Origin of the sequence: Buttiauxella sp. BIGb0471 (genome assembly GCF_024807715.1) — a bacterium.
Classification (GTDB): domain Bacteria; phylum Pseudomonadota; class Gammaproteobacteria; order Enterobacterales; family Enterobacteriaceae; genus Buttiauxella; species Buttiauxella agrestis.
Window position 1 is genome coordinate 115,344 of record NZ_JANUEU010000001.1, and the last position, 115,343, is coordinate 230,686.

Genomic DNA, 115,343 nt, shown 5'->3' on the forward strand with positions numbered 1-115,343 from the left:
TGCTTCCCACCCGAGTTCCGCGATAAAACTATTCAATAATTCGGCATCAAGGCCGTTAACGCGATAATCATGAAACTGATATTCCACCCCTTGAGTTTCCAGGTAGCGTCGGGCTTTCTTGATGGTGTCGCAGTTTTTTATACCGTAGAGAATTATCACGGAGTTAATCCTTATCTTTAAAAAATGATTTTTTATGCAGGTAATCAGAATAATTAAAATGATAAAAAAGTCGCAAGGAAAAATATAACCTGGTTGCTACTCTAAAGGTTAGGTAATAGTATTTTTTTTCCGGGCTGATTAATTACTCACCATCCACTGCAACACTTTTCTGATCCTCTGGTTGCAGCGACAAGTCAGATTCTTAGTGACTTCCAGGGAGAATTCTTAAAGTAGATGAAACATTTTGTTTCAGGTGCTTTGTCACATTTTTTAATTACCTGTTCAGCTAATAATTAAGCCAATACGCAGTCGACTCTCAATATTTGATGATAGCCAGCGAAACCGCAAAGTAACGTGGCTTCACTCCAGGGAAGGGATTACGTATAATGAGAATAGAAATAGAGAGGCGGTTATGATTGAACACGAACTAGGGAACTGGAAAGATTTCATTGAAGATATGCTTCGTAAATGATCTGACCGGGTATAAAAATCTCAAGGGCATGATGCTCTTATTTTCAATATTCCTTTGAGCCAAATAAAAAGCGACCCGTTTAAGGTCGCTTTTTTGTGGGTTAGTTTTCAGAATGTTCTTTGAGCGGGAATCTTCTGCGTACCAGCACGAAGAATAACGGTACGAAGAATATCGCCAGCACTGTCGCCGAAATCATTCCGCCCATCACCCCGGTCCCAACCGCGTGCTGGCTACCGGAACCTGCGCCGCTGCTGGTAGCCATCGGCAGAACACCGAAGATAAACGCCAGTGAGGTCATTAATATCGGGCGTAAACGCTGGCGGCAGGCATCAAGTGTTGCCGCTACCAGTTCACGACCTTGCGCATTCATATCGTTAGCAAACTCAACAATTAATATGGCGTTCTTGGCGGCAAGACCGATGACCGTCAACAGCCCTACCTGGAAGTAAACATCGTTTTCCAGGCCGCGCATCCACGTTGCCAGCAGTGCACCAATCACGCCCAATGGCACCACCAGCATCACCGAGAATGGCACCGACCAGCTCTCATACAGTGCAGCCAGACACAAGAACACCACCAATAACGAGATGGCATACAGCGCCGGAGCCTGCGCCCCAGATAGCCGTTCCTGATAGGACATTCCCGTCCATTCGAGGCCAAAACCTGTCGGTAACTTCTGCACCAGGGTTTCCATCACTTGCATCGCGGTCCCGGTACTGACGCCTGGTGCCGCTTCACCAACAATTTCTAATGCGGAGTAGCCGTTGTAACGCTCAAGGCGAGGCGAGCCGGTTTCCCAATGCGAAGAGGCAAACGCGGAGAAAGGCACCATTCCGCCATCTTTATTGCGTACATACCACTGGTTAATGTCTTCCGGCAGCATGCGATATTTCGCCCCCGCCTGTACATACACCTTTTTCACACGGCCACGATCCATGAAATCGTTCACGTAGCTCGAACCCCAGGCGGTTTGCAGCGTGTTATTGATATCATCAATAGATACACCCAGCGCCTGCGCTTTACGCTGATCGATATCGATCTGCATTTGCGGACTGTCGTCCAAACCATTGTGGCGAACGCGGGTCAGCAATTTTTCGTCGCCAGCCATCTCCAGCAATTGATCGCGTGCCTGCATTAACGCATCGTGCCCGGCACCCGCGTGATCCTGCAATTCCATATCAAAACCTGCCGCGTTACCTAAACCGCTTATGGCTGGTGGGCTGCTGGCAATCACGCGTGCTTCTTTTATCTCACGGAAGGCTTTGGTTGCCCGTTCGATAATGGCAAACGAACTGGCCGTTTTCGGGTCGCGTTCATCCCAGTCTTTCAGGCGCACAAACATACGAGCCACGTTTTGCCCGTTACCGCCAGGGCCTGAACCGATGGTCGCAAACACCGACAGCACGTTATCTTTCTCTTTGGTCAGATAATACTGCTCGAGCTTTTCAACCACTTTGGTGGTTTGCTGCTGCGTCGAACCGCTTGGCAATTGTATTGAAGTGGTGAATACACCCTGATCTTCCAATGGCAGGAAGGAGGTCGGCAAGCGCAGGAATAAGAACACCATGCCGCCAATCAGCAGCACATAAATCAGTATCCAGCGCAGGCTGTGCGCCAGAATCTTCCCAACACCCGATTCATAACGGGCCGCATTGCGGTTAAACATGCGGTTAAACCAGCCGAAGAAACCTTTCTGACCGTGATGTTCGCCTTTATGCAGTGGCTTTAAAATCGTGGCGCACAATGCGGGAGTCAGGATCATCGCCACCAATACCGACAACACCATGGCCGACACAATCGTTATCGAGAATTGGCGGTAAATCGCCCCGGTGGTGCCGCCAAAAAAGGCCATAGGTACAAACACGGCGGAAAGCACCAGCGCAATCCCAACCAGTGCGCCCTGAATCTGGCCCATGGATTTTCGGGTTGCTTCTTTGGGCGATAGTCCTTCCTCGCTCATAATGCGTTCAACGTTTTCCACTACCACGATGGCGTCATCGACCAATAAACCGATGGCCAGAACCATCGCGAACATGGTCAGGGTGTTGATGCTGTAGCCGAAGGCATAGAGCACGGAAAACGTCCCCAACAGCACCACCGGTACGGCGATGGTGGGAATCAGCGTGGCGCGGAAATTTTGTAAAAACAGATACATGACGAGGAACACCAGCAGGATGGCTTCCAGCAGCGTTTTCACCACGTCAATAATTGAGGCTTTCACGAATGGCGTGGTTTCGTAAGCGATTTTCGCTTCCAGACCATGAGGGAAATATTGCGATAACTCTTCTATTTTGGCGCGTGCGAGCTTATCGGTTTCCATCTCGTTAGCACCCGACGCAAGTTTGATCCCAAGGCCCGACGCGGGCTGGCCGTTGTAACGGCTGAGGAAGTCATACTTCTCGGCACCCAACTCAACTTCTGCCACATCGCCTAACGAAACCAGGGAACCATCCTGATTGACCCGCAGGGTAATATCTTTGAATTGCTGTGGCGTTTGCAGCAGCGACTGGGAGTTAATCGTGGCGTTCAGTGCCTGGGTATCTACTGATGGTGTGCCGCCCAATTGACCGACGGCAATTTGCGCATTCTGCGATTTAATCGCATCCACCACATCTTGCGTGGTCATCTGGTAGCTGGTGAGTTTAGTCGGGTCGAGCCAGATACGCATCGAGTATTGCGAACCGTAGGCGTCTACGTCGCCCACGCCATTGATACGGCTGATCGGGTCCTGAATGTTACTGGCAACATAATCGGCGATATCTTGCTTATCCATGCTCCCATCGGTGGAAACAAAGGCCACCATCAAAATATTGGTATCACCCGTTTTCCTGACGGTTACCCCCTGGGTTTGCACAGCCTGCGGCAATTTACGCAATGCGGATTGCAACTGGTTTTGCACCTGCTGCACCGCTTCGTCAGGATCGGTCCCGGCTTTAAAACTCAGCGTAATAGTAGCCTGGCCGGTGCTGCTGCTTTGGGAGGACATGTACATCATGTTGTCCAACCCGGTCATATTCTGCTCGATAACCTGCGTTACCGTGTTTTCCAGAGTTTGTGCAGATGCACCAGGGTAGTTTGCAGTAATGCGCACATTCGGCGGCGCGAGGTCAGGATATTGCTCAACGGGAAGCGAAAAAATGGCGAGCAAGCCGGTGAGGCACAAAATAATGGCCAACACCCAGGCAAAAATGGGGCGATTGATAAAGAAATTCGCCATTCAGTCAGGACCTCGTCAGTACTTCAGATTATGATTTTTGGGTAAGCCGTCACTGTAGCCTTAACTGCAAGTCCAAACGTGGAGAAATTGAGGAGATAATGTAAATTATCTTCGTCCTTTGTAGTGCCTGAGCGGCCTAAAAGCCCCGACTTTCAAGGAACAGCACCGTCGCCGCAACTCGAGATCGCACCTGAAGTTTACGCAGTAAATTGCGAATATGAACCTTCACCGTTTCTTCTGAAATATGCAAGCCGGAGGCAATTTGCTTATTCGATAAACCTCGGGCGACTTCCTGCAATACGTCCAGTTCGCGTTCGGTCAGTACGGCGAACGGGTCATCGCTGCGCTTATCGGTGCCGCGGTTGCGTAAATATTCCGCGACCTGCTCGCTGTAAGCTTCGCCTTCGGTGGCCCCACGGCGAATATTATCGAGCAACACATCGGGTTCGCTATCTTTGAGTAAGTATCCGTCGGCACCCGCATCAATCAGTGTGAAAATATCGCTGCGTGAATCAGAAACTGTTAGCACGATAATGCGCGCACTGACGCCGTCACGGCGCAGCGCGTTTAACGTATCCAGCCCGCTCAAGCCTTTCATATTTAAATCGAGCAAGATCAGGTCGGGCGCCAGACGGTTAGCCATGCTAATCGCTTCGGCACCGCTACTGGCTTCACCCACCACGCAAAAAGTGTCATCAATTTCCAGCAACTGGCGAATGCCACGGCGCATTAAAGGATGATCATCGACGATTAATACCTGACAGACAGTTTGCTCATTCATAACAACTCCCAGAACTTTCACATTATTATCGTTATGGATTTACGGTTGTTTCGCTGGTCGCTAAATCCCCTGGCGGCGAGCGAAAATTCATCGTAATCAACGTCCCACCCGAATCAGGACGGGAAATAGCCAACTCGCCACCTAACCGCGCGGCGCGTTCATGCATAATATTTAATCCGTAATGCCCTTCGGGTTCCGTCAGGCTGGCAATCCCGGTTCCATCATCAAGAATATTCACGGTATGAATTCCTGATACGGATGTATTACAGCTTACGGATATTTTACGGGCTTGCGCATGTTTAATCGCGTTTAAAACGCCTTCACGAATAATCTGCAACAAATGCACCTGTTGGGAGGCATCCAGCGCCTGAGTCGGAATATCGCAATCAAGCGTAATGATGGCATCGGTATGGTTGCGTAGCGGGGCAATCATCTCTTGTAACGCAGAAGGCAAATCGGCCTGCTGGAGTGTCAGACGGAACGTCGTCAGTAATTCGCGTAACTGGCGGTAAGCGTCATTCAGCGCCTGGGAGAAATCATTAATAATGCGCTGCGCAGGCTGGTTTTCAACTGGAACCGTGCGTTTTAATAGCGTCAGTTGAATGCGCAAATAAGAGAGCACTTGCGCCAGTGAGTCGTGTAGCTCCCGGGCAATCGTCGCGCGCTCTTCCATTAACAGTAACTGCTGATAATGTTTTTGTGCCTGGTTGAAATACAGGCCGCGCCCCAGCATGTTCGCCAGGCTTTGCATCAGCGGCAGGGGGGGAACGCCCGCTGCTGCCTGCCAGCGCAGTAATCCTAACTCTTTTTGCTCAAGAACAATCGGTAAGGTCTGCCATGACTCGCTGTCTTGCTCTTCACCGTCCTGAATTTTCCAGTTTTCGCCAGTTTTCATCTCCAGATAATTAACCGGTGTTTTCTGGCGTACCTGTTGCAAAACGCGCTCGAAACACTGTTTATCGATAGTGCTGACGGTCAGCGCTTGCGAGCAGGCGTACAGCACTTCCAGGGTGCGGTTCGCTTCCTGCAAATCCCGCGTTTTTTCTTGCACGCTTTCTTCAAGCGTTCGATAGAGTTTTTGTAATTCGCCCGACATGCGTGTGAACGTTTGCGACAGCAGCCCCAGTTCATTGGGCAATTGTGTATTCAAAGGAGGGTGATCAAATTCGCCACGCTCGATGGAGGCACTTGCTTCCATCAATTTATTCAGCGGGGCGACAACCTGATGGCGAAAGCGGCGCAGCGTGAAAAACACCAGCGTGAAAATCGCAATAAAGCCGACCACTGAGGCGAAAACCACCTGCATCATTTTGCGCTCGGCATAATGTTGAAGCGCCAGGACAAATAAATCTATTTGCTCAACGTAGCCGGAAATATGCGCCTGATACCACGCTAAATCTCCGTTGCGGATATGCTCCTCCATCTCCAGCCAGGCATAATTAATCACTTTGAAGCGATCCCGAACTTCGGCTGGCACCCAGAATTTCTCCGTTTTCAATAACGCGGGAGAACGCAGCGACTGGGCATATTGCTCAAGATGCTTATCTAATTCTCTGCGGTCGCCCTGCAAATCATATCCCAGACGATAGCTTTGCATGCGCAATGAACCCGCAACGTTGACGGCTTCGGCGTCACGTAAACTGCTGGCGAGCGTCAGCATCGCAATGCCTGTAGAAAGCAGCGAGAGCAGAACAATGTAAAAGAAGGCGCGGGCCAGGCTCGTTGAGACCGAGCGTTTTACTATCACCTGTCAATATCCTGAGAATTATGGAGGAGGAAACGATGTTTCATTAAACACGAAAAGAAATTGATCCGTACCAGGTTATTGTCAGATTTCAATGCAAACTGGGCAAATGACCATTGCCAGTTAATAGTTTGCCAGGTCATAACATATCCCCATAAAAAATAAGCCTCCTGTTTGTAATAACGGGCAAAGGGGTAAAATGAATCGTTTTGTTCTTGCCAATGCTCAGCAGTGTATCGGGTGTCATGCTTGTGAAGTGGCCTGCGTGATGGCCCACAATGAAGAAAAGCATGTTCTGACCAGCCAACAATTTCAGCCGCGCATTTCTGTGATAAAGCATGAAGGACGGCGCAATGCCGTGACATGTCGCCATTGCGAAGATGCGCCGTGTGCCAGCAGTTGCCCTAATGAAGCCATCAGGCGGGTGAGCGACAGCGTGCAGGTCAATCAGCAAAAATGTATTGGCTGCAAATCCTGCGTGGTGGCGTGCCCGTTTGGCGCGATGCAAGTTATCACCGTTCCAATGAATGATGGGCGGTCCGTTAAAGCCAACGCCCACAAATGTGACTTATGTCAGCACCGTGAAAACGGCCCTGCCTGTGTGGAAAATTGCCCCAGCAAGGCGCTGAAATTAATCAACAGTGAAACCCTGGCTGCGCTGGCGAAATCCCGACGTTTACGCTCGGCGGCGCAAGAGTCGCAGCCATGGCACAGCACCGCACAGCAAATGGCGCAGCAGCAATCATTGGGGGCAGATTTAACCAAAACCAACAAAATGCGCATGACGCCTCCACGCCAGGACCCGGACAAAATTGAGCTGGTACGGCGCAAAACAGGCTTCGACGAAATCTATTGTACCTTCGATAAAAACCAGGCGGAAAGCCAGGCTGACCGCTGCCTGAAATGTGGCAATCACAGTATTTGCGAGTGGACTTGTCCGCTACACAACCATATTCCGCAGTGGATTGAGCTGGTCAAAGAGGGGCGTGTGCTGGAAGCAGTCGAACTTTCACATCAGACCAACTGCCTGCCAGAAGTCACCGGGCGCGTTTGCCCACAAGACCGCTTATGCGAAAGTGCCTGTACGCTTAAAGACGAATATGGCGCAGTCACCATCGGCAACATTGAACGCTATATTTCTGATAATGCGTTTGCCAGTGGCTGGACGCCGGATCTTTCTTATGTGAAACCAATAGACCGTCGCGTAGCGGTGATTGGCGCGGGGCCAGCCGGACTTGCCTGTGCCGATATTCTGGCGCGTAACGGTATTAAAGCGACCGTATTTGACCGCCATCCGGAAATCGGTGGCTTGCTGACGTTTGGCATTCCTGCGTTCAAGCTGGATAAATCGCTGTTAAGCCGTCGCCGTGAAATCTTCAGTGCGATGGGCATTGAATTCAAACTGAATTGCGAGATTGGCCGTGATATCTCGCTGCAACAGGTTCTGGCCGATTACGACGCGGTGTTTGTCGGCGTGGGAACGTATCGTTCCATGAAAGCCGGGCTGCCAAATGAAGACGCGCCGGGCGTTTACGACGCGTTGCCGTTCCTGATTGCCAATACTAAACAGGTGATGGGTTTACCTGAGCTTGAAAACGAGCCGTACATCAACATGGCGGGCAAGCAAGTGGTCGTCCTCGGCGGTGGTGATACGGCGATGGACTGCGTGCGCACCTCAATTCGCCACGGTGCTGAGCAAGTCACCTGCGCTTATCGCCGTGACGAAGCCAACATGCCAGGCTCTAAAAAAGAGGTGAAAAATGCCCGTGAAGAAGGGGCGCTGTTTGAATTTAACGTGCAGCCGCTGAACATAGAACTGAATGACAGCGGGAGTGTGATGGGGATTCGGATGCTGCGCACCCAAATGGGCGAGCCAGACGAACAGGGCCGTCGCCGCCCGGAGCCTATTGCCGGTTCTGAATTTGTCATGCCAGCGGACGCGGTCATTATGGCGTTTGGTTTCCACCCACACGGCATGCCGTGGCTCGAAGAGCACAGCGTAAAACTGGATAGCTGGGGCCGAATTATCGCCAGCGTTGAAGACAAAATACGTTTCCAGACCAGCAACCCGAAAATTTTTGCTGGTGGCGATGCGGTACGCGGTGCCGACTTAGTTGTGACCGCAATGGCGGAAGGGCGTCATGCCGCTGCGGGGATAATGGAGTATCTGAACGTTGCGCCTCAACGCGTGAATTAATCGACAAACTCACCCCGACGTAAAGCCGGGGTGAGTGTTTGTTTTACAAACCGAATTCCTTTTTGATCCCACACCGGTATTTACCCCTAAAGGGTGATGCCTCTACCACCCCTTCGTCACATAACGTATCACCTAATAAAAACCCGTAGAAAACTACGGAAATAACACAGAAGTGTTTGCCAGTTTCACGCAGCTGAAATCTGGCATTTGTGATGCAAGGATGTGCTTTATGGCTAATTTTTCCCGACGTGGATTACTCACCGGGAGCTTTCAACGCTCCTCGACTGCTTTTCGCCCGCCCTGGAGCGGGGACGAACAACATTTTCTGGTGGATTGCACGCGCTGTAATGCCTGCTTATCGGCCTGCGAAACCCGTGTGTTAAGACGCGGCCAGGGTGGATATCCCGAAGTTAACTTTGAGCGCGGCGAATGCACATTTTGCTACGCCTGTGCGCAAGCCTGCCCGGAAAAACTGTTTCTTACGCGTGAGGTTTCACCCTGGGAACATACGTTATCGATTGGCGATAATTGCCTGGCTAAAAACAGCGTCGAATGCCGTAGCTGCCAGGACATCTGCGAACCGCAGGCCATCTCGTTTCGCCCGTCATTATTGGGTATCGCACAACCTTTACTTAACCACACCGATTGCACCGCCTGCGGCGCATGCATCTCCGGTTGCCCGGTTTCCGCCATCACGATGAGGCACGCAAATGCAAGCTAACTGGCACGTCGCAGGCCTGGTTGTTCAGGCACAACCCCAAAATATTCTTGCGGTGAGCGCCGCATTAAACGAGCTACCGGGCAGCGAAGTCGCGGCAAGTGATGCTGAACACGGCAAATTGGTGGTGGTTATGGAAGCAGAACGTAGTGACGTGCTGCTAAATCAAATTGAGTCGGCACGCAATATTGCGGGCGTGCTGGCGGTGTCGCTGGTTTATCACCAGCAGGATGAGCAAGGTGAGGAAACACCATGAAACTCAGTCGTCGTAGCTTTATGAAAGCGAACGCTATTGCAGCCGCGGCGGCCGCTGCGGGCCTTAGCGTACCGAGCGTTGCCCGTGCGGTTGTCGGGCAACAAGATGCCATTAAATGGGATAAAGCCCCGTGCCGTTTTTGTGGCACCGGTTGTGGCGTATTAGTCGGCACTCAGGATGGACGAGTGGTGGCAAGCCAGGGCGACCCGGATGCGCCGGTTAACCGTGGCCTGAACTGCATCAAAGGCTACTTCCTACCAAAAATCATGTACGGAAAAGACCGTCTCACGCAGCCGCTGCTGCGCATAAAAGATGGCCAGTACGATAAAGAAGGCGAGTTTGCTCCCATCACATGGGACCAGGCCTTCGACATCATGGAAGAAAAATTCAAAACCAGCCTGAAAGAGAAAGGGCCAGAAGCGGTCGGCATGTTCGGCTCCGGGCAATGGACGGTATGGGAAGGTTACGCCGCATCAAAATTATTCAAAGCGGGTTTCCGTACCAATAACCTTGATCCTAATGCTCGTCATTGCATGGCTTCTGCGGTGGTCGGCTTTATGCGTACCTTTGGTATGGATGAGCCGATGGGCTGCTACGACGATATCGAGCAGGGCGATGCGTTCGTGCTGTGGGGATCGAACATGGCGGAGATGCACCCGGTTTTGTGGTCGCGCATCACTAACCGCCGCCTGTCGAATGAAAACGTTGAAGTCGCAGTACTTTCTACCTTCCAGCATCGTAGTTTTGAGCTGGCAGATAACGGCATGGTGTTCACACCACAAACCGACCTGGCGATCCTTAACTACATCGCCAATTACATCATTCAAAACAATGCCATCAACGAATCATTCTTTAAGCAGCATGTGAATCTGCGTAAGGGCGTGACGGATATTGGTTACGGTTTACGCCCAACGCATCCGCTGGAAAAGGCCGCTAAAAACCCGGGTTCTGATGCTTCCGAACCGATGAGTTTTGAAGATTACAAAGCGTTTGTTGCCGAGTACACGCTGGAAAAAACCGCGCAGATGAGCGGCGTGCCAGAAGACCAACTCGAAGCGCTCGCGAAGCTTTATGCCGACCCGAATAAGAAAGTCATTTCTTACTGGACGATGGGCTTCAACCAGCATTCTCGTGGCGTGTGGGCCAACAACCTCGTTTACAACATCCACCTGTTGACCGGCAAAATTTCTCAGCCAGGCTGCGGGCCGTTCTCACTGACCGGGCAGCCATCTGCGTGTGGTACGGCGCGTGAAGTGGGAACTTTCTCTCACCGCCTGCCTGCTGACATGGTGGTGACCAACGAAAAGCACCGCCAAATCGCAGAAAATATGTGGCAACTGCCTGCGGGAACCATTCCTGCAAAAGTCGGTTTACATGCCGTAGCACAAGACCGCGCGCTGAAAGATGGCAAGCTCAATGTCTACTGGGTGATGTGTAACAACAACATGCAGGCTGGGCCGAACATTACCGAAGAGCGTATGCCGGGCTGGCGCGATCCGCGCAACTTCATCATCGTTTCCGATCCATATCCGACGATCAGCGCACTCAGCGCGGATCTGATCCTGCCAACCGCCATGTGGGTTGAAAAAGAAGGTGCTTACGGTAACGCCGAACGCCGCACTCAATTCTGGCGTCAGCAGGTTAAAGCGCCGGGTGAGGCAAAATCCGATCTCTGGCAGCTGGTTCAGTTTGCGAAGCGCTTCAAAGTCGAAGAAGTGTGGCCTGCGGAACTTGTCGATCAAAAACCAGAATATCGTGGCAAAACGCTGTTCGACGTGCTTTTCGCCAACTCTAACGTCAGCAAATTCCCGGTGACTGAACTGGCCGAAGGGCAGTTGAATGACGAATCCCATGAATTAGGTTTCTACCTGCAAAAAGGGTTGTTCGAAGAGTACGCCGCATTTGGGCGCGGCCACGGCCACGATCTTGCGCCGTTTGATGATTACCACAAAGCACGCGGTCTGCGCTGGCCGGTGGTCGATGGCAAAGAGACGCTCTGGCGCTATAGCGAAGGGCATGACCCTTACGTGAAAGCGGGTGAGGGTTTCAAATTCTATGGCAAACCAGACGGAAAAGCGGTGATTTTCGCGTTGCCATTTGAGCCTGCGGCAGAGTCCCCTGACGAGGAATATGACCTGTGGTTATCCACCGGACGCGTTCTGGAACACTGGCATACCGGCAGCATGACGCGCCGCGTACCGGAATTGCATCGTGCGTTCCCTGAAGCACTGCTGTTTATCCATCCGCTTGATGCCAAAGCGCGTGATTTGCGCCGTGGCGACAAAGTGAAAGTGCTGTCGCGCCGTGGTGAATTGATTTCGATTGTCGAAACACGTGGCCGCAACCGTCCACCGCGGGGACTGGTGTACATGCCGTTCTTCGACGCCGCGCAACTGGTGAATAACCTGACGCTGGATGCAACCGATCCGCTTTCCAAAGAGACGGATTATAAAAAATGCGCTGTGAAACTGGCGAAGGTGTAAGGGGGATATCATGAAAAACAGAATGTTATTCAAATGGATAGCTGCATTAATGCTGCTGATTAGTGGTGCGTTATGGGCGGCAAACGGGGTTGATCTCACGCAATCACCAGAAGTTTCCGGTACCCCGGAAGGTTCAGTTAAAATGCCAAAACAACAGGGACGTATGGCGCTGAACTATGTGAATCAGCCGCCAATGATCCCGCACAGCGTTGACGGTTATCAGGTTTCCAAAAACACTAACCGCTGCCTGCAATGCCACGGCGTTGAGCATTACCGCACGACGGGCGCACCGCGAGTCAGCCCAACGCACTTTATGGACAGCGACGGTAAAGTGCTTTCTAACGTCGCACCGCGCCGTTATTTCTGCCTGCAATGCCACGTTCCACAAACCGATGCGGCACCGATTGTCGAAAACACATTCACGCCGTCTAAAGGCTTTGGAAACTAGAGGCCATTATGGATAAATCAACCCGAAAACCCGGCATCATCCGTCGTATATGGCAGTGGTGGCGTCGCCCGAGCCGCCTGGCACTTGGCACGTTATTGCTGATTGGTTTCGCTGGTGGGATTATTTTCTGGGGCGGCTTTAACACCGGCATGGAGATGACAAACCGCGAAGAGTTCTGTATCGGTTGCCACGAAATGCGCGCCAACGTCTACGAAGAATATATGCAGACGGTGCACTACAACAACCGCAGTGGCGTGCGGGCAACCTGCCCGGACTGCCACGTTCCACATGAGTGGGGGCCAAAAATCATACGTAAGATTCAGGCCAGCAAAGAGTTGTATGCCAAGGCATTTGGCTTAATCGACACGCCGCAAAAGTTTGATGACCATCGCCTGGCGATGGCGCAAAACGAGTGGCGAAGGATGAAAAACAACAACTCGCAAGAGTGTCGAAACTGCCATAACTTCGATTACATGGATTTCACCGCGCAGAAAACCGTGGCGGCGAAAATGCATGATAAAGCGGTCAAAGACGGGCAGACCTGTGTGGATTGCCATAAGGGGATTGCGCATAAATTACCCGATATGAGCGAAGTGAAGAACGGTTTCTAACCCCTTCGTAGGTCGGATAAGCGTCAGCGTCATCCGACACCAGAGGTGTAAATGGTGGATGACGCCTGCGGCTTATCCACCCTACATTTTGCCTTTACAACGAGATTGATAACCACCATATCAAAGCCTATGATAATCGGCTCCCCTAACTCACTGTGGAGACGGTATGTCGATTAAAATTGAAGTCATCAAAGATAAAATCCTCTCAGATAATTACTTCATCCTGCGCAATATCACCTACGATCTATACCGTAACGACGCCGAAGCTATCCGCCACAAACGAGAAGTCTATGACCGCGGTAACGGTGCGACCATGCTGCTCTATAACCGTGATAAAAAAACCGTGGTACTGACACGCCAGTTTCGTGTTGCAACATGGGTAAACGGTAATCCTGACGGCATGTTGATTGAAACCTGCGCGGGATTGTTGGACGCCGACGAACCGGAAGTGTGTGCGCGCAAAGAAGCTATCGAAGAAACCGGCTATGAAGTAGGGGAAGTCGAAAAAGTCTTTGAGCTATATATGTCGCCAGGCGGCGTGACCGAGCTGATTCACTTCTACATGGCGGAATACAGCGACGCCCAGCGTGAAAATGCCGGTGGCGGTATTGATGATGAAGACATTGATGTACTCGAATTGCCTTTCACCCGCGCCCTCGACATGGTGGCAACAGGTGAAATTCGTGACGGAAAAACAGTCATTCTGTTACAGCAATTGCAGCTCCGTGGAATTATGGGTTAAAAGCATTTAAATTCAATGGATTACGGGTTTGTTATTTAAGGTGAATCTATCCGATAAATCCGATTGAGCGCAAACGTTAACCAGACGAAGATATCGCCACATTTTGTACATTAAATTCTCTTCGTCTTTTCAGGATATGTGTCGCCAATGGGTTTCCGGACTAATTCGCTGTTTCTCTTTTTATTCTTTATAGCGAGCTCCGTTTTCGCGGCACCTGCACAAAAGTCTTTTTCCGATTGGCAAGTTACCTGCAACAACCAAAATTTTTGTGCGGCCCGTAACACTGGGCTGCATCAAGGATTAGTCATGACGCTGACCCGCAGTGCGGGTGCGCATACCGATGCAACGCTGAGAATTGATCTCGGTAATATGACCATCGCAGAACCTAAAGCGCCGCCGATTGCGCCGCGCCTGTTGGTAGATGGTGAACCGTTGACGTTGGACTTAGCGAAATGGCAGGAAACAGCGCACCATCTCAAAACCAGCGATGCGGACGCGATTAACAGCTTCCTCGATAAAGTGGCGAACGCCGATGCGATTACGCTGGCGAATGGACGGGGAAATATTTCACTTGCTGGTCTGAAAGCGTCATTGCTATTTATTGATAGCCAGCAGCAACGCGTAGGCAGTGAAACGGCCTGGATTAAGAAAGGTGACGATCCGCCGCTGAGCGTGCCGCCTGCACCCGCACTCAAAGAAGTCACGCTGACAAACCCAACGCCAACGCCTTTAACGCAGATAGAGCTGAGTGATCTGCTGGATTACGGCACATGGCGCATGAACAACAGCCAGTGTTCGTTAGATCCCGCCCGTCGTGAAGTTCGCGTATTTGCGCTCAGTGATGATAAAGCCTTGCTGATGACCGGTTGTGAAGCGGGCGCTTACAACGTGGTCGATCTCGCCTGGGTGGTATCACGGCAGAAACCCTTTGCGGCACGACAAATTCGCTTAAAACTGCCGTTTACGCCGGGGAGTGGAAACACTGAACTTGAGCTGATGAACGCTGGGTATGATGAAACGAACAAAGAGCTGATGACGCTTGCGAAAGGACGTGGCATCGGGGATTGCGGTGTGGCGACGCGCTGGCGTTTTGATGGCCAGCGTTTCCGCCTGGTGCGTTATGCCGAAGAACCTGCGTGCGATGAGTGGAACAGCAATGCGTCGTGGCCGACGTTATGGGTGACAAAATAGAATTTTTGTAGGGCGGATAAACGCAGTGTCATCCGCCAGATGCACCGGAGTACAACGGCGGATGACGCAGGCTTATCCGCCCTACAGGGTTATTTCCCCATAACCTTCTTCGCCTTCGCCACTACATTCTCGGTCGTAAACCCAAAGAACGGGAACAACTTATCGGCAGGGGCTGATTCACCGTATGTTGTCATGCCGACAATCGCCCCTTTCAAACCCACATATTTGTACCAGTAATCCGCAATACCGGCTTCTACGGCGACACGTGCAGCCAAATCAGAAGGCAGTACGGACTCGCGATATGCTTCATCCTGAGCATCAAATATGTCCGTTGAAGGTAGCGAAACGACGCGTACTTTGTGGCCTTCGGCGGTGAGTTTATCCGCAGCAAGCGTCGTGATCTCCATCTCCGAGCCGGTAGCAATCAGAATGACATCTGGTGTGCCGTCGCTATCTTTCAGGATATAACCGCCACGGCTAATCGCTTTGACTTGCTCCGGCGTACGATCCATTTGTGCGAGGTTCTGGCGCGAAAGAATCAGTGCCGTAGGGCCATTGTGACGCTCGATAGCCGTTTTCCACGCAACCGCCGCTTCCACCTGATCGCACGGGCGCCAGGTACTGAAATTCGGCGTCATACGCAGGCTGGCAAGTTGTTCTACCGCCTGGTGTGTTGGACCGTCTTCGCCCAGTCCAATCGAGTCGTGGGTATAGACCATAATCTGCCGTGCTTTCATCAGAGCTGCCATACGCGCCGCGTTGCGGGCGTATTCCACAAACATCAGGAACGTTGCGGTGTAGGGCACGAATCCGCCATGGTGAGCAATCCCATTCGCGATAGCGGTCATGCCGAATTCGCGTACACCGTAGTGAATGTAATTCCCGGCGAGATCCTCTTTAATGGATTTGGACTCTTTCCAGATGGTCAGGTTGCTGGGCGCTAAATCTGCCGAGCCACCGAGCAATTCCGGCAGGCCTGGGCCATACGCATTCAGCGCGTTTTGCGAGGCTTTACGGGTAGCGATTTTTTCTGGATTAGCCTGCAATTTTTCAATGAAGTTTTGTGTGGTTTCCTGCCAGTTCTCTGGCATTTCACCGTGCATCCGGCGGTTAAACTCAGACGCTAAATCAGGATGAGCTTTGGCATAGGCCGCAAATTTATCGTTCCATGCGGCTTCTGCTTTCTCGCCTTTTTCTTTGGCGTCCCAGGCTTGATAAATCTCTTTCGGGATTTCAAACGCCGGGTAACTCCAACCCAATTGTTTACGCGCGAGCGCGACTTCCTGTTCGCCGAGTGCCGCGCCATGCGCCTCTTCTTTACCGGCTTTATTCGGTGAACCAAAACCGATAATCGTGCGGCAGATAATGAGCGACGGCTTGTCTTTCACGCTCTGCGCTTCTTCAATCGCTTTCTTCACGGCTTGCGGATCGTGTCCGTCAATTTCATGCACCACGTGCCAGTGATAAGCCTCGAAACGTTTGGCGGTGTCGTCGGTAAACCAGCCTTTGGTTTCGCCATCAATGGAAATCCCGTTGTGATCGTAGAAACCGATGAGCTTGCCGAGGCCGAGAGTCCCCGCCAGCGAGCAAACTTCATGAGAAATGCCTTCCATCAGGCAGCCATCACCCATAAATACGTAGGTAAAGTGGTCGACGATTTCGTGGTCAGGGCGGTTGAACTGCGCCCCTAAAGTGCGTTCCGCAATCGCCATCCCTACGGCGTTTGCTAAGCCCTGGCCGAGTGGCCCGGTGGTCGTTTCAACACCGGGCGTATAGCCAATTTCCGGGTGACCGGGGGTTTTGGAGTGAAGCTGACGGAAGTTTTTCAACTCTTCCATCGGTAAGTCATACCCGCTCAGATGCAACAGGCTGTAGAGCAGCATCGAGGCGTGGCCGTTAGACAGAATAAAGCGGTCACGGTCAGCCCATGTGGGGTTCGTCGGGTTATGGTGCAGGAATTCATTCCATAACACTTCGGCGATATCCGCCATCCCCATCGGTGCGCCAGGGTGGCCCGAATTCGCTTTTTGTACCGCGTCCATACTCAGGGCACGAATGGCATTAGCAAGCTCTTTACGAGATGACATGTTTCACTCCGTGGTTGTCGTTCAAAGTTTGGCGGCGAGTAAATCTTCCAGTTTTCGTTGATCAATGGCGAACAGGCGAATGCCTTCTGCCAGTTTTTCTACTGCCATTGGGTCCTGATTATGTTCCCAACGGAAATCCGCTTCGCTAATCGGTTCCGGGCGGCGAAAGCCCTGTGAACCGGGGACTAATTTGCGTACCACTGGTTCTTCGCTTTCCTGCAATTGTTGTAGCAGGTTAGGGGCGATAGTCAGGCGGTCGCAGCCCACTAGCGCCAGAATTTGTTCGGTACGGCGGAAACTCGCGCCCATCACAATGGTGCTGTAATTGTGCTGCTTAAAGTAATCATAGATATTGCGCACCGATTTGACGCCCGGATCTTCTTCAACTACATACGGGTCCATCGGTTTGCGTGCCTGATACCAGTCGTAAATACGCCCGACGAACGGTGAAATCAGGAATACGCCCGCTTCGGCACAGGCCCGCGCCTGGGCAAAAGAGAACAGCAGCGTCAGGTTGCAGTCGATGCCTTCTTTTTGCAGTTCTTCCGCGGCACGAATACCTTCCCAGGTTGAAGCAAGCTTGATAAGAACTCGTGATTTATCAATGCCAAGCTCTTCATATAGCGCAATTAAATGGCGGGCTTTGGCGATGCTTTTTTCTTTATCAAACGAAAGGCGGGCGTCCACTTCTGTTGAGACGCGTCCTGGAATGCTTTTCAGAATTTCCGCACCAAAATTGACCGCCAGTTTGTCACAGGCTTGCGCCACCTGGGCTTCTTGCGTGCCACCGCCTTTCTTTCCATAGGCAATGGCATCATCAATCAGTGATTGATAATGCTCCAGACCCGCGGCTTTCAGTAATAGCGAGGGGTTGGTGGTCGCATCAATAGGCTGGTAATGGCGGATAGATTCGATGTCGCCGCTGTCGGCAACAACGGTGGTGAATTTCTTAATACTGTCTAGCTGACTCATAACTATCTCCTTGATATACAGATTGTTACTTGAATACTCCATGTCATTCGCGACGAAAATTCATCGTTGGCATAACTAAAAAGCATAGCAGATAGGTCTGGCATTGTTGTTAATGGTAGCTAACATAGTCACTCTGATTTTCTAACATTTTTACCTGGCGTTGCTGATAGTATGGCGACGTTCAAAGTTTAGAGAGCGCGCAAGCGCGATACTACTTGGCCTTACCGACCCTTTAGAGTGATAAAAAGGAACGAAGAAATGGATGAACAACTGAAGCAAAGTGCCCTCGATTTTCATGAATTTCCTACCCCCGGAAAAATTCAGGTATCCCCAACCAAACCTTTAGCCACCCAGCGTGATCTGGCTTTGGCTTACTCTCCGGGCGTGGCGGCACCTTGTCTTGAGATAGAAAAAGACCCATTAGCGGCCTATAAATACACGGCGCGTGGCAACCTGGTCGGTGTGATTTCTAACGGCACCGCGGTGCTGGGGTTGGGTAATATCGGTGCGCTGGCGGGCAAGCCAGTGATGGAAGGTAAGGGCGTTCTGTTCAAGAAATTTGCCGGTATTGATGTATTCGATATCGAAGTCGATGAAATGGACCCGGACAAACTGATTGAGGTGATTGCTGCACTCGAGCCAACGTTTGGCGGCATTAACCTGGAAGATATCAAAGCGCCAGAGTGCTTCTACATCGAGAAAAAACTGCGTGAACGCATGAACATTCCTGTGTTCCACGACGATCAGCACGGCACTGCAATTATCTGTACCGCTGCGGTGCTTAACGGCCTGCGTGTGGTCGAGAAGAATATCTCTGATGTGCGGCTGGTGGTTTCTGGCGCGGGTGCGTCTGCCATTGCCTGTATGAATCTGTTGGTGCAGTTGGGTATTCAAAAACACAACATTGTGGTTTGCGACTCGAAAGGCGTTATCTACAAAGGCCGTGAAGAAAACATGGCAGAAACCAAAGCGGCTTACGCGGTAGAAGATAACGGCAAACGCACGCTTGATGAAGTGATTGAAGGCGCGGATATTTTCCTTGGCTGTTCTGGCCCGAAAGCCATGAGCCAGGAAATGGTCAAGAAAATGGCACGCGCGCCACTGATTCTGGCGCTGGCTAACCCGGAGCCGGAAATCCTGCCGCCGCTGGCAAAAGAAGTGCGTCCGGACGCGATTATTTGTACCGGCCGTTCTGACTTCCCAAACCAGGTCAACAACGTGCTGTGCTTCCCATTCATCTTCCGTGGCGCGCTGGATGTCGGTGCAACGGCAATTAATGAAGAGATGAAACTGGCGGCCGTTCACGCCATTGCTGAGCTGGCTCACGCCGAGCAAAGCGACGTGGTGGCTTCTGCTTACGGTGAAGAGGAGCTGACTTTCGGCCCTGATTACCTGATTCCAAAACCGTTCGACCCGCGTTTAATTGTGCAAATCGCACCGGCCGTGGCAAAAGCGGCAATGGACACCGGAGTGGCAACGCGCCCAATCCAGGACTTCGATGCCTACCGCGAAAAACTGACCGAGTTTGTCTACAAAACTAACTTGTTTATGAAGCCGATTTTCTCCCAGGCGCGTAAAGATCCAAAACGCGTGGTGCTGACCGAAGGTGAAGAAGCGCGTGTGCTGCATGCGACTCAGGAACTGATTACGTTAGGGCTGGCGAAACCGATTCTGATTGGCCGCCCGGCAGTTATCGAAATGCGCCTGAAGAAACTTGGGCTGCAAATGCAGGCTGGGCGCGATTTCGAAATCGTGAATAACGAGTCCGACCCGCGCTTCAAAGAGTACTGGAACGAGTACTACAACATCATGAAACGCCGTGGCATCACGCAAGAGCAAGCGCAACGTGCGGTGATCAGCAATACGACGGTTATCGGCGCAATTATGGTTCATCGCGGTGAAGCGGATGCCATGATTTGCGGCACTATTGGTGAGTATCACGAGCATTTCTCTGTGGTGGAAAAACTGTTCGGCTACCGTGAAGGCGTGAAAGCCGCCGGGGCGATGAACGCACTGTTGCTGCCAAGTGGTAACACCTTTATTGCAGATACCTATGTGAATGACGATCCATCGCCGGAAGAACTGACTGAAATCACGTTGCTGGCGGCGGAAACGGTGCGTCGTTTTGGTATTGAGCCAAAAGTCGCGCTGCTTTCACATTCCAACTACGGTTCTTCCGATTCAAAAGCCGCCTGCAAAATGCGTGCGACGCTTGAAATGGTGCGTGCGCGTGCGCCTGAGTTGGAAATCGACGGTGAAATGCACGGTGACGCCGCGCTGGTGGAAAGCATCCGTAACGATCGTATGCCAGACAGCCCGCTGAAAGGTTCGGCAAATATTCTGATCATGCCAAACGTCGAAGCGGCGCGTATCAGCTACAACTTGCTGCGAGTTTCCAGTTCTGAAGGGGTTACTGTTGGGCCAGTATTGATGGGCGTGGCGAAACCGGTGCATGTATTAACACCGATTGCGTCTGTTCGTCGTATTGTGAATATGGTAGCGCTGGCGGTGGTTGAGGCGCAGACGGTTCCGCTTTAAGTATCGGACGCCCTCATCCCGGCCTTCTCCCCCAGGAGAAGGGGAGAACCGGACCACTCCCTCTCCCTCAGGGAGAGGGTTGGGGTGAGGGTTGTTTTAAACCCAATCTTTAACCGGCAAGAAATCACGATACAAGGCAGCCTCCGGGCTGCCTTCTTCTGGCTGATAGTTATATTCAAAACGTACCAGCGGCGGCATCGACATTAAAATCGACTCGGTACGCCCGCCCGTCTGTAAACCAAACAGCGTTCCACGATCCCATACCAGGTTAAATTCCACATAACGGCCACGGCGATAAAGCTGGAAATCACGCTCGCGCTCGCCCCACGGCAACGCTTTACGGCGTTCAACAATCGGCAGATAGGCATCCAGATAACCGTTTCCTACGGCCTGCATAAAGCTGAAGCAATGGTCGAAATTCGGGGTGTTCAGATCGTCAAAGAACAGGCCGCCAATGCCGCGCTGTTCATTGCGATGCTTAATAAAGAAGTAATCGTCACACCATTTTTTGTAACGGGGGAACACGTCGTCACCAAACGGCTGGCACAAGTCATACGCCGTTTTATGCCAGTGAATCGCATCTTCTTCAAAACCGTAAAACGGCGTTAAATCAAAACCGCCGCCAAACCACCACACCGGATCACAACCCGGCTTTTCCGCAATGAAAAAACGCACGTTAGCGTGGCTGGTGGGAATGTACGGATTGAGTGGATGCACGACTAACGACACGCCCATCGCTTCAAAACTACGACCGGCGAGTTCCGGGCGATGAGCGGTGGCGGATGCAGGCATGGCATCGCCATGAACGTGGGAGAAGTTAACGCCCGCTTGCTCAAAGATATTCCCACCGCGCAACACCCGACTGCGCCCGCCGCCACCGCCTTCGCGTTGCCACTCGTCTTCTTCAAACGTGGCACCGTCAACCTGGCTTAGTTGCTGGCAAATGGTGTCCTGCAATTGCAACAGGAATTGTTTTACGGCGTGAATGTCGGGTGAGTTCATAGGGTTCAACGTTTTTTGCTGTGAGCTTTCTGGTTATCAAACCAATGGAAGTAACTAATGATGCCTGATGCAATGGCGCTGGCAATTTTCTGCCGGAACGCTGGGGTGCCTAACAACTTTTCTTCACCGGGATTGGTGATAAAAGAGGTTTCTACCAGTACAGACGGAATGGACGGTGATTTCAATACCACGAATGCCGCCTGTTCGGTGTTACGACTATGCAGCTTATGCACCGGCTTGATTTGCTTGAGGATATGCGAGCCAAGCGTCAGGCTATTTTTAATGGTATCGGTTTGTACCAGGTCGAACAGCACCTGCTGGAGATACTGATCTTTGTGTTTTACCTTGCTGCCCGCCACATCATCGGCGGCGTTTTCTTTGTCAGAAAGGTATTTTGCCATCGCGCTACTGGCTCCGCGATTGGAAAGGGCAAACACCGACGCACCGGCAGCGGATGGGTTTGTAAAACCATCTGCATGAATCGACATAAACAGATCGGCTCCGTGTTTATGGGCGATTTCTACGCGATCGTACAGCGGGATGAATTCATCGCTGGTGCGTGTGAGTTTGGCCTCTATCCCATTGCTTTTAAGTATGTTTCTTACATTTTTTGCAATGGCCAGAACGACATGCTTTTCTTTGGAACCATTATGCCCAATCGCGCCGGTATCAATCCCGCCGTGGCCTGGGTCAAGCATCACTACTCTGCGGGCACCCGATTTTTTGGTCGGTTTACTGTGATTAGTGGTGGTTTTAAGGGGTTTAGTCTCGGAGCTGGCCAAAGCCTTGTTTACGCCCGTTAACGTTAAGGCAGCCAAACCAGTAAGCAGTAACTGGCGGCGGGTGGTCAGGTGCGTCAGTGATTTAATTTTGCTCATGCGGCTAATATTTTTATCTTAAAAATTGCTGATAGGCATTTATAGCGTATCGCTAAACGGTAAACGACAAGCATTTTCCTGAAATGATTATCTTTTCATTTCAATAAATGAATGAGAGTGAAGTATGCCATTTTTTACCCACTTTTGCGGCAGATATTGGCTAAACGCCAAGTTAACGCCATAATCAGGTTTTTAGACTTTCAGGTGGCTAATACCATGGAAATACGTGTTTTTCGCCAGGATGATTTCGAAGAAGTCATTACGCTTTGGGAACGTTGCGACTTACTGCGTCCGTGGAACGATCCTGAAATGGATATTGAACGCAAACTCAACCATGACGCCGATCTGTTTTTAGTGGCCGAAGTGGGCGGTGAAGTTGTTGGCTCATTAATGGGCGGCTACGACGGACACCGCGGCTCTGCTTATTATCTCGGTGTGCATCCAGAATATCGGGGGCGCGGTATCGCCAATGCGCTGTTAAGCCGACTTGAGAAAAAGCTTATCGCCCGCGGTTGCCCAAAAATTCATATCATGGTGCGCGAAGAAAACGACCTGGTCATTGGCATGTATGAGCGCCTTGAATACGAGCAGCAGGATGTAGTTTTACTCGGCAAACGCCTGATTGAAGATCAAGAATATTAATGCCTTATCTATATCCACCTTCGGATTACGATACACACGGTAATCTGAAAACACCCTTTTTGTTTTGGTGCATCCTCCTGTTGCAAGCGCGAACCTGGTTTGTGTTAGTGCTGGCGGCGGCGTCCCGTCAACAGGGCGATGCCATTCTCGGTGTGTTCTATCCCGACCGCGACAATTTTTGGTATGGGCTTTTGCCCGGTGTTCCTGCGGCCCTGGCCTTTATGATTAGCGGTCGTCGCCATTTGTATCCGCGATTATGGTCAGCCTGGCGTTGGGTGTTAATCGCCGCGCAGGCGGGCGTTTTGGCCTGGCAACTTTGGTTGTTATGGCAGGGAGAAGAACTCACCCCGGTGACGTTAGCGCTGCTGATTGCCGATATTTTTGCCCTGTGGTGGTTGTGTACCAGCCGCCGATTACGCGATTACTTCACCCTCAGCCGTGAATAACCTGGCACTTTTGGGAAAGTTTGCACTCCAAAGCGCGTACCCATGCTTAATAAAGGAATTTCTGATGAAAACTCTGCGCCTGATGCTAGTAGGGCTGCCACTGCTTCTGAGTGGTTGTTCGACGCTGTCTTCTGTCAACTGGTCTGCGGCAAATCCCTGGAACTGGTTTGGTTCATCGCTTGAAGTAAGCGAGCAGGGAGTGGGTGAGTTAAATGCCAGCACGCCGATGGATGAAAAGGCCATCAGCAGTGCCTTGAATGACAATTATCGTCTGCGCAGCGGTATGAAAACCGATAACGGCGAGATTGTCCGTTTCTATGAAGCGATGGACGATAAAACCGTGATGGTTATCGTCAACGGCGAGAAGGGCACAGTAAGCCGCGTCGAAGTGCTAGACACCGCGATTGAAACAGCAAGTGGCGTGAAAATCGGTACGCAATTTAGCGACCTGTACGACAAAGCATTTGGCGCGTGTGTCAAAGGGACTGGAGATGATAGCGAAAGTGTTGAGTGTAAGGCTAAAGACAGCCAGCACATCAGCTACATTTTTAGCGGCGAATGGCATGGCGGGCAGGAGTTGATGCCGTCTGACGATACGCTCAAAACCTGGAAGATCAGTAAAATTATCTGGCGTCGATAAAAATAGCCGCTGGCTTGCGCCTTCTCAAGAAGGCGCTGCCGGAATTGGGTATTATAAGGGAATAAACGCCACGTAGAGTGGCGTGTGTTTTTTAGGAGGATTCATGTCTCGTGTTCAATCTGGCATTCTGCCAGAACATTGTCGCGCCGCCGTTTGGCTGGAAGCGAGCATTCAGGGCGATTTCGATGCCATTCGCCAGGGCTGCAAAACCTTTAATCAATCGCTCAGTGCGCTTCAGGATAAATTCCCGGATGCTAATTTAGGCGCGGTGGTGGCGTTTGGTCACGACTTATGGCGCGATTTAAGTGGTGGCGTGGGTGCTGCCGAGCTGAAAAACTTTGCTCCGATGGGCAAAGGCCTGGCACCAGCGACTCAGCATGATGTGATGATCCACATTCTTTCTCTGCGCCATGATGTGAATTTCACTCTGGCGCAAGCGGCGCTGGCTGCATTTGGCGATGCGCTGAAAATTGAAGAAGAAATCCACGGTTTCCGCTGGGTTGAAGAACGCGACCTGAGTGGTTTCGTTGATGGCACTGAAAACCCGCAGGGCGAAGAAACTCGCCGTGAAGTGGCTGTGATTAACGACGGTGTGGATGCCGGCGGCAGCTACGTGTTTGTGCAGCGTTGGGAGCACAATCTCAAGCAGCTAAACCGCATGAGTGTTCACGATCAAGAAATGATTATTGGCCGTACTAAAGAGGCCAATGAAGAGATTGACGGCGACGAACGCCCGGAAACGTCCCACTTGACTCGTGTCGATTTGAAAGAAAACGGCAAAGGGTTGAAGATTGTACGCCAGAGCCTGCCGTACGGCACGGCGAGCGGCTCCCACGGCCTGTACTTCATCGCCTATTGCGCGCGTTTACATAACATCGAACAGCAATTGCTGAGCATGTTTGGCGAAACCGACGGCAAGCGTGACGGCATGTTGCGTTTTACTAAGCCCGTGACTGGTGGTTATTACTTCGCGCCTTCTTTAGATAAGTTGTTGAACCTGTAGAATAAAATGGTGGATGGCGCTTCGCTTATCCACCCTACAAGTGCGTATCAAGCTTAGGTCGGGCTAGCGTTAGTGACGCCCGACAAATCCCCGCTAAAAACCTTATATCCCTTTCTTATTGCAAATCACCAAACGATATATAAAACCGTTACAGCTTTGACACTCGTTATAAATACACTGGTAACCATAAAGTTCGGCGGTTATCACATTTATAAGGGTGCCAAATGGTCAATACGTCAGTCAAAAAAGTCTGGAGTGCTCTGGTTGTTTCTGCGTTGCTGGCAGGTTCAGCTCACGCTACAGAACTGCTGAACAGCTCTTATGATGTGTCTCGCGAGCTGTTTGCTGCCCTGAATCCTGCTTTCCAGAAACAGTGGGCTGCAGAAAATAACGGCGACAAGCTGGTGATTAAACAATCTCATGCCGGGTCATCAAAACAGGCACTGGCGATTCTGCAAGGTTTAAAAGCTGACGTTGTAACTTATAACCAGGTTTCGGATGTGCAGATCCTGCACGACAAAGGCAACCTGATCCCCGCTGACTGGCAAACCCGCTTACCCAACAACAGTTCGCCGTTTTATTCCACCATGGCGTTCCTGGTGCGCAAAGGTAACCCGAAAAATATCCACGACTGGAGCGATTTGGTTCGCCCGGATGTGAAACTGATTTTCCCGAATCCGAAAACTTCTGGTAACGCGCGCTACACCTATTTAGGTGCGTGGGGGGCGGCGAACAAAGCTGACGGGGGCGATAAAGCCAAAACCGAACAGTACATGACGCAGTTCCTGAAAAACGTTGAAGTGTTCGATACCGGTGGCCGTGGTGCAACGACGACATTTGTTGAGCGTAACCTCGGCGACGTGCTGATTAGCTTTGAGTCCGAAGTGAACAACATTCGTAACCAGTACGCCAAAGACGGCTACGAAGTCGTGGTGCCAAAGGTCAACATTCTTGCTGAATTCCCGGTGGCCTGGGTGGATAAAAACGTTAAAGCCAACGGCACCGAAAAAGCCGCGAAAGAATACCTGAACTTCCTGTACAGCCCGGCGGCACAAACCATCATCACTGACTATTACTACCGCGTGAATAACCCGGAAGTGATGGCGAAGCTGAAAGATAAATTCCCGCAGACCGACCTGTTCCGCGTGGAAGATGAATTTGGCGGCTGGCCGGAAGCGATGAAAACCCACTTTGCCAGTGGCGGTGAGTTCGATAAGTTGCTCGGCAAGGGGCGTGAGTAATGTTTGCTGTTGCTTCTAAACGGGTGCTGCCGGGCTTTACCTTAAGCCTCGGCACCAGTTTGCTGTTCGTCTGTTTGATTTTACTGCTGCCACTCAGTGCGCTGGTGATGCAGCTTTCTGAGATGACGCTGGCTCAGTATTGGGAAGTGATTACTAACCCGCAGGTGGTGGCAGCTTATAAAGTCACGCTGCTGTCGGCGGGGGTTGCATCAATCTTTAACGGCGCGTTCGGCATGTTGATGGCGTGGATTTTAACGCGTTATCAATTTCCCGGCCGCAGCCTGCTCGATGCATTGATGGACTTGCCATTTGCACTGCCAACCGCCGTTGCAGGTTTAACGCTGGCGGGGCTGTTTTCCGTTAACGGTTGGTATGGCGAGTGGTTGGCACAGTTTGGCATCAAAGTGACTTACACCTGGTTGGGTATTGCTGTGGCAATGGCCTTTACCAGTATTCCGTTTGTGGTACGCACCATTCAGCCTGTGCTTGAAGAACTCGGGCCAGAATACGAAGAAGCTGCGGAAACTCTGGGCGCGACGCGCTGGCAGAGCTTCCGCCGCGTGATTTTACCGGAGCTTTCTCCGGCGTTAATGGCAGGCGTTGCGTTGTCATTCACCCGTAGCCTGGGTGAATTTGGTGCGGTGATTTTCATCGCCGGGAACATTGCCTGGAAAACCGAAGTCACCTCGCTGATGATTTTCGTGCGTTTGCAGGAGTTTGACTACCCGGCAGCCAGCGCGATTGCTTCGGTCATTCTCGCCGCGTCATTGCTGTTGTTGTTCACCATTAACACGTTGCAAAGCCGCTTTGGTCGGCGCGTGGTAGGTCACTGATGACGGACGTAACTGAATTGAAAAGCTATCGCCGTACCGGTTTTAACTGGGGCAAATGGGCACTGATTGGTATCGGCGTGCTGATTTCATTTTTGCTGCTGGTGGTGCCGGTCGCCTCAATTTTTGCGCAGGCATTCTCGAAAGGATTGATGCCTGCGCTGCAGAATATTGTCGACCCGGATATGCTGCACGCAATCTGGCTGACGGTCATGATTGCGCTGATTACCGTGCCGGTAAACCTGGTGTTCGGTATTTTGCTGGCCTGGCTGGTGACTCGTTTTGATTTCCCTGGCCGCCAGTTGTTACTGACGCTGCTGGATATCCCGTTTGCGGTTTCGCCTGTGGTTGCCGGCCTGGTTTACCTGTTGTTTTACGGTTCAAACGGCCCGCTGGCAGGCTTTATGGACGAACATAACATTCAGATTATGTTCGCCTGGCCGGGCATGGTGCTGGTGACAATTTTCGTCACCTGCCCGTTTGTGGTTCGCGAACTGGTGCCGGTGATGTTAAGCCAGGGCAGCCAGGAAGATGAGGCTGCAATTTTGCTGGGTGCATCCGGCTGGCAGATGTTCCGCCGCGTGACGTTGCCAAACATTCGCTGGGCGCTGCTTTACGGCGTGGTGTTAACCAATGCCCGCGCCATTGGCGAGTTTGGTGCGGTGTCGGTGGTATCCGGTTCTATTCGCGGCGAGACATTCTCGCTGCCGTTACAGATTGAATTGCTACAGCAGGATTACAACACCGTCGGTTCGTTTACCGCAGCGGCGTTGCTGACCCTGATGGCAATCGTTACGTTGTTCTTAAAGAGTGCGGTGCAGTGGCGTTTGAATAGCCAGGAAAAACGCCTGCAACAGGAGGGGAATCATGAGCATTGATATTACCAATATTAAGAAATCTTTTGGTCGCACCCAGGTGCTGAATGATATCTCGCTGGATATCCCTTCTGGTCAAATGGTGGCGTTGTTGGGCCCGTCAGGTTCCGGCAAAACCACGCTACTGCGTATTATTGCGGGGCTTGAGCACCAGAACAGCGGGCGTATTAGTTTCCATGGCACCGATGTCAGTCGAATTCATGCGCGTGAACGTAAAGTAGGATTTGTTTTCCAGCATTACGCGCTGTTCCGCCATATGACGGTGTTCGATAACATCGCTTTTGGTCTGACGGTACTACCTCGCCGTGAGCGCCCGTCGTCTGCGGTGATCAAACAAAAAGTCACTCGTTTGCTGGAGATGGTGCAGCTGTCACATCTGGCCGATCGTTTCCCGGCTCAGCTTTCTGGTGGTCAGAAACAGCGTGTGGCGTTGGCGCGTGCATTAGCGGTTGAACCGCAAATCCTGTTGCTCGATGAGCCATTTGGTGCGCTGGATGCGCAAGTGCGTAAAGAGCTACGCCGCTGGCTGCGCCAGTTACATGAAGAATTGAAGTTCACCAGCGTGTTTGTTACGCACGACCAGGAAGAAGCGATGGAAGTCGCGGATCGCGTGGTGGTGATGAGCCAGGGGAATATCGAGCAGGTTGATACGCCGGAGGCCGTGTGGCGTGAACCGGCGACTCGCTTCGTGCTGGAGTTCCTTGGCGAAGTGAACCGTATGAAAGGCGTTGTGCGTGGCAGCCAGTTCCATGTTGGCGCACACCGTTGGCCGCTGGGCTTTACGCCGGCACATCAGGGGCCGGTCGATCTGTTCCTTCGCCCGTGGGAAGTCGACGTCAGCCGCCGTACCAACCTTGATTCGCCGCTGCCGGTGCAGGTGTTGGAAATCAGCCCACGCGGGCATTATATGCAGCTGGTGGTACAGCCGCTGGGTTGGTATGACGAACCTTTAACGGTTGTGCTGCGTGAAGACCACGTTCCTGTGCGTGGTGAGCGCCTGTTTGTCGGCCTGCAACATGCGCGCCTGTATGATGGGAAGAACAGAATTCACAGTACTTATAATGGCCAGGTAGACCTCGCGCAATCCGCCTGATAAGTTTACTGAACAACACGACACGCAAAGGCGGCCCACGTGGCCGCTTTTCTTATTTTTTGGATAGGCAAGTGAACACCTTAGAAAGCACGATTGGCAATACGCCTCTGGTTAAATTACAGCGCACCGGCCTTGATAACGGCAGTGAAATTTGGGTAAAGCTTGAGGGGAATAACCCCGCAGGCTCGGTAAAAGACAGAGCGGCACTTTCTATGATTGTGCGTGCAGAAGCTCGCGGTGAAATCTCTCCAGGAGATACGCTCATTGAAGCGACCAGCGGCAATACCGGCATTGCACTGGCGATGATTGCGGCGCTCAAAGGCTATCGCATGAAGCTGTTAATGCCTGACAACATGAGTATGGAACGCAAAGCGGCGATGCAGGCTTATGGCGCAGAACTGATTCTGGTGACGAAAGAGCAGGGCATGGAGGGCGCTCGTGAACTTGCATGTTTGATGGATGAACGAGGAGAGGGCAAAGTTCTCGATCAGTTCAACAACCCTGATAATCCTTATGCGCATTACAGCACTACCGGGCCGGAGATCTGGCGGCAAACTCAGGGACGAATCACGCACTTCGTTTCAAGTATGGGAACGACCGGAACAGTCACGGGTGTCAGCCAGTTTATGCGTGAGCAAGACAAACCCGTCAAAATTGTTGGGTTACAACCAGAAGATGGCAGCAGTATCCCTGGGATTCGTCGGTGGCCAGAAGAATGGTTGCCGAAAATCTTCAACCCTAATCTGGTTGATGAAGTGATTGATATGTCACAAGTCGAAGCCGAGAGAACCATGCGCAAACTTGCGCGTGAAGAGGGGATTTTCTGCGGTGTGAGTTCTGGCGGTGCGGTGGCAGGTGCGTTGCGTGTGGCGCTGGCCAATCCTGGGTCTGTAGTGGTGGCGATTATATGCGATCGCGGCGATCGTTATTTATCGACCGGCGTGTTTGGCGAAGAGAGTTATTCGCAAGGTTCTGGTATCTGAGATTTTAAATACAAACAAAAACGGCACCACAAGGGTGCCGTTTTCTATTGTGCGGACAACTTACTTCTTGATACGGATGACTGGGGTTTCGCCCACGGTCACGCTACCAGTCAGTTTGATCAGCTCTTTGATTTCGTCCATGTTGGAGATAACAACCGGAGTCAGGGTAGACTTCGCTTTCTCTTCCAGCAGGGCCAAATCGAACTCGATAACGACGTCGCCTTTCTTAACACGCTGGCCTTCTTCTGCGATGCGTTTGAAGCCTTCGCCTTTCAGTTCAACAGTGTCGATACCGAAGTGGACGAACAGTTCAATGCCGCTATCGGATTCGATAGAGAAAGCATGGTTAGTTTCGAAGATTTTACCGATGGTGCCGTCAACCGGAGCAACCATTTTGTTGCCAGTCGGTTTAATTGCAATGCCATCACCAACGATCTTCTCGGCGAAAACCACATCTGGAACATCTTCAATATTGACGATTTCGCCAGAAAGTGGGGCAACAATCTCAATGGTTCCGGTGTCTTTTTTATCATCAGAAACCAGAGATTTCAGTTTATCAAACAAACCCATGATCTTCTCCTAAGCAGTAAATTGGGCCGCATCCGGTGGATTAGCAGATTGTTTTTTCTTCAATGAACTTGTTAACCAGCGTCATTAACTCGTCCGTTGTCGGTTGAGCAAGAGCTTGCTCTGCTAACACCTTCGCATCTTCGAAGTTCGTGTTACGAATAATCTTCTTAATGCGCGGGATAGAAATGGCACTCATACTAAATTCGTCCAGACCCATACCCAGCAACAGAAGTGTAGCACGTTCGTCGCCTGCAAGCTCACCACACATACCGGTCCATTTACCTTCTGCATGAGAAGCATCAATAACTTGCTTAATCAGAGTCAGTACAGACGGTGACATTGGCTGGTAAAGATGCGAAATCATATCATTACCACGGTCAACTGCCAGGGTGTACTGCGTCAGATCATTGGTACCGATACTGAAGAAGTCGACTTCTTTAGCCAGGTGGCGAGCAATTGTGGCCGCAGCCGGAGTCTCAACCATCACGCCAACTTCGATAGTTTCGTCAAACGCTTTGCCTTCTTCACGCAGCTGCGCCTTCATGATTTCAATTTCTGCTTTCAGTGCACGCACTTCTTCAACAGAGATGATCATTGGGAACATGATGCGTAATTTACCGAAAGCAGAAGCACGCAGAATAGCGCGTACTTGAGCGTGCAGGATCTCTTTACGATCCATCGCGATACGGATTGCACGCCAGCCCAGGAACGGGTTTTCTTCTTTCGGGAAGTTCATGTACGGCAGCTCTTTATCGCCACCGATATCCATGGTACGTACGATAACAGCTTGTGAGCCACAGGCTTCAGCAACAGCTTTGTACGCCGCGAACTGCTCATCTTCAGTTGGCAGAGAATCACGGTCCATGAACAAGAATTCTGTACGGTACAGACCTACACCTTCTGCACCATTGCGCTCTGCACCGTCGATATCACGAACAGTACCGATGTTTGCGCAGACTTCTACCTGATGACCATCGAGAGTGATTGCTGGCAGGTCTTTCAGTTTCGCCAGTTCAGCTTTCTCAGAAGCAACCTGTTGCTGTACAGCACGCAGGGCTTCGATCTCGTCGTTGGTTGGGTTAACGTAAACTTTATTGTTAACAGCATCGAGGATCAGGTAATCGCCGTTCTTCACCTGGCTGGTAACACTACCCGTACCAACGATCGCAGGCAGTTCAAGAGAACGCGCCATGATTGATGTGTGGGAGGTGCGGCCGCCGATATCAGTGATGAAACCCAGCACCTTTTGCAGGTTGAGCTGTGCGGTTTCAGACGGAGTCAAATCTTTAGCGACCAGGATAACTTCATCCTGAATAGCGCTCAGGTCGATAATTGCCAGACCCAGAATATTTTGCAGCAGACGTTTACCGATGTCGCGTACGTCAGCCGCACGTTCTTTCAGGTATTCATCGTCTAATTCTTCAAGCGCGATGGCCTGGCCTTCGATAATTTCGTGAGCCGCTGCATCAGCCGTCACTAACTTATCTTTGATAAGGGCTATGATTTCCTGCTCAAGCTCTTCGTCTTCCAGCAACATAATGTGGCCTTCGAAGATAGCTTCCTTTTCTTCACCGAAGGTCTCGCCAGCTTTAATTTTGATCGCTTCTAATTGCGATGACGCTTTTGCGCGCCCGCTTAAAAAACGTTCAACTTCCTGCGCAACTTTGTCGGCAGAAATTTTCTTCCGGTCGATGACAATTTCATCTTCCTTCAGCAAAAGTGCCTTGCCGAAAGCGATACCCGGGGATGCTAAAATGCCTGAAATCATAACCCTACCTTACTTGTGACTGATATTTACGAAGAACCCAGAACTTACTCGAGTTCAGCCATCAGTTTTACCAGATGCTCAACTGCTTTCTGATCGTCTTCGCCTTCAGCGGAGATGGTCACTACTGTACCTTGAGTCAGGCCCAGAGTTTGCAGTTTGAACAGGCTTTTCGCGCTAGCGCTTTTGCCGTTGGAGGTCACAGTGATCTCAGAAGTGAAGCCTTTAGCTTCTTTAACAAACTGAGCAGCAGGGCGGGTATGCAGACCGTTTGGAGCGGTGATGGTAACTTCTTGCTGGAACATTGTATTTCCCCAACTTATAGGTTTAGTGTTGTGGAACTAAAGTCTAGCCTGGTGGCAAAACTTTAGCCTGTATAGTTAGCGTCGACGTCACACTGTACGCGACACAGGATGCTTTCGGGAACCGCGAAATGTGCTCTGGCGTTCACCATGCGCTTAGCGGCTCGCTCGTCATTAATCATTATGCCGTGAAATGTGATTTTGCACCAAATCGTTAAATCGATTCAGCAGATATAGCTCACATTCCGATTAATTTCGCGCATCAAAATAATTTGCTGGATAGATACCAGACCTGACAGGACGACGCAATGCCAGGGTAGCCAAAAGTTTGACGAACCCCACAAAAAAGCACCCTTTCGGGTGCTTTTTTACACATTCTTACCTGACTGGCATCACTGTTGCAGCTCTTTTTCAGTGAAAAGATCGGCGAACAGGGCAGTACTCAGATAACGCTCCCCGGAGGAAGGCAGTATAACCACAATGTTTTTGTTGGTAAATGCTTCATCTTCCTGAAGTTTTAACGCTGCAGCTACCGCTGCACCCGATGAAATCCCAGCAAGAATACCTTCTTCTTCCATCAAACGGCGTGCAGTAGAGATAGCTTCGTCGTTGGTGATGGCGATAACTCTGTCGATAAGCTTAAGATCGAGGTTGCCAGGAATGAAGCCTGCACCGATACCCTGGATTTTATGCGGGCCAGGTTTGAGTTCTTCACCTGCCAGCGCCTGAGCAATAACCGGAGAATCTGTAGGCTCAACGGCCACGCTGATGAGGTCCGTTTTGCCTTTGGTGTTTTTGATATAACGGCTAACACCAGTTAGCGTGCCGCCAGTGCCGACACCAGCAATGAATACGTCCACTTCGCCATCGGTATCTTCCCAGATTTCTGGGCCGGTGGTTTTCTCGTGAATTTCTGGGTTAGCTGGGTTGCTAAATTGTTGCAGTAAGAGGAATTTTTCTGGGTCGCTGGCAACGATTTCTTCCGCTTTCTGAATCGCACCTTTCATGCCTTTCGCGCCTTCTGTCAGTACCAGGTTGGCACCCAGTGCTTTCAGCAGTTTGCGGCGTTCAATACTCATGGTTTCAGGCATGGTCAACGTCAGTTTGTAGCCACGCGCTGCAGCAACATACGCCAGTGCAATACCGGTATTGCCGCTGGTTGGTTCGACTAACTCAACGCCTGGCTTGAGTACACCGCGTTTCTCGGCATCCCAAATCATATTGGCCCCGATACGGCATTTAACGCTAAAGCTCGGGTTACGGGACTCGACCTTCGCCAGGATGCGCCCATTACCGATGCGGTTCAGTCGAACCAGCGGCGTATGACCGATAGTCAGAGAGTTGTCTTCATAGATCTTGCTCATAACCCGTCCTTAACTGTATGAAATTTGGGAAACCTCATCAGCATACCTGCTTAGAAGTTATGCGGAAGTAAAGAAATCGCATATCTATATGTAGAAGGGAAATAAGCAGAAGCCAGAAGGAATAAGGAGCAGCATAAGCCGCTCCTGATAAATTACTTCCACATGGCATGTTTGGAGCGATAACAATCAACCCACATCGCAGTAGCGCCGCAGACGGCAACTGGCATGATGACCAGGTTCAGGAAGGGAATCAGCGTAAACAGACTGACCAGCGAGCCAAACTGCATATTGATAATTTTTTTCTCGCGAAGTGAGATGCGCATTTCTTTGAAAGGCACTTTATGGTTATCGAACGGATAGTCGCAATACTGAATTGCCAGCATCCAGGCGCTGAACAAGAACCACAAAACAGGTGCAACGGTTTGGCCGATACCCGGAATGAAATAAAGCACCAGCAGCAGCAGTGCGCGTGGCAGATACCAGGCAAGCTTTTGCCACTCGCGCTTCATGATGCGCGGAATATCTTTCATGATGCCAACCAGGCCAGTATCCGGCGGAGTCGCACCCGTCAGGCGTGCTTCAAGTTGTTCGGCCAGCAATCCATTAAATGGGGCGGCAATCCAGTTGGCTATGGTTGAAAACAAATAACCAAACACCAGCAAGATAGAAATTACCGCCAGTGGCCAAATGAGATAGCTCAACCACTGTAACCAGTCTGGCACGTAGGAAAGAAGAGTGGGAACCCAGACATCCAGGCGGGTAAACAACCACCAAAATGCGCCACCCATCAATAAAATATTGACCAACAATGGCAAGAGTACGAAGCGCCTGATTCCAGGCTGATGTACCAGCTTCCAGCCTTGCGAAAAGTAGTAAACGCCACTACGTGGCCCGGCTCCTGAAGGTGAAACCATATCTGAACGAACTCCTTTTTGGTCATTACAATGACGTGCAGGGTTATCATAACTGACTGCCAGGAGAAAAACTTATTAGGAAATGGTCGAAAAAACAGCAAAAAATCGATTTCAGTACATCTTTATGCTGAGAAAACCGTGTGCGCACTTGCACTTGAGCAGATGGGCAAATACTCTTAGTGAGTAAATGTTTGCCGCGGTGGCAAGGTGTTAGAACAACAGAGAATATAATGATGCAGGATTTGCGTCTGATATTAATCATTGTTGGCGCGATCGCCATAATAGCCTTACTGGTTCACGGTCTGTGGACGAGTCGTAAAGAGCGTTCATCCGTTTTTCGTGATCGTCCAATGAAGCGCATGAAGTCTAAGCGTGACGAACACGAGTCGGATGACGACGAGGCTGACGATGAGCAAGATGATGGAGTAGGTGAGGTGCGTGTGCGTCGGGTTAACCCTGCGCCGGAAACAGCGAATCGCGAGACAGAAATGCCTCGTCAGCCGCAAGCGCCTCAACATCAGTACGAGCCGCCTTACGCTTCTGCTGAGCCGCGTCAGAGTGCACCTGTGCGTCCACCTGAACCGGTAGCACCGCGTCAGGAAGCGCCTGTTGCGCCAGTACATCAGCCAGCTGTTCATCAACCTGTACAGCAGCCTGTTCAACAGCCGATTGCACAGCAACCGCAGCCAGTGGCTCCGCAAGCGCCCGTGCAACAGCCAATTGTTCAGCATGCTGAACCTGCGCCAGAGCCTGTGGTTGCACAACCTGCTCCGGCTCCTGAAGTGCCAGCTCGTCTTAAAGAGACGGTGATTGTACTGAACGTTTCGGCGCACGCTGGCAGCATGATTAACGGCGATGTGCTGTTAAACAGTATTCAGCAAGCGGGCTTTATCTTTGGCGAAATGAACATTTTCCATCGTCATCTCAGTCCTGATGGCAGCGGTCCGGTTCTCTTTAGCCTCGCGAACATGGTTAAGCCAGGTTCATTTGACCCAGAAAGCATGACGAATTTTGCAACGCCTGGCGTGACAATCTTCATGCAGGTCCCGTCTTATGGCGACCCAACGCAAAACTTTAAGTTGATGCTCCAGTCAGCTCAGCATATTGCTGATGAAGTCGGTGGTGTGGTGCTTGATGACCAACGTCGTATGATGACGCCGCAGAAAATGCGTGAGTATCAGGACCGTATTCGCGAAGTGGTTGAAGCTAACGCGAGCCACTAGAATTCATCCTGAACATGTTTTCCCCTAAACCCCCGCATGTCGGGGGTTTTTTATATTGATGGTGCGATATGGACACAATCGAACAACAAATTACTCAACTGCGAACCACGCTTCGCCATCATGAATACCTCTATCATGTGCTTGATAACCCAGAAATCCCGGATGCGGAATACGACCGCCTGATGGGTGAGTTGCGAGCCCTGGAAGAAGCGCATCCAGATTTAATCACCCCTGACTCACCTACTCAGCGTGTTGGGGCGGCACCGCTAAGCGAATTCACTCAGATTCGCCATGAAGTTCCGATGCTGTCGCTTGATAACGTGTTTGATGAGGCGAGCTACCTCGCATTTAATAAACGGATTCAGGACCGTTTAAAGAGCACCGAAGCGGTGACTTTTTGCTGTGAGTTAAAGTTAGATGGCCTCGCGGTAAGCCTGCTATATGAAGATGGTGTGCTGATTAGCGCCGCGACGCGCGGTGACGGTACGACCGGCGAAAATATTACCGCTAATGTGCGTACTATTCGCGCCATTCCTCTGAAATTACGCGGTGAGAACATCCCTCGCCGCCTCGAAGTGCGCGGTGAAGTTTTCCTGCCGCAAGCAGGCTTTGAGAAGATCAACGAAGAAGCTCGTCGCACCGGGGGGAAAATTTTTGCTAACCCGCGCAATGCAGCGGCGGGATCCTTGCGCCAGCTTGATCCGCGAATCACCGCCAAACGTCCGTTAACTTTCTTCTGTTATGGCGTTGGCGTGCTCGAAGGTGGCGAATTACCCGCCAGCCATCACGGGCGTTTACAGCAGTTCAAAGAATGGGGATTGCCAGTCAGCGATCGCATTCGTCTTTGCAACACTGCAGAAGAAGTCCTGGCGTTTTATCACCAGGTTGAGGCAGAGCGCCCGACTTTAGGTTTTGATATCGACGGTGTGGTTATCAAAGTGGACTCACTTGCTCTGCAAGAGACACTGGGTTTTGTTGCTCGTGCGCCGCGCTGGGCGGTGGCATTTAAATTCCCCGCCCAGGAACAAATGACATTTGTTCGTGACGTTGAGTTTCAGGTGGGACGCACGGGCGCAATAACGCCCGTTGCGCGACTGGAACCTGTGCAGGTTGCGGGTGTACTGGTTAGCAACGCCACTTTGCATAACGCTGATGAAATCGAGCGTCTGGGGTTAAGAATCGGCGATCGCGTGGTGATTCGTCGCGCTGGGGATGTTATCCCGCAGGTTGTCGGCGTGGTGGAGTCTGAGCGCCCGGAAAATACGACGGAAATCGTCTTCCCGGCACATTGCCCGGTTTGCGGCTCGGATGTTGAACGAGTCGAAGGCGAAGCCGTCGCGCGTTGTACCGGCGGATTGATTTGCGGTGCGCAGCGAAAAGAAGCGCTTAAGCACTTTGTCTCGCGTCGTGCGCTGGATGTTGATGGCATGGGCGACAAGATAATCGATCAACTCGTTGAAAAAGAATATGTTCATACCGCCGCAGATCTTTTCAAACTGACCGCTGGAAAACTGACTGGCCTGGATCGCATGGGGCCAAAGTCGGCGCAAAACGTCGTCGATGCGCTTGCGAAGTCGAAAGAAACGACTTTCGCCCGTTTCCTGTATGCGTTAGGTATTCGTGAAGTTGGCGAAGCGACAGCCGCGGGCTTAGCCAGTTATTTTGGCACGCTTGACGCGCTGACAGCGGCTTCTATAGAAGAACTGCAAAAAGTACCTGATGTCGGCATCGTGGTTGCAACGCACGTGTTCAACTTTTTCGCCGAAGACAGTAATCGCGAAGTTATCCGCCAATTGACCGAAGAAGCAGGCGTTCACTGGCCAGCTCCCGTCGTGATTAACGCGGAAGAAATCGACAGCCCGTTTGCCGGCAAAACCGTGGTACTGACGGGCTCCTTAAGCATTATGTCCCGTGATGATGCCAAAGCTCGTTTAATTGAGTTGGGCGCTAAAGTTGCTGGTAGCGTGTCGAAGAAAACTGACCTGGTGATTGCTGGTGAAGCTGCTGGTTCGAAGCTCGTCAAGGCGCAAGAGCTGGGTATTGAAGTTATCGATGAAGCGGAAATGATTCGCTTATTAGGTGCGTGAGATGGATAAAGAGCAGCTTATCGAGATTGCCAATACCGTCATGCCGTTTGGCAAGTATAAAGGTCGCGTGCTGATTGATGTGCCAGAAGAGTATTTGCTGTGGTTTGCTCGCAAAGACGAGTTTCCACAGGGGCATCTTGGCGACCTGATGCGGCTGACTTTGCTGATTAAGACCGAAGGATTGGAGGGGCTGGTGAAGCCCCTCAAAAGATAATTACGATTTACTATGCGTTTTCAGTGGCAGCTTTGGCTGCCACTTTTGTTTCTTGCTGATAACGACGAGCGAGAACCGCACATATCATTAACTGCAACTGATGGAAAATCATTAGCGGCAGCACCATCATCCCCACGCTTGCAACCGGGAATAGAATATTCGCCATTGGAATACCATTCGCCAGGCTCTTTTTCGAGCCACAGAACACAATCGTAATCTCATCCGCTTTGCTAAAGCCCAGACGTCTGGCGACAAACATATTGACGCTGATAATAATCGCCAGCAATACCAGGCTCACGACCACAATAAACAGCAGCGAGCCAATACCCACTTTGTGCCAAATCCCATGTCTTACGGCTTCGCTAAATGCCGTGTAGATCACCAGCAGTATTGAGGTTTGATCGGTTTTACCAATCCACTTTTTGTGGCGCGCAACCCAATCACCAATCAACGGACGTGACAGATGTCCCGCCACGAATGGCACCAGTAACTGCAACATGATGCTGCCAACTTGCTGCAAACTACCGCTCGCGCCATGGACATGCATGACCATGCCAACCAACAGTGGTGACAGGAAAATACCGAGTAGGCTGGACGCAGAAGCCGCACACACTGCCGCGGCAACGTTGCCCCCGGCAAGGGAGGTAAATGCGATGGCCGATTGCACCGTGGCGGGCAAAATACACAGATATAAAAAACCGGTATAAATTTCAGGGCTGACGTTAACCGGTGCCCACCACGCAAACAACACGCCCAGGACGGGGAACAACACAAACGTGCTGCACATCACCCACAGGTGCAAACGCCAGTGGCTACTGCCTGCAATTATTGCTTCACGGGAAAGCTTTGCGCCGTGCATAAAGAACAGTAACGCGATGGCAGCCGTCGTCAGTCCTTCAAAAAAACCGACATAACTCCCCTGGGCAGGGAAGAAAGACGCCAGCAAGACAGTGACAATCAATGTCAGTGTGAATGGGTCGAGTACGCGAAAGAGTTTCATCATCATTCCTCAAACTTTTGATAAGGCATTGTGCTTTTATTGTTTTTAGAAATAAAATTGATTTATTGAATGCATTGATGAATTTATTAAATGAATTATTCACTACGTCAGTTAAAAGTCTTTGTCGCGGTCGCTCATGCCGGAAGTTTTAGCCGGGCAGGGGAGCAAATTGGCCTGAGCCAGTCAGCAGTTAGCCACAGCGTGAAAGAGCTTGAGAGCGAAATTGGCGTGAAGCTTTTGGATCGCACCACGCGAGAAGTGGTGTTAACGCAAGCGGGCCAGCAACTGGCAGCACGCCTCGAGCGCCTGCTGGAAGAATTAACCAGCACCTTACTGGATACGCGCAGTGTAGGGCATCAGTTAAGCGGAACGGTGCGTGTTGCTGCAAGCCAGACGATTTCTGCTCATTTGATGCCGCAATCTATTGCCGCTGCGGCACTGGAATATCCCGCGATTCGATTTGTGCTTCACGACCGCCCTCAACAATGGGTGTTGCAAAGCATTTATCAGGGGGAAGTGGATTTTGGCATGGTCATCGACCCGATTCAGGCAAACGATCTGGACTGTGAGGCGGTGCTTTCAGAACCGTTTTTACTGTTGTGTCGGAATGACCATCCATTAGCGGCTCAGGAGCAGGTCCCCTGGCAGGCGCTGCAAGGTGCAAATCTGGTACTACAGGACTACGCGTCGGGAAGCCGTCCGCTGATTGATGATGCGCTGTTACGACAGGGTATTGAGACCAATATTGTTCAACAAATAGGCCACCCGGCAACGCTTTTCCCGATGGTGGAAGCGGGAATTGGCATCAGCGTACTTCCCGCGCTGGCATTGCCTCTTCCACAGGGGCGCCCGCTGGTTGTCAGGCCGCTTATTCCGGTCGTGGACCGGCAGTTAATGCTGGTACGACGTAAAAATCGTTCCCTGTCACGAGCGGCGGAAGCCATCTGGCAGGTGGTTCGCCAACAGGCGCAGCAGTTAACCGCGGCTCGGTCAGGCGACCCACTTTTTAACCACGATTAGATATAGATATCAATCTGATGCTCTTCAGACGGTTTATTCACGCCTTCCACTCTGGACTGCTGCTGTTCCTGCTTTTGTTGAGCCTGTTCTACTTGTTGGCGCTGTAGCTGCGCAAGCTGTGCCTGGAGCATTTTAATTTGCGCCTGAATTAACTCTTGCTGCTTTTGTTTTTCTTCGGTTGTCCCGCTGCCGTTAGCAATATCTTTCGCTTGTTGTGTCAGCTTGGTGATTTGCTGCGTGATGCGGGTGATTTGCGACGCCAGATCGTTGCCGCCGGAGCTTTTGGAAGCTGTGCTGCTTGTTTGCGGAGAAGGTGTTGATGTGTTGATTGTGCTACTCATAATAATTCCTTAAAGGATTGATTAGAGCAGTTATCGGCTTGATGTAGATAAATCTTGAGTGGAAAGAGTGGGTAAATCACGCATAGCAAAAAGGCGCCTTTAGGGCGCCTTTCTACATTGGTGGGGCGTGCAGGATTCGAACCTGCGACCAATTGATTAAAAGTCAACTGCTCTACCAACTGAGCTAACGCCCCGAATGGTGGGTGATGACGGGCTCGAACCGCCGACCCCCTCCGTGTAAAGGAGGTGCTCTACCAACTGAGCTAATCACCCAAACTTCGGTACTACGATTGCAAGAGCAGATAATGGTGGGTGATGACGGGCTCGAACCGCCGACCCCCTCCGTGTAAAGGAGGTGCTCTACCAACTGAGCTAATCACCCAAATCTTATCTCTTACTGTACTTCTTAACGACTACACACTGCGGTATCACTCACTAATGAATGGTGGGTGATGACGGGCTCGAACCGCCGACCCCCTCCGTGTAAAGGAGGTGCTCTACCAACTGAGCTAATCACCCCCGCTGTGTGGAGTCGCATTATAGGGAGAGTTGAAAATGAGTCAACGCCTTTTCTAAAGATTTCGTTCGTTCGTCGTAAAAATAATCAACGCGATCGATAAATATCCATGGGTGATTGATTTGTCACCAGAATATGCGGATTGCTGACAGATAAAGGTATCGACATTGAGGAATCAGCGCACAGTGGTAGAATGTTGCCCACTCTTTATTTCCTGGCATTTGCCGGTTTTCCGGTATTTTTGCGTAATTAAGGCCGTTCAATGAAAATCAAAACTCGTTTTGCGCCAAGCCCAACAGGCTATTTGCACGTTGGCGGTGCTCGTACTGCTCTTTACTCCTGGCTTTTTGCTCGTAACCACGGCGGCGAGTTTGTGCTGCGCATAGAAGACACTGACCTTGAGCGTTCAACCCCTGAAGCTATCGAAGCTATTATGGATGGTATGAATTGGTTGAGTCTTGAGTGGGATGAAGGTCCGTACTACCAGACCAAACGTTTTGATCGTTATAACGCGGTCATCGATGAAATGTTGGACGCCGGTACTGCATACAAATGCTACTGCTCTAAAGAACGTCTTGAAGCGTTGCGTGAAGAACAAATGGCGAATGGCGACAAGCCACGCTATGACGGACGCTGCCGTCACGGTCATGAACATCACGCAGCCGACGAACCTTGCGTTGTGCGTTTTGCCAACCCGCAAGACGGTTCCGTTATTTTCGACGACCAGATTCGTGGCCCAATCGAGTTTAGCAACCTGGAACTCGACGATCTGATTATCCGCCGTACCGATGGTTCTCCGACCTATAACTTCTGCGTGGTTGTGGATGACTGGGATATGGAAATTACTCACGTGGTGCGTGGGGAAGACCATATCAACAACACTCCGCGTCAGATTAACATCCTGAAAGCGTTGAATGCCCCGGTTCCGGTTTACGCGCACGTTTCTATGATTAACGGTGACGACGGTAAAAAACTGTCTAAACGCCACGGCGCGGTTAGCGTCATGCAGTATCGTGATGAGGGTTATCTGCCAGAAGCCCTGCTGAACTATCTTGTGCGTTTGGGCTGGTCCCATGGCGATCAGGAGATCTTTACTCGTGAAGAGATGATCAAGCTGTTCACGCTCGATTCCGTCAGCAAATCTGCCAGCGCATTCAACACTGAGAAATTACAGTGGCTGAACCACCACTACATCAATCATCTTGCACCTGAATATGTTGCGACCCAACTGCAATGGCATATTGAGCAGCAAAATATTGATACCCGCAATGGGCCGGAATTGGCTGAGCTGGTGAAACTGTTGGGCGATCGCTGCAAAACGCTGAAAGAGATGGCGGAAACCTGCCGTTATTTCTATGAAGACTTTAGCGAATTTGATGCAGACGCTGCGAAGAAGCACCTGCGTCCGGTTGCTCGTCAGCCACTGGAAGTGGTGCGTGACAAACTGGCTGCGTTAACCGACTGGACTGCCGAAAATGTCCATAATGCGATTCAGGCAACGGCTGATGAGCTGGAAGTTGGGATGGGCAAAGTCGGTATGCCGCTGCGTGTGGCTGTTACTGGTGCAGGGCAGTCACCAGGCCTGGATGTGACAGTTCATGCTATTGGCAAACAGCGTTCCATCGCCCGTATCAACCAGGCGCTGGAATTTATCGCTGCACGCGAAGCACAACAGTAAAGCGAAAAAAGCCGGCTATGCCGGCTTTTTAATACTCGTCTTCTTACTCATCACGAATACCTAAACGTTTCAAAACCCCTGCAATACCTTCTCGCAACAGCAACGCTGACATTTTTTCTTGCTCTGCTATCGACATTTGCTTGAGTGCATTCAACAGCAAACCTTCCAGCGACGAATCATTAACGTGATAGTTGCCTGGTTTTTCTGAAATGCGTTTAGCACTATTTATAAACTCGCGAACACGCTCATCCACATGAATCAGGCGCGCCTTACCACCCTGAACGCCGGGTTTTTGAGTCGTTAACCAGCTTTCTTTTCTTACCCATTTGTTGATTGTTTGGCGACTATAACCAGTAATCATCGCCAGCTCTTCCGGGGTCATACGTTCCTTGAGCACATTTTTTCCTTAAGTTCAAAAGGGTTATTAGTGGTTCATTTTAGGGGATCATTTTACTGGAAACTGTGACAGGATTAACTACCGTACGATGAGAAGCAATTGGGATTTCCCGTATTGTTTGCTTTTTCGGCGATTAGTCGCAGAAGCAGAATTTGCCGTTGACACTATTGAACGGGTTTCATATGATGCCGCCCGTCGACACGACAAGGTGTTTACGGTATGGGGCTATAGCTCAGCTGGGAGAGCGCTTGCATGGCATGCAAGAGGTCAGCGGTTCGATCCCGCTTAGCTCCACCAAATCTTTACCAGCAAGATTTGTACCGTTTAACCCGAACCCATTCGTGGGGCTATAGCTCAGCTGGGAGAGCGCTTGCATGGCATGCAAGAGGTCAGCGGTTCGATCCCGCTTAGCTCCACCAAAATACGAAACCCTCGCCTGATGGCGGGGGTTTTTTGTTTTATACGTTCGTATATTTTGTTGTTATTTTGTGTCGCAGTGGGTTTTATTCAATGCCTCAATGAATAGTTGAATGTGATTTATTCTCAGTGTGAATATATCAAACTATTTCGCTTTGTTGTGTTGTATTAAAAAGCAATGAATTGAAAGGGATGTAATTATACGTCAACTTGATTTGTTTAATAAATAAACGTATTCTTTGTCACCGAATAATGCTTTTAGCAATGATAAAATATCCACTCCAGGGCTTATGACATTTCCACTAATAATCAAAAAATCGCTCACAGCACTGGTTTTATGTCTTTTGCTTTTACCTCTTTCTCGTTACCTTTCACCTTCAACCATTATTGATGGTAAACACACTTATTTAGCGTATCTTCCTGTAAGTTTTATGATTGCCATGGTGTTTCTCTATGGTCGAGTGGCGATTATTCCTTTGATAATAGCCTCCATTGTAACCTTCTCTTACAGCCTGGATTTAGCCACTCCCGCGTTACTCGCCTTTACCTTCAGCTTAATATTTCCCATAGCCGTTTGTAGCCTCGTGACCCGTTATTATCTGGGAAAGCGCTGGCGCCATGCTCTGTCCGATAAAGGCGTAGGGATTAGAATATTTTGGCTCGGTTTTATCGCCCCCTTCAGCATTAAATTGCTGATGTATCTGACCGGGCATTACGTTTCTGTTCCAGTGAAACTTGCCCCTTATTTTGGCCATAACTCACTCATATTTATGGTGGTGGATTTCCAAAATCTGGTTGCGGCATCGCTTATCTTTACCGTCGTGTTTTATTACCCACTAAGAATGATCCTGAACCCACACTACGCTCGTGCATTTTGGCGTCGTTGCGTGATGCGTGATTTTGTGGGGCCGCGTCGTTTATATTCTTTCACCTGGATGCTGTGCCTGTTTACCCTGATGGTTGTGCTTTGTTCTTCATGGGGTGTATTGCAGGTTTCAGGGTACCTGGTGCCTATGATTTTTGTGCTGTTTACGTTGGGGATTCGTCATTTTGGCCCTCGTCTTATGGGGCTGCTGTGGGGGATTTCTGCCTGGTTATTGCTGACGTATAACGATGGTTTTCTTTACGGGGTCAATACTGAATTTGCTCTGTCATTTATCCTTTCCGTTTTCATCTCTTTCTCAGTCTGCATGTTATACATGACGATGATGTTTAAGATAAATGAGTGGATGAAACGCATTTATCACTCGCAAGCCTTAACCGATCCACTCACGCAATTACCTAATTTACGCGCACTGGAATATCATGTGCAAAGCTACCCGGAAGGGACGCTCTGCTGCCTGCGGTTGTCTAATCTTGAGTTTCTGAGTCGTCATTACGGCATGATGATGCGCATTCATTGTAAGCGTATCGTCACCAGCCAGATAACCCCTTTCTTGCAGCAAGGTGAGCAGGTCTTTCAATTGCCAGGTAGTGAGTTATTAATATTTCTTCGTGGTCAGCATACCGATGCGCGTCTTGAGCATATTGTCGAGTTACTCAATAGCAAAAAAATAAAGTGGCATAACACGATGCTTGAGATTGAGTACGGCGCTTCTTATAGCGTTATTGACGACAGTCTTGATGAGTTACACCGGACATTAGGTCAATTAAGTTATCTCTCGGATCAGGCGAGTGAATCAATGTGTGTGCTTAGCCTGAATACACGCGTTGAAGATGTTTCTGACAAGACGACAGAGCGCGTCTTGCTGTTGCAAAAAATCAAACGGGCGCTGGATGAAGAAGAGGCCGTTGTACTTTATGCGCAGCCTATTGTTAATCAAGCTGGAAAGGGTTATCAGGAAATACTGAGCCGCATCATTTTTAACGATGAATTAGTTACCCCGGATAAGTTTATTCCTGTTATTGCCGAGTTTAACCTCAGCACGCGCTTCGATATGTTAGTGATGAAGAAGCTGGTTAATTTCCTCTATCTTCATCCAAATGATCGCCACAGCCCGCGTTTTTCCGTAAACCTGATGCCATTGACGCTGATGCAAAAGGATATCGCTCAAAAGATTGTTTCACTGTTCACACAATTCCAGGTGCCCACCAGCAGTGTGATTATTGAAGTTACTGAAGAGCAGGCGTTTTCAAACTCGGAAACCTCAATGCAGAACATCATGTTGTTGCGCGAGAATGGGTTTAAAATTGCTATTGATGATTTTGGCACTGGTTACGCTAATTACGAACGGCTCAAACGACTTAAAGCAGATATCTTAAAAATTGATGGCTGTTTCATTAAAGACATTACAACAGATGCGCTTGATCCCTTAATCGTTAAGTCTATATGCGATATGGCGCGAGCAAGAGAATTCGTTGTTGTAGCAGAGTTTGTGGAAACCGAAGAACAGCGTGCGTTGTTATTTGAGCTGGGTGTAGAGTTTTTACAAGGGTATCTGATTGGCAAACCAGAGCCTCTTACCGCGCAGAACTATCCAGGGTAAGAGTATGTGGCAAGCATTTGAACAAAGGGTTTATTTGTGAGCACTTCATTAGCGAATCGGTTCCGCTTACCGATGGTGAACACACTGCGTGTTATCCATTTTTGCTTCATCTTTGTGTTTGTTTTGACTACGGTTCTATTTTGGCAGCAAGGGCAACTCTTTAGCCAGGGATACCGCACCAGCCAACTCAGTCATCTGGAAAGTGTGATTGCACGAATAGAAAGCCGTGCGCAGTACAAAATGGATAACCTTCGCTACTTAAGGCACATCTTTCTTGAAGCCATGGATGATCCGATGTTTCCTGGCAGCGTTACCGCGCCATGGGACAGCAACAGCAGTGTCGTTCAGACTCCGCTTTGGATAGGCGAATTGCCATTACCGGACAGTGTCTCTAAAGATGTACTTTTTCAGGACGACCAGGAGCCACTGGAAGTTCGGCAAGAGCTAAACGCCTTGCGTAAAATTCAGGGGCTTTTCCCGCTAGCCTCCAGAGGAAGCGATCTGATTGCCGATCTGTATTACATCTCGCGCGAAGGTGAGTTTATTGTCTCTTTATCACAGCAGGTTAACTCGCTGCTGATTGACAGTTATAACCCGCATGAGAAACAGGGCAGTTTCGTGTTGGCATCGCCACTATTGAACCCGCTACGCGAGCCTTTCTGGACGCGCCAGAACATCGCCAAAACTGATGACACACTGATTAATGGTGCAATTCCGGTGGATTTTCGTGGCGAATGGATAGGGCTTCTGGGAATGGCATTCAGTAACGAGTCGATTCAGAATTTTATATCCGCTTCGCTACCTGAAGGGACACAGAGTGCCTATCAACTCTTTGACGAGCAACTCAACCCGCTGACCAAAGTTGCCGGAATGGAAAACGGCTTTCAGTTAAATGCGCAGCAGATAGCGACCATTCGCAAAATGGTGACAGAAAAATCGCGGGGCACGCTGCGCGCAGGAACTGTGTTCATTACTTTTGGCGAGATGAGTGGTACGCGCTCGATTCTTGTAGGCACCCAAAGCCTTAGCCAGGGTTTACATGAAGAGTTTGGTCGATTCAGTATCTTGTTGGTGACAATGTGGCTCATCTTCGTGCTGTTCCTGCTGGGTTCACACAGCGTGATTTGCCGTCTGATAAGAAACATGGGGGGATTGCAGCGTGAAATGCAGCATCATGCCCTACATGATGATTTAACCGGGGTGCTTAACCGGCGTGGATTCTTCGATAAAACCTCGCAAATCATGTCGGACAATGTGGATTACACGCTAGTACAGCTGGATCTCGACCACTTCAAGAATGTGAATGATGTCTACGGGCATTTGGTTGGTGACAATGTACTGGTGCATGCCACTCAACGTATTCAGCGTGCTATCCGTAACCAGGACATTTTGGGGCGTATAGGCGGGGAAGAGTTCTGTATTTACTTACCGAATTCCGATCTCAAGGCCGGGATTATGGTCGCAACACGAATTAAGTGGGAGCTTGAGTCTTCTGAAATGATTCTTGAGGACGGTTCATCCTTGCCTGTTACGGCATCGCTGGGCGTGGCGTCACATAGTGAGTTTCCAGAATACACGTTAGACCAAATACAGGCGCGGGCTGATATGCGAATGTACCGGGCGAAAGAGCGTGGAAGGAATCAGGTATGCTGGCAGGATGAAGACATTCAGGCATAAAAAAGCCGGGGCAAATTGCCCCGGCTTTTTATTGTGAGAATTACAAGAACAGACCAGCGATAGACGCTGACAGAATACTCACCAGAGTTGCGCCGTAAACCAGCTTCAGGCCAAAGCGAGAAACCACGTTACCTTGCTCTTCGTTCAGGCCTTTAATCGCACCCGCGATGATCCCGATAGAAGAGAAGTTGGCAAACGAAACCAGGAACACAGACAGGATACCTTCCGCACGTGGGGAAAGCGTTCCGGCCAGTTTTTGCAGATCCAGCATCGCAACGAATTCGTTGGAAACCAGTTTGGTGGCCATGATGCTACCAACCTGCAACGCTTCGTGGGAAGGAACACCCATAACCCAGGCGACCGGGTAGAAGATGTAACCCAGAATGCCCTGGAAGGAGATGCCGAAGACGGCAGCAAACAGGGCGTTCAGCGCAGCAATCAAAGCAATGAAGCCAATCAGCATCGCTGCAACGATAATCGCAACTTTAAAACCTGCCAGAATGTATTCACCGAGCATTTCGAAGAAGCTTTGACCTTCGTGCAGGTTAGACATCTGGATATTTTCTTCGCTCTCATCAACGCGGTATGGGTTGATCAGCGACAGTACGATAAAGGTACTGAACATGTTCAACACCAGCGCTGCGACCACATATTTTGGCTCGAGCATCGTCATGTAAGCACCGACAATCGACATGGACACGGTAGACATGGCCGTAGCGGACATGGTGTACATGCGGTTGCGAGACATCTTGCCGAGAATATCCTTATAAGCGATAAAGTTTTCTGATTGTCCCAGAATCAGCGAGCTTACGGCGTTAAAGGATTCCAGTTTACCCATACCATTCACTTTAGACAGAACGGTACCGATAAAGCGGATAACAATCGGCAGAACACGGATGTGCTGCAATATCCCGATCAGTGCGGAGATAAAGACGATTGGGCAAAGCACTTTCAGGAAGAAGAAGGCGAGTCCTTCGTCATTCATCTTACCGAATACAAAGTTTGTCCCTTCGTTGGCAAATGACAGCAGTTTCTCAAACATCTCTGAGAAACCTCTCACAAAGCCCAGACCAATTTCTGAGTTCAGGAAGAACCAGGCCAGGATAAGTTCAATCACCAACAGTTGAACGATAAAGCGAATGCGGATCTGCTTACGGTTGCTACTCAGCAATAAAGCAAGTAGCGCAACCACGGCAAGCGCTAAGACAAAATGAAGAACGCGGGACATATTTGCTCCAAATATGAGGCAGGTTTAATTTCGTTGCACATTCTATGAAACAAGCAATAAGAAAACGAGACTAATCGCACACTATAATGATGTCGTGTGACCAAACTCAAAATTAGTGATCAACCATACATTTCTGCTATGTTAAGTAAAGAACATAAAAGTTGCGTCAACGCACATATCTTTAACATAGTGCTTGCTGCAAACAGGCTTCTTTAACAGGCGATCGAAATTCGCCACTGCTAATCCCTCACTATTGTTTCCGTCTATCACAGTAATCGACTATGAGCTTTCAAATGAATTTGATAATCATTCTCACTTTTGATAGCTTGAAACATAGCAAAGGCTATATCTCCAGAGGCAGATGATGACAAACAGTCGCGTTGAAAACAGTGGTACTCGCACAGCGCGCAGATTACGCCTGGCGTTGATGGGGCCGGCTTTTATTGCTGCCATCGGTTATATCGATCCCGGTAACTTTGCGACCAACATCCAGGCCGGTGCCAGCTTTGGTTATAAATTGCTGTGGGTGGTGGTGTGGGCCAACTTCATGGCGATGCTTATCCAAATCCTCTCGGCAAAACTGGGGATTGCGACCGGTAAAAATCTCGCTGAGCAGATTCGCGACCATTATCCGCGTCCGGTGGTGTGGCTTTACTGGATACAGGCTGAAATTATCGCCATGGCGACTGACCTTGCTGAATTCATCGGTGCCGCGATAGGTTTCAAACTGATTCTCGGCGTCTCTTTACTACAAGGTGCGGTGCTGACGGGAATCGCGACTTTCCTGATACTGATGCTGCAACGGCGAGGCCAGAAACCGCTGGAAAAAGTGATTGGCGGATTACTGCTGTTCGTGGCGGCGGCCTACATTGTGGAGCTGATTTTCTCCCAGCCGAAACTGGTAGAACTCGGGAAAGGAATGTTGATTCCAAGTTTGCCGACCAGTGAAGCGGTATTTCTTGCCGCAGGCGTGCTCGGCGCAACCATTATGCCGCACGTCATTTATTTACATTCTTCGCTAACCCAACACCTGCACGGTGGTAATCGAGCCGAAAGGTATTCAGCAACTAAATGGGATGTCGCCATCGCGATGACCATTGCCGGATTCGTCAACCTGGCAATGATGGCTACTGCGGCTGCCGCATTTCACTTCTCGGGCCACACCGGGGTTGCTGACCTGGACGAAGCGTACCTCACGCTTGAACCCTTACTTAGCCATTCTGCCGCCACGATTTTTGGTTTAAGTCTGGTTGCGGCGGGATTGTCATCAACCGTGGTGGGAACACTGGCGGGGCAGGTGGTGATGCAAGGCTTCGTGCGCTTCTATATTCCGCTGTGGGTACGTCGCGCCGTCACCATGGCTCCGTCGTTCATTGTCATTCTGATGGGGCTGGATCCGACCAGAATTCTGGTCATGAGCCAGGTATTACTCAGCTTCGGTATTGCTCTGGCACTGGTTCCGCTGCTTATCTTCACCAGCAATGAAAAATTGATGGGCGATTTGGTCAATACCCGAATCGTGAGAATCACCGGATGGGTGATTGTCGCCATCGTCGTCGCGTTGAATTTGTGGCTGCTGATTGGCACCGTGTTAGGCCTGTAGCCCTTAAAAAGATGCAATAAAAAACGGGAGCCGAAGCTCCCGTTGTAAAATCTTAGTGGCGATGACCGCCGCCGTGACCATGTCCGCGCCCGCCTCGTCCTGGTCCGCGATGATCGTCACGATCGTTCCAACCCGCGCGGTAACCTTTCTCAAAGCTGCTACGACCACGGTCTTTGTACCAACCACGGTGATAGCCATTGTCATGGCGGTGCCAGCGATTATCGCGCCACTCGTAATTTCGACGCCAGTAATCGCGGTCGCGCCAGCCACCGCCATCCCAGTAATTACCGCGGTAATCCTGATCGCCTATTTGCAGCTTAATTGACGGCAGCAGGGTGATTTCGCCCGCATTGGCCATCATTGGTGCTGATGCCAGTAATGCAATCGCAAGAATTAGTGACCTGAACATACTCTCTCCCTACATACGATAACCGCCACAGCGGCTTGTTAACGGTATAGTAAGTTGTGGTAACTAAGTGTTTCATCGCCACAACTCCTAATTCGTAGGGGAGAGCACTTTTTGCTAATTTAGCTGAAAATTAAATCAGCCTGTGTTAACGGTTACACTAATATTTCTTCGATTTCTGCCAGTTCAGAAGCGGTAAAATGACGGTTATCCAACATGCCTACTGCATCGTCTATCTGGCTGATTTTACTGGCACCAATCAACACCGAAGTGACTTTATCACCACGCAACACCCAGGCCAGCGCCATTTGCGAAAGCTTCTGCCCACGCCGCTGTGCAATGGCGTTGAGTTTTCGGACTTTCTTCAGCTTCTCTTCGGTCAGTTGATCCGCGTTCAGGAACTTGCTGCCGCTCGCCGCACGTGAATCAGCAGGAATACCATCAAGATAACGATCCGTAAGCTGCCCACCCGCCAATGGTGAAAACGCAATGCTGCCGACACCTTTTTCTTGCAGAACATCCAGTAAACCGCCTTCAACCCAACGCTCAAACATCGAATAACGCGGCTGGTGGATAAGGCATGGCGTGCCAAGAGAATTCAAAATATCAATGGCTTGAGCCGCAAGTTCAGCCGGGTAATTTGAAATGCCGACATACAGTGCTTTGCCCTGGCGCACGACGGAGTCAAGAGCGCGCATTGTTTCTTCAAGCGGGGTTTCCGGGTCCGGACGGTGATGGTAAAAAATATCGACATATTCAAGACCCATGCGTTTCAGGCTTTGATCAAGGCTTGAAATCAGATACTTACGTGAACCCCAATCACCATAAGGGCCATCCCACATGGTATAGCCAGCTTTGGACGAAATAATCAGCTCATCACGATATGGAAGGAAATCTTCACGCAGGATACGACCAAAGTTTTCTTCGGCGGAACCTGGCGGTGGCCCGTAGTTATTCGCCAGGTCAAGATGGGTAATTCCTGAGTCAAACGCGCGGTGTAACAGCTGTCGGCTGTTTGCCAGCAGCGTGCTATCACCAAAGTTGTGCCACAAACCCAGCGAAATAGCGGGGAGTTTTAAACCGCTGCGCCCACAACGACGATATTCCATTGATTCATAACGCGCAGAATTTGCCTGATAGACCATGTGAAATCCTTGGTGAGTGAATAATGCCAACTTAGTGTATACGTTTTCACAACATTGAAGACCATCAGACTACACCCCGATTAAGTGTAAATCCCTCTTTCCACGGCCTTATTCTCCTTGTTCCTCGACAGCGATCACAGATGTCCAATACTCACTGTAAGCCCTCACAGAAGGAATGAGTCATGAATTACACTGTCGCGGACTATCTGCTGGACCGGTTCACTGAGGCTGGAATTAACCATCTTTTTGGTGTCCCCGGTGACTACAACTTACAGTTTCTGGATAACGTCATTAACAACCCGACCCTTGCATGGGTGGGGTGCGCCAACGAACTTAATGCAGCCTATGCCGCTGATGGCTACGCACGCTGTAACGGTGCGGCGGCTATGCTGACGACGTTTGGTGTCGGCGAATTAAGTGCCATTAATGGTATCGCCGGAAGCTACGCCGAATATTTACCCGTTATTCATGTGGTCGGCGCACCGTGTCTCGGCGCGCAGCGGCGGGGTGAATTGATGCATCACACTTTGGGGGATGGGGATTTCGGCCATTTCTCACGCATGGCGCAGGAAGTGACGGTGGCACAAGCCTCGCTCACCGCAGAAAACGCCTGTTACGAGATAGACCGTGTTGTACAGCAGGCTTTATTGCAGCGCCGTCCGGGTTATTTACTGCTCCCAAGCGATGTTTCTCAGGCACCTGCGACGCGCCCGACAAAACCCTTATTGCCGCAACAACCGTCCACCGACCCGGCATTACTCACCCAATTCCGCGCCTGCGCACAAGCGCGTCTGGCGGAAAGCCGCAGCGTGGCGTTACTGGCTGATTTCCTGGCGCTGCGATTTGGGCAACAAAAAGCCTTGCAGCAATGGATGGACGACACGCCGATGCCACACGCCACATTGCTGATGGGCAAAGGATTATTCGATGAAGGCCAGCAAGGTTTTGTCGGGACTTATAGCGCCTCGGCCAGCTCGCCCACGGTGATTCAGGCGATTGAAAAGGCTGAACTGGTTATTTGTGCGGGCGTGAAATTTACCGACACGCTAACAGCCGGATTCACCCAACATTTTTCTCTCCAGCAGACTATCGACATCCAGCCGAATGCCGCCCGAATTGGCGAGCGCTGGTTCAGTGGGATAGCGATGGTGCAAGCCATTGAAACTCTGCATCAGCTTTGCAAACACCAGGTTTCAGGCTGGTCTTCGCCGCAACAAAAACCGCCCGCGTTACCGGAGGCGACATCCGGGAAACTGGATCAGCACGCTTTCTGGCAATCCTTGCAAGGCTTCCTGCAAGCGGGGGATATCGTTCTGGCCGACCAGGGAACTGCAGCTTTTGGTGCCGCGACCTTAACGCTCCCCGCAGGCGTCACGTTTATCGCTCAGCCGCTTTGGGGGTCGATAGGTTTTACCCTTCCTGCCGCATTTGGGGCGCAAACCGCCTGCCCAAATCGCCGCGTGATATTGCTGGTAGGCGATGGTTCGGCGCAACTCACCATCCAGGAAATAGGCTCGATGATGCGCGACGGGCAGCGCCCGGTGATTTTCTTGCTCAACAATGAGGGTTACACCGTTGAACGGGCGATTCACGGTGCCGAACAGCGTTACAACGACATTGCACCGTGGAACTGGACGCAAATTCCGCAGGCATTGAATGTTGATAATCAGGCGCAATGCTGGCGAGTGACGGAGCCGGTGCAGCTCGATGAGGTGATGCAGAAAGTGGCAAAAGCAGAACGACTGTCGCTGGTGGAAGTCGTTCTGCCGAAACAGGATATTCCTGAGCTTTTGCAGGCGATCACGGCATCGCTTGCGAAACGCAATGCCGGTTAGTCGGTCGAATTAATGGTGGATGACGCTGCGCTTATCCCCCCTACAACACCCATTCCGTAGGTCGGATAAGCGCAGCGTCATCCGGCAAAACTGGCAATGTAAAATTAAACTTTGGGTTTATCCGCCATCATAACCGGTTTGCCCGCCAGCAGCAGCCATGCGGGTAGCATCACGATACACAGCAATGGCAGCAATTTGATATCCGGCACCACCGCCATTGCCATAAACAGGCTGAGCCAACCATCGCGAGTCACCACCAATACCAGGCCAAGGATGGCACAAGATAGCGTAATGGCGGCCGGAACTGCTTCAACATGCTGGTGAAGCATCATGCCTAACGCCACTCCGACAAAAACCACCGGGAAAATACGCCCCCCACGGAAACCGCAGGCTGAGGCAATCACTAACGCCGCCAGTTTTACTACCGCAAACATCAGCAACGTGGCGACAGAATAATGCTGCACGGTGGATAGCTGGCGCATTTCATCCAGGCCTTTAAACAGCGTGACTTCGCCGCCAACCAACCCCAACACGCCTAGCAGAAAACCGCCGACGCCCAAAATTAACACCGGGTGTTTAAGCTGATGAATGAGACGGTGCGCACGTGGCAAGCACCACACCGCAATCATTCCCAGTGCAATCGCGATTGCCGCGACTACCGCACCGCTGAAGATATCAACCAGGCGCATTTCTGGATATTGCAGAGCGGGCAAAGAGAAATCAGGATGGAAGAACAGGTCGGTGGTCAACGCTCCCGCCGCCGCCGCCATCAGCGGGGCAAACAAACGGTCCCACAACGGCACGTCATTGCTGCCATTGAGCGTTTGGGAAAACACCAGTGCCGCCGCAACCGGTGTGCCAAATAGTGCGCCGATGGTGCCTGCTGCGGCAAGAATCGTCCAGTCCAGCGCGCCAACTCTTGGCAGCAAACGCGCCCCAATCGCTACCGCCAGCGCAATATTCACCGCCATAATCGGGTGTTCTGGTCCCAGACTCACGCCGCCCGCAAGCCCCAGCACCAGTGCAATAATCAACCCCGGCAGCGCCATGACAGACACCGGTGCGCCAATCAATGGTTCGGTTGCCGGATCTGGCCCCGCATGGCCTGGCATATAGCGAATCACCAGCCCCACAGCAATCCCCGTGCACGTCAGCATCAACAAAATCCACAACGGGGAGTTCATATCGAGATCAAATCTGGCGGGCAGTGATACCCAAAGATAACGCTGTAAAACAGCGGCAACTTTCATCACTACGATTAATACCAGGCTGGAAAAGATCCCAATCACTAACGCAGGGAGAGAGAGAACCAACATCGTTCTGGCTCGCGGATGGAGCATGTTTTATTCCTTAACTAAAATAAACTTTGCGCAAAATCGTCGCGGCAAACAGTCTGCCAGACCGGACATTTCGACCGCTATGCAATAAGGGCTGAAACGCTCAATCTAATCTGTGACGAAGATCTATAATCCCAAGGCACTTATCATCTGGTCGTTGTTGTTTAGGCTAGCTAATTTTACAGTGATGCTAGGACTTATTTTGACTTTAGCGGAGCAGTGGAAGAATGACAAAATATGCTTTGGTGGGAGATGTAGGCGGCACCAATGCGCGTCTGGCACTGTGCAACGTTGAAAATGGTGACATCACCCAGGCAAAAACCTACTCGGGCCTCGATTTCCCAAGCCTTGAAGCGGTCGTGGTGCATTATCTCAAAGAGCACAATGTCAGTGTAACCGATGGTTGTATCGCAATTGCTTGCCCGATTACTGGCGACTGGGTGGCGATGACCAACCATACCTGGGCATTCTCTACCGCTGAGATGAAAAAGAATCTCGGCTTTGAACATCTGGAAATTATCAACGACTTTACCGCCGTTTCCATGGCTATTCCGGCGCTCAAAAAAGAGCATCTGATCAAATTTGGCGGTGATGAGCCGGTCGAAGGTAAACCTATCGCGGTTTATGGCGCGGGTACTGGGTTGGGCGTCGCACATCTCGTTCACGTCGATAAACGTTGGGTGAGTCTGCCGGGCGAAGGCGGTCACGTTGATTTCGCGCCAAACAGCGAAGAAGAGGGGATCATTCTCGAAGAGTTGCGCACTGAAATCGGCCATGTGTCAGCTGAGCGTGTGCTTTCAGGGCCGGGACTGGTGAATCTGTATCGTGCGATTGTTAAATCAGATGGCCGTCAGCCGGAAAATTACAAGCCGAAAGACATCACTGAAAAAGCGCTCGAAGATAGCTGCACCGATTGTCGCCGTGCGCTGTCGCTGTTCTGTGTGATCATGGGGCGCTTTGGCGGCAACCTCGCTCTGACGTTGGGAACCTTCGGCGGCGTATATATCGCGGGCGGCATCGTGCCACGTTTCCTGGAGTTCTTTAAGGCTTCCGGTTTCCGTGGCGGTTTTGAGGATAAAGGGCGTTTTAAAGAATATGTGCAAAGCATCCCGGTGTATCTGATTGTTCACGATCAACCGGGGCTGCTCGGCGCTGGCGCGCATTTGCGTCAAACTCTGGGGCAAATTCTCTAACGGCTTTCGTAGGTCGGATTAGCGCAGGCGAAATCCGACATTACGGTCTACAAGCGCATCAACGCCCGAAACTCCTTCACCTTGCTGCGACTCACCGGCACCTGAAAATCCAGATCCCGCAGGCGTAAAATATAGGTATTGTTAAACCACGGTTCTATCTCGCGGATTTTACTCAGGTTCACGCAATACGAGCGATGGCAGCGGAAGAAATGGCTTTCCGGCAGACGGTGGCAAAACTCGGTGATATTCATTGGCATCACATAGGCTTCGCGGCGCGTATACACAAAAGTCATTTTCTCGTGCGCTTCAGCGTAATAAATATCGTTAATATCGGTAACGATAATCCGCTCGTCCTTTACCAGATTAATCGTCAGCGCTTCACGGTTAGAGCTGCTTCCTGAGGTCGGCGTATTCTGTTGCAAATATGCCGCCTCCAGCTTTTGCAGCATGCCAATAATGCGCGACTCCTGATACGGTTTCAGAATGTAGTCGAATGCTTCCAGCTCAAACGCTTCCACCGCGTGTTCTTTCCAGGCGGTGATAAACACAATAAACGGCTTATGGGCAAACTTGCTGATGTTCTGCGCCAGCAAAACACCGTCTAAAGAAGGAATGTTGATGTCGAGAAAAATAGCGTCAACTTCATGATGTTGGAGGTATTTCAGCACATCCATCCCATCATCAAAAGTGCCAACAACTTCCATTTGGCTGTGTTCTTTAATCAGCCAGTTCAGTTCCTGCTGTGCCAGCACTTCATCTTCGACGATGAGAACTTTCATGCGTTTCCTCCTTGTTGCGACAATAACGGTGGAACGGCGGTAGCAGCGGCGTGAGGCACGTAAAACGCAATCTCCGTACCCGGTTCAAGGCGACGAATATGTAAACCTTCGCCATAAAGTAATTTTACCCGGTGATGGACATTTAACAGGCCGATTTTATTGCCTGGCATTTCGTTAGCTTCAACCCGTTCAATCACTTGCGGGTCGATACCATGCCCGGTGTCGCGCACCGCAATGCGCACGCGATTACCGCTCTCTTCAACGCTAATCGTCACCACACCTTTCCCTTTACATTGCTGAACACCATGAACAATTGCGTTCTCGACCAGCGGCTGAATCAGCAGGCTTGGGATCAGGCAATTCACTTCTTCATCAATGTGATAAATCACCGTCAGCTTGTCGCCAAAACGCGCCTGCTCAATAGCGATGTAATCTTTAATTTGATACAGCTCTTTTTTGATGTCGATCTGCTCATCGTCTTTTAATTCAATGTTATAGCGCAGATAACGTGACAAATTATAAATCAACTGACGGGCGGTATCGGGATTCATGCGAATGGACGACGAAATGGCATTTAACGCATTAAACAAGAAATGCGGGTTAATTTTGCTTTGTAGCGCCCGCAGTTCCGCTTTATTGGCCATTTCACGCAATTGCTCGGCGCGGGAAACCTCCAGTTGGGTGGAAATAATCTGCGAAAGCCCCACCGCCATCTCTTGTAAGGTCGATGTAATCTGATGCGCGTGACGGTAATAGATTTTCAGCGTGCCCGTCACTACACCTTTTTCCCATAAAGGAATAATAATCAGCGAGTGAATTTCCGGGGTACGATACGCTTCATCATCATTACGAATAATGATTTTCCCTTCACGAATAGCCAGCTGTGTTCTTGGGCTAATGCCGTCGTCGTTTTGCTTATAGTTGTCTTCGCCAAACCCTACGTAAGCCAGAACTTTATCGACATCGGTAATGGCTACCGCATCGGCGTTAATATCGTCGCGGATAATATTGCAAACCTGACGCAAAGACTCACTGTTAACGTTACGAAATAGCGGCAGCGTTTTGTTGGCAATATCCAGCGCGAGTTTGGCCTGGCGTGCCGCACTGGCCTCTTTTTCACCCTCAACACTTTGCACCAGCACCACAATCAGGCCGATTGACACCGTGCCGAGGATCATCGGAATCCCGATTTTCGAGACAATATCTATCCCTAATTCAATGGACGGCGCCCACAGCACCACCAGAATCATGGTCATGGTTTCACACAACATGGCGCCGAAAATACCGACTCGCCAGTGCTGTTCTTTCGGGACTTTGCGGTTGATTAAACCTGAGATAATACCGGCGACGATACTGGTGATCAGACAGGGGACGGCAGTAATGCCATCAACATCAATCAGGTAACGATGCAGCCCGGCAATAATCCCGGTGATGATCCCTACCCACGGGCCAAATAAAATCCCGCCTGCCATCACGGCAATAATGCGCACATTTACCAGCGACCCTTCGACGTGAACGCCAGACCAGGTACTGAATAAAGCAAACATCGAGAAAATAGCCGTGACCGCCAATAACTCTTTGGGGGTGTGGGCGTTTTTATGCAGCAACTCGCGGAACAGGCGGATGCGAATTAAAAAGAACAGGCAAATCAGCATCAGCGCCGCACGGTCAAATACCGCCAGCAGCATGTCAAAGGTTTCGTGCACCGGTAACTCGCGTGACTAAGAATGGAAGGGTAATGATAAGGAAATTACTGGGTGGTTACCAGAAACGTGGATTTTAACACTGTACGCCCTCATCCCAGCCTTCTCCCCCAGGAGAAGGAGAAAACCAGATCATCCCCTCTCCCTGGGGAGAGGGCTAGGGTGAGGGGGTTACTTCCCGCCTAACTGCTCGCGCCCGGCGGAACTCAAATCCGCAGGAGTCGCACGCCCATCAAAATCGACCTCAAAATCATCGGCCGCGAAATCGGGCGGTGATTTGCCTTCTACAAAAGCCGGCCACTGGCGTTCAAGATATGCGGCGTTCTTCTCACACCACGGAGCCGCAGCGATATACATCACATTGCTATCGAACTCTCCAAGGTGTTCATTTTCCACCGCATGAATCACATCGCAGTGCCAGAAAACGGTATCGCCCGCTTCCATATCGGGAATTGAGGATATCCCGGTTAATAAAAGGGGATGCCACTGTTCGTTAATAGAAAGGGCGCGTCCTGGCTTCGCTTCGCACAGGGATTCTTCCGGCACATCATCTTGCAAAGCACGCAGTAAAATATACGCCATCGCGTTTGCCACCGGCAGCAAAGTCAGCGTGCCGCCGTGCTTGCGTTGCGGGCTAAGTGCGGTCCAGCCCTGGAAAGTACGGAACATCGAACACACCGCCGGAGACGGGAATTCACGGACTTCAGTGCGGCCTTCAGCAGCGAAAGGATTGTATTTCTGCCACTGGCCGGAAAACACGTGGCGATAAACATGGCGGAAATTCTCATCCAGCCAGCGCTCAACGGAACCGCCATCAACATGTGGCGACAGGCCCAAAGAGTTGGAGCGAGGAGGGCGGCGACGGGTGCGGTCGGCATAACTCACCACGCGATCCGGGTCGAAATGGTGCTTACCGTTGCTTTCGGTTTCCCACAAATTATTCAGGAACACCTGCACCGCTTTCATGCGGGCGTGCTGGCGCGCTTCGACCTGCGGTTTAGACCAGTAAATGCCGTAAATTTGCGGCTTACTTTCTGCAAGTGTGCCGAAATAGTTATCTTCTGCGGCATTCTTCAGCTTTTCGACAAAGTTATTTCGCTCCAGATAATTGCCGACTTCTTCATTCCATGCCTGTGCCTGAGCCTGCGGGAAAACGCCTTTTACCGTGCAGCAACCGCGCTGGCGAATCAGCGCTTTTTGCTGCTCGCTCACACGATGATTGACGATATCTTCGGCGTTAATTTGCGGCACCGGGTTTTCTCCCCGCTCCATCTCGGCACGAATAGCCTCAATCTGGCGCTTCATATCGCCTTCAAGTTGTTCAAAAGCAGCTCTGTAGTCTGGCAAGTCGTGGCGAAGCTGTTGTTTTATCTCACGGATTGCACGCGGTAAGTCATCAATGTGTAGGGTCATGGCGAAACTCCACGTCGTTAGAAAGAGGTTATATGAATGTTGTGACATGGTTAATGTAATCCATCGCCATCAAATAAAATAGGGATTAGCTTCAAATGAAGTATCCTCTTTTGTCTCAGATGAAAAATATTTCACTTTCCCTCTCGACAGATGATTTTTATTCAGGCTATTTTCTAAGCAGGCCACATCATGTGGCAGCGTCGCTCGGACGGTCCGGGCGCTAACGTAATCAGAGGAATTTATGGCTGACTCCAGTCCAAAACGTCGTTTTTCGCGTATCGATCGTCTCCCTCCGTATGTGTTCAACATCACCGCTGAACTGAAAATGGCCGCTCGTCGCCGTGGCGAAGACATTATCGATTTCAGTATGGGTAATCCGGATGGCCCTACACCGCCACATATCGTGGAAAAACTCTGTACCGTCGCGCAGCGTGAAGATACGCACGGTTACTCCACATCGCGCGGCATTCCGCGTTTACGCCGGGCTATTTCTCGCTGGTACAAAGATCGCTACGACGTGGAAATCGACCCAGAAAGCGAAGCGATTGTCACGATTGGCTCGAAAGAAGGTCTGGCGCACTTGATGCTGGCAACGCTGGATCACGGCGACACGGTGCTGGTGCCAAACCCAAGTTATCCGATTCATATTTACGGGGCGGTTATCGCCGGGGCGCAGGTGCGCTCGGTGCCGCTGGTGGAAGGCGTAGACTTCTTCGCCGAATTAGAGCGTGCCATTCGCGAAAGTTACCCAAAACCAAAAATGATGATCCTCGGCTTCCCATCAAACCCTACCGCGCAATGCGTGGAGCTGGAGTTTTTTGAAAAAGTCGTCGCGCTGGCAAAACGCTACGATGTGCTGGTGGTACACGATTTGGCTTACGCCGATATCGTGTACGACGGCTGGAAAGCCCCATCCATAATGGAAGTCCCGGGCGCACGTGATGTGGCCGTTGAATTCTTTACGCTGTCGAAAAGCTACAACATGGCAGGCTGGCGTATTGGTTTCATGGTGGGTAACAAAGAGCTGGTGAACGCGCTGGCGCGTATCAAAAGTTACCACGACTACGGCACATTTACGCCGCTGCAAGTCGCTGCTATTGCTGCCCTGGAAGGTGACCAGCAATGTGTGCGCGATATCGCCGAGCAGTATAAACGCCGACGTGATGTGTTGGTGAAAGGCTTGCACGAAGCGGGCTGGATGGTGGAATGCCCGAAAGCATCGATGTATGTGTGGGCGAAAATCCCGGAACAATACGCGGCAATGGGTTCGCTGGAGTTTGCTAAAAAACTGCTTCAGGATGCGAAAGTCTGCGTTTCACCGGGTGTCGGTTTTGGCGATTACGGTGATACGCATGTGCGTTTTGCATTAATTGAAAACCGCGATCGCATTCGCCAGGCCGTGCGGGGGATTAAAACGATGTTCCGTGCCGACGGTTTATTGCCCACCACGCAGAAATCGCCGTCAAATATTGCTGAGTAAAAACGAAAACAGGAGCCAATTGGCTCCTGTTTCTTATTCATTCAACCATCATTACAAATGTACCGACCCAAACCAACAAAATGAACGACAACCCCATCATGAAATATTTCACGTTACATTGCTCCGCGCGTGTTGCCGCGCAATTTTGCTAAAAAATTCAGTATAGAAACAGTAAACCGCCATCTGGAGTTTTTGGGATTTATTCCATAACCGCTGGCCGCTTTGCATTGATTCGTCGGGCGCTAATGTACTCCCCCTTTCAGGCGTAATACAAGAGCCTGGAAACAGTAATGGCAATCCTTTTTTTAACTTTACATTTCTCGGGGCTGAGAAATAATAAACCATTTGAATTAAAAGGGATTTTGTCTGTGTGGCGAGGCTGTAGCTGAGATGAAAATACGGTGTGATGTGGCGCTGATTTTTTGAAATAACAGGCTCATCTGAGCCCGTTAAACGGAGGACTATTTTACTGCGTCATGGGCGTTTTCCATCGCCTGCTTCATTGCCGCATTATTGATGGAGTTCTGACGATTTTGCTCGGCAAGATAACAGGTATCTTTGCTGATTCCCTGAGCCTGGCAATCCGCCATACGCTGCGCCGGAGAGCTACAGCCCGCCAGTGTTCCAACCATACCTACCATCACCATCATCAACATTATTTTTTTCATTGCTGTTTAACCCAAAATGTAAAAGAAACCGCCGAAGCGAAACGCCAAAATATGGCGCGAGCATAATCCATCATTTTTAATATGGGTTACCTAAGAAAAAGCCTAATCATTGATGTATACCCGTCATTCTTCAAGTTGCAGGGGTGTTGGCTGCACTCACAAACCCCAGTCACTTACCTAAGTAAGCTCCCGGGGATTTGCTCCTTTGCCGCCTACCTGCAACTCGAATTATTTGGGTATAAGATTATGATTCGCGGCTGCCCACGCCCGATTTCAGTAGGGCTGCGATATGACGTGAAAGCCTCTCGCTGGTCAGCGACGTGCTGCCGCTGCGAAGATCATTTTGTAAACGCGCCACGGGTAAAAGCGTTAAGCCGAACAACGAGATAAACAAAAACTCGGGTTCAATGTCTGGGTTTAAGCGGCCTTCATCCTGCCATTTGCGGATCCACATCTGCGCCGCTTCGCTCTCTTTTGTACCAAAACGTGCATCGATTCTCTGCTTTAACAAGCCGGTTTCGCTTAACACTTCGCGGATCCACAACGGTGCAAACCAGGGATGCTCAAGCGAAGCATCAATAAACTTCTGCGTCAGTGCCGTCAGGGCGCTGACAGGATCGTTGGGGTGCATTTCAAACGCGCCACCCATGGATGCCCGCACCGGCATATAACGCTCATCAATCAATACGTCTAAAAGTTGTTCGCGAGTTTTGAAATAGTAATGCAGCATGGCGGGAGTCACGCCCGCCTCGGTTGCAATGGCACTCAAAGGGGTCTGGGCTATTCCCTGATTTGAGAATAATTTCAATGCCGTATCGAGCAGTAAATCGCGCTTATCGACACTTTTACTCGCCCCTGCCGGGCGGCCAGGGCGGCGGCGTTTTTGGTCTCCTGACGCGATTTTTTCGGAATTTTTACTGCCGTTTTGAGGTGACATTTTGTGCGCCTTCCATTGACCAGGTGAAACTATCCCCTCTATATTAATTATCCAGTTAATTAATTACAAGCCGACAGATAAGATGACAGTCACAGAAACTCCCCGGACAGAAACGCAACAGCACGCAACGTCAATTCGCTTGCTGTTTTCCGCGTTGATGTTGGTCATGCTGCTTGCAGCACTTGATCAGACCATCGTTTCAACCGCCTTGCCGACGATTGTCAGCGAGTTGGGCGGGCTGGAAAAACTCTCGTGGGTGGTCACGGCTTATCTGCTGTCTTCCACGATTGTGGTGCCGCTGTACGGTAAATTTGGCGACTTATTAGGGCGCAAGATTGTACTGCAAACGGCGATAGTGCTGTTCCTGGTCGGCTCGGCGTTATGCGGCCTGGCGCAGAATATGACGCAGCTGATTTTGATGCGTGCTCTGCAAGGTTTGGGCGGTGGCGGCCTGATGGTCGTAACAATGGCGGCGGTAGGGGACGTTATCCCGCCTGCGGATCGCGGCAAATATCAGGGTTTATTCGGCGGGGTGTTTGGACTGGCAACGGTCATTGGCCCGCTGATTGGCGGTTTCCTGGTTGAGCACTTTTCATGGCGCTGGATTTTTTACATCAACCTGCCATTGGGTGTTTTCGCGTTGCTGGTGATTGGCGCGGTACTGAAACCGCAAACCGCGCGTATTCGCCACCAGATTGATTTCCTTGGTGCGGGTTATCTCGCCGCTTCATTAACCTGTTTGATTCTGTTTACCAGCCAGGGCGGCACCGTAATGGCGTGGTCCGATCCGCAATTGTGGTGCATTTTCGCCTTTTTCGTCGTCACCCTTGGCGGGTTTATCTATGAAGAGCGCCTGGCTATCGAGCCGATTATCCCGCTCGGGTTGTTCCGTGACCGCACTTTCTTATTGAGCTGCCTGATAGGTTTCATCATCGGGATGTCGCTGTTTGGCTCCATGACGTTCCTGCCTTTGTATTTGCAGGTGGTGAAATCGTCTACGCCAACGGAAGCGGGGATCCAGTTGCTCCCGCTGATGGGGGGGCTGATGCTGACCTCGATTGTCAGCGGGCGAATCATCAGCAAAATTGGGCGTTACCGCATCTTCCCGATTCTCGGCACGCTGGTGACTTTTATCGCGATGGCACTGCTCGGCACGCTTAAAATTGAAACGCCAATCCACGTTCTTTATATGTACATCGCGCTGCTGGGCTTTGGCCTGGGGATGGTGATGCAAGTGCTGGTGCTGGCGGTGCAAAACAGCGTTGAGCAAAATATGATTGGTGTGGCGACGTCCAGCACCACGCTGTTCCGCCAGATTGGCGGTTCCATTGGCGTGGCCGGTTTTGGGGCGATTTTCACCAACGTATTGCAAAACAAGCTCGCCGTGTTGATTCCACCCGATGTGCAACTGCCGCATCAACTGGGAGCGAAAGCGGTACATGAACTCCCGGCTGCTTTACAAAATGATTATCTGCAAGCCTTTGGCGCGGCGCTGCATTCGGTATATCTGATTTCTGCGTGTGTGGTGATATTGGCGTTTGTGTTGTCTTTACTGATGAAGGATGTGCCGCTGCGTAAATAGGTTTTATATGCTAAAACACCTGTTCACAGTGAGTGACAAAAGAGGGCAACGATGGTCACGGCAATTGATTTAAATAGCGATTTGGGTGAGAGCTTCGGGGCGTGGACGATGGGCGATGATGCCGCCATTCTGAAGCTGGTCAGCAGCGCCAACGTGGCCTGTGGCTTTCACGCAGGTTCCCCGGCCTCGTTATTATCCACTTTGCACGCCGCAAAACAGCAGGGCGTGACCATTGGCGCGCACGTTTCTTATCCCGATTTAGTCGGTTTTGGCCGCCGGAATATGGACGTAGCGAGCGATGAATTACGCGCCGATGTGATTTATCAGATTGGCGCTCTACAGGGCCTGGCGCGAGCGGCAGGCACCGAAGTGCGCTATGTAAAACCGCACGGCGCGTTGTATAACACCATCGCGCATGATGAACGCCAGGCGCTGGCAGTTATCGAGGCCATTCTGGCCGTCGACGCTAATTTACCGTTAGTGGGTCTGGCGGGTTCTCGCGTGCTGACACTGGCGCAGGAAAAGGGGCTGAAAACTATTTCCGAAGCCTTTGCCGACCGCGCCTATCACGCTGATGGCTCGCTGGTTTCGCGCCGTGAAGCCGGTTCCGTTTTGCATGATGCTAATGCTGTTGCACAACGGATGTTGCAACTGGTTGTCGAAGGCGGCATCACGTCCATTGAAGGCCAATTTACCCCTGTTCAGGCGGATTCTATTTGCGTGCATGGCGATACGCCTGGCGCTATCGAAATGGCCCGTCAGGTTCGCCAATTGCTTGAAGCGCAGGGAATTATGATTCGGGGATTTGTGGCGTAGCCCGTCCCGCTTGACTAGACTTCATCCAGCAACCACAGGCTGGATGAAGAATAATGAAAACCACCCCCGCCGATAAATCATCATTACCGATTGTTGAAAAGCCGTTCTGGCTGAGTTTTGAATTCCAGTTGCGAAGGATTGGTTTTGCCCTGTTGCTAGCCATTGTGATTGCAGCGATGGTCGGGCTTTTTTCTCGTGGCTATATTAGCGACGCCCGAATCGCAAACGACAGCGGAACACTTCGCATTGATTATGAGAAATACAGTCGTCTGATGAGCGATGTGGATATGAAAATCACTTCGTCCCAGATTCGCGAAAACCGCAACCGTATTATTCTTGGCGGGGATTTCATGGACAGCTTTCGCATCGATACCCTGCAACCTCAGCCCGATAAAATGTACAGCCTCAATGGAAAGATGGTGCTTGAATATTCCGTATTGGCACCAGGCTCTGAGCAAACGCTATGGTTGAGTCTGACGCCAATGAAATTTGGCGCGACTCACAGCACCGTTGCCATTGATAACGGCCCGGAAATCACACTCCACCAATTTATTTATCCTTAAGGTAGCCAGACAATGGATATGGTTTTAAGGGCAATTGCCATTTACCTGATTCTTATGGTGGTGTTTAAAATTGCGGGTCGTCGGGCGCTGCTGCAAATGACGTCATTCGATTTGATTTTACTGCTGATAATTAGTGAGGCGACTCAACAGGCATTATTGGGGGATGATTTTTCAGTTACCGGCGCGATGCTGACCATCGTCACCCTGATTGTGGTGGATATGTTGTTTGGATTAATCAAAAAATATCTGCCGGGTGCAGATGACTTTCTTGATAACACGCCGGTGATTCTGGTGGAAAATGGCTATTTGTTTCAGGACAAAATGAAGAAAGCCGATATTTCCTGCGATGATATTTTGTTAACTGCCCGCGTGGATCACGGTATTACCAGGCTTGCAGAGATCAAATTCGCCATCCTGGAACGTAACGGGCATATCTCGATCATTCCTGACTCCAGATAGATATTGATGAATACCATCAGCCCATATTTGATTACCAGATATAGCCCACTGCAACGGTCGCGTACAATTCCCCGTTGTGCTGAACGATAGGGCTGTCGGCAATATCTTTATCATAAAACTCGTAATTGGCCGCAAACATCCCCACCCATTTCGAACTAAAGCGATAGCTGGTAATCAACGCCGTCATGGGCGAGAAGGTCGTTCCCGTATCCCATGCCGGGCGACTGGCAGTGGCTTCGTTTTTCGAAATGCCACCGAAGTAATAATTGGCCATATTCGAGCTGCGGATCATCATCCCCATGCCGGGCATGATGAGTAATTTACCTTTAACTATCGGGAAGTCAGCCCACAACAGTAATTCCTGGCCGTTACTACGCCCGGTGACATCGGAGCTGACCCTTGCGCTGAGTAATGCGTAAGGCGTGATGAGCGTGCCGCCGACACCGGCTTCAAACTCCGATTTTCGTTTGTGCATGCCGTCAAATTCGTCTTCATCATCGGGATCAAGATTGCCAAAACGAAATCTGCCGTAAGCATAGGCCGCTGTTGTATCGTCCAGATGAAAGTAGTAGCGGGCGCGGTCGCCAAGATACATCAGGTTATTGCCAAAATAGAATGCGCCGGGAATCACGTAGGTTTCGTTCTTTTGCGCTTCGTAGCGTGCCGTACCGTTAATGACCGCGCCGCCCAGCACCAGACCTTTTGGAATAGGGCTGGTGGTGTTGTCTTTGGCGAATAATTCTAAAGAACCGAGATCAACCTCGGCGTGTGCCAGTGAACTGAGCAATAGCAGGGGGCAAAAGGCGGTCGCAAAGCGTGCAGGAGTAAAATGTGGCTGTCGTCTCATTGGGTTTCCCAAAAGTGTTTATTGTATCCAGTGTTCTTAAAAACTCATTGCCAGACCGATGCCGTAACCCGTGGTGTTATCGCCAAACATATAACGTGCAACGAGGCGTGTACGGGTAACAAAAACGCGATACTCGCTGCTATCAAGCTCCAGGCCAACCCCCACTGAGGACAAGCTGTTAAAGCCGAGTTGCCCCCGTTGTTCACCAAGATATTCGGTATGCGCGCCCTCAAGAACATAGCGAAGCGGTTTTTGCAGTAACGTCCAGTCAGAAATCGGCGCACGCCGACGCAGATAAATACCGAGGTTTTCGGCACTCGCCTGGCCCTGAACGGTTTTTGTGGTACTGCCAAATGATTGCAGGCTCATTGCGGAGTAGCGTAACTCAATATCAATATCCTGAGGTTTGGAAAATAACTCGTAATCGAGCATTAACGCACCGCCGAGGCCATAGGCATTGAGTCGGCCGCCATCAAGAAATTTAAAATCATCGTCCAGACGCTGTTCCACCAGGTAGGTGCCAACGCGTAAATCACTCGCCATAGTGCCCAGCATCACATTACCAATCGGGCGCAACACCAGATTTCCGCCCCATTTATCTTTGTATAAGTGAAAATCCCAGCCAATGCCTCCGGTAGCGGTCAGGCTGTTCCAGCGAGTCGGGATTTTGCGGCTTTCTTCACCGTTGGTCAGAACAAATTGAGGGTCATAGCGGCTGTAGCTCATTGCTCCTTCCAGATAAATGGGAAAACTTTGGCTCATGGTGGCGCCGCCGCCAAATTGGGTAATGGTCAGCTCATTACTTTCGCTGGTTCCGCTGTCGATATTCAGGTCGCTGGCGGTAATGTCGGGCACCACCGTGTAACTCATCAGAGTGAGCACAGCATCAGCCCGATGCTTGAGACGGCTGCCGTCTAAAGCAAAGCACAGCGGGCTGGAGAGCAACGCTCCCAGCAGAATGAAGGCGCCGGGTAACGGAAATGTCATAGTTGCTCGTCGCCTCCTGATTGCTGACAAAGTTACGCCAATTGTGTCGGATGACGCTGCGCTTATCCGACCTACGAAAGGGTGTTGTAGGGAGGATAAGCGCAGCGTCATCCACCGTTTACACCAATAAGTGAAGTTTAGAACTGATAGCTGTAGTTCACACTGGCGAACCAAAGATATGGGTGGTCGTAGCTGCCCTGAAGTATCTCTGGCGTCTGGGTTTTAGAGGATTGCATGTGCAAATATTCCACCGCAAAACCCACGTTGCTGGCCGTGGTTAACTGGTATTGCGCCCCCGTGGCAAAGCGCCATTCATCGCCGGTTGGAATGGTCATCGCCACGTTGCTCTGGCTATCGTACGGTGTGCTATCAAATGCGACACCTGCATTCAGACGCCACTGATCCGTCGGGCGATATTGCACACCGAGCGCGGTATGCCAGGTATCTTTCATCCGGTTGGTTTTATCGAGCGGCTGGCCGACAACGCTAACCTGCGGTGCGCCAAAGCGACTCCAGTCCTGCCAGCCCAAATCTCCCATCACCGACCACTGTTTGTTGATGTCGTGCACCAGACTCACCATGATTTGCTGCGGCGCATTCACTTGCGCAGTAATTGGCAAGTCGTACTGCACGTTGGGCAGGTTAGGCAGACGGGCCTTGCCGTCGATGCTGAAATCGTATTGAGTTTCGCTGTTCCAGGTCACGCCCGCGCGAGTCTGGTCAGTCAACTCCATCAACAAACCCAGGCGATAACTCATCGCCCAATCATGATCTTTTTGTTTATCGTCCCCGCCATCAACGTTGCGGGTTAATGACAGGAAGCCGTAATTGATATTGGCAGAAGCGCCCACCGAAACGCGATCGCTTAATTTGTAGGCGAGGGAAGGACTGAGCGTCATCGCCATCAACGTGCTTTTTTTGATTAAGCGATCGCCAGCCCAATTACCGAAATCGATCCCTAAACCGTAATTGCCGTACAACCCAATACCGGCGTACAAATCGTCATTAATTTTCTGGCTGTAGAATCCACTCGCGTTGGGCATGACATTCATGACGTTGCCCGGACTTTGCTGTGATGAATTATCCAGTTGGTAATCAATATTTCCGCCTAACGCCTGCACGCCGCCGGTAAATATATGGTCGGGTAGACGCGTCATGCCCGCCGGGTTAGTCACAATTGTTGAGGCATCGCCAGCGCGAGCGGCTTGCCCGGCACCTGCAAGAGCCGTGTCTTCAGTACCGATTTCGTAAAAATAGAGCGCACTGGCGTGAGTGAGCGAAGAGAACAGCAGCCCTGAGCATAAAACGGTGATTTTCTTCATTGGCCTGCTACCGTACTTTTTTTAAAACCAGGTATTTGCTGTTTCATGGATATCTCCATCTAAAATAGGTCGCATAAAAAATATAGATGTAGTTGCTTCAAAGCGTTGGGATTATTCAATCCAGAATGAGGAGGGCGCGAGGGTACGGAATAGAAATGTTTTAATAAGTGCAGTTTGTGCTTTGGGCGCAAGAGAAATGTTTAAAAATAAATTTGGGGTTGGGAGTAGGGCTGATGTCATTCAGACTGAGGTATTTTCAACAGTCTGTGACGAGGGATAATGTTCAGGAAGTGAAAAAAGAGGAAAACGGATAAAGCTGATAAAACGCCACCAGCACTGAGATATTCAAAATCACACTGACGATAAAATAGGTTTTAAAAGGCTGCTTTTGTGTTTTATGGCGGAAGAGTTGTTGACCCGCAATCGCGCCAGGCCATCCTCCCACCAACCCAAACATCAGCAAGGTAAATTCAGGAACTCTGCGCCAGGCCTTGCGGGCCGCCATTTTATCCCCGCCGTAAACGACCACCGTCAGCATGTTGACGAGCAGGAGCCACATGACCCAGGGATGCGGCGTAAATAGGCTTCCCGCAGCAGCTAAAGCCAGCAGAAAATAACAGAAGCGATTGAGATTCATACCAGTAGCCACAGCAGTTATCAGGAATATTGGGCTGAATGATACCCGATACAGGCGGGTGGAAGCACTAACTGACACATTGTGATGTATCGCTGTGCCATGCTGAAAATGTTTATCGGATACTGGAGCAGCAATGATCACATTATGCAAAGCCTGCGGCACATCCTATGAGATAGCCGATTCCCATCCAGAACACTGTAAAATTTGCGAAGACGAGCGGCAGTATATTCCTGTATCGGGGCAGAAATGGGTCGATTTTGACGCCGTCAGAGCGGCGCATACGAACAAATGGAAACAGTTCGAGAGCAACCTCTTTAGCATCGAGAGTATTCCAGATTTTGCGATTGGCCAGCGCGCTTTTATTCTGAGAACGCCGGAAGGCAATATTCTGTGGGACTGTATTGCTAATCTCGACGACGCGACGAAAACGCTGATTTCCGCAATCGGTGGCTTAAAGGCCATCGCCATTTCACACCCTCATTACTACACCACTATGCAGGATTGGGCCGCTGAATTTGACGCGCCGATTTACCTGCACGCCAACGATGGCAAGTGGATCATGCGCGAGAGTCCTTACATTACTCTCTGGGAAGGTGACACCCTTAAGCTGACTGCTGATGTCAGTTTAATTCGTCTTGGCGGGCACTTCGCCGGTGGCAGCGTTCTTCACTGGACGCGAGGCGAAGGGGTACTGCTTTCCGGAGACATTATCCAGGTCACGCCGGGCGCGGATGCCGTATCTTTCATGTGGAGCTACCCGAATATGCTGCCGCTATCGGCTGCGACCGTCAGCGATATTACGCACCGCCTGAGAGATGTGAAATTTGCGCAACTCTACGGGGCGTTTGAAGGAAAAGACATTACCAAAAACGCAGATGAGATCGTGCGACGTTCAGGTGAAAAATATATTGCCTGTCTTGGGTAATTTATTGTTTAGCCTGGTTTGCAATGAAGGCAATGGGTCACCCCGTTGCCTTCTAATTTTATGCCTGCCACGCCATGTGACTGGCAATTATCTTTACCACATCAAATCGTCAGGCACGACGAAATCAGCATACGGATCTTCTTCATCCTGAGCTTCTTTGCTAAGTGCGCTATTTAATACAATGCTGCTGGCATCACGTTGGGCGATTTTATCGGCGACGCTTGCGGGGATAATAGCGTATTCGCCCTCAGGGTTATTATCAGTAACCAGACGTGCAATAGCGAGGCGGCCATTAATTAATTGAGCCTGAGTCGCTTTATCGACATACACTTTTTTAATCAGATTATTATCGGTGAAGTTATATCCAATGTCGCCCTTTGAAATAACGATTCGGTTCATTTCAATGAGCTGTTTAATCTGAGCTTTTAATTCTTTAGATAACGTTGCCTGCTTTTGTTGTTCACTCAGCAGTTTATCGCGCTCAATTTGCGCTTTTTTATTGGCTTCCACGGCCTCTCTTGCCTCGCGGGCCTGAAGCCGCGATTTTTTAGCCGTTCTCTGCACTTTATCCATTTTTTTGCTGCTGACTAATCCAGCTTTGAGCATCTGCTCTTGTAACGTGAGTTTTGTCATGATCGTTTCTAAATCCAATAAAGTAATACCGCAGATTATACCTTTTATTTTCGAGGCTGTGTCAGACAACCCTACTTAATCGCGCAGAAACCGCGGTGCCTGCAGGTCTTCAACCAGGTCATTAATCAAATCAAACAGCATGCCGGTTAAGGCGCGGTTAACTTCAGGCGTATGGGCGCGACTTAATAATGTCTGAGTCAATGCATGGCAATACTGGCGCTGTATTTCTGAGTCGTTATTCACCTGTATTTTGGCTTCTTTTCCAACGGTGAGGGATTCGACCAGGTAGCCGGGCAGCGGCTGGACAAAAGTCGTTTTCAGCACCTCCAGACAATGTGCAATGCGCCCGCAAAGCGCCTGTTGTTCAGTTTCTGAATGGCATTCGATCAGTTCGTCGGCAAGGGATTCGCACACGTCGAGAAGCTGGAATAGATCCATGCTGGCGGAAATTTGGGAATACAGGGCGCCGCCGCATTGCGCCTCAGAAAATGTTTGAGCTGACATCATGATGGTGATCTCCGTAGTGTGATTTCTATCATCACCGCCAGAGTTTCCACGCTCTTGGGGCGGTGACGCTAATGAGGGTGGAAATACCGGACACAACGGAAACCGGCCAACCAGAAGGTTGCCTCACCAGCGACACCATTGATAAGGATAAAGGTGTGATGGTGCTGCGACAATAGAAAAGTCTATTGCCGCCGTTGTTATATCCGGGTTTCCACTCCCGACACCAGAATTTGCTGGTGCACCGAGAGAATACGCCCGGAGGTTTTCAGGTGACAAGTGGAATTATAGGGCTTTCAGCGTTGCATTTTTGAGGTGCGAGGTGACTCGCAAAAGAAGAATTTAATGGTGAGGTCTGACGCTATTGTAGTCGTTCAATATGTAACCATTCATTTGCTGCCGGGCCTCGTCCTTGCCTGCGTAACCCTCTGTCGGCACCCTGTCTGTTTTCAGACTGCGGAAGAAGCGACTGACGCATTGATTTATTCAATAATGCCAGAGAAGTTGTCGATACTGACGCTTTAATTTATTCAATAGTACCAGAGAAGTTGTTGATATTTAAGGCCGGTATACTGGCGGGCTTAACCTTCATCGGGTTAGCGAGCAGAATCAGGTGATGTTATCCATACTGGATAACATGCAACGCATTCTTAACTGCCGTGCCGGAACACTGGCGCCTCTGCAGGACTACGGTCTGCCAGATATGACCAAAATCCTGCAGGGTATGCCTGGAACCGCCCATGAGTTGATGGAAAAACTCTCTTCGGTGTTGCTGAAATATGAGCCGCGCTTAAAGCGTATCGACGTGGTGGTGCTACCCCAGACCATGCCGTGAGATCTGGTGTATGCCATTGACGCGGAACTCTGTATTTTCTTGAGGTGAGGGTTTTGAAGTGTTAAATAAAAATGAATTATTTCAGATGTTTTTAAAAATGGTTTTCTGTCCGCTACTTTTTATCGTTATATTTTTTAGCGGACAAAGTAGTGCAGGTAGTATTACGAATGTTTTTGGTGTCAGCTCGAAGGGGGTTAGCAGTATATCTTGTGCTCAAAGTCAACAAATTCTTAAAGCGTCTGGTAGTAGCCAGATGCAGCTTACCCAGAATGCGGGGGGACACACATGTACTATCACTATGGGAACTGTAGCTTACCTACCAGTGCCTGGTCGTTATGAGATTGTGAGTCTTTTTAAAGCTTCTAGTAGCACTGGGCTGGGTCCGAAGGATTATACTGCAACTGCAACATTGACTAATAATGGCCAGGCAAATTTAGATACCAATACATCGATTTCTGATATGAATCTAGTAGCAGCCACTACACCGGACGTGGTAATGAATTCAGGACATGACAAGGGGTATCTGTGCGTAAAACTCAAAAGTATTGATTATGGTACAGTGTTTGAAATTCCCGGTTCTACTAATTGTTCGGGCTCTACCCCTCTACCGCCGACACCACCTGTAAAGCCAACTTCCTGTACCCTGAATAATAGCTCAGACCTGAGTGTTCCCTTAGGCACTGTTGAACGCTCAGAAATTGTTACCACACCAGGAACGGGGACCGTGAAAAATATTGAGATACCCGTAACCTGTACTGGCGGAAATGTGGGCGTTAATATGCAGCTTAGCTACACCCCAATTTCAGTTAGTGGTCAGAACGTTGTAAAATCATCAACCAATGGTCTTGGGGTTAGTATTATATACGGTAGTAAGGTTCTGTCCCCAACCGATACAACCCCACTCAGTTTTACTGAGGGATCTAATACCCTTAATTTGGGTTTTGAAGTGGTACGTGACCCAACGGTAACTATTGCCGATGTGCCAACGGGTGATTTTACAGCTAGCGCTACAATGATTATGACCCAGCAATAAAGTAATAAAATATTTTTTATAAACGATGCCTCGTTAAATTTCGAGGTGTCGTTTTTATCTAAATTAATAAAAAGTCATGATGAAGTTAATTATTGTAATAACGCTTTTTTGCTGTGCTGGGTTAATACCGTTAGCAGGTATAGTGGTTAAGTAATATTGGCCACGGTTTTACAGTCAAAATGGTATCTGTTCTCTGACGCTATTGTAGTATTTCAATTTATAACCATTCATTTGCTGCCGGGCCTCGTCCTTGCCTGCGTAGCCCCTCTGTCGGCACCCGGTCTGTTTTCAGACTACGGAAGAAGCGACTGACGCTTTAATTTATTCTATAAATCCAGAGAAGTTGTTGAGATTTTAGGCCGGTATACTGGCGAAACTGACCCACCCGGCCCGGCCGGATGTCAACTGGCAGCAGGTGGAAATCCTGTGCCTGAGCCTGTTCAGCCAGAGTGGGGTTCCGTTGCCATTAATAAGGCTACGGCATCGATTCCACTGGAGCCAGGTACCAATGGTTTTATGTTTGGCGCTTATATTAAAGGCTAGCCAAAGGCAATTCGAACTCAGTCAATGGTATCGGAAGCATTCACTGCCATTGCAGCTTTTGAGATGGATTACCCCTGGTATTCTGTATTTTCTCGTGGTGAGGGTTTTGAAGTGTTAAATAAAAATGACTTGTATCAGATATTTTTAATAATGGTTTTATGTACACTACATTTTATCGTTATATTTTTTAGCGGACAAAGTAGGGCAGGTAGTATTACGAATGTTTTTGGTGTCAGCTCGAAGGGCGTTAGCAGTATTTCTTGTGCTCAAAGCCAACAAATTCTTAAAGCGTCTGGTAGTAGCCAGATGCAGCTTACCCAGAATGCGGGTGGGCACACATGTACTGTCAATATGGGAACTGTAGCTTACCTACCAGTGCCGGGTCGCTATGAGATTGTGAGTCGTTTTAAAGCTTCCAGCGCTACGGTAGCCCCAAAGGACTATACTGCAATTGCAACAGTGACTAATAATGGCCAGGCAAATTTAGATACCAACACATCGATTTCTGATATGAATCTAGTAGCAGCCACTACACCGAACGTGGAAATGGCTTCGGGATTTGACCGTGGGTATCTGTGCGTCATACTCAAAAGTATTGATTATGGTACGGAGTTTGCGATTCCCAATTCTACTAATTGTTCGGGATCTACACCTATACCACCGACACCACCTGTAAAGCCAACTTCCTGTACCCTGAATAATAGCTCAGATCTGAGTGTTCCCTTAGGCACTGTTGAACGCTCAGAAATTGTTACCACACCAGGAACGGGGACCGTGAAAAATGTTGATATACCTGTCACCTGTACTGGCGGAGATGTGGGCGTTAATATGCAGCTTAGCTACACCCCAATTTCAGTGAGTGGTCAGAACGTTGTAAAATCATCAACCAATGGTCTTGGCGTTAGTATCATATACGGTAGTAAGGTTCTGTCCCCAACCGATACAACCCCCCTCAGTTTTATTGAAGGATCTAATACCCTTAATTTGGGTTTTGAAATGGTACGTGACCCAACGGTAACGATTAGCGATGTACCAACGGGTGATTTTACAGCTAGCGCTATAATGATTATGACCCAGCAATAAAGTAATAAAATATTTTTTATAAACGATGCATTGTTAAATTTCGATGTATCGTTTTTATCTAAATTAATCAAAAGTCATGATGAAATTAATTATTATAATAACGCTGTTTTTGCTGTGCAGGGTTAATACCGTTAGCAAGTCGCTTACGGGCATACCCAAATGAGATGAGCATGATGGCTGGTAGTTACGGTTTACTGTTAATCAGGCATAACGCAATTTTGCGTTATGCCTCAAAAATTGATGATTACACTTCTAGTTGCCGCTACCTTGCTGGTTCTTACTAAACATTCTCATTGAGGGATAGTTGGAAGAAATAGCCCGACATCGCTTTACCCGTATGGGATATTCATTGACTGTGGCTGGTGGTCAGCCAATCTAAAACAAGGAGGTTATCTATCATGGAAAAAACACTAAAAGAATTGCGGAACTGGTTGTCACTGTCCCCCGATAACCCTGAGATCAATTGCGATCTGGAAAGCTGAGGATATGATGACTGCATGATCATCGGCGATGCCGTTGATGCTGGGACTATGCTGGGTTTGCATCCAGATTGCCTAGAGATGGATAAGTCTCAGATTGTTACCGACACTGGCGGTCTTGAATAGCATAAATCATAAATATGCACCCCTCTGCGGTGTTCTTACATGGTCGGATAAGAAAAGTTACGGGTATTCGCATCTATTAACTATCCATTCGCATTTTACTTGACCATCGCCAGCAACACATGCAGAAGAGGGGAATGTTTGAACAGAAAAGGGACTTAGCAGACGAAAATGAAGGTTGTCAAGCCCTAATAAATACAGAGTCGCCGTTAGTAAGTTAGATTGTGTAATATATAAAAAAGGGGGGACTAGCAATGTATAACCACGAATGGCATTTTTTTGATTTAAATGGAAAAAAGACTGTAATTACAATCATAGATGATGACATTTACAATGTTAGCGATGGGAAGAGGCACAATGGGAAAAATTATCGTATCGTAGGGAAGATTACAGGAACAAAAGGAAAGAAAGTAGCTATTCTCTTAGCAATAGAGATATTACAATTCTGAATAATATTTTCCTGTATAGTTAATATAAAGGAGTGCGGAATGCTAAGTTATTGTGTTGATTCTTATGATGGGTCGGAAATTTTGCAAGGGGATATTTTAAAACAAATAAACCAAGATAGTGAGGGTGAGGTGTTTGTAATAATATCCGCAGATTGTGATATTGCGAACAATAAAATTGGACGAAGCGGGTTAGCATGCCTAAGTATATTAAGCCTTGAAGATTATTTCTTTAACGAGCACTGCGCGGTAAAACATCAGAAATTAATTGAATCAAAATTAATGGATATAGTCGAAAAAATAAATAACCATTGGCTTTCATTATCAGAACAACATAAGAAACTTGATGATGAAAATATTAAAAATTGGATTAATGAGGTTGATGTAGAAATTATTCTTTCCAATATTAAAGTAGAAAATAAAGAAACTAGAGGAAAAATAACAACATTATATAACATAATAAAAAAATACTTAGCACATAAAAGTAGTGGGTTAAGTAAAGATATTGATTTGCTTGCTATTCTTAATGGGGTAAATAATAATGAACCTACAGAAGTTAATAAAATAATAAAAAGATATATGGGTGAGTTAAGTAAAGCACCACCACAAGATCTTTTTTTCATCCCTTCAATTCCCACCCTTCAAAAGATAGGGTATGTTGTTAAGTTGAGAAGTTTATTTTTCGTACCTACCTCACAATGTTTTTCATCAACATCAAAAGCCAAAGAGTCTCCAAATTCATACTTACGCATTGGAAGGTTGACACCTACATTCAAACATGCTTTATCGCAGCAGTTTGGTACTCTCTTCTCACGCATTGGCTTTCCAACATATTACGAGCGTGATGTAAAAGATTCATTCGCAATATTTTTAGAAAAATATTAAAAGGGAGATATGACATGGCTTCAGCATTAGTAATTGATGAGTTTGCGATTAATATTTTATTGGCTAATTTTGATCTACCGATGAATTGGTTGAACAAGTTTAATCCAGATGATTTGCCCGAGAGCATCTTTTGGTTCAAGGAACATGATTCTAATGTACTATATCTTTTAAGCAAACAAGCCCATGAAAAATCTAAACTATTGATCATAGATACCTGTACAAGCGGGCTTTTCGATAGGATTAACAAAAAAACAAAAAATGATGCTTTTTATAGGATATTAAGAGTAGGGCACTTATCAATGTCTCCTGGGAAAATAATGGTCCCTACAAAATGGGCTCCTTATCATTCAGGTTCATTATTATCTATACAATCCAGCCATAGTTTTAACAATGATAAGGGACGGATTTTCTTCGATCTAAATCCGAATGAAACTGATCATACCTACGTTTATTCTTTCGATAATAAAAAAACAGATATAACATTAGTTAATAACAACAGAGAAATATTTCTTAACGCTATTAATGCATATGAAGATGCACTCATTGCATTGTTAACAAACGATACAATTAAAAATGAAAGTTTCGGAACTGGGAAAATTACACTTCCCCCGCTTCAAGATAAATTAACTTTAGGTTTTAACCTGAGGGAATGGTTAGATGCTAAGTTGACAAATGAACAAAGAGACTTTGTTTATTCTGAAATTGATAAAAGTATTAGACTTGTAGGTGCTGCTGGTACTGGTAAAACATTGTCATTAGTAGTTAAGTGTTTGTATGAATTTGGTAAAAGATGCGTTAAAAATGAAGCAGTTAATTTTCTTTTTTTAACTCATAATTCATCAACGGTGGAAAATGTTTCGCAATCCTTAGACATAATGGATAATGAATTATTAAGAGAGAATAATCCTCAATCAAAATTAACCATATGCACATTGCAGGAGCTGGCAAATGAAGCGATTAAGTATTCACTTAATGATTTACAACCCTTATCAATGGATGGCTACGAAAGTCGGCTACTTCAGGTAGAGGTCATTGAGTCAATTGTCAGAGAATTCAAAAATTCTGATTGGGTTATATTTAAAAGCCAATGTTCAGATAGCTTTGCAGGATATATAGATGCAGATAGTCGCTCTACTGAGTTTCGTGCTTTTGCAGTAGCTCTTATGAATGAATTCGCCTGTGTTTTAGAAGCTGAAGGTGTTAGGCGTAGCCTTGAAAAGAAAAATAAGTATTTAACTGAGACAAGAAAACAATGGATGATGAAGTTAAATAGTGAAAGTGAACGTAGAGTAGTATTACATTTATATGATAAATTTAGGAATCAACTAAGAGATATGAATGTGATTAGCGCTGATCAAATGATTTCTGATTACTTAGGCTATCTAGATAGTAATGCTTGGGATAATCTTCGCTTTAAACATGGGTATGATCTTATTTTTGTTGATGAGCTTCATCTCTTTAACCGTCAAGAGAGAATGACATTTCATAATTTGATGAAGGATTGTGATAGCATTCCTAAAATAATTATGGCTTACGACACGAAGCAAAGTACATATGATACATTTTGCGTGGACTTGAGTCCAAATACTAATATTGCGAATTCATTGGGGTTAGGGCAGACCAAAAAATTCAAATTGGAAAAATCGTTTAGATATACACATGAAATAGCAAGTGTTCTCGAATGGATAGATAATGCGTTTCCAGCATTAGGCATTGAAGATGAGTTAGGTGATGATTGGAATAAAATCACTATAAAATCAGAGAGTAAATATGGTGATAAACCTAAGCTTGTAGTTTGTGATAATACAAGGGAGATATTCGATTATGTTTTTACCTCTGCCGATAGAAAAGCAAAAACACTTTCTCAAGCTAATCAGGTTGCAATATTATGCGCAAGCGAAGATTTGTTCTTAAAATACGCGGAAGCGGTAAGGTATCAAGATCTTTTTACATTGATATCTGATCGTGAGCAAATAAGTTCAATAAATAAAAATAAAAAGAAATTTATACTAAGCATGCCTGAGTACGTTGCTGGAACACAATTTGATACTGTTTATTTGATTGAAGTAAATAAGGATGAAGTTCCTGAAGGTAGTTATCATTCAAGTGCGATGAGAAAATTCATTTCGAATATATATGTCGGTGCAAGTCGCGCAGAGAACACTCTTCATATATTTGTTAATACAGATAGAGGTGGTCCTTCTACTGCATTGAAATACGCAATTGAAAATGGTGCATTAGATATTCATAATGTTAAAGAAATGGATTGATTACCCCCCCCCCTGAGCATTCAGGGGGGGATATTGATGATAAAACTAGGAACTAACTTTTGTAGAATATTATGACCGTCAATTACAGACATTGAGCGGACGGTCAAATTCGCATTTTTTATAACTTCTTTGACCAAAGATAACTATTATATTTATGTATGAAATAGTTAAGTGAAATATAAAGTGGCTGCTAAGTTAGATGCAAATGCGGATAAAGATGTTAAAAATATCCCTTGTACGGTTTAAAATTATGGCTGGGATTTATACGTAAGTTCTACGCAGAAAGCACTGATAAAACCACTTATAAAGTTGATGCTATGTTGATGGCTGTTCCTGTACTTCTCTGATTGTTTAATTTTTTATGTAATTGTTTTTAATGAGATTAATGATTATTTTAAGCGATGCCTACTAACGTCAACTTACCCTTATAGAGTGATTAATTTCTATAAGTACTTTTTCACAAAATTTGATTTTTAGGGATGGAAGCCCATCAAAGAAACGTCATTTTTTTCTAAGACTTTGATCTTTCGTTGACGGTGTTAGTTGGGACTCCGGTCATCGAGCGCGATGCGCTCTTCTGACCGTTTCAATGGATAGGTTCGCCTACTTGCGGCGTTTGCCGCGCTTTTGGCAGTTTGGCAGGCATATTTCTCTTATTATTGGTCGCTTTTTGCTCTGCTTTGTCACAATCTGTCACTACTAGTAGTAAAGGTCATAACCTCCGCTTCCTCTTCTGGCTCTGGATGCTCTCACCAGTGCTTTTCTTAACATCCTTAACAGCGGGTGGTTTTGTATTTTGTTCGAGTTTATTGTCTGTGAGGATTGTAACTCCCTGCGCTCTGTCTCTGCCTCATTGGTGTTTTGCACTGACGATCTGTCAATCTGTTGAGGGTATTTCTGGTCATATTGGGGGCACATATACAATCGAACCAACAATGCCCCAAATTATGCCCCATAGACTTACTTGATTTCAATAGACGGTAATAGACGTAAAGAGAGAAAAATATCTTTTTTTTTAGATGGTTGCAGGGGATTTGTGGACGGTAGTAGACGTTGGTGTACGGCGGGATGGTGTCCCCTGCAGGAATCAATTTGAATATATATCTTGTTGAATTAACTTAAGTAAATTCACTTTTTTTTGTTTTCTATACATGCTGTTATACGCGTTATGGTTTGTTTAAGAGCCTATTCCAATAGACGTACAATGTTGAAGGCAGTTTGAAAACGAAAAGTGTGGAAAACGGAAGCGTAAAACTTGGGATACCGAGTACGTTAATTTCATGTCTTGATGTAATTTACATTACTTTACATTTCTATCTGAATGTTTTTCCACCTTTTTAAAAGCTAATAAAAGGTAAATATTGACCTATATTGACCTTTATTGACAATCCTTAGTAATCCTCACTACTCATCAGTAATATTCAATATGGGTTTATTAGAAACTTTCCAGAAATCTCACTATCTTTACCAGTCTCATCTTCTGTGCAAATATATATCCATCCAAACAAGACCAAGTAAACTTCTCTGGAACAAAAAGGAAAAAGCCATGAGCTTATTACCTCGGGGTAACGCATGCCCAGAAAATTTACGTCTAATACGTATCACGGACGTAATTAATTTAACTGGGTTAAGAAAATCAACTATATATCTTAAAGTTAAGAATAATGAGTTTCCTACACAGGTACATATAGGGACGAAATCAGTAGCTTGGGTTGAAAGTGAAGTGCAAGACTGGATAAAAGGAAATCTGATAAAGCGAAATAATAATTAAATTTAATACTTATAGATGGCTACTTCTTGAATAAACATTAAATAGGATTTTATCATGAATAATCTCGAGAGATCGGGAGAGGGTTTGCGCACTCTTCCACCACTACAGAACAATACGACAGATATCATTCAGCGTTATACTGTTATTCCTTTTAAGGAAACACATAGTGATGCTGCATGCGTTGCCCGTATTATTGAAATACATCTCCTTAATAAATTAAGAATTGATGGCAAAGAACTTTTTTCATTGACTGGTTTAACTGTTCCTGACTGTGAAGCCACCGCAGAAGAAATTAACACATTGCTTTCTCACTGCGCTGTGTTGTGCCGACGTGAGGAGGAAGAGTTAGCCTTCAGATTACGAGAAGTTAATGAAACAGAACATCTATTTCAACAGGCATCTACTGGCGCTAGCAGCATCGCTGATGCACGAAATGGAAGTAAAAGCCGTGCAGATCGGGCAGATAGAGAGCATCGCTATCAATCTGCATTGACTCGGAAAATGGAGCAGCAAACAAGGCTCAATCATATTAAATCGTTGCCTGGTTTATTAGCCGAAGAAGCCAATTATATCGAAGAGGGAATAAACAAGAAATTACTAAATGGGTTCTCTCGTATGGCTCGAATCCCTACAGGTTTTTTAGATGCATTCCGCCAGGCTGAAATAAAAAATGCTGCTGATTTTATTATCAATGCACTGAATGAACTAACGGAAGCTGTAAAGAAAATAATTCAACTATGCACATTTCCTTTAGATAAATATACGGCTAATAACGGTGGGGTTGCCCGAGCTTTAGCATATAGGGATTATTACTGCGCTAATAGTTACTTACTGCGCGCCATTATTAGTGACAGAGACTACGTGGAGTATGTACACGATCACAAAAGTATTTCAGAAAGAAAAAACAAAATCTTCCCTCATTGATTATTATTGGTGGTAAATATGAATGTGTTTACGAAAGCTAAACCGGAAGCGGCTAATCGCTACCACAGGAATCTTACAATTGGAGCAGATTTTAAACTTGATTCCACCCGCCTATTTGCTTTGCCTACGAGAAAAGAAAATAAGTTGCGCGTGTCTTTACTTGAATCTAGCTGGATGATGCAAAATATTACACTACGCGATATTAACGCCCCGTCAGGTAACGCCATAAATATTGGTGCTAGCGAGTTGCATACTGGCAGGGTAGAAGGTGGACGGTTCCGTAAGAAAATGGCAATCAACGGAACTGAGTTCTGGCTTTCTGAAACGGATAGCAATGCCCGAATCAGTTATGCAGAAATGACTGATATTTATAGTCTCGGTCAGAGCGGTGGTTTTGAAGATGCAATGAATGCTTTCTTTAGCCAGGCTTATGCGCTGGATATGCTGCGTATAGGTTTTAATGGCTCGTCAATTGCTGATAACACTGACCCCGAAACTAATAAGAAAGGTGAGGATGTCAATATTGGTTGGCATGCGTTGGCGAAAGATTTTCAGGGGGGCAAGCAGGTCATCTCTGAGCCTGTTAGCCTGGGTGAGTCCGGTACCTGGAAAAACATTGACCAGCTTGCCAACCACCTGATCACAAATATTATCGCCGAACCGTTCAGGGAAGATTCTCGTCTGGTCGTTTTGGTCGGGGCCGAACTAGCTGCGCAGCAACGTCTGAAGTTGTTCAATGTGGCGGATCGGCCAGCTGATATTAACGCTGCACAAATGGCTACCAGTTCAGTCGCCGGTCGTTTTGCCTTTATTCCGCCATTTATGCCAGGTAAACGTCTTGCCGTTACTACGCTTAATAACCTTCATATTTATACACAGGCTGATACGCGTTTTTATCGTGCTGAATTTGATGAGGTTAACTGCGAATACACACATTCCTATCTGCGTTACGAAGGCTATGCACTGGGCGATGCGGGGCTTTATGCCGCTGTGGACGAAAGAGCAGTGACCTTGGTTGACTGACAACGCTCATACAAAAGCCCGCTGCTATTTCGCGGGCTATGAGTGATAGACATTAACCAGTAACGCAAAGCGAACGTGAAGGAAAACCGTGTATGCCAGGCCTATATTTTGTGATCCGCTTTTATCTTTCAGTAATAAATATCTTGCTTCGCTCAAATGACGCGAGCTATAGTTTTAAAGCAGCCGCAAAATCGGTTGCCGGGCGTGGAAACCCGTGTAATCTGAAGGCGACACCAGACGCGCCTTGCGTCTTTTTTTGTGTCTATGTCTTTGCACATCTGTTACTTGCGCAATGGTTTCTTAGCCGTTGTAGCTCTCGCGTAATGGTGGCTCAGGCGGGGCTGACTTCGGTCAGGCCGGTATCCTTCAGAGCCGGTATTTCCACCCCCGTCTGGGCTACCACCAGTGAGCGTGGAAACTCCGGTGGTAGCGTTACCCGCTATCTGAAGGATGTCGCCATAATGACAACTATCCCTGCTTTTTCTTATCCTCAATATTCATTCCTGTTTCTTGCTATTCGCCGTGCTGATTGTCTGGCACAGCCTTGCCGTGTCCGAGTTACTGCATCCGATGAACGTTCTGCCCGCATTATGCTGGCTTCCGAATTTGTACTTTCCTTTGCCGGGCGATTGCCTGTAAACGCGAATGGGGAGGCTAATGCATGAATACGGATCTGATGAAAAACGCTCCTATGACGCTGAGTGAAGAAGGTGAGAACACTTTGCTGCGTGTATCTCTGGCTACTACGTTCGTCTCTGAATTGCTCTCTGGCTCCAGCTATGACGGGAACAGGACTATTTCTGGTGAAGGGGCAGCAGCACTTCTTGCCTGTCTCGCTAATCAGATGGATAGCGTGATCAAACAAAGCAACAGAATGTGTGAAGAGGTGCACCATGATAAACACTAAAACTCTTCATTCTCTGCCGTTTCGTACTGCGCTGTTGAGACGCTACATCGCTGAAGCATTTCTTGAACTCATGATAAAGGTCAACGGGGAACCTGTGTATGTCGAAGACGGTGAGCGTATCCCGCTGACGCCTGATCGTGTGGCCATCAATATTATCTATCACATTGAATCCCCTTTGATTGATTCATTTGGCATTGACGAGGGCAGTTACTTCGCGGCTAAAGCGCTGGAAAAAATGCTAATACCGGGATTTATGGGCGAAAGCATCCGCCTTTCTATAACCGGTGTGACTGAGATGCGCGAAGTTTATCGGGATATTATTTTTGGTGCGCCAGATGGTCAGTTGCCCGAAGGGATGGAACTCATGCAAGCAGTAGGCGGGGAGGATTTATTGTGATTTTAAAACCAGTATCGGCCATTTCTGAAGCGGCACGAGGACGCTGGCCGCAAATTCTTCCCGCGCTGGGTATCACTGTTCCGGCTGGGCGACATCATGGTGCTTGTCCGGCCTGTGGCGGCAAAGATCGTTTTCGTCTTGATGATAAAGAGGGGCGAGGAACATGGTTCTGTAATCAGTGCGGCAACGGTGACGGGCTTGATTTGGTTTGTCTGGTGTCCGGCAAAAGCATTAAACAGGCTTCTTCACTAGTGGCAGGAGTGCTCTCTTTACCCGATGTGGCGTCTGTTTCGCCCCTGCCCGCCAGGAAAGAAGCCCTCCGAACCGATAAAGGTGCACAGCATTATACCAGGCTGCGTGAAAAATGTAGTAATGGTGAGAGTGACTATTTGAGTGGGCGTGGCCTACATGGTCATACGCTGCCCTTATTAACGCATGTGTTTGACGTGGCCGGTATGGCATTCCCGCAAGGATCGATACTGTTACCACTGACAGACGTTGCAGGGAACATCACAGGCGGCCAGCTTATTAGCCCGCAAGGGGATAAAAGTCTTTTGCCTGGAAGCCAGCTGTCAGGTGCATTTATTCATATAGCGGGTAGTGAACAACAGGCTGCGGAGCAGGTTGTTATCACTGAAGGCTATGCGACTGGTCTGGCAGTGGCGGGAGTGACAGAAAGTCTGATTGTTGCCGCTGTTGCTGCCACCAATCTGGTAAAGGTGGCGCAGCAGTTGCGCCAGCGTTGGCCGGATGCGCGAATCATCATAGCCGGTGACAACGATCTGACGGACGGTAAAGAAAACACCGGCAGACTTTGGGCTGAGAAAGCGGCGAAAGCAGTAGACGGCTGGGTAACTCTGCCGCCAACACGGCATAAAGCAGACTGGGATGATTACCGTCAGGAGCATGGCCAGGAGCGAACCCGCGAAGCTTTCAGCGAAGAAATGACACTCCACGGTAAGGGGCGTACCCGCTTACCGCAGGGTTTCCGATTGACCCAGGAATATTTGTGGTACGACAAACTGGTGAATAAATCGGATGGTGATACCGAGATCCGCAATATCAAGATTTGCAGCCCGTTACGTGTGACGGCTATCACTTGCGATGCAGATGGTAGTAATTATGGCCGCTTACTGGAATGGGAAGATACCTACGGCAACAGTCGTAAATGGGCGATGCCAATGGAAATGCTGGGCGGCAGTGGTGAAGAGTTGCGCCGGGTGTTACTGGTAAATGGTTTGTCCTATATCAATATCAACGGCCTGGCTCGTGCGCACCTGATGGAATACATCTCTTTGTGTAAGCCTGAAAGAAAAGTCACCTGTGTGAATAAAACCGGCTGGCATGGCGGCGTATATGTTTTACAGGATGAAGTGATTGGTAAGGGTGCGGAGTCGGTGATCCTGCAAACTTCCAGCGTGCAAGGTCGTGATTTTCGCGTAATGGGTACAAGTGAGGAATGGCGGCAACATGTTAGCCGCTATTGTGTCGGAAATGCCCGCGTGGCGTTTGCGGTCAGTCTGGCTTTCGCTGCGCCATTACTGCGCATCGTAGGCGTTAGTGGCGGTGGGTATCACCTAAAGGGCGAATCCACAGACGGTAAGACCACCACTATGAAAGTATCCGCTTCAGTTTGTGGCGGAACCGATTTCTGGCATACCTGGCGAGCAACCGGCAACGCGTTGGAAGGAACGGCAAGCCGCCGCAACGATGCCACGTTAATGCTGGATGAGATCCGGGAAGTGGATGGACGCGAGGCCGGGAATATCGCTTACATGCTGGCTAATGGCCAGGGCAAGGCAAGGGCGCGTACTGATGGTTCAGTGCGTGAGACAAACCGCTGGAACCTGCTATTTCTGTCTACTGGTGAGTTGTCTCTGGTTGAGCATGCCGCGAATGCCGGAGAGCGAACCTATGCCGGTGTGGAAGTCAGGATGATTCAGATCCCCAGCGACTCAGGCAAATACGGCGTGTTTGAAGAATTGCATGGTTTCAGTGGCGGTAAAACATTATCTGAACATCTCGAACAGGCTGTAACGCAATATCACGGTGCGCCGTTCCGTGATTGGCTACATCACCTCACGCAGGACTTAACCGGTATCACTGGTGAAGCAAAAGCCATGCTGAAGGATTTCACCCGCCGAATGACTCCCGCAGATGCAGGAAATCAGGTAGGACGGGCAGTTACTCGCTTTGCTCTGGTTGCAATGGCTGGTGAATTGGCAACCCGCGCTGGTATCACCGGCTGGCAGCCTGGGGAAGCCTATCAGGCAGCAGAAAGGTGCCTGGCATCATGGATGGCAGATCGTGGCCATTCTGCCAATCAGGAAGATAGTGCAGCAATGGAGCAAGTTCGTGATTTTATGACCCGCAATCAGTTCAGCCGCTTTGCTGATTGGCATGACGAAAAGAACCGACCTGTAGCCATGATGGGCTTTCGAAAGGTGGATAGAGGAACAAACAACACTGAGGCGGTGACAACCTTCTATGTGCTGCCTTCTGGTTGGAAAGAAATCTGTAAAGGTTTTGATGCCCGTAAAGTTGCCAGACTATGTGTTAGTGCGGGCTGGCTGGAACCGGGGAAGGATGGACGAACCCAAATTAGCCTTCGCCTGCCAGAAATAGGCCTTAAGCGTGTATATCACTTCAATACCAACGTTCTGGGTGAATCAGATGAAGAATAACTTCGCGTGAGTCTTATTTTTCTGAGGTAACACAGGTAACAGAGGTAACAATCATAAGTCATGCGGGTTGTAGCTGTTACCAGTCAGAAATATTAACTGGTAACACTGGTAACAAAATCATGCCGTTACCAGTTGTTACCGTACAAAAAATTGTATTGGTAACATTTTTTCTCTTTATAAATCATTGATGTTGCCAGTGTTACCGCTGTTACCTTACCAGAATAAGAGAGATAAAGTTAAAGTAGCCGTCCGTTAAGGCTTTATTCTTGGCGGGCGGTTCTGTCCAATAAAGAGGAGCCAGCAATATGCGAGTTATGCGTATATATTGCCCGGAATGCGACGAAGTTGCTGTTATCAAGAAAACTAATCGTAAGCATGCGCATATTTCAGACGTTTACTGCGCATGCAGCAATGTGGAATGTGGTCATACATTTGTGATGAATATGACGTTTTCACACACGTTAAGCCCCAGCGCAATATCGCACGGTCATTTGATAAAAGAGTTAATAGGCAGTATTGCTGAGGATAAACGTCAGGAAATGATTGATATGCTTCGAATGGTGCAGAATGATGATAGCAAGGCACAAATAAACGAAAAACCAACAGGTCAACCTTCTCCATCCCGTTACAGGCGTGGCGGGTAGAGATGATAAAACATTTGTAAAGCATAAGATAAATTAAAATCATTTGCAGGGGTAGGTATGTTTATTAATCGCCAAATAATAAAAATTGATATTTACAAAGATCGCAAAGTCATAGAGCTTCATGGGGTGTTAATTGACGATGCGCTTAAGATTATTAAATTAATTGAAGGTGTTGAAACCAGTAAATTCTTTGCCTCTCCGGTTTCCGAAAACAACAAATGTAACTTATAGATTAAATATTATAGATGGAGCCATCTTTAATATAGAAGGTGGCTTCTTTATTTATCTCTTGTCACCTCAATCAGTATATGTTTTTTGTTTTCTTGTCGCATTCCGCGAGTAACGCTAGCCATAGTTACTTAGCTGCTACTTTATGCAATAAATTGCAATTCTCAAATTTATAGCAGTTGCCGTACAATCCGCGCCACGTCTGAGGTTTGCTATGTTTCATGCATTCACGCCTACCTCCATATTTGAATTACCGCATTGACATAAAGGTGATAAATTTCTGTATTAACAGAGTGTTATTAATTCTCCTCGCTAAGTGCCACGGCATTGATTTTGCAAAATATTGCAATTGTTTGCACATTGTGCAAAACCAGATGTGCCTCTGAACCCCGCGGCTACTGTGGGCTGATGGGTAAGTTTGCGTACCTGTTGTTTTGCAAAAAAATTAGGATCTGAATAGTGCAGGTGGGTGCGGTGTAGCGCCGTTTACGTGGCGTTTGTGATTACGTCAGTGGATTTTGGTAGTCCCGTAAGCGGATGCGGTATAGTGCTGATTTTGTCAATTACCCTAGTATTTCTCGGCTATGATATCGAGCGTAGTTGCTGTGTTTGAATGCGGACAATGAGCGACAAAGGCATGTACTCCCAAAATAAGAAGTCAGGGACGCATAAGAATTTAAGCTTTTCTATATGCAATGCTTTGAAAAAAATTAATCTCAAAAAATTGATTTATATGCAATTTTTTCTTAAAAAAAAATGATAGTGTTGATGTTGCACACTATGTTAAGGGATTTTTATAGGAGTCTATATGCGCTTTTCGGAATTTTTTAATCTCAATCGCTCACAGGCACATCTCGATTTCGTTGATATACCGCTTGACACTGACTTACCTGTTTTTCTTGATCCCGGAGCTATAAAGTCTCTTGATTCAATATGGGGACATGAGTTAATTGCACATTTGCAGAGTTTTTTTGAGAAAGTCCTAAAATTAATTAAGGCTGGAAAAAACAATGAAGCACAACGCCTTTTGGCATCATTAAATGAAAGAAATGAATTTCATTTAGGCTATTCGTCGGGTAGATCCCGTGGGCACGGTTTTGGCGCTGGTTCTGCACACTCAGTTTGGAATGCTCTAACTCAGAGTAAAGCGGTATCAAGTGGACTCTTAAAAGATCTAGAGGATACGGCATTATTGATATCAGGAATTGGAACTGACATGATTTCTGATGCAGTGAGCAATATATTAAGAGGACCATTAATTAAATACACTCAAGAAATGTGTGAATATTATGGCATCCCTTTAACTCCTGATATTGACTCAGGACCCATTTGGGATCCACACAAAGGAGAGTGGTATAATATATTTGTTTCTTTGCCAATGACCAAATTTGGCAAAATAATATTAGTTCCTAAAATTTTAGTAAGACATAGATTGTGTCTACAATATGACGAGTTCTACACACATTATTTACTGCCAGAAATGCAAGAAGAACATTTAAGAAACAATTCATCACTAATTGAAGTATTAAAAGATGGTACGAGGCGCGTTACTAAAAAAAGTTTGAAAGATAAGTATGGGAAAGATAAGCCTTCTGTCATAAATCAAACCTTGAAACGACCTGATGTATTCGAAGATTATAAAAAACATAAGGAAAGAAATCCTTCTGCTCCGTTATCTCATGAAATATTCAATGAGTTAGAAGCAATTAATGAAAAGGTGGATGTTACACCGCTTTTAAGTAAGTTAAAGTCCATAAAAACAGGAGCTAAACAAGCTGGGGAGTATGAGAATCTGATTGAGGAGTTATTTTCATTAATTTTCTATCCATCATTGTGCTTCCCAACGAAGCAACATGAAATTCATCAAGGTCGAAAACGAATAGATATCACTTATGTTAATGAAGCTAAATATGGTTTCTTTCATTGGCTTTTGCAACATTATACGTGCCCTAAAATTTATGTGGAATGTAAAAATTACACATCTGATGTGTCTAACCCTGAATTAGACCAAATCGCTGGTAGATTTTCTCGAAATAGAGGGAATGTAGGAATATTAGTCTGTAGAAAAATTCGAGACAAAAAATTATTTAGGCAACGATGTCTAGATACTGCAAACGATGGAAGAGGATTTATACTTTCTATCGATGATGATGATCTTGAAGTTCTATGTAAAGAATATATGGATGGTGGAAATCAAAATTTTCATTCGTTAAGAAAGCTGTGGAATTTTCTAATTGATTAGTGACCCCAATAGATAAAATGGTTGGTGCATGTCACATTCCATTTTATTAACTAAAATTATAGAAAAGAGTTTTTTTGCTTCAGTTATCGAAGTTCTAGACACTACTTTTAAAAGTCACTTTCGTTTTATCGATGTAAGAGTACATACCTTTTGTTACTCTTTTCCAAAATGGCGAATTTAAGGCGTAAACGTACGGAGATGGTATGGCGAGCAAAGCAGTTTTAGTAAATTTAGATGCAATGATAAAACGTGCTGATTTTGCAACTGAGGTGGAAGATGAAACCACTTTTGATACGATCAACAGCATTTCTGTCAGGGATCTGAATGATTTCACGGCTATTTTAAGAAAACCTGATTTCCAGAGAGAAACCAACCATTGGTCTCCAAATCAAGTTGTTTCCATGCTTGAAAGCTATGTTACAGGTGATTTAATTCCAGCTGTTATTTTATGGAAAAGTTCCTATATTTTCGTGATTGATGGTGGTCATAGATTAAGCGTACTAAAAGCTTGGATTGAAGATGATTATGGTGATGGCCCTCTTTCTATAAAATATTTCGGTTCGGAGATTTCAAAGGAACAAAGAAATATTGCAGAGAAAACTCGTCGTTTGATTAATGAGCGTATTGGTAGTTGGGCTCATTTTAAGCAAAGGTTATCAGATGAGGATATTTCATCAGCAGAAAGGAATAAGATTACTAATATTTTAACAAGGGGTTTGACTATTCAGTGGGTAAAAGGAAATGCTGATAAGGCTGAAAGTTCATTTTTTAATATTAATATGCAAGGGACTCCTCTGGATGAGGTTGAAGAGCTATTACTTAAAAACAGACATAAGCCGACATCTATTTCCGCTCGAGCAGTTATTAGAGCTGGAAAAGGGCATCGTTATTGGTCGGCGTTTAGTAAAGAATATTCAGATAAAATAGAGCAAGAGGCCTACAAACTGCACTCTATACTTTTTGATCCTGATTTAAATACCCCAGTAAAAACTTTAGATTTACCTTTAGGTGGAGCTAGAGGTGTTCGAGTAGCTATACAATTATTGATTGACTTTATCCTAATAGCAAATAGAGATAATCAAGGGCAACCTAAGACACTTGATGGCCAAGATGATGACGAACTTGGTTCAAAGACTGTTGAATCGTTAAAGAATGCAATTGATCTGGCGGATAGAATTACAGGTAATGGTAATGGTAGCTTAGGTTTGCATCCAGCGGTCTATTTCTATGGGCCAACTGGAAGGCATACTGGCCCAATGTTTTTGGGAACAGCATTCCTGATAGCACAGAAGATGAAAAATAATGATAAAGAATTTTTTAAAAAATTCACATCAATTAGATCTCAATTGGAAAATATCTTAGTGAAAGATAAAGAATTGATTTCTATGATTATCCAAAAGAATAGCAATCGTACGAGAGATATTAAATATAAAGAGTTCTTAGATGATTTAATTAAAGTGCTTCTATTAGGTAATGAAGTTAGTGAGAGTGATTTGATAAATTTAGCAGGTTTGCAAGGTAAATTAGTTGCTGGTAATGTAAATTCAAGTGGAAAGAAATTTTCAGATGATCAAAAGAGTAAGGTTTTTATTAATGCAGCTCTTTATTCATCAATCAGATGTTCTATTTGTAATGGCTATTTAGATTCTGCAAAATCTATTTCTTATGATCACATTACGAGAGTCAGAGATGGAGGTGTAGGTACTGGTGAAAACTGCCAGTTAACCCATCCATATTGTAATCAATCTGTAAAAAATTAAATTTTCAGAGCACTTCGAATGGTACTCTAATTTGATAAATTGTTAGAGTACCATTGCATCATTTCTTTTCTACATTCTAAATATTGCGCATGATTATAAGTACCCCTAATAGAATTCTTATCAACATGTGCTAGTTGCATTTCAATCCATGCGCTTTCGAAACCATGCTCATGTAGTATGGTGCTCATTGTATGCCTGAAGCCATGTCCTGTTAATCGCCCATGGTAACCCAACATTTTAATAACTTTATTAATGCTAGCTTCGCTCATTGGTTTTCTTACGTCATTTCTGCCCGGAAAAACCAAGTTATATTTTCCAGTAATCACATTCAGTTTTTTCAGAATACTGATTGCCTGAGTTGAAAGAGGCACTAAATGAGAACGGCGCTTTTTCATACGTTCTTTTGGAATTTCCCATAGAGCATTTTCAAGATCAAACTCTACCCATTCAGCAGCGCGCAATTCGATAGTTCTTACGCCGGTCAACATCAGCAGTTGCGTGGCGTACTTTGTCACTAAACTACCCTGATAATTTTCCAAAGCTTGGACGAAAGCTGGTAATTCGCTTTCTGCAAGGAACGGGAAATGATTTGTTTGAGGCTTATTAAGGGCTATAGCCAAATCAGGGGCAAAGTTATACTTAGCACGTCCAGTGGCTACAGCGTATCTAAATACTTCTCCACAGCGACGACGAACTTTACTAGTTTGCTCAAGTGCACCACGTTTCTCTATCTTCTGAAGCACAGTTAGCAGTTCTAGAGGTTCAATTTGTTCAATGGGACGTTGGCCGATAAAAGGGAAAATATCTTTCTCTAAGCAGTTCAATACTTCTTTAGCGTAACCATCTGACCAGGTCGTTGTTTTAGATAAATGCCACTCACGGGCAACTGCTTCAAAGTTATTGTCATGAGCGAAGCGTAAAGCGATTTTGTCAGCTTTCCGTGCTTCGCTCGGGTTGATCCCTTTGGCCAACATCGAACGGGCATCATCACGCTTTTTTCTGGCTTCTGCTAACGACACTTCTCCATAGATGCCAAATGAGATCATCTTAGGTTTACCTGCGAAGCGATAACGGAAACGCCATCCTTTCCCACCAGTTGTATCAATGAGCAGTGATAAGCCCGCGCCATCATTAAGCGTGTAGGGTTTATCTTGTGGTTTAGCACGTTTGATTTGCAGGTCTGATAGCAGCATATGTATAGAAAAAAGATCGAACCAAGTTACACACAATCTTATACGCAACTGTGTATAGATTCCATTAGATTATCTTGGACTGCTTGAGAAGGTGTGATGGTAAAATGCGATTGATATTATTGAATTTTTAGACTTTTTTGAACTGTTCTGGAAGGATAAATGGTGTCCCCTGCAGGAATCGAACCTGCAACTAGCCCTTAGGAGGGGCTTGTTATATCCATTTAACTAAGAGGACCTAATGCCCGTCATACTTCAAATTGTGGGGGTGTTGGCTGCATTCACAAATTCCAGTCACTTACTCAAGTAAGCTCCTGGAGATTTGTTCTTTTGCCGTCTACCCACAATTCGAACTATTTAGGGCATTGCGCGGCACAGTATACCCGCTTTTAGGTCTGAGTTAAGGGGCAGGTCTGCTGATCGCCTGAAACGTAACCATTTTTATGTGCGTCGCGCCTGCTTTTTGTCTTCGCCACCTTCTTTGCCGTCTTCCACTTCCTGTTTGCGCTTTGCTTTAGCCTTCGCCTCGGCTTTCTTCTTGTTGCTCATATCGTTACGGATTTGCGCGTGGCTAATCAGTGCGAAGATAAACGTGCCGCCGCAGATGTTGCCTGCGAGCGTTGGCAGGGCGAAAGGCCAGAAGAATTCGCTCCAGTGGATGGTGCCGTTAAAGACCAGGTACAGAATTTCCACCGAGCCGACCACGATATGGGTTAAATCCCCGAGCGCGACCAGCCAGGTCATGATGATAATCACCACGATTTTTGCCGAGCCTGCCGACGGGAACATCCACACCATGGTGGCGATTATCCAGCCGGAAATAATCGCGTTGGCGAACATCTCACCCGGCGTGTTATGCATCACGTCCATACCGATAGAAACGAAAGCGTCCCGGGTTTCCTCGTCAAATATCGGCATATATTCAAACGCATAAGCCGCAAGTCCGGTGCCGATAATATTGCCCAGTAAAACCATACCCCACAGCCGCATTAATAACAGGAAGTTGCTGCCGGTCGGTTTATGCATCACGGGCAATACGGCGGTGACGGTATTTTCAGTAAACAGTTGCTGGCGCGCCATAATCACGATGATAAAGCCGAAGGTGTAGCCGAGGTTTTCGAGTAAGAAACTGCCCGGCACGCCTTCCAGATTGACGTGAAATATCCCTTTCGCCAGCAGCGATGCGCCCATAGATAACCCGGCGGCGACGGCTGACCAAAACAGCGCCATCGCATCGCGTTCCAGCTCTTTTTCACCGTCCTGGCGAATGTGTTCGTGGATAGCCATGGCCCGCGATGGCAACTGTTCCTCATCGACCTCTATCTTTTCCCCGTGATCTTTTTCGTCACTTTCGACCTCAATTTCATCGGTGGATTTATCAATTTTCTCTTCTTTAACTTCACCCATTTTTAAGGTCACTCACCAGTTAGCAATACTTCTAAGCGTAGCGGCTTTTAGCTCGCTTCCACGAGATACAGACTAATTCGACTTAATTTTGATCTCGTGTCCGATGATTACCTCTTTTGGAGTACCGCTGCGGCGCGAGCCCGACTGGAGCAAAGCCTATGATGTGTTATGATTTTGCATCCCGAGACAAGGAGTGGCTCCTCAAAATGCTTGATGCGATTAACCTGACCTGCGTACGCGACGACCGCACGTTATTTAGCGAGCTATCGTTCAGCGTTTTGCCGGGCGAAATGGTGCAAATCGCCGGCAAAAATGGCGCAGGGAAAACGTCGCTGCTACGAATTTTGGCAGGGCTTGCGCAAGCAGAAGAGGGCGAAGTTAAATGGCAGGGCGAAGCGTTATCCCGCATTCGTTATCAATATCATCAGGATCTGCTGTGGCTTGGGCATCAGCCTGGAATTAAAACGGTTCTAACCGCATTCGAAAATCTGAGTTTTTATCACGCGCAAAGTGCGGAATCACTACGTTGGCAAGCGCTTACTGAAGTGGGTTTGCTGGGCTTTGAAGATGTGCCGGTCAATCAACTGTCTGCCGGGCAACAACGTCGTGTGGCCCTCGCGCGTTTGTGGTTAAGCCCGCATAAAATCTGGATTCTGGATGAGCCATTTACCGCCATCGATGTGACGGGCGTTGCAAAACTCACACGAAAGCTTGAACACCATGCCGAAAATGGCGGAATGGTGATCCTCACTACCCATCAGCCGCTGGCAGCCAATAATGTTCGTCAAATTCATTTGCAGGAGAAACTGGCATGATGCGCCGAATTTTTCTGCATGAGCTGCGCGTGGTGTTCCGCAAAGGGGCAGAAATCGCCAATCCTTTATGGTTTTTTCTTATCGTTATCACGCTGTTTCCACTGGGAATTGGCCCGGAGCCGCAGTTACTGGCGCGTATTGCACCGGGTGTGATTTGGGTGGCGGCGCTATTAGCGTCGTTACTGGCGATGGACAGACTGTTTCGCGATGACTTCCAGGATGGCTCCCTTGAGCAACTGATGCTGTTGCCTATTCCTTTGCCGATGGTGGTGTTAGCGAAAGTGACCGCTCACTGGGTGGTGACAGGTTTACCCCTGCTAATTCTTTCGCCGCTCGCCGCTTTGCTGTTAGGAATGGATTTTTACGGCTGGCAGGTGATGGCGCTCACGCTGCTTATCGGGACGCCGACATTGAGTTTTCTGGGTGCTCCGGGCGTGGGGCTAACGGTGGGTTTACGGCGTAGCGGTGTGCTGCTGAGTTTACTGGTCTTGCCGTTGACTATCCCGCTGCTGATTTTTGCCACCGCTGCGATGGACGCCGCATCAATGCATCTTCCGGTGGATGGTTATATGGCGATTCTTGGCGCGTTGCTTGCGGGCAGCGCGACGCTAAGCCCGTTCGCTACGGCGGCGGCGCTGCGAGTGAGTATTCAATAATTAAAAAATGTCGGATGGCGCGTTGCTTATCCGACCTACAAATTCAAAACCGATTTGGTTGATATTTTGTGAGCAACGATTATGTGGAAATGGTTACATCAGCTCGCTAAACCCGAGCGACTTTACCTGCTATGCGGGCGTTTGGTTCCGTGGTTTGCCATCATCAGCGCGATACTTCTGGTGGTCGGTTGCGTCTGGGGCTTTGGTTTTGCTCCTGCCGATTATCAACAAGGTCAGAGCTACCGCATCATGTATCTTCATGTCCCGGCGGCTATCTGGTCGATGGGCATTTACGGTTCGATGGCGGTGGCGGCGTTTATTGGCCTGGTGTGGCAGATGAAAATGTCTGACCTCGCCGTGGCGGCGATGGCGCCTGTGGGGGCGGTATTCACCTTTATTGCACTGGTGACCGGCTCCGCATGGGGTAAACCGATGTGGGGAACCTGGTGGGTGTGGGATGCCCGCCTGACTTCTGAGCTGGTGCTGCTGTTCCTGTATATCGGCGTGATTGCGCTCTATAACGCTTTTGACGACCGCCGTCTGGCCGGGCGTGCGGCGGGTATTCTGGTGCTGGTGGGCGTGGTGAACTTGCCGATTATCCATTTCTCCGTTGAGTGGTGGAATACGCTGCATCAGGGTTCCACCAATATGCAGCAAAGTATTGACCCTGCTATGCGCACGCCGTTGCGCTTCACCATTTTTGGTTTCCTGATGCTGTTCATCACGCTGACATTAATGCGTTTACGCAATCTCATTTTGCTTCAGGAACAACGCCGCCCGTGGGTAATGGAACTGGCGAATAAAGGGAGAAACGTATGACGAGCGCATTTTTAAACTGGGCTGATTTTTTCGCCATGGGCGGTTATGCGTTTTACGTCTGGCTCGCCGTCGCGTTGACCGTTATCCCATTATTCTTGTTGGTGGTGCATAGCCGCATGCAACGCCGCATGATTTTAAATTCTGTCTCGCGCCAACATGCGCGGGAAAAACGGATTCAGGCGGCACGACAAGCAGAGGGAACTGAATGAATACTCGTCGCAAACATCGACTTTACCTGGCGCTTTCGGTGCTGGTGGGGTTGGGGCTGACTATCACGCTGGTGCTGTATGCATTACGCAGCAATATCGACCTTTTCTATACGCCGAGCGAAATTCTGTACGGTAAAGGGGAAAGCCATCAATTGCCCGAAGTGGGGCAACGTTTGCGTGTTGGCGGCATGGTTCAACCAGGCAGTGTGAAACGTGACAACCAGACGCTAAAAGTGACGTTCAAACTTTACGATGCCAGCGGTGTGGTGGATGTCAGCTACGTCGGGATTTTACCGGACCTTTTCCGCGAGGGGCAGGGTGTGGTCGCTCAGGGCGTGTTCGAAGCCGGGAACCGTATTGAAGCGAAAGAAGTGCTGGCGAAACATGATGAAAATTACACGCCGCCGGAAGTGAAAGAAGCGATGGATAAAAATCACCAGCGTGCGCCACAGGCTTACAAGGATAACGCCTCATGATGCCTGAAATCGGCAGTTTTTTGCTTTGTCTGGCGCTGGGCTGGTCATTGTTACTGAGTGTTTATCCGCTGTGGGGCGTGGCGCGCAATGACTCGCGTTTAATGGCCTCATCACGGCCATTGGCCTGGGCGTTGTTTATCACACTCTGCGCCTGTTTCCTGGTGCTGGTGAATGCGTTTGTGGTGAACGATTTTACGGTGCTGTACGTCGCGAATAACTCCAATAGCGAGTTGCCCGTGTGGTATCGCGTCGCCGCGACGTGGGGCGCGCACGAAGGCTCGTTGCTGCTGTGGGTGTTGCTGCTCAGTGCCTGGACGTTTGCCGTGGCGCTGTTTAGTCGCAGCATGCCGCAAGATGCGGTGGCACGCGTGCTGGCGGTGATGGGGATGATTAATTTCGGCTTCCTGCTGTTTATCATCTTTACCTCGAATCCCTTCACCCGCACGTTGCCTGACTTCCCGATTGAAGGGCGTGACCTGAACCCGCTGTTGCAGGATATCGGGCTGATTTTCCACCCGCCGTTGTTGTACATGGGTTACGTCGGTTTCTCCGTGGCGTTTGCGTTTTCTATTGCCGCATTAATGGCCGGGAAACTCGATTCTGCCTGGGCGCGCTGGACGCGTCCGTGGACGTTAGCCGCCTGGTCATTTTTAACCATCGGCATTGTTTTAGGTTCGGCCTGGGCTTATTACGAGCTGGGCTGGGGCGGCTGGTGGTTCTGGGACCCGGTAGAAAACGCCTCGTTTATGCCGTGGCTTGCGGGCACGGCGTTAATTCACTCGCTTTCGGTGACGGAAAAGCGCGGTAGCTTTAAAGCCTGGACGGTGTTGCTGGCGATTACGGCATTCTCGCTTTGCCTGCTGGGCACTTTCCTGGTGCGTTCCGGCGTGCTGGTTTCGGTGCATTCGTTTGCCTCAGACCCAGCTCGCGGCATGTTTATCCTCGCCTTCCTGGTGATTGTGATTGGCGGTTCGCTGCTGCTGTATGCGGTGAAAGGCAGCAAAGTGCGATCGCGCGTTGGGAATAGTTTGTGGTCGCGGGAATCATTTTTGCTCGGCAACAACGTGTTATTGATTGCCGCGATGCTGGTGGTGTTACTCGGGACGTTACTGCCGCTGGTGCACAAACAGCTTGGGCTGGGCAGTATTTCCATCGGCGAACCGTTCTTCAACACCATGTTTACGGCACTCATGGCGCCGTTCGCGCTGTTGCTGGGCATTGGCCCATTGGTGCGCTGGCGTCGCGACGAACCGCAAAAACTAGTGAAAAGACTGGCGATTGCCGTTGCTATTACGGTTGCGCTTTCGTTGGTGCTGCCGTGGCTGATGCAAGACCGCGTTGAAGCCATGACGGTGGTCGGTTTGTTGATGGCGGTATGGGTGTTTGTGCTGGCGTTAATGGAAGTTTATGAGCGGGCGACAAATCGCCACGGCTTGCTGAAAGGCTTATGGAAATTACCACGCAGCCACTGGGGCATGGTGTTTGGGCATTTGGGGCTGGCGGTGACTGTCGTCGGTATCGCGTTTAGTCAGAACTACAGCATCGAACGCGATGTGCGCATGAAAGCAGGCGATAGCATCGACATTCATCAGTATCACTTTGTGTTCCGCGATGTGCATGAGCTGACTGGCCCGAATTACCGTGGGGGCGTGGGGATTATCGACGTCACGCGTAATGGCAAACCCGAAGCCACGTTGCATGCGGAAAAACGTTTCTACAACAGTAACCGCGCCATGATGACCGAGGCGGCGATCGATGGCGGCGTGACGCGTGACCTGTATGCCGCACTCGGCGAAGAGCTGGACGATGGAAGCTGGGCGGTTCGCCTGTATTACAAACCGTTCGTGCGCTGGATTTGGATGGGCGGAATTTTGATGACCATTGGCGGGTTGTTCTGCTTGTTTGACCCGCGTTACCGCCAGCGTAAAAACGTGCCGGAGGCTGCATGAATCGCAAAGTATTATTTATCCCGCTCGTTCTGTTTTTGTTGTTGGCCGCAATGCTGCTTTGGCAACTGGCGCGAAACGCGCAGGGCGATGATCCCACTAATCTGGAATCGGCATTAGTCGGGAAGCCCGTTCCGGTGTTTCGTCTTGAGTCGCTGGAAAACCCAGGCAAGGTTTACGACCAGGCGGTGCTCACTGACGGCAAACCTTTACTCCTCAACGTGTGGGCGACCTGGTGCCCGACCTGCCGCGCTGAACATCAGTTTCTTAATGGGCTGAAGGCGCAGGGAATTCGTGTCGTGGGGATGAATTACAAAGACGAACGCAGCAAAGCGATCACCTGGCTCAATGAACTTGGCAACCCTTATGCGCTGAGTCTGTTTGACGGCAACGGCATGCTGGGGTTAGATCTGGGCGTTTATGGTGCACCAGAAACATTTTTGATCGACGGCAAAGGGATCATTCGTTATCGCCACGCGGGCGATCTCAACGATCGCGTCTGGCAGCAGGAGCTGAAACCGCTGTGGGACAAATACAATAAGGAGGCCGGGGCATGAAACGCGGATGGCTACTGATCGTCGCATTCCTGTTTTCGTTTAATGTCCTGGCGGCAATAGACACTTTCCAGTTTAAAGATGAAGCGCAGGAACAGCAGTTCCGCCAGCTTACCGAGCAATTACGCTGCCCGAAATGCCAGAACAATAGCATTGCGGATTCTAACGCGATGATCGCCTCTGACATGCGTCTGAAAGTCTATGAGTTGATGCAGCAGGGGAAAACGAAGCAGCAAATTATCGACTATATGGTGCAGCGTTACGGTAATTTTGTGACTTATGAACCGCCGTTGACGCCTGCCACCATTATTCTGTGGGTTCTGCCGGTATTGTTTATTCTCGGCGGCGCGGGCGTGATTGTGGTGCGTAGCCGCAAACGACGCGTTCATTTTAGCGATGAACCGGAAACCGAACAGCACCAGACTGTCACTCGAAAAGCCCATTTCTGGTTTTTTGCTCCGGGAGCGGTGGTTTTGGTTGCCGTGAGTGTAGGCGTTTATCTGAAAACGTCGGACTGGAAGAAGGTGCAGACCTGGCAAAGCGTCACCGAACAAACGCCACAACTTCTGCAGCGCGCCTTGGATCCACAGGCAAAACCGCTAGATATGCCTGAAATGGCCGATCTCGGACTGGGATTACGCACGCGTTTACAGCAGGAGCCTGACAATATTGAGGGCTGGATGATGCTCGGGCGAATTGGTATGGTGCTCAATAATGCAAGTACCGCTACACAAGCCTTTGCACATGCGTTTAAACTGTCGCCCTCTAACAGTAATGTAAAGCTGGGCTATGCTGAAGTATTGACCCGCAGCGGCGACCCACAGGATAACCAACTTGGTGGGGATCTTTTGCGTGAATTGCTTAAGGCGGATCATACAAATGTTCGCGTATTAAGCTTGCTCGCATTTAATGCTTTTGAACAACAGAATTACCGCGAAGCGATTGGTGCATGGCAAATCATGTTGCAAGTCTTACCCGTAAACGACCAGCGTCGGGCTGTGGTGCAAAGAAGCATCGAGCAGGCAAAAGCGGCGTTGGCAGGTAACGACGGCACTAAAGCGGGGAGCGGAGAGCAATAATAACAGGGAGAGAGATATGAATTTCCGCCTGACCGGGCTGGCACTGGCCGCTACCGTATTAGTCGGCTGTGCGAGTTCGGCCGATACACAGCCGCAAGGGCGCTCGGACCCATTAGAAGGGTTCAACCGGACAATGTACGACTTCAACTTCAATGTGTTGGATCCGTATATCGTGCGCCCGGTTGCTGTAGTGTGGCGTGATTATGTGCCGCAACCTGCGCGCAACGGTCTGAGTAACTTTACGAGTAACCTCGAAGAACCTGCGTCAATGGTCAACAATTTCCTGCAAGGCGATCCGTATCAGGGGATGGTGCATTTCACCCGTTTCTTCCTGAACACCTTGTTGGGCATGGGTGGTTTCATCGACGTTGCTGGTATGGCTAATCCGAAATTACAACGCGTTGAACCCAACCGTTTTGGTACCACACTTGGGCATTACGGTGTTGGCTACGGTCCATACGTGCAGTTACCTGCATACGGTAGCTTCACGATTCGTGAAGACGGCGGCGAGTGGGTGGATGATTTATATGCCCCTCTGTCCTGGCTCACCTGGTGGATGTCGATTGGTAAGTGGACGCTTGAAGGTATCGAAACGCGTGCGCAATTGCTGGATTCTGAAGGGTTGCTCAAACAATCTTCAGACCCGTATATCCTGGTTCGTGAAGCGTACTTCCAGCGCCATGATTTCCTGGCAAACGGTGGCAAGCTTTCACCGCAGGAGAACCCAAATGCGTCCTCAATTGAAGATTCTCTGAAAGATATCGACTCGCAGTAAATGCGATATGTTTGAGGCATAAAAAAAGGCGAAACCTGAGTTTCGCCTTTTTTGTAACTGTTAACTATTAGAATGCGTAGTTAAAGTTCATGCCGTACAGCCACGCTTTACCTTCAGACTTGAAGGTGTATGGGCCTTCGGTAAATTCAACATGCTGACCGTGCATGTAGGAAACACCAAGATCGACGGAAGCATCATCGTTGAATGCGTAAGTGGTACCCGCACTCAGCCAGAAGCGGTCCTGATCCGGGATGGAGATAGAACGGTTATCCGCAGGAACCGGGCTATCGTCAAATGCGATACCGGTACGGAAGGTCCAGTTCTTATCCATATAGTAAGAGGTACCGATAGCAATACGGTACGCATCTTTAAAGTTCTCTTCTTTTTTGAACAATGTCTGGCCGTTGTTGCCAGTCGCTTTCAGCTCTTCGAACTGACTCCAGCTGGTGTAGGCAAGACTATAGTGAATCGCCCACTGTGGCGCGACTTTGTTATAACCTGACAGCTCCCACATTTCAGGCAGGTTCAGGGTCAGAGATCCTGGAACGGTTTGCCCGCTGGTGCCCGCCGGTAGGCCGAATGCAGAAAGCATTGGGGTATATGCCGCAGGCAGGTTGCTTCTATAGTCGCCGTCAAAGTCGATTTTGATTTCTGAACGGTAGGTTAAGCCATAACGGTTATCTTTATTGATTTCATAAAGGATACCCGCGTTCCAGCCAAAGCCCCATTCGTCGCCTTTCAGGTGCGCGATTTGGGTGTCGCTACTTAAAGAATTGCCATATCCGGCTAAAGCTTGTCCTTGTGGCGTTTGGCCAGCAGGGCTTTGCATGACTTGTCCCGCAATAATCTGGCCGAGGTCACCTGCGTAACGCTCGATTTTTGCTTTCGCATAAACAGCATCAAAGCCCAGACCGAAGCTCCAGTTGTTGTTTAAACGGTATGCGCCGCTGAGGTTTAGGTTCATGGTCGTCAGGTCGGTTTTACCGCCCATCGAACCTGCGGTGTAATTATTGTTGAACTCGGTCGCCAGACCATAGTTAGAGGTGACAGACGCACCCCAACCAAATTGTTCATTAATAGGCGCAACAAAATGCAGGTTTGGAACCCATGCAACCGGTGCAATGTTATCTGCGTCAGTGCTGCGGCCAGTAGGAGAAGTACCAGAGATATTAACGTCCGGGTCAATAAAGACCGCACCGCCGGAGAACATTGGGCGGTCAAACATCATAATCGTTGCAGGGTTACGGCTGGCGGAACCCGCGTTATCTGCGACCGCACCTTCCCCTGAATAAGCTCGGCCTAGGCCTGAGGAAGAGAACTCGTTTAATTGAAAGCCGGCTGAGTACGCCTGCGATGAGACAATTGCCACTGCAACCGCTAGGGCTGACTTTGTAAACAGGTTTTTCTGGCTCATGACCAAAACCTCATAATGGATTTATTTTTATACAAACAATGTTACATACCGTAACAGGAGCGCGAATAGTAGGGGCTGATCTGTTACAGAGAAATCAGACCAGTGGCGAGAGTATAGGTCTGACCAGATGGTATGTTGCAAGTTTGTATCTAAGATTTTTCAAATTTGATCGCCGAAACGAGATCTGCCTGGCAAAATCGGGTTCGGCGTCACTATGCAAACCAGGTGATTCTTGTTTTAGATCATTTTTAAGTGTGATTTGGGTCACTTAGAGATTTTGACAAGATTAACGACTGGAGTCGGTTCAACAGGGAGCGTAAAATAGACAAGATTCGTTGAAAATATTTTGCCTTTTAAATACAGAGGAAATCATAAAATGAGTAAGAACACTGCTGATGAAACCCCGGTTTGCTGCTGTATTGATGTCGGCTCTATCATCGATAACACCGACTGCACAGCCACTTACAGCCGCGTATTTGCCACTAAAGCTGAAGCGGACGAAACCCTGGCAGCACTGAGTGAAAAGGCTCGTGCAGCAGAATCAGAACCTTGCCAGATTGTTCCGCGTTACACCGAAGAAGCTGATGGCATCCGTCTGGATATCGATTTCACTTTCAGCTGCCAGGCTGAAACCATGATCTTCCAGCTCGGCCTGCGTTAAATGTAAAAATGTCGGATGGCGCAAACTTATCCGACCTACAAGTGCCAACCGTAAGGTGGATAAGCGAAAGCGTCATCCACCTTCTTTCACTTTAATATCCTTCCTTAAAGCGTGTCCCCCCTCCCAATTATTTAGTCACCCGGTTGGCTGATTGTAACTTTTTGGTTAAAACTGTGATCAGGTCTGACCACTATTGGTCAATTACATTTTTATTCCCAGAAATATGCAGTTACAGCAACATCGCTGTAGATTCATACACAAAGGGAAGAATAGGGGAGCGTTATGAGTCAGGCACTTCCGTTGGTGACCCGCCAGGGTGACCGCATTGCCATTGTCAGTGGTTTACGCACACCGTTTGCCCGTCAGGCGACGGCATTTCATGGCATTCCCGCAGTTGACCTTGGCACCATGGTGGTCAGCGAGCTGCTCGCTCGCAGCGAAATTCCCCCGGAAGTTATCGAACAGCTCGTTTTCGGCCAGGTGGTGCAGATGCCGGAAGCGCCAAACATTGCCCGCGAAATCGTTCTTGGTGCGGGTTTAAGCGTACATACCGACGCCTATAGCGTGAGTCGCGCCTGTGCGACCAGTTTCCAGGCGGTGGCGAACGTAGCCGAAAGTTTAATGGCCGGGACTATTCGCGCGGGTATCGCAGGTGGCGCGGATTCATCGTCTGTTTTACCGATTGGCGTCAGTAAAAAACTGGGGCGCGTACTGGTCGATGCTAATAAAGCCCGTACCCTGGGGCAAAAATTGAAACTCTTTTCCCGCTTACGCCCACGCGACCTGTTACCTGTTCCTCCTGCCGTCGCCGAGTATTCGACCGGTTTGCGAATGGGCGATACCGCTGAACAAATGGCGAAAACCCATGGCATTACCCGTGAACAGCAAGATGCGTTAGCACATCGCTCACACATCAAAGCCGCGATTGCGTGGAAAGAGGGGAAATTGTCGGAAGAGGTCATGACGGCATTTATCCCGCCTTATCGCCAACCGTTCAGCGAAGATAATAACGTGCGTCAGAATTCGTCGGTTGCTGATTACGCGAAGCTGCGTCCGGCGTTCGATCGCCAGCACGGAACCGTCACTGCCGCTAACAGCACGCCGTTAACGGATGGTGCCGCTGCGGTGATTCTGATGACGGAATCCCGCGCAAAAGAGCTCGGTTTAAAACCGTTGGGCTACTTGCGCAGTTATGCGTTTACGGCGGTAGATGTCTGGCAAGACATGCTGCTAGGCCCGGCCTGGGCAACGCCGCTGGCGCTCGAAAGGGCAGGCATCACTCTCAATGACTTGACGTTGTTTGATATGCATGAAGCCTTTGCCGCGCAAACGCTGGCTAACCTGAAAATGCTCGCCAGCGAACGTTTTGCTCGTGACGTATTGGGCCGCGCTCATGCGACCGGTGAAGTCGATGATGCGAAATTTAACGTGCTGGGCGGTTCGATTGCCTATGGGCACCCGTTCGCGGCAACGGGCGCTCGTATGATCACGCAAACATTGCACGAATTACGTCGCCGTGGCGGTGGATTTGGGTTAGTGACTGCCTGTGCTGCGGGTGGATTAGGTGCTGCTATGGTTCTGGAGGCCGAATAATGGAACAGATTTCCGCTTTCAACTTACACATCCGCCTCGACAATATCGCGGTTGTGACCATCGATGTGCCGGACGAAAAGATGAACACGCTGAAAGCCTCTTTCGGCCCTGAAGTCCATAACATCATCAAACAGGTGCGCGACAATACGGCACTACAAGGGTTGATATTTATTTCAGGTAAACCTGACAACTTTATTGCTGGCGCTGATATCAACATGATTGCCAACTGCCAGAGCGCGCTGGAAGCCCAAACGCTGGCGCATCAGGGGCAACAGATCATGGCAGAAATTGCGGCGCTACCGATTCCGGTTGTGGCGGCTATTCATGGCGCGTGTCTCGGCGGTGGGCTGGAGTTGGCCCTGGCCTGCCATTCACGGATTTGTACCGATGATGAAAAAACCAAACTTGGCTTGCCGGAAGTGCAGCTTGGCTTATTGCCTGGTTCTGGCGGCACCCAGCGTTTACCGCGTTTGATTGGCGTTAGTAATGCGCTGGATATGATTTTGACGGGTAAACAGTTACGCCCGCGCCAGGCGCTGAAACTGGGCCTGGTCGATGAAGTGGTTCCGCAATCTATTTTACTGGCCGCCGCGGTTGAACGTGTCGCAAAGGGCCGCCAACCCTCTCGGACATTACCGGTGCGGGAACGCATCCTGGCAGGCCCGCTTGGTCGTTCACTGTTGTTTAGCATGGTGGAGAAAAAAACCGAGCAAAAAACGCGCGGTAATTATCCAGCCACGAAACGCATTATCGACGTGATAAAAATCGGCCTCGGGCAGGGGAGTTTTAGCGGCTACGAATCAGAAGCGAAAGCGTTTGGCGAGTTAGCGATGACGCCACAATCGGCGGCGTTACGTGGGCTATTCTTTGCCAGCACCGAGCTTAAAAAAGAGCACGGCGCGGATGCACAGCCGCGTCCAATCAAGGCGGTAGGCGTGCTGGGCGGTGGCTTGATGGGCGGAGGAATTGCGTTTGTCACCGCGACAAAAGGCAAGCTGCCGGTGCGTATTAAAGATATCAATAATGAAGGCATTAACCACGCGCTGAAATACAGCTGGGATTTGCTGGATAGAAAAGTGCGTCGCCGCCATCTTAAAGCCATTGAACGCCAGCGCGAAATGGCGCGTATTTCCGGCGGCACCGATTATCACGGTTTCCATAATCGTGACATTGTCGTGGAAGCCGTTTTTGAAGATCTCGCGCTCAAGCAGAAAATGGTCGCTGAGATTGAACACAATGCTGCACCGCATACTATTTTTGCTTCAAACACCTCTTCATTGCCGATTGCCGATATCGCGGCTAACGCCGCGCGCCCCGAGCTGGTGATCGGTCTGCATTACTTCAGCCCGGTGGATAAAATGCCGCTGGTAGAAGTCATTCCTCACGCAGGAACGAGTGCGGAAACGATTTCCACAACGGTTCAGTTGGCGAAGAAACAAGGCAAAACGCCTATTGTGGTAGGCGACAGTGCCGGGTTTTACGTCAACCGCATTCTGGCACCTTACGTTAATGAAGCGATGCGATGCCTGGTGGAAGGTGAGCCGGTCGATAAAATTGATAATGCGCTGGTGGCGTTTGGTTTCCCTGTCGGCCCAATCCAACTTTTGGATGAGGTGGGAATTGATGTAGGGACTAAAATTAGCCCTATACTTCAGCAGGCTTACGGGGATCGTTTCGCTGCACCGCAAAATATTGCAGCAATATTGAATGACGATCGCAAAGGTAGAAAAAATGGGCGCGGTTTCTATCTTTATCCAGGCAAAGGGAGTAGAAGCAAAAAGCAGGTCGACCCTGCAATTTATAAGCTGTTAGGTGTTTCACCAAAAGGACAACTGGCAGAAAAAGAAATTGCACAACGCTGCGTGATGATGATGCTCAATGAGGCGGCGCGTTGCCTTGATGAAGGTGTTGTTCGCAGTGCTCGCGATGGCGACATCGGTGCAGTGTTCGGTATTGGTTTCCCACCGTTCCTCGGTGGCCCGTTCCGCTATATGGATTCTTTGGGTGCGGGTGAAGTTGTCGCGCAATTGCAGCGCCTGGCGAGTCAATACGGGGAGCGTTTTGCCCCTTGTGACAGACTTTTACAAATGGTGGAAGAGCAACGAAATTTCTGGGCAAAGTGAACCCCGGAGATGAAACTGTAGTCAAAGAAACATCAACATATGGCTCGGTGAATGGATGCTGGTTGGTCACTTATTAAACAGTGATTGACTATACTTGCACCATTGAGGTAAAAAACAGCGTTTCATTCGATGTACGGATAAGGCACAATGCCCGGCTGCTGAATTTCCCCTCTTAAGTTTCAGGGGAATTCAAGCATTCCTGGTTAACAAAAGCGGTGCAATATGCAAGTTTTTATCATGCGTCACGGCGACGCAGCACTCGATGCTGCCAGCGACTCGGTACGTCCACTCACACAATGTGGTTGTGATGAATCCCGGGTAATGGCGACCTGGTTGAAAGGCCAGGTGTTAGATATCGAACGTGTTCTGGTGAGCCCTTACCTGCGAGCCGAACAAACCCTGGATGTAGTGCGGGAAACTCTGACCCTTCCAGGTAAAGAAGACATTCTGCCGGAATTGACGCCGTGCGGCGATGTGGGCCTGGTGAGCTGCTACCTGCAAGCCCTGGCAAATGAAGGGGTTGAGTCGGCGCTGGTGATTTCTCACCTGCCGTTAGTCGGTTACCTGGTGTCTGAGCTTTGCCCGGAAGAGACACCGCCGATGTTCAGCACTTCGGCTATTGCTAATGTCACACTGGATGCCGAAACGGGCAAGGGTGTGTTCAACTGGCAAATGAGTCCATGCAATTTGAAAGTAGCTAAAGCTATTTAATTGCCGTAAGCATGAAAAAAGAGCCGCTATATGCGGCTCTTCTTATTTGTTCGTTAATACTCCCTACAAAATCAATAACGTAGGTCGGACAAGCGCAGCGTCATCCGACATAAAACCCTACGGCAATTCCGGCGGTAGCCACTCTTCGATTTCAATCAACACCAGCAACGCTGCATCACCACCGTATTCTTTCGGTGCCTGGTGAAATGCCATGATGTGTGGGTGTTGCGCCAGCCATAATGGCGTTTGCTGCTTCAAAACGTGTTTGCCATGCCCATGCATCACACAGGCGCAAAACACATGCTCGCGACGACAGGCCGCAATCAGCGCGCCTAATTCCTGCTTCGCTTGCATCTGAGTCAGACCATGCAAATCGAGGAACAATTCTGGCGAATAATCCCCGCGCCGAATTTTTTTCAGCTCAAAATGGCTGACGTCTTCGCGCACATAACGTGTCGGGCCTTCAGTCGCCAGTCGTGGCTGGAATTCGTCTGAAAAGTAATGACTCGCATCGGCTTGTTCCTGCAACAGCCGTTTCACTGGAACTTCCTGGACTTTCTTACGCATCGGGCGATGAACAATGGTGTCCTGAGTTAATTTTTTTGTGCCGCTCATCAGATCACGGAAAAGGTTCTGATCGTCAGCGCTGAGCGGATTTTTCTTCTTCATCTGTTTCTCGTCTCGCATCTGCATTAGCGCCAGTTTACCTGGTTTGTCGTCCATCGCTAAATAAAACGCAATTTTCACCGCAGTGACAGTGATTGAAATGCTGATTTGTCGCGGCCTTCATGGCAAACTAATCGATTATTGAATTAGCGCGAACGGCCTGCGGAGGGCAACGTGGATAAAATTTTCGTCGATGAGGCAGTGAATGAACTGCATACCATTCAGGATATGCTGCGCTGGGCAGTCAGTCGCTTTAGCGCCGCCAACATCTGGTATGGCCACGGCACGGATAACCCGTGGGACGAAGCCGTTCAGTTAGTGCTGCCAAGTCTCTATCTGCCGCTGGATATTCCAGAGGATATGCGCACTGCGCGTCTGACGCCAAGCGAACGCCATCGTATCGTTGAACGCGTGATTCGCCGCGTCAACGAGCGCATCCCGGTCGCCTATCTGACCAACAAAGCCTGGTTCTGCGGTCACGAGTTTTATGTCGATGAACGCGTGCTGGTTCCACGTTCCCCAATCGGCGAGCTTATCACCAACCGTTTCGCGGGCCTGTTTGATAACGAACCGCAGCACATTCTGGATATGTGCACCGGCAGCGGCTGCATTGCTATTGCCTGTGCTTACGAATTCCACAATGCAGAAGTTGATGCGGTGGATATTTCTCTTGATGCGCTGGCGGTTGCCGAGCAAAACATCGCCGAGCACGGCCTGGAAAGCCAGGTAACGCCAATGCGTTCCGATCTGTTCCGCGACCTGCCAAAAGTGCAGTACGACATTATCGTGACTAACCCACCTTACGTGGATGCGGAAGATATGTCTGACCTGCCAGGCGAGTTCCGCTTCGAGCCGGAATTAGGTTTAGCAGCGGGTACAGACGGCCTGAAACTGGCGCGTCGCATTCTGGCGTGTGCGCCGGATTATCTCGCCGATGGCGGCGTCCTGATTTGTGAAGTCGGAAACAGCATGGTACATCTGATGGACCAGTATCCGGATGTGCCGTTCACCTGGCTTGAGTTTGATAACGGTGGAGACGGCGTGTTCATGCTGACCAAATCGCAGCTTATTGATGCCCGCGAACATTTCAGCATTTACAAAGATTAATCTGTGCAGGCGGGCCTTTTGGCCCGTCTTCATTTGCTCACAACACAACGAAAAACGATAACGGAAAGAAGATGGCTGGAAACTCTATTGGACAAGTCTTTCGCGTAACGACTTTTGGTGAATCTCACGGTGTGGCGTTGGGTTGCATCGTTGATGGTGTGCCGCCGGGCATTCCGCTTACCGAAGCAGATTTACAACACGATCTCGACCGTCGACGCCCAGGGACTTCTCGCTATACCACGCAACGCCGTGAACCCGATCAGGTGAAAATTCTGTCCGGTGTATTTGAAGGCGTGACGACCGGCACCAGTATCGGTTTGTTGATTGAAAACACTGACCAGCGCTCGCAAGATTACAGCGCGATTAAAGACGTGTTCCGTCCGGGCCACGCAGATTACACCTACGAACAAAAATATGGCCTGCGCGATTACCGTGGCGGTGGCCGTTCTTCGGCTCGTGAAACCGCGATGCGTGTGGCGGCGGGGGCGATTGCTAAAAAATATCTGGCGCACAAATACGGCATCACGATTCGTGGCTGCCTGACGCAAATGGGCGACGTGCCGCTGGAAATCAAAGACTGGGATCAAGTCGAACAAAACCCGTTCTTCTGCCCGGACCCCGATAAAATCGAAACGCTTGATGAGCTGATGCGTGCGCTGAAAAAAGAAGGCGACTCCATCGGCGCGAAAGTGACTGTTGTGGCTGACAACGTGCCACCAGGCCTGGGCGAACCCGTATTTGACCGCTTAGATGCCGATATTGCACATGCGCTGATGAGCATCAACGCGGTGAAAGGCGTGGAAATTGGCGAGGGCTTTGGCGTGGTTAACCTGCGCGGAAGCCAGAACCGTGATGAAATCACCAAACAAGGCTTCCAGAGCAATCACGCTGGCGGCATTCTCGGTGGTATCAGTAGCGGCCAGCAAATTGTCGCGAACATGGCGCTGAAGCCAACTTCAAGCATTATGGTTCCGGGTCGTACCATCAATCGCGAAGGCGAAGAAGTTGAGATGGTCACGCGTGGCCGCCATGATCCTTGCGTGGGTATTCGCGCGGTTCCGATTGCCGAAGCCATGTTAGCGATTGTATTGATGGATCATATGCTGCGTCAGCGTGCTCAAAACGGTGACGTCACTTTCCCTTTGCCGCGCTGGTAATGCGATGAAAAAAACACTCGTGGGGCTGCTGGCATTGCTTGCCAGTACCGCTACTTTTGCCGCGACACCGTGGCAGAAAATTAGTCATCCGATTGCGGGAAGCCCGCAGTCTATTGGTGCATTCTCTAACGGCTGCATTGTGGGTGCCCACGAGTTGCCGCTCAACGATCCTCGCTATCAGGTGATGCGCCAGGACCAACGTCGCTATTTCGGCCATCCCGATTTAGTGTCGTTTATCCAGCGCTTGAGCAATCAATCGACGCAACTTGGCCTCGGTACGCTGCTGATTGGCGATATGGGAATGGCGGCGGGCGGTCGTTTTAGTTCAGGCCATGCCAGCCACCAAAGCGGGCTGGACGTCGATATCTTCTTGCAGCTTCCCAAAGCTCGCTGGACTTCAGCTCAGCTTCTTAAACCGCAGGCGCTGGATTTAGTCGCCAGCGATAATCAGCATGTGGTGCCGCGTTTGTGGCAGCCGGAAATCAGCAGCCTGATTAAGCTTGCGGCGAAAGATAACGACGTCACGCGGATCTTCGTCAATCCGGCAATCAAGCAGCAACTGTGTCTGGATGCCGGAGCTGACCGTGACTGGCTGCGCAAAGTGCGCCCGTGGTTTGCTCACCGCGCCCATATGCACGTGCGTCTGCGTTGTCCGGCTGACAGCCTTGAGTGCGAAGATCAACCCTTACCGCCGCCGGGCGACGGTTGCGGGACTGAATTGCAAAGCTGGTTTGCACCACCGCCTCCAGGGAGTAGTGCACCGAAAAAGAAAACTCCCCCCCCAATTCCGGCCTCATGTCAGGCCTTACTGGATGAGCACGTTCTCTAACGGATAAGATCATGGAATGGTTTATGGTTTCCCCCCTGATGCTGGTGGTGCTGTTTTTTGTCGCCATGGGAGCAGGGTTTATCGATGCTTTGGCGGGTGGGGGCGGTTTGATTACTATACCCGCATTGTTAGCGACAGGAATGTCACCGGCTCAAGCTCTGGCAACCAACAAGTTGCAGGCCTGCGGCGGTTCAGTTTCATCCTCGATCTATTTTATTCGTCGCAAAGTGGTCAGCCTACAAGATCAGAAACTCAATATTCTGATGACGTTGATCGGATCAATGACCGGCGCGCTGCTGGTTCAGTATGTGAAATCAGACGTGCTGCGCCAAATTCTGCCAATACTGGTCATTAGCATCGGTCTTTACTTCTTATTGATGCCAAAACTGGGTGCCGAAGACCGGCAACGCCGTTTATACGGCCTGCCATTTGCGCTGGTTGCTGGTGGCTGTGTCGGGTTCTACGACGGTTTCTTTGGCCCAGGTGCGGGTTCATTTTACGCGCTGGCATTTGTTACGTTATGCGGCTTTAACCTCGCCAAATCTACCGCTCACGCCAAAGTGTTAAACGCCACATCCAACCTCGGCGGTTTACTGCTGTTTATTATTGGCGGGAAGGTGATTTGGGGAACCGGCTTTGTGATGATGGCCGGGCAATTTATAGGGGCGCGAATGGGATCGCGTCTGGTGTTGAGTAAAGGGCAGAAACTGATCCGACCGATGATTGTGATTGTGTCGGCGGTGATGAGCGCCAAACTCTTATTTGATAGCCACGGAACGGAAATTCTCCAATGGTTGGGGATAAATTAAGATGACCACAGCAAATATGACAATAACGACAGAACACCATTATCAGGAACTTATCGACATTTTCGATAACTGCTTTAAAGATGAATTTAATACACGTCTGATTAAAGGCGACGACGAACCGATCTATCTTCCTGCTGATGAGGAAATTCCTTATCACCGCGTGGTGTTTGCCCACGGTTATTATGCCAGCGGCATGCACGAGATTTCTCACTGGCTGATCGCGGGTAAAGCTCGCCGCGAGCTGGTGGATTTCGGTTACTGGTATTGCCCGGACGGGCGTGATGCCGAAACTCAAAGTAAATTTGAGGATGTGGAAGTCAAACCCCAGGCGCAGGAATGGTTACTGTGCGTGGCGGCAAACTTCCCGTTCAATGTGAGTTGCGACAACCTGAGTGGGGATGTTGACCCGGACAGAATCGCATTTCAGCGTCGGGTTCATGCGCAGGTGATGATTTACCTGCAAGAGGGCATCCCGGCTCGCACGGCAAAATTAATTGAAGCACTGCGGGAGTATTATAAAACCCCGCCGCTGGCCGCAGAACAGTTCCCGTGGCCGGAAGATTTAAACTAAAAAACCTGCATATTGAAGAGGAAGTACGATGATCGCTGAATTTGAAACACGCATTCTGGCGCTAATTGATGAAATGGTTGAGACGGCCAGTGATGATGAACTGTTTGCCAGCGGTTATCTGCGTGGCCACCTGACTCTGGCTGTTGCCGATGTAGAGCATGGTGAAGATCACAGCCCGGAAGCGCTGCACAGTGCGGTATCCGGCAGCCTGGAGAAAGCGATTCAGGCAGGTGAGCTTTCGCCGCGCGACCAGTCTTTGGTGCTGGAAATGTGGGA

The 115,343-nt window shown here is 49.1% G+C and carries 105 protein-coding genes, 7 tRNA genes and 6 pseudogenes (2 of these 118 cut by a window edge); 73 read left to right on the top strand and 45 right to left on the bottom strand.

Going from position 1 to position 115,343, the window contains the following annotated elements; all coding sequences use genetic code 11:
- Nucleotides 1-159, bottom strand: partial view of an ArsC family reductase gene (locus tag M2371_RS00505; RefSeq protein ID WP_259266619.1) — the 5' portion only. 198 nt of this gene lie to the left of the window's left edge; the window shows 159 of its 357 coding nt (coding positions 1-159); the start codon lies at nt 157-159; its stop codon lies beyond the left edge, outside the window.
- 412 nt (nt 160-571) lie between these two features.
- Here M2371_RS00505 and ypfM point away from each other — a divergent pair, with 412 nt between their 5' ends.
- A complete protein-coding gene (ypfM, locus tag M2371_RS00510) occupies nt 572-631 on the top strand; it encodes a protein YpfM (RefSeq protein WP_087867655.1) in 60 nt (19 codons plus the stop codon).
- 100 nt (nt 632-731) lie between these two features.
- Here the strand turns inward: ypfM and acrD are convergent, their stop codons facing one another.
- From acrD to narQ, 3 genes are all read right to left on the bottom strand, one after another.
- The gene (gene acrD, locus M2371_RS00515) at nt 732-3,848 is read right to left on the bottom strand and encodes a multidrug efflux RND transporter permease AcrD (RefSeq protein ID WP_259266620.1); all 3,117 of its coding nucleotides are present in this window, start codon (nt 3,846-3,848) and stop codon (nt 732-734) included.
- A 136-nt stretch (nt 3,849-3,984) separates the two neighbouring features.
- Nucleotides 3,985-4,629, bottom strand: a complete 645-nt coding sequence (gene narP / locus M2371_RS00520) for a nitrate/nitrite response regulator protein NarP (RefSeq protein ID WP_172893501.1) — start codon at nt 4,627-4,629, stop codon at nt 3,985-3,987.
- 31 nt (nt 4,630-4,660) lie between these two features.
- Complete coding sequence (gene narQ, locus M2371_RS00525; protein ID WP_259266621.1) at nt 4,661-6,376, bottom strand: nitrate/nitrite two-component system sensor histidine kinase NarQ; 1,716 nt, start codon at nt 6,374-6,376, stop codon at nt 4,661-4,663.
- Between the two features lie 196 nt (nt 6,377-6,572).
- On the opposite strand from narQ, the gene aegA reads away from it, so the two are divergent.
- The 8 genes from aegA to M2371_RS00565 all read left to right on the top strand — a co-directional run bounded on the left by aegA (nt 6,573) and on the right by M2371_RS00565 (nt 15,019).
- Entirely contained in the window at nt 6,573-8,570 is a 1,998-nt protein-coding gene (gene aegA / locus M2371_RS00530) for a formate-dependent uric acid utilization protein AegA (protein ID WP_259266622.1), read from the top strand.
- Between the two features lie 229 nt (nt 8,571-8,799).
- Nucleotides 8,800-9,291, top strand: a complete 492-nt coding sequence (gene napF / locus M2371_RS00535; protein ID WP_259266623.1) for a ferredoxin-type protein NapF — start codon at nt 8,800-8,802, stop codon at nt 9,289-9,291.
- A complete protein-coding gene (gene napD, locus M2371_RS00540; protein ID WP_034497534.1) occupies nt 9,281-9,544 on the top strand; it encodes a chaperone NapD in 264 nt (87 codons plus the stop codon). The genes napF and napD overlap by 11 nt, the downstream gene beginning before the upstream one ends.
- Entirely contained in the window at nt 9,541-12,027 is a 2,487-nt protein-coding gene (gene napA / locus M2371_RS00545) for a nitrate reductase catalytic subunit NapA (protein WP_259266624.1), read from the top strand. The genes napD and napA overlap by 4 nt, the downstream gene beginning before the upstream one ends.
- 10 nt (nt 12,028-12,037) lie before the next feature.
- The gene (gene napB / locus M2371_RS00550) at nt 12,038-12,475 is read left to right on the top strand and encodes a nitrate reductase cytochrome c-type subunit (protein ID WP_259266625.1); all 438 of its coding nucleotides are present in this window, start codon (nt 12,038-12,040) and stop codon (nt 12,473-12,475) included.
- Between the two features lie 8 nt (nt 12,476-12,483).
- Nucleotides 12,484-13,086 carry a cytochrome c-type protein NapC gene (napC, locus tag M2371_RS00555; protein WP_120065936.1) on the top strand — a complete coding sequence of 201 codons (603 nt, stop codon included), beginning with the start codon at nt 12,484-12,486 and terminating at the stop codon, nt 13,084-13,086.
- Between the two features lie 166 nt (nt 13,087-13,252).
- Nucleotides 13,253-13,828 (top strand): GDP-mannose pyrophosphatase NudK, encoded by a 576-nt coding sequence (nudK, locus tag M2371_RS00560; RefSeq protein ID WP_172893506.1) that lies wholly within the window; start codon nt 13,253-13,255, stop codon nt 13,826-13,828.
- A gap of 147 nt (nt 13,829-13,975) precedes the next feature.
- On the top strand, nt 13,976-15,019 hold the full coding sequence (locus tag M2371_RS00565; protein WP_259266626.1) for a DUF1176 domain-containing protein: 1,044 nt from the start codon (nt 13,976-13,978) through the stop codon (nt 15,017-15,019).
- 89 nt (nt 15,020-15,108) lie between these two features.
- Here the strand turns inward: M2371_RS00565 and tkt are convergent, their stop codons facing one another.
- Both tkt and tal read right to left on the bottom strand, forming a co-directional pair.
- Nucleotides 15,109-17,106 carry a transketolase gene (gene tkt / locus M2371_RS00570; protein WP_259266627.1) on the bottom strand — a complete coding sequence of 666 codons (1,998 nt, stop codon included), beginning with the start codon at nt 17,104-17,106 and terminating at the stop codon, nt 15,109-15,111.
- A 21-nt stretch (nt 17,107-17,127) separates the two neighbouring features.
- Complete coding sequence (tal, locus tag M2371_RS00575) at nt 17,128-18,078, bottom strand: transaldolase (RefSeq protein ID WP_034497519.1); 951 nt, start codon at nt 18,076-18,078, stop codon at nt 17,128-17,130.
- A 258-nt stretch (nt 18,079-18,336) separates the two neighbouring features.
- Here tal and maeB point away from each other — a divergent pair, with 258 nt between their 5' ends.
- Complete coding sequence (gene maeB / locus M2371_RS00580) at nt 18,337-20,616, top strand: NADP-dependent oxaloacetate-decarboxylating malate dehydrogenase (RefSeq protein ID WP_034497516.1); 2,280 nt, start codon at nt 18,337-18,339, stop codon at nt 20,614-20,616.
- 96 nt (nt 20,617-20,712) lie between these two features.
- On the opposite strand, the gene hemF is transcribed toward maeB, so the two are convergent.
- Both hemF and amiA read right to left on the bottom strand, forming a co-directional pair.
- Nucleotides 20,713-21,618, bottom strand: a complete 906-nt coding sequence (hemF, locus tag M2371_RS00585) for an oxygen-dependent coproporphyrinogen oxidase (RefSeq protein ID WP_259266628.1) — start codon at nt 21,616-21,618, stop codon at nt 20,713-20,715.
- 5 nt (nt 21,619-21,623) lie between these two features.
- The gene (gene amiA / locus M2371_RS00590; RefSeq protein ID WP_115627652.1) at nt 21,624-22,496 is read right to left on the bottom strand and encodes an N-acetylmuramoyl-L-alanine amidase AmiA; all 873 of its coding nucleotides are present in this window, start codon (nt 22,494-22,496) and stop codon (nt 21,624-21,626) included.
- Between the two features lie 216 nt (nt 22,497-22,712).
- Between amiA and M2371_RS00595 the strand changes: the two genes are divergently transcribed.
- From M2371_RS00595 to cysM, 9 genes are all read left to right on the top strand, one after another.
- Complete coding sequence (locus M2371_RS00595) at nt 22,713-23,138, top strand: GNAT family acetyltransferase (RefSeq protein ID WP_034497507.1); 426 nt, start codon at nt 22,713-22,715, stop codon at nt 23,136-23,138.
- Nucleotides 23,138-23,584, top strand: coding sequence for a DUF2919 domain-containing protein (locus tag M2371_RS00600; protein ID WP_172893511.1), 447 nt, complete (start codon nt 23,138-23,140; stop codon nt 23,582-23,584). Before M2371_RS00595 ends, M2371_RS00600 begins: the two co-directional genes overlap by 1 nt.
- A 64-nt stretch (nt 23,585-23,648) precedes the next feature.
- Entirely contained in the window at nt 23,649-24,224 is a 576-nt protein-coding gene (locus M2371_RS00605; RefSeq protein WP_259266629.1) for an RpoE-regulated lipoprotein, read from the top strand.
- Nucleotides 24,225-24,327: 103 nt separating this feature from the next.
- Entirely contained in the window at nt 24,328-25,227 is a 900-nt protein-coding gene (locus M2371_RS00610; protein WP_259266630.1) for a Dyp-type peroxidase, read from the top strand.
- 224 nt (nt 25,228-25,451) lie between these two features.
- The gene (locus M2371_RS00615) at nt 25,452-26,468 is read left to right on the top strand and encodes a sulfate ABC transporter substrate-binding protein (RefSeq protein WP_115627657.1); all 1,017 of its coding nucleotides are present in this window, start codon (nt 25,452-25,454) and stop codon (nt 26,466-26,468) included.
- Nucleotides 26,468-27,301, top strand: coding sequence for a sulfate/thiosulfate ABC transporter permease CysT (gene cysT / locus M2371_RS00620; protein ID WP_034497495.1), 834 nt, complete (start codon nt 26,468-26,470; stop codon nt 27,299-27,301). Before M2371_RS00615 ends, cysT begins: the two co-directional genes overlap by 1 nt.
- Nucleotides 27,301-28,176, top strand: a complete 876-nt coding sequence (cysW, locus tag M2371_RS00625; RefSeq protein ID WP_120065948.1) for a sulfate/thiosulfate ABC transporter permease CysW — start codon at nt 27,301-27,303, stop codon at nt 28,174-28,176. Before cysT ends, cysW begins: the two co-directional genes overlap by 1 nt.
- A complete protein-coding gene (gene cysA / locus M2371_RS00630) occupies nt 28,166-29,266 on the top strand; it encodes a sulfate/thiosulfate ABC transporter ATP-binding protein CysA (RefSeq protein ID WP_172893514.1) in 1,101 nt (366 codons plus the stop codon). The genes cysW and cysA overlap by 11 nt, the downstream gene beginning before the upstream one ends.
- A 71-nt stretch (nt 29,267-29,337) precedes the next feature.
- On the top strand, nt 29,338-30,249 hold the full coding sequence (gene cysM, locus M2371_RS00635) for a cysteine synthase CysM (RefSeq protein ID WP_172893515.1): 912 nt from the start codon (nt 29,338-29,340) through the stop codon (nt 30,247-30,249).
- A gap of 60 nt (nt 30,250-30,309) precedes the next feature.
- Here the strand turns inward: cysM and crr are convergent, their stop codons facing one another.
- The 5 genes from crr to cysZ all read right to left on the bottom strand — a co-directional run bounded on the left by crr (nt 30,310) and on the right by cysZ (nt 35,164).
- Entirely contained in the window at nt 30,310-30,819 is a 510-nt protein-coding gene (gene crr / locus M2371_RS00640) for a PTS glucose transporter subunit IIA (protein WP_034459029.1), read from the bottom strand.
- Nucleotides 30,820-30,859: 40 nt separating this feature from the next.
- Nucleotides 30,860-32,587, bottom strand: coding sequence for a phosphoenolpyruvate-protein phosphotransferase PtsI (ptsI, locus tag M2371_RS00645; RefSeq protein ID WP_034497487.1), 1,728 nt, complete (start codon nt 32,585-32,587; stop codon nt 30,860-30,862).
- Nucleotides 32,588-32,631: 44 nt separating this feature from the next.
- On the bottom strand, nt 32,632-32,889 hold the full coding sequence (ptsH, locus tag M2371_RS00650; RefSeq protein WP_034459025.1) for a phosphocarrier protein Hpr: 258 nt from the start codon (nt 32,887-32,889) through the stop codon (nt 32,632-32,634).
- 389 nt (nt 32,890-33,278) lie between these two features.
- The gene (cysK, locus tag M2371_RS00655; protein WP_034497484.1) at nt 33,279-34,250 is read right to left on the bottom strand and encodes a cysteine synthase A; all 972 of its coding nucleotides are present in this window, start codon (nt 34,248-34,250) and stop codon (nt 33,279-33,281) included.
- 152 nt (nt 34,251-34,402) lie between these two features.
- Nucleotides 34,403-35,164, bottom strand: coding sequence for a sulfate transporter CysZ (gene cysZ, locus M2371_RS00660; RefSeq protein WP_259266631.1), 762 nt, complete (start codon nt 35,162-35,164; stop codon nt 34,403-34,405).
- A gap of 230 nt (nt 35,165-35,394) precedes the next feature.
- Here cysZ and zipA point away from each other — a divergent pair, with 230 nt between their 5' ends.
- From zipA to M2371_RS00675, 3 genes are all read left to right on the top strand, one after another.
- Nucleotides 35,395-36,387 carry a cell division protein ZipA gene (zipA, locus tag M2371_RS00665; RefSeq protein ID WP_259266632.1) on the top strand — a complete coding sequence of 331 codons (993 nt, stop codon included), beginning with the start codon at nt 35,395-35,397 and terminating at the stop codon, nt 36,385-36,387.
- A 68-nt stretch (nt 36,388-36,455) separates the two neighbouring features.
- A complete protein-coding gene (ligA, locus tag M2371_RS00670; RefSeq protein ID WP_259266633.1) occupies nt 36,456-38,474 on the top strand; it encodes an NAD-dependent DNA ligase LigA in 2,019 nt (672 codons plus the stop codon).
- 1 nt (nt 38,475) lies between these two features.
- Nucleotides 38,476-38,688, top strand: coding sequence for a DUF3820 family protein (locus tag M2371_RS00675; RefSeq protein ID WP_259266634.1), 213 nt, complete (start codon nt 38,476-38,478; stop codon nt 38,686-38,688).
- 10 nt (nt 38,689-38,698) lie between these two features.
- Here the strand turns inward: M2371_RS00675 and M2371_RS00680 are convergent, their stop codons facing one another.
- The gene (locus tag M2371_RS00680; protein WP_034497473.1) at nt 38,699-39,688 is read right to left on the bottom strand and encodes a bile acid:sodium symporter family protein; all 990 of its coding nucleotides are present in this window, start codon (nt 39,686-39,688) and stop codon (nt 38,699-38,701) included.
- A gap of 90 nt (nt 39,689-39,778) precedes the next feature.
- On the opposite strand from M2371_RS00680, the gene M2371_RS00685 reads away from it, so the two are divergent.
- Complete coding sequence (locus tag M2371_RS00685; RefSeq protein WP_172893519.1) at nt 39,779-40,708, top strand: LysR family transcriptional regulator; 930 nt, start codon at nt 39,779-39,781, stop codon at nt 40,706-40,708.
- On the opposite strand, the gene M2371_RS00690 is transcribed toward M2371_RS00685, so the two are convergent.
- The 5 genes from M2371_RS00690 to M2371_RS00710 all read right to left on the bottom strand — a co-directional run bounded on the left by M2371_RS00690 (nt 40,705) and on the right by M2371_RS00710 (nt 41,568).
- Nucleotides 40,705-41,049: a FlxA-like family protein gene (locus M2371_RS00690; protein WP_172893520.1), complete on the bottom strand. Its 345-nt coding sequence runs from the start codon at nt 41,047-41,049 to the stop codon at nt 40,705-40,707. The genes M2371_RS00685 and M2371_RS00690 overlap by 4 nt on opposite strands.
- 118 nt (nt 41,050-41,167) lie before the next feature.
- A tRNA-Lys gene (locus M2371_RS00695) sits at nt 41,168-41,243 on the bottom strand.
- A gap of 3 nt (nt 41,244-41,246) precedes the next feature.
- Nucleotides 41,247-41,322, bottom strand: a tRNA-Val gene (locus M2371_RS00700).
- Nucleotides 41,323-41,355: 33 nt separating this feature from the next.
- A tRNA-Val gene (locus M2371_RS00705) sits at nt 41,356-41,431 on the bottom strand.
- A 61-nt stretch (nt 41,432-41,492) separates the two neighbouring features.
- Nucleotides 41,493-41,568 (bottom strand) — tRNA-Val (locus tag M2371_RS00710).
- A gap of 260 nt (nt 41,569-41,828) precedes the next feature.
- Between M2371_RS00710 and gltX the strand changes: the two genes are divergently transcribed.
- Nucleotides 41,829-43,244, top strand: coding sequence for a glutamate--tRNA ligase (gene gltX, locus M2371_RS00715; RefSeq protein WP_172893521.1), 1,416 nt, complete (start codon nt 41,829-41,831; stop codon nt 43,242-43,244).
- A 43-nt stretch (nt 43,245-43,287) separates the two neighbouring features.
- Here the strand turns inward: gltX and M2371_RS00720 are convergent, their stop codons facing one another.
- Nucleotides 43,288-43,641, bottom strand: coding sequence for a YfeC-like transcriptional regulator (locus M2371_RS00720; protein ID WP_034497446.1), 354 nt, complete (start codon nt 43,639-43,641; stop codon nt 43,288-43,290).
- Nucleotides 43,642-43,862: 221 nt separating this feature from the next.
- Between M2371_RS00720 and M2371_RS00725 the strand changes: the two genes are divergently transcribed.
- From M2371_RS00725 to M2371_RS00740, 4 genes are all read left to right on the top strand, one after another.
- A tRNA-Ala gene (locus M2371_RS00725) sits at nt 43,863-43,938 on the top strand.
- Between the two features lie 46 nt (nt 43,939-43,984).
- Nucleotides 43,985-44,060: transfer RNA gene (locus M2371_RS00730), tRNA-Ala, on the top strand.
- Nucleotides 44,061-44,348: 288 nt separating this feature from the next.
- On the top strand, nt 44,349-46,544 hold the full coding sequence (locus M2371_RS00735) for an EAL domain-containing protein (protein ID WP_259266635.1): 2,196 nt from the start codon (nt 44,349-44,351) through the stop codon (nt 46,542-46,544).
- Nucleotides 46,545-46,580: 36 nt separating this feature from the next.
- Nucleotides 46,581-48,221, top strand: coding sequence for a diguanylate cyclase (locus M2371_RS00740; RefSeq protein WP_172893523.1), 1,641 nt, complete (start codon nt 46,581-46,583; stop codon nt 48,219-48,221).
- A gap of 40 nt (nt 48,222-48,261) precedes the next feature.
- Here the strand turns inward: M2371_RS00740 and M2371_RS00745 are convergent, their stop codons facing one another.
- Complete coding sequence (locus M2371_RS00745) at nt 48,262-49,449, bottom strand: NupC/NupG family nucleoside CNT transporter (protein WP_034497440.1); 1,188 nt, start codon at nt 49,447-49,449, stop codon at nt 48,262-48,264.
- A 364-nt stretch (nt 49,450-49,813) separates the two neighbouring features.
- Between M2371_RS00745 and M2371_RS00750 the strand changes: the two genes are divergently transcribed.
- Nucleotides 49,814-51,052 carry an Nramp family divalent metal transporter gene (locus M2371_RS00750; RefSeq protein ID WP_034497437.1) on the top strand — a complete coding sequence of 413 codons (1,239 nt, stop codon included), beginning with the start codon at nt 49,814-49,816 and terminating at the stop codon, nt 51,050-51,052.
- A gap of 52 nt (nt 51,053-51,104) precedes the next feature.
- On the opposite strand, the gene M2371_RS00755 is transcribed toward M2371_RS00750, so the two are convergent.
- Both M2371_RS00755 and mgrA read right to left on the bottom strand, forming a co-directional pair.
- On the bottom strand, nt 51,105-51,461 hold the full coding sequence (locus M2371_RS00755; RefSeq protein WP_172893524.1) for a DUF2502 domain-containing protein: 357 nt from the start codon (nt 51,459-51,461) through the stop codon (nt 51,105-51,107).
- A 152-nt stretch (nt 51,462-51,613) separates the two neighbouring features.
- On the bottom strand, nt 51,614-52,603 hold the full coding sequence (mgrA, locus tag M2371_RS00760; protein WP_259266636.1) for an L-glyceraldehyde 3-phosphate reductase: 990 nt from the start codon (nt 52,601-52,603) through the stop codon (nt 51,614-51,616).
- Between the two features lie 182 nt (nt 52,604-52,785).
- Between mgrA and M2371_RS00765 the strand changes: the two genes are divergently transcribed.
- Nucleotides 52,786-54,438, top strand: coding sequence for an alpha-keto acid decarboxylase family protein (locus M2371_RS00765; RefSeq protein ID WP_259266637.1), 1,653 nt, complete (start codon nt 52,786-52,788; stop codon nt 54,436-54,438).
- Between the two features lie 104 nt (nt 54,439-54,542).
- Here the strand turns inward: M2371_RS00765 and M2371_RS00770 are convergent, their stop codons facing one another.
- Nucleotides 54,543-55,778 carry an ion channel protein gene (locus tag M2371_RS00770; protein WP_259266638.1) on the bottom strand — a complete coding sequence of 412 codons (1,236 nt, stop codon included), beginning with the start codon at nt 55,776-55,778 and terminating at the stop codon, nt 54,543-54,545.
- Nucleotides 55,779-56,002: 224 nt separating this feature from the next.
- On the opposite strand from M2371_RS00770, the gene glk reads away from it, so the two are divergent.
- Nucleotides 56,003-56,968: a glucokinase gene (glk, locus tag M2371_RS00775; RefSeq protein WP_172893528.1), complete on the top strand. Its 966-nt coding sequence runs from the start codon at nt 56,003-56,005 to the stop codon at nt 56,966-56,968.
- Nucleotides 56,969-57,015: 47 nt separating this feature from the next.
- Here the strand turns inward: glk and M2371_RS00780 are convergent, their stop codons facing one another.
- The 3 genes from M2371_RS00780 to M2371_RS00790 form a co-directional block, all read right to left on the bottom strand.
- The gene (locus M2371_RS00780; protein ID WP_259266639.1) at nt 57,016-57,747 is read right to left on the bottom strand and encodes a LytTR family DNA-binding domain-containing protein; all 732 of its coding nucleotides are present in this window, start codon (nt 57,745-57,747) and stop codon (nt 57,016-57,018) included.
- Nucleotides 57,744-59,453 (bottom strand): sensor histidine kinase, encoded by a 1,710-nt coding sequence (locus tag M2371_RS00785; protein WP_172893529.1) that lies wholly within the window; start codon nt 59,451-59,453, stop codon nt 57,744-57,746. The genes M2371_RS00780 and M2371_RS00785 overlap by 4 nt, the downstream gene beginning before the upstream one ends.
- 168 nt (nt 59,454-59,621) lie before the next feature.
- Nucleotides 59,622-60,863 (bottom strand): DUF1479 domain-containing protein, encoded by a 1,242-nt coding sequence (locus M2371_RS00790; protein WP_259266640.1) that lies wholly within the window; start codon nt 60,861-60,863, stop codon nt 59,622-59,624.
- A 241-nt stretch (nt 60,864-61,104) separates the two neighbouring features.
- Between M2371_RS00790 and alaC the strand changes: the two genes are divergently transcribed.
- Nucleotides 61,105-62,343 carry an alanine transaminase gene (alaC, locus tag M2371_RS00795; RefSeq protein WP_259266641.1) on the top strand — a complete coding sequence of 413 codons (1,239 nt, stop codon included), beginning with the start codon at nt 61,105-61,107 and terminating at the stop codon, nt 62,341-62,343.
- A gap of 37 nt (nt 62,344-62,380) precedes the next feature.
- Here the strand turns inward: alaC and ypdK are convergent, their stop codons facing one another.
- The 3 genes and pseudogenes from ypdK to M2371_RS00805 form a co-directional block, all read right to left on the bottom strand.
- A complete protein-coding gene (gene ypdK, locus M2371_RS21605; RefSeq protein ID WP_115631778.1) occupies nt 62,381-62,455 on the bottom strand; it encodes a membrane protein YpdK in 75 nt (24 codons plus the stop codon).
- Nucleotides 62,456-62,822: 367 nt separating this feature from the next.
- A pseudogene (locus M2371_RS00800) lies at nt 62,823-63,011 on the bottom strand (hypothetical protein); the annotation flags it as partial.
- Between the two features lie 244 nt (nt 63,012-63,255).
- Nucleotides 63,256-63,948, bottom strand: coding sequence for a TetR/AcrR family transcriptional regulator (locus tag M2371_RS00805; protein ID WP_259266643.1), 693 nt, complete (start codon nt 63,946-63,948; stop codon nt 63,256-63,258).
- 82 nt (nt 63,949-64,030) lie between these two features.
- On the opposite strand from M2371_RS00805, the gene M2371_RS00810 reads away from it, so the two are divergent.
- Genes M2371_RS00810 through M2371_RS00825 form a run of 4 tightly spaced genes read left to right on the top strand, consistent with a single transcriptional unit; the run spans nt 64,031 to nt 67,368 of the window.
- On the top strand, nt 64,031-65,530 hold the full coding sequence (locus tag M2371_RS00810) for an MDR family MFS transporter (RefSeq protein WP_172893534.1): 1,500 nt from the start codon (nt 64,031-64,033) through the stop codon (nt 65,528-65,530).
- A gap of 51 nt (nt 65,531-65,581) precedes the next feature.
- Nucleotides 65,582-66,346: a LamB/YcsF family protein gene (locus tag M2371_RS00815; protein ID WP_172893535.1), complete on the top strand. Its 765-nt coding sequence runs from the start codon at nt 65,582-65,584 to the stop codon at nt 66,344-66,346.
- 53 nt (nt 66,347-66,399) lie between these two features.
- Nucleotides 66,400-66,909, top strand: a complete 510-nt coding sequence (locus M2371_RS00820; RefSeq protein WP_259266644.1) for a hypothetical protein — start codon at nt 66,400-66,402, stop codon at nt 66,907-66,909.
- 12 nt (nt 66,910-66,921) lie between these two features.
- A complete protein-coding gene (locus tag M2371_RS00825; protein WP_172893537.1) occupies nt 66,922-67,368 on the top strand; it encodes a DUF421 domain-containing protein in 447 nt (148 codons plus the stop codon).
- 31 nt (nt 67,369-67,399) lie between these two features.
- On the opposite strand, the gene M2371_RS00830 is transcribed toward M2371_RS00825, so the two are convergent.
- The 4 genes from M2371_RS00830 to M2371_RS00845 all read right to left on the bottom strand — a co-directional run bounded on the left by M2371_RS00830 (nt 67,400) and on the right by M2371_RS00845 (nt 71,161).
- Nucleotides 67,400-68,215 (bottom strand): MipA/OmpV family protein, encoded by an 816-nt coding sequence (locus M2371_RS00830; protein WP_259266645.1) that lies wholly within the window; start codon nt 68,213-68,215, stop codon nt 67,400-67,402.
- A gap of 36 nt (nt 68,216-68,251) precedes the next feature.
- Nucleotides 68,252-69,202: a hypothetical protein gene (locus M2371_RS00835; protein ID WP_259266646.1), complete on the bottom strand. Its 951-nt coding sequence runs from the start codon at nt 69,200-69,202 to the stop codon at nt 68,252-68,254.
- A gap of 137 nt (nt 69,203-69,339) precedes the next feature.
- The gene (locus M2371_RS00840; protein WP_172893540.1) at nt 69,340-70,524 is read right to left on the bottom strand and encodes an OmpP1/FadL family transporter; all 1,185 of its coding nucleotides are present in this window, start codon (nt 70,522-70,524) and stop codon (nt 69,340-69,342) included.
- Nucleotides 70,525-70,807: 283 nt separating this feature from the next.
- A complete protein-coding gene (locus M2371_RS00845) occupies nt 70,808-71,161 on the bottom strand; it encodes a DUF1294 domain-containing protein (RefSeq protein WP_259266647.1) in 354 nt (117 codons plus the stop codon).
- A gap of 133 nt (nt 71,162-71,294) precedes the next feature.
- Here M2371_RS00845 and M2371_RS00850 point away from each other — a divergent pair, with 133 nt between their 5' ends.
- Nucleotides 71,295-72,086: an MBL fold metallo-hydrolase gene (locus M2371_RS00850; RefSeq protein ID WP_259266648.1), complete on the top strand. Its 792-nt coding sequence runs from the start codon at nt 71,295-71,297 to the stop codon at nt 72,084-72,086.
- 93 nt (nt 72,087-72,179) lie between these two features.
- Here M2371_RS00850 and M2371_RS00855 read toward each other — a convergent pair whose 3' ends face one another.
- The 4 genes and pseudogenes from M2371_RS00855 to M2371_RS00870 all read right to left on the bottom strand — a co-directional run.
- Nucleotides 72,180-72,719, bottom strand: coding sequence for a DUF2058 domain-containing protein (locus tag M2371_RS00855; RefSeq protein WP_172896086.1), 540 nt, complete (start codon nt 72,717-72,719; stop codon nt 72,180-72,182).
- Between the two features lie 75 nt (nt 72,720-72,794).
- Nucleotides 72,795-73,226 (bottom strand): hypothetical protein, encoded by a 432-nt coding sequence (locus tag M2371_RS00860; RefSeq protein ID WP_172893543.1) that lies wholly within the window; start codon nt 73,224-73,226, stop codon nt 72,795-72,797.
- A gap of 31 nt (nt 73,227-73,257) precedes the next feature.
- Nucleotides 73,258-73,395: pseudogene (locus tag M2371_RS00865) on the bottom strand (ash family protein); the annotation flags it as partial.
- Between the two features lie 173 nt (nt 73,396-73,568).
- A pseudogene (locus M2371_RS00870) lies at nt 73,569-73,798 on the bottom strand (IS3 family transposase); the annotation flags it as partial.
- On the opposite strand from M2371_RS00870, the pseudogene tssE reads away from it, so the two are divergent.
- Both tssE and M2371_RS00880 read left to right on the top strand, forming a co-directional pair.
- Nucleotides 73,786-74,055 (top strand): annotated as a pseudogene (tssE, locus tag M2371_RS00875) (type VI secretion system baseplate subunit TssE); the annotation flags it as partial. The pseudogenes M2371_RS00870 and tssE overlap by 13 nt on opposite strands.
- A gap of 61 nt (nt 74,056-74,116) precedes the next feature.
- Complete coding sequence (locus M2371_RS00880; protein WP_259266650.1) at nt 74,117-75,091, top strand: fimbrial protein; 975 nt, start codon at nt 74,117-74,119, stop codon at nt 75,089-75,091.
- Nucleotides 75,092-75,237: 146 nt separating this feature from the next.
- On the opposite strand, the pseudogene M2371_RS00885 reads toward M2371_RS00880, so the two are convergent.
- Nucleotides 75,238-75,470, bottom strand: a pseudogene (locus tag M2371_RS00885) (IS3 family transposase); the annotation flags it as partial.
- Between the two features lie 188 nt (nt 75,471-75,658).
- Between M2371_RS00885 and M2371_RS00890 the strand changes: the two are divergent.
- The 4 genes from M2371_RS00890 to M2371_RS00905 all read left to right on the top strand — a co-directional run bounded on the left by M2371_RS00890 (nt 75,659) and on the right by M2371_RS00905 (nt 80,920).
- Nucleotides 75,659-76,717 carry a fimbrial protein gene (locus tag M2371_RS00890; protein ID WP_259266651.1) on the top strand — a complete coding sequence of 353 codons (1,059 nt, stop codon included), beginning with the start codon at nt 75,659-75,661 and terminating at the stop codon, nt 76,715-76,717.
- An 856-nt stretch (nt 76,718-77,573) separates the two neighbouring features.
- A complete protein-coding gene (locus M2371_RS00895; protein WP_259266652.1) occupies nt 77,574-77,768 on the top strand; it encodes a hypothetical protein in 195 nt (64 codons plus the stop codon).
- 39 nt (nt 77,769-77,807) lie between these two features.
- Nucleotides 77,808-78,650: a hypothetical protein gene (locus M2371_RS00900; protein ID WP_259266653.1), complete on the top strand. Its 843-nt coding sequence runs from the start codon at nt 77,808-77,810 to the stop codon at nt 78,648-78,650.
- A 14-nt stretch (nt 78,651-78,664) separates the two neighbouring features.
- The gene (locus M2371_RS00905) at nt 78,665-80,920 is read left to right on the top strand and encodes a UvrD-helicase domain-containing protein (protein WP_259266654.1); all 2,256 of its coding nucleotides are present in this window, start codon (nt 78,665-78,667) and stop codon (nt 80,918-80,920) included.
- A gap of 699 nt (nt 80,921-81,619) precedes the next feature.
- Here M2371_RS00905 and M2371_RS00910 read toward each other — a convergent pair.
- Nucleotides 81,620-81,778, bottom strand: a pseudogene (locus M2371_RS00910) (replication protein); the annotation flags it as partial.
- A 688-nt stretch (nt 81,779-82,466) separates the two neighbouring features.
- Between M2371_RS00910 and M2371_RS00915 the strand changes: the two are divergent.
- The 11 genes from M2371_RS00915 to M2371_RS00965 all read left to right on the top strand — a co-directional run bounded on the left by M2371_RS00915 (nt 82,467) and on the right by M2371_RS00965 (nt 93,500).
- Nucleotides 82,467-82,691, top strand: a complete 225-nt coding sequence (locus M2371_RS00915; RefSeq protein ID WP_259266655.1) for an AlpA family transcriptional regulator — start codon at nt 82,467-82,469, stop codon at nt 82,689-82,691.
- A gap of 54 nt (nt 82,692-82,745) precedes the next feature.
- Nucleotides 82,746-83,615 carry a hypothetical protein gene (locus tag M2371_RS00920; RefSeq protein ID WP_259266656.1) on the top strand — a complete coding sequence of 290 codons (870 nt, stop codon included), beginning with the start codon at nt 82,746-82,748 and terminating at the stop codon, nt 83,613-83,615.
- Nucleotides 83,616-83,633: 18 nt separating this feature from the next.
- Nucleotides 83,634-84,638: a phage major capsid protein, P2 family gene (locus M2371_RS00925; RefSeq protein ID WP_259266657.1), complete on the top strand. Its 1,005-nt coding sequence runs from the start codon at nt 83,634-83,636 to the stop codon at nt 84,636-84,638.
- A gap of 92 nt (nt 84,639-84,730) precedes the next feature.
- Entirely contained in the window at nt 84,731-85,303 is a 573-nt protein-coding gene (locus M2371_RS00930) for a host cell division inhibitor Icd-like protein (protein WP_259266658.1), read from the top strand.
- A gap of 11 nt (nt 85,304-85,314) precedes the next feature.
- Entirely contained in the window at nt 85,315-85,545 is a 231-nt protein-coding gene (locus M2371_RS00935) for a hypothetical protein (protein ID WP_259266659.1), read from the top strand.
- Nucleotides 85,532-85,942: a hypothetical protein gene (locus M2371_RS00940; protein WP_259266660.1), complete on the top strand. Its 411-nt coding sequence runs from the start codon at nt 85,532-85,534 to the stop codon at nt 85,940-85,942. The genes M2371_RS00935 and M2371_RS00940 overlap by 14 nt, the downstream gene beginning before the upstream one ends.
- The gene (locus M2371_RS00945) at nt 85,939-88,626 is read left to right on the top strand and encodes a DUF927 domain-containing protein (RefSeq protein ID WP_259266661.1); all 2,688 of its coding nucleotides are present in this window, start codon (nt 85,939-85,941) and stop codon (nt 88,624-88,626) included. Before M2371_RS00940 ends, M2371_RS00945 begins: the two co-directional genes overlap by 4 nt.
- A 305-nt stretch (nt 88,627-88,931) precedes the next feature.
- Nucleotides 88,932-89,270: an ogr/Delta-like zinc finger family protein gene (locus M2371_RS00950; RefSeq protein WP_259266662.1), complete on the top strand. Its 339-nt coding sequence runs from the start codon at nt 88,932-88,934 to the stop codon at nt 89,268-89,270.
- A 57-nt stretch (nt 89,271-89,327) separates the two neighbouring features.
- The gene (locus tag M2371_RS00955; protein WP_259266663.1) at nt 89,328-89,501 is read left to right on the top strand and encodes a hypothetical protein; all 174 of its coding nucleotides are present in this window, start codon (nt 89,328-89,330) and stop codon (nt 89,499-89,501) included.
- Between the two features lie 805 nt (nt 89,502-90,306).
- Nucleotides 90,307-91,740 (top strand): hypothetical protein, encoded by a 1,434-nt coding sequence (locus M2371_RS00960; RefSeq protein WP_259266664.1) that lies wholly within the window; start codon nt 90,307-90,309, stop codon nt 91,738-91,740.
- Nucleotides 91,741-91,943: 203 nt separating this feature from the next.
- Nucleotides 91,944-93,500, top strand: coding sequence for a DUF262 domain-containing protein (locus M2371_RS00965; RefSeq protein WP_259266665.1), 1,557 nt, complete (start codon nt 91,944-91,946; stop codon nt 93,498-93,500).
- Between the two features lie 26 nt (nt 93,501-93,526).
- On the opposite strand, the gene M2371_RS00970 is transcribed toward M2371_RS00965, so the two are convergent.
- The 3 genes from M2371_RS00970 to M2371_RS00980 form a co-directional block, all read right to left on the bottom strand.
- Entirely contained in the window at nt 93,527-94,693 is a 1,167-nt protein-coding gene (locus M2371_RS00970; RefSeq protein WP_259267247.1) for a phage integrase central domain-containing protein, read from the bottom strand.
- 160 nt (nt 94,694-94,853) lie between these two features.
- Nucleotides 94,854-94,928, bottom strand: a tRNA-Arg gene (locus tag M2371_RS00975).
- Nucleotides 94,929-95,131: 203 nt separating this feature from the next.
- Complete coding sequence (locus M2371_RS00980) at nt 95,132-96,097, bottom strand: formate/nitrite transporter family protein (protein ID WP_172893545.1); 966 nt, start codon at nt 96,095-96,097, stop codon at nt 95,132-95,134.
- A gap of 206 nt (nt 96,098-96,303) precedes the next feature.
- Between M2371_RS00980 and ccmA the strand changes: the two genes are divergently transcribed.
- The 9 genes from ccmA to mlaA all read left to right on the top strand — a co-directional run bounded on the left by ccmA (nt 96,304) and on the right by mlaA (nt 103,426).
- Nucleotides 96,304-96,912 carry a cytochrome c biogenesis heme-transporting ATPase CcmA gene (gene ccmA / locus M2371_RS00985; protein ID WP_034497359.1) on the top strand — a complete coding sequence of 203 codons (609 nt, stop codon included), beginning with the start codon at nt 96,304-96,306 and terminating at the stop codon, nt 96,910-96,912.
- Nucleotides 96,909-97,568: a heme exporter protein CcmB gene (gene ccmB, locus M2371_RS00990; RefSeq protein WP_034497357.1), complete on the top strand. Its 660-nt coding sequence runs from the start codon at nt 96,909-96,911 to the stop codon at nt 97,566-97,568. Before ccmA ends, ccmB begins: the two co-directional genes overlap by 4 nt.
- Before the next feature lie 81 nt (nt 97,569-97,649).
- Nucleotides 97,650-98,387, top strand: coding sequence for a heme ABC transporter permease (locus M2371_RS00995; protein ID WP_259266666.1), 738 nt, complete (start codon nt 97,650-97,652; stop codon nt 98,385-98,387).
- A complete protein-coding gene (gene ccmD / locus M2371_RS01000; RefSeq protein WP_034497353.1) occupies nt 98,384-98,596 on the top strand; it encodes a heme exporter protein CcmD in 213 nt (70 codons plus the stop codon). Before M2371_RS00995 ends, ccmD begins: the two co-directional genes overlap by 4 nt.
- The gene (gene ccmE, locus M2371_RS01005) at nt 98,593-99,072 is read left to right on the top strand and encodes a cytochrome c maturation protein CcmE (RefSeq protein ID WP_172893547.1); all 480 of its coding nucleotides are present in this window, start codon (nt 98,593-98,595) and stop codon (nt 99,070-99,072) included. The genes ccmD and ccmE overlap by 4 nt, the downstream gene beginning before the upstream one ends.
- Entirely contained in the window at nt 99,069-101,021 is a 1,953-nt protein-coding gene (locus M2371_RS01010; RefSeq protein WP_259266667.1) for a heme lyase CcmF/NrfE family subunit, read from the top strand. The genes ccmE and M2371_RS01010 overlap by 4 nt, the downstream gene beginning before the upstream one ends.
- A complete protein-coding gene (gene dsbE / locus M2371_RS01015; RefSeq protein ID WP_034497347.1) occupies nt 101,018-101,575 on the top strand; it encodes a thiol:disulfide interchange protein DsbE in 558 nt (185 codons plus the stop codon). Before M2371_RS01010 ends, dsbE begins: the two co-directional genes overlap by 4 nt.
- Nucleotides 101,572-102,651: a cytochrome c-type biogenesis protein CcmH gene (locus tag M2371_RS01020; protein ID WP_259266668.1), complete on the top strand. Its 1,080-nt coding sequence runs from the start codon at nt 101,572-101,574 to the stop codon at nt 102,649-102,651. The genes dsbE and M2371_RS01020 overlap by 4 nt, the downstream gene beginning before the upstream one ends.
- A gap of 16 nt (nt 102,652-102,667) precedes the next feature.
- Nucleotides 102,668-103,426: a phospholipid-binding lipoprotein MlaA gene (gene mlaA, locus M2371_RS01025; protein ID WP_172893550.1), complete on the top strand. Its 759-nt coding sequence runs from the start codon at nt 102,668-102,670 to the stop codon at nt 103,424-103,426.
- 67 nt (nt 103,427-103,493) lie between these two features.
- On the opposite strand, the gene fadL is transcribed toward mlaA, so the two are convergent.
- The gene (gene fadL / locus M2371_RS01030) at nt 103,494-104,840 is read right to left on the bottom strand and encodes a long-chain fatty acid transporter FadL (protein WP_259266669.1); all 1,347 of its coding nucleotides are present in this window, start codon (nt 104,838-104,840) and stop codon (nt 103,494-103,496) included.
- 376 nt (nt 104,841-105,216) lie between these two features.
- Between fadL and M2371_RS01035 the strand changes: the two genes are divergently transcribed.
- From M2371_RS01035 to sixA, 4 genes are all read left to right on the top strand, one after another.
- On the top strand, nt 105,217-105,501 hold the full coding sequence (locus tag M2371_RS01035; protein WP_034497340.1) for a YfcZ/YiiS family protein: 285 nt from the start codon (nt 105,217-105,219) through the stop codon (nt 105,499-105,501).
- Nucleotides 105,502-105,783: 282 nt separating this feature from the next.
- Complete coding sequence (fadI, locus tag M2371_RS01040) at nt 105,784-107,094, top strand: acetyl-CoA C-acyltransferase FadI (RefSeq protein WP_034497337.1); 1,311 nt, start codon at nt 105,784-105,786, stop codon at nt 107,092-107,094.
- On the top strand, nt 107,094-109,217 hold the full coding sequence (gene fadJ / locus M2371_RS01045) for a fatty acid oxidation complex subunit alpha FadJ (protein ID WP_259266670.1): 2,124 nt from the start codon (nt 107,094-107,096) through the stop codon (nt 109,215-109,217). The genes fadI and fadJ overlap by 1 nt, the downstream gene beginning before the upstream one ends.
- Before the next feature lie 222 nt (nt 109,218-109,439).
- Nucleotides 109,440-109,928 (top strand): phosphohistidine phosphatase SixA, encoded by a 489-nt coding sequence (gene sixA, locus M2371_RS01050; RefSeq protein ID WP_034497333.1) that lies wholly within the window; start codon nt 109,440-109,442, stop codon nt 109,926-109,928.
- Nucleotides 109,929-110,045: 117 nt separating this feature from the next.
- Here the strand turns inward: sixA and smrB are convergent, their stop codons facing one another.
- Nucleotides 110,046-110,597 carry an endonuclease SmrB gene (gene smrB / locus M2371_RS01055; protein ID WP_034460090.1) on the bottom strand — a complete coding sequence of 184 codons (552 nt, stop codon included), beginning with the start codon at nt 110,595-110,597 and terminating at the stop codon, nt 110,046-110,048.
- A gap of 171 nt (nt 110,598-110,768) precedes the next feature.
- On the opposite strand from smrB, the gene prmB reads away from it, so the two are divergent.
- The 6 genes from prmB to M2371_RS01085 form a co-directional block, all read left to right on the top strand.
- The gene (gene prmB / locus M2371_RS01060) at nt 110,769-111,701 is read left to right on the top strand and encodes a 50S ribosomal protein L3 N(5)-glutamine methyltransferase (RefSeq protein ID WP_115627706.1); all 933 of its coding nucleotides are present in this window, start codon (nt 110,769-110,771) and stop codon (nt 111,699-111,701) included.
- Between the two features lie 71 nt (nt 111,702-111,772).
- On the top strand, nt 111,773-112,858 hold the full coding sequence (gene aroC, locus M2371_RS01065; protein ID WP_034497318.1) for a chorismate synthase: 1,086 nt from the start codon (nt 111,773-111,775) through the stop codon (nt 112,856-112,858).
- A 4-nt stretch (nt 112,859-112,862) separates the two neighbouring features.
- Complete coding sequence (gene mepA, locus M2371_RS01070; protein WP_259266671.1) at nt 112,863-113,687, top strand: penicillin-insensitive murein endopeptidase; 825 nt, start codon at nt 112,863-112,865, stop codon at nt 113,685-113,687.
- Nucleotides 113,688-113,698: 11 nt separating this feature from the next.
- The gene (locus tag M2371_RS01075; protein WP_259266672.1) at nt 113,699-114,496 is read left to right on the top strand and encodes a sulfite exporter TauE/SafE family protein; all 798 of its coding nucleotides are present in this window, start codon (nt 113,699-113,701) and stop codon (nt 114,494-114,496) included.
- A gap of 16 nt (nt 114,497-114,512) precedes the next feature.
- Nucleotides 114,513-115,067 (top strand): elongation factor P hydroxylase, encoded by a 555-nt coding sequence (locus tag M2371_RS01080; protein WP_167455980.1) that lies wholly within the window; start codon nt 114,513-114,515, stop codon nt 115,065-115,067.
- 28 nt (nt 115,068-115,095) lie between these two features.
- Nucleotides 115,096-115,343 carry the 5' portion of a YfcL family protein gene (locus M2371_RS01085; RefSeq protein ID WP_172893555.1) on the top strand. It continues 28 nt past the right edge of the window, so 248 of the gene's 276 nt are visible here — the first part of the coding sequence; the start codon lies at nt 115,096-115,098; its stop codon lies beyond the right edge, outside the window.

Coding starts and splice junctions, on each gene's coding strand:
- acrD (WP_259266620.1), bottom strand. CDS start 3,848: ATGGCGAATTTCTTTATCAATCGCCCCATTTTTGCCTGGGTGTTGGCC.
- narP (WP_172893501.1), bottom strand. CDS start 4,629: ATGAATGAGCAAACTGTCTGTCAGGTATTAATCGTCGATGATCATCCT.
- aegA (WP_259266622.1), top strand. CDS start 6,573: ATGAATCGTTTTGTTCTTGCCAATGCTCAGCAGTGTATCGGGTGTCAT.
- napF (WP_259266623.1), top strand. CDS start 8,800: ATGGCTAATTTTTCCCGACGTGGATTACTCACCGGGAGCTTTCAACGC.
- napD (WP_034497534.1), top strand. CDS start 9,281: ATGCAAGCTAACTGGCACGTCGCAGGCCTGGTTGTTCAGGCACAACCC.
- napA (WP_259266624.1), top strand. CDS start 9,541: ATGAAACTCAGTCGTCGTAGCTTTATGAAAGCGAACGCTATTGCAGCC.
- napB (WP_259266625.1), top strand. CDS start 12,038: ATGAAAAACAGAATGTTATTCAAATGGATAGCTGCATTAATGCTGCTG.
- napC (WP_120065936.1), top strand. CDS start 12,484: ATGGATAAATCAACCCGAAAACCCGGCATCATCCGTCGTATATGGCAG.
- nudK (WP_172893506.1), top strand. CDS start 13,253: ATGTCGATTAAAATTGAAGTCATCAAAGATAAAATCCTCTCAGATAAT.
- M2371_RS00565 (WP_259266626.1), top strand. CDS start 13,976: ATGGGTTTCCGGACTAATTCGCTGTTTCTCTTTTTATTCTTTATAGCG.
- tkt (WP_259266627.1), bottom strand. CDS start 17,106: ATGTCATCTCGTAAAGAGCTTGCTAATGCCATTCGTGCCCTGAGTATG.
- tal (WP_034497519.1), bottom strand. CDS start 18,078: ATGAGTCAGCTAGACAGTATTAAGAAATTCACCACCGTTGTTGCCGAC.
- maeB (WP_034497516.1), top strand. CDS start 18,337: ATGGATGAACAACTGAAGCAAAGTGCCCTCGATTTTCATGAATTTCCT.
- hemF (WP_259266628.1), bottom strand. CDS start 21,618: ATGAACTCACCCGACATTCACGCCGTAAAACAATTCCTGTTGCAATTG.
- amiA (WP_115627652.1), bottom strand. CDS start 22,496: ATGAGCAAAATTAAATCACTGACGCACCTGACCACCCGCCGCCAGTTA.
- M2371_RS00595 (WP_034497507.1), top strand. CDS start 22,713: ATGGAAATACGTGTTTTTCGCCAGGATGATTTCGAAGAAGTCATTACG.
- M2371_RS00600 (WP_172893511.1), top strand. CDS start 23,138: ATGCCTTATCTATATCCACCTTCGGATTACGATACACACGGTAATCTG.
- M2371_RS00605 (WP_259266629.1), top strand. CDS start 23,649: ATGAAAACTCTGCGCCTGATGCTAGTAGGGCTGCCACTGCTTCTGAGT.
- M2371_RS00610 (WP_259266630.1), top strand. CDS start 24,328: ATGTCTCGTGTTCAATCTGGCATTCTGCCAGAACATTGTCGCGCCGCC.
- M2371_RS00615 (WP_115627657.1), top strand. CDS start 25,452: ATGGTCAATACGTCAGTCAAAAAAGTCTGGAGTGCTCTGGTTGTTTCT.
- cysT (WP_034497495.1), top strand. CDS start 26,468: ATGTTTGCTGTTGCTTCTAAACGGGTGCTGCCGGGCTTTACCTTAAGC.
- cysW (WP_120065948.1), top strand. CDS start 27,301: ATGACGGACGTAACTGAATTGAAAAGCTATCGCCGTACCGGTTTTAAC.
- cysA (WP_172893514.1), top strand. CDS start 28,166: ATGAGCATTGATATTACCAATATTAAGAAATCTTTTGGTCGCACCCAG.
- crr (WP_034459029.1), bottom strand. CDS start 30,819: ATGGGTTTGTTTGATAAACTGAAATCTCTGGTTTCTGATGATAAAAAA.
- ptsI (WP_034497487.1), bottom strand. CDS start 32,587: ATGATTTCAGGCATTTTAGCATCCCCGGGTATCGCTTTCGGCAAGGCA.
- ptsH (WP_034459025.1), bottom strand. CDS start 32,889: ATGTTCCAGCAAGAAGTTACCATCACCGCTCCAAACGGTCTGCATACC.
- cysK (WP_034497484.1), bottom strand. CDS start 34,250: ATGAGCAAGATCTATGAAGACAACTCTCTGACTATCGGTCATACGCCG.
- cysZ (WP_259266631.1), bottom strand. CDS start 35,164: ATGGTTTCACCTTCAGGAGCCGGGCCACGTAGTGGCGTTTACTACTTT.
- zipA (WP_259266632.1), top strand. CDS start 35,395: ATGATGCAGGATTTGCGTCTGATATTAATCATTGTTGGCGCGATCGCC.
- ligA (WP_259266633.1), top strand. CDS start 36,456: ATGGACACAATCGAACAACAAATTACTCAACTGCGAACCACGCTTCGC.
- M2371_RS00675 (WP_259266634.1), top strand. CDS start 38,476: ATGGATAAAGAGCAGCTTATCGAGATTGCCAATACCGTCATGCCGTTT.
- M2371_RS00680 (WP_034497473.1), bottom strand. CDS start 39,688: ATGAAACTCTTTCGCGTACTCGACCCATTCACACTGACATTGATTGTC.
- M2371_RS00685 (WP_172893519.1), top strand. CDS start 39,779: ATGAATTATTCACTACGTCAGTTAAAAGTCTTTGTCGCGGTCGCTCAT.
- M2371_RS00690 (WP_172893520.1), bottom strand. CDS start 41,049: ATGAGTAGCACAATCAACACATCAACACCTTCTCCGCAAACAAGCAGC.
- gltX (WP_172893521.1), top strand. CDS start 41,829: ATGAAAATCAAAACTCGTTTTGCGCCAAGCCCAACAGGCTATTTGCAC.
- M2371_RS00735 (WP_259266635.1), top strand. CDS start 44,349: ATGACATTTCCACTAATAATCAAAAAATCGCTCACAGCACTGGTTTTA.
- M2371_RS00745 (WP_034497440.1), bottom strand. CDS start 49,449: ATGTCCCGCGTTCTTCATTTTGTCTTAGCGCTTGCCGTGGTTGCGCTA.
- M2371_RS00750 (WP_034497437.1), top strand. CDS start 49,814: ATGACAAACAGTCGCGTTGAAAACAGTGGTACTCGCACAGCGCGCAGA.
- M2371_RS00755 (WP_172893524.1), bottom strand. CDS start 51,461: ATGTTCAGGTCACTAATTCTTGCGATTGCATTACTGGCATCAGCACCA.
- mgrA (WP_259266636.1), bottom strand. CDS start 52,603: ATGGTCTATCAGGCAAATTCTGCGCGTTATGAATCAATGGAATATCGT.
- M2371_RS00765 (WP_259266637.1), top strand. CDS start 52,786: ATGAATTACACTGTCGCGGACTATCTGCTGGACCGGTTCACTGAGGCT.
- M2371_RS00770 (WP_259266638.1), bottom strand. CDS start 55,778: ATGCTCCATCCGCGAGCCAGAACGATGTTGGTTCTCTCTCTCCCTGCG.
- glk (WP_172893528.1), top strand. CDS start 56,003: ATGACAAAATATGCTTTGGTGGGAGATGTAGGCGGCACCAATGCGCGT.
- M2371_RS00780 (WP_259266639.1), bottom strand. CDS start 57,747: ATGAAAGTTCTCATCGTCGAAGATGAAGTGCTGGCACAGCAGGAACTG.
- M2371_RS00790 (WP_259266640.1), bottom strand. CDS start 60,863: ATGACCCTACACATTGATGACTTACCGCGTGCAATCCGTGAGATAAAA.
- alaC (WP_259266641.1), top strand. CDS start 61,105: ATGGCTGACTCCAGTCCAAAACGTCGTTTTTCGCGTATCGATCGTCTC.
- M2371_RS00805 (WP_259266643.1), bottom strand. CDS start 63,948: ATGTCACCTCAAAACGGCAGTAAAAATTCCGAAAAAATCGCGTCAGGA.
- M2371_RS00810 (WP_172893534.1), top strand. CDS start 64,031: ATGACAGTCACAGAAACTCCCCGGACAGAAACGCAACAGCACGCAACG.
- M2371_RS00815 (WP_172893535.1), top strand. CDS start 65,582: ATGGTCACGGCAATTGATTTAAATAGCGATTTGGGTGAGAGCTTCGGG.
- M2371_RS00820 (WP_259266644.1), top strand. CDS start 66,400: ATGAAAACCACCCCCGCCGATAAATCATCATTACCGATTGTTGAAAAG.
- M2371_RS00825 (WP_172893537.1), top strand. CDS start 66,922: ATGGATATGGTTTTAAGGGCAATTGCCATTTACCTGATTCTTATGGTG.
- M2371_RS00830 (WP_259266645.1), bottom strand. CDS start 68,215: ATGAGACGACAGCCACATTTTACTCCTGCACGCTTTGCGACCGCCTTT.
- M2371_RS00835 (WP_259266646.1), bottom strand. CDS start 69,202: ATGACATTTCCGTTACCCGGCGCCTTCATTCTGCTGGGAGCGTTGCTC.
- M2371_RS00840 (WP_172893540.1), bottom strand. CDS start 70,524: ATGAAGAAAATCACCGTTTTATGCTCAGGGCTGCTGTTCTCTTCGCTC.
- M2371_RS00845 (WP_259266647.1), bottom strand. CDS start 71,161: ATGAATCTCAATCGCTTCTGTTATTTTCTGCTGGCTTTAGCTGCTGCG.
- M2371_RS00850 (WP_259266648.1), top strand. CDS start 71,295: ATGATCACATTATGCAAAGCCTGCGGCACATCCTATGAGATAGCCGAT.
- M2371_RS00855 (WP_172896086.1), bottom strand. CDS start 72,719: ATGACAAAACTCACGTTACAAGAGCAGATGCTCAAAGCTGGATTAGTC.
- M2371_RS00860 (WP_172893543.1), bottom strand. CDS start 73,226: ATGATGTCAGCTCAAACATTTTCTGAGGCGCAATGCGGCGGCGCCCTG.
- M2371_RS00890 (WP_259266651.1), top strand. CDS start 75,659: ATGGTATCGGAAGCATTCACTGCCATTGCAGCTTTTGAGATGGATTAC.
- M2371_RS00895 (WP_259266652.1), top strand. CDS start 77,574: ATGTATAACCACGAATGGCATTTTTTTGATTTAAATGGAAAAAAGACT.
- M2371_RS00900 (WP_259266653.1), top strand. CDS start 77,808: ATGCTAAGTTATTGTGTTGATTCTTATGATGGGTCGGAAATTTTGCAA.
- M2371_RS00905 (WP_259266654.1), top strand. CDS start 78,665: ATGGCTTCAGCATTAGTAATTGATGAGTTTGCGATTAATATTTTATTG.
- M2371_RS00915 (WP_259266655.1), top strand. CDS start 82,467: ATGAGCTTATTACCTCGGGGTAACGCATGCCCAGAAAATTTACGTCTA.
- M2371_RS00920 (WP_259266656.1), top strand. CDS start 82,746: ATGAATAATCTCGAGAGATCGGGAGAGGGTTTGCGCACTCTTCCACCA.
- M2371_RS00925 (WP_259266657.1), top strand. CDS start 83,634: ATGAATGTGTTTACGAAAGCTAAACCGGAAGCGGCTAATCGCTACCAC.
- M2371_RS00930 (WP_259266658.1), top strand. CDS start 84,731: ATGCCAGGCCTATATTTTGTGATCCGCTTTTATCTTTCAGTAATAAAT.
- M2371_RS00935 (WP_259266659.1), top strand. CDS start 85,315: ATGAAAAACGCTCCTATGACGCTGAGTGAAGAAGGTGAGAACACTTTG.
- M2371_RS00940 (WP_259266660.1), top strand. CDS start 85,532: ATGATAAACACTAAAACTCTTCATTCTCTGCCGTTTCGTACTGCGCTG.
- M2371_RS00950 (WP_259266662.1), top strand. CDS start 88,932: ATGCGAGTTATGCGTATATATTGCCCGGAATGCGACGAAGTTGCTGTT.
- M2371_RS00955 (WP_259266663.1), top strand. CDS start 89,328: ATGTTTATTAATCGCCAAATAATAAAAATTGATATTTACAAAGATCGC.
- M2371_RS00960 (WP_259266664.1), top strand. CDS start 90,307: ATGCGCTTTTCGGAATTTTTTAATCTCAATCGCTCACAGGCACATCTC.
- M2371_RS00965 (WP_259266665.1), top strand. CDS start 91,944: ATGGCGAGCAAAGCAGTTTTAGTAAATTTAGATGCAATGATAAAACGT.
- M2371_RS00970 (WP_259267247.1), bottom strand. CDS start 94,693: ATGCTGCTATCAGACCTGCAAATCAAACGTGCTAAACCACAAGATAAA.
- M2371_RS00980 (WP_172893545.1), bottom strand. CDS start 96,097: ATGGGTGAAGTTAAAGAAGAGAAAATTGATAAATCCACCGATGAAATT.
- ccmA (WP_034497359.1), top strand. CDS start 96,304: ATGCTTGATGCGATTAACCTGACCTGCGTACGCGACGACCGCACGTTA.
- ccmB (WP_034497357.1), top strand. CDS start 96,909: ATGATGCGCCGAATTTTTCTGCATGAGCTGCGCGTGGTGTTCCGCAAA.
- M2371_RS00995 (WP_259266666.1), top strand. CDS start 97,650: ATGTGGAAATGGTTACATCAGCTCGCTAAACCCGAGCGACTTTACCTG.
- ccmD (WP_034497353.1), top strand. CDS start 98,384: ATGACGAGCGCATTTTTAAACTGGGCTGATTTTTTCGCCATGGGCGGT.
- ccmE (WP_172893547.1), top strand. CDS start 98,593: ATGAATACTCGTCGCAAACATCGACTTTACCTGGCGCTTTCGGTGCTG.
- M2371_RS01010 (WP_259266667.1), top strand. CDS start 99,069: ATGATGCCTGAAATCGGCAGTTTTTTGCTTTGTCTGGCGCTGGGCTGG.
- dsbE (WP_034497347.1), top strand. CDS start 101,018: ATGAATCGCAAAGTATTATTTATCCCGCTCGTTCTGTTTTTGTTGTTG.
- M2371_RS01020 (WP_259266668.1), top strand. CDS start 101,572: ATGAAACGCGGATGGCTACTGATCGTCGCATTCCTGTTTTCGTTTAAT.
- mlaA (WP_172893550.1), top strand. CDS start 102,668: ATGAATTTCCGCCTGACCGGGCTGGCACTGGCCGCTACCGTATTAGTC.
- fadL (WP_259266669.1), bottom strand. CDS start 104,840: ATGAGCCAGAAAAACCTGTTTACAAAGTCAGCCCTAGCGGTTGCAGTG.
- M2371_RS01035 (WP_034497340.1), top strand. CDS start 105,217: ATGAGTAAGAACACTGCTGATGAAACCCCGGTTTGCTGCTGTATTGAT.
- fadI (WP_034497337.1), top strand. CDS start 105,784: ATGAGTCAGGCACTTCCGTTGGTGACCCGCCAGGGTGACCGCATTGCC.
- fadJ (WP_259266670.1), top strand. CDS start 107,094: ATGGAACAGATTTCCGCTTTCAACTTACACATCCGCCTCGACAATATC.
- sixA (WP_034497333.1), top strand. CDS start 109,440: ATGCAAGTTTTTATCATGCGTCACGGCGACGCAGCACTCGATGCTGCC.
- smrB (WP_034460090.1), bottom strand. CDS start 110,597: ATGAAGAAGAAAAATCCGCTCAGCGCTGACGATCAGAACCTTTTCCGT.
- aroC (WP_034497318.1), top strand. CDS start 111,773: ATGGCTGGAAACTCTATTGGACAAGTCTTTCGCGTAACGACTTTTGGT.
- mepA (WP_259266671.1), top strand. CDS start 112,863: ATGAAAAAAACACTCGTGGGGCTGCTGGCATTGCTTGCCAGTACCGCT.
- M2371_RS01075 (WP_259266672.1), top strand. CDS start 113,699: ATGGAATGGTTTATGGTTTCCCCCCTGATGCTGGTGGTGCTGTTTTTT.
- M2371_RS01080 (WP_167455980.1), top strand. CDS start 114,513: ATGACAATAACGACAGAACACCATTATCAGGAACTTATCGACATTTTC.